General features: G+C 53.3%; 108 protein-coding genes, 1 tRNA gene, 1 other RNA gene and 1 riboswitch (1 of these 111 only partly in view). Of the genes, 57 read left to right on the forward strand and 53 right to left on the reverse strand.

All coding sequences use genetic code 11. From position 1 onward, the window contains the following. Positions 1 to 125: 125 nt before the first annotated feature. From livF to livK, 5 genes are all read right to left on the reverse strand, one after another. Positions 126 to 839: a high-affinity branched-chain amino acid ABC transporter ATP-binding protein LivF gene (gene livF / locus WC7_RS03615; RefSeq protein WP_085951092.1), complete on the reverse strand. Its 714-nt coding sequence runs from the start codon at positions 837 to 839 to the stop codon at positions 126 to 128. Positions 840 to 856: 17 nt separating this feature from the next. Then, on the reverse strand, positions 857 to 1,624 hold the full coding sequence (gene livG, locus WC7_RS03610) for a high-affinity branched-chain amino acid ABC transporter ATP-binding protein LivG (protein WP_003023438.1): 768 nt from the start codon (positions 1,622 to 1,624) through the stop codon (positions 857 to 859). Beyond that, the gene (gene livM, locus WC7_RS03605; protein ID WP_016154835.1) at positions 1,621 to 2,898 is read right to left on the reverse strand and encodes a branched chain amino acid ABC transporter permease LivM; all 1,278 of its coding nucleotides are present in this window, start codon (positions 2,896 to 2,898) and stop codon (positions 1,621 to 1,623) included. Before livM ends, livG begins: the two co-directional genes overlap by 4 nt. Continuing rightward, on the reverse strand, positions 2,895 to 3,821 hold the full coding sequence (livH, locus tag WC7_RS03600; protein ID WP_003023435.1) for a high-affinity branched-chain amino acid ABC transporter permease LivH: 927 nt from the start codon (positions 3,819 to 3,821) through the stop codon (positions 2,895 to 2,897). Before livH ends, livM begins: the two co-directional genes overlap by 4 nt. 61 nt (positions 3,822 to 3,882) lie before the next feature. Next, positions 3,883 to 4,992, reverse strand: a complete 1,110-nt coding sequence (livK, locus tag WC7_RS03595; RefSeq protein ID WP_016154836.1) for a high-affinity branched-chain amino acid ABC transporter substrate-binding protein LivK — start codon at positions 4,990 to 4,992, stop codon at positions 3,883 to 3,885. A 424-nt stretch (positions 4,993 to 5,416) separates the two neighbouring features. Between livK and panM the strand changes: the two genes are divergently transcribed. Then, positions 5,417 to 5,800 carry an aspartate 1-decarboxylase autocleavage activator PanM gene (gene panM / locus WC7_RS03590; protein ID WP_016154837.1) on the forward strand — a complete coding sequence of 128 codons (384 nt, stop codon included), beginning with the start codon at positions 5,417 to 5,419 and terminating at the stop codon, positions 5,798 to 5,800. 157 nt (positions 5,801 to 5,957) lie between these two features. Here the strand turns inward: panM and livJ are convergent, their stop codons facing one another. The 5 genes from livJ to ftsY form a co-directional block, all read right to left on the reverse strand. Then, positions 5,958 to 7,061 carry a branched chain amino acid ABC transporter substrate-binding protein LivJ gene (gene livJ / locus WC7_RS03585; RefSeq protein WP_155849811.1) on the reverse strand — a complete coding sequence of 368 codons (1,104 nt, stop codon included), beginning with the start codon at positions 7,059 to 7,061 and terminating at the stop codon, positions 5,958 to 5,960. 267 nt (positions 7,062 to 7,328) lie between these two features. Next, entirely contained in the window at positions 7,329 to 8,183 is an 855-nt protein-coding gene (gene rpoH / locus WC7_RS03580; RefSeq protein ID WP_003023425.1) for an RNA polymerase sigma factor RpoH, read from the reverse strand. Between the two features lie 255 nt (positions 8,184 to 8,438). Further along, complete coding sequence (gene ftsX, locus WC7_RS03575) at positions 8,439 to 9,497, reverse strand: permease-like cell division protein FtsX (RefSeq protein ID WP_016154839.1); 1,059 nt, start codon at positions 9,495 to 9,497, stop codon at positions 8,439 to 8,441. Continuing rightward, positions 9,490 to 10,158, reverse strand: a complete 669-nt coding sequence (gene ftsE / locus WC7_RS03570; protein ID WP_003023420.1) for a cell division ATP-binding protein FtsE — start codon at positions 10,156 to 10,158, stop codon at positions 9,490 to 9,492. The genes ftsX and ftsE overlap by 8 nt, the downstream gene beginning before the upstream one ends. A 2-nt stretch (positions 10,159 to 10,160) precedes the next feature. After that, entirely contained in the window at positions 10,161 to 11,687 is a 1,527-nt protein-coding gene (gene ftsY, locus WC7_RS03565) for a signal recognition particle-docking protein FtsY (RefSeq protein ID WP_016154840.1), read from the reverse strand. Between the two features lie 276 nt (positions 11,688 to 11,963). Here ftsY and rsmD point away from each other — a divergent pair, with 276 nt between their 5' ends. Next, complete coding sequence (gene rsmD / locus WC7_RS03560) at positions 11,964 to 12,560, forward strand: 16S rRNA (guanine(966)-N(2))-methyltransferase (RefSeq protein WP_016154841.1); 597 nt, start codon at positions 11,964 to 11,966, stop codon at positions 12,558 to 12,560. Beyond that, complete coding sequence (locus WC7_RS03555) at positions 12,550 to 12,825, forward strand: DUF1145 family protein (RefSeq protein ID WP_016154842.1); 276 nt, start codon at positions 12,550 to 12,552, stop codon at positions 12,823 to 12,825. Before rsmD ends, WC7_RS03555 begins: the two co-directional genes overlap by 11 nt. A gap of 84 nt (positions 12,826 to 12,909) precedes the next feature. Here WC7_RS03555 and WC7_RS03550 read toward each other — a convergent pair whose 3' ends face one another. Further along, positions 12,910 to 13,284, reverse strand: coding sequence for a DUF2500 domain-containing protein (locus WC7_RS03550; RefSeq protein ID WP_016154843.1), 375 nt, complete (start codon positions 13,282 to 13,284; stop codon positions 12,910 to 12,912). A 141-nt stretch (positions 13,285 to 13,425) separates the two neighbouring features. Here WC7_RS03550 and WC7_RS03545 point away from each other — a divergent pair, with 141 nt between their 5' ends. Continuing rightward, positions 13,426 to 14,052, forward strand: coding sequence for a lysoplasmalogenase (locus tag WC7_RS03545; RefSeq protein ID WP_016154844.1), 627 nt, complete (start codon positions 13,426 to 13,428; stop codon positions 14,050 to 14,052). A gap of 74 nt (positions 14,053 to 14,126) precedes the next feature. Further along, a complete protein-coding gene (gene zntA / locus WC7_RS03540) occupies positions 14,127 to 16,325 on the forward strand; it encodes a Zn(II)/Cd(II)/Pb(II) translocating P-type ATPase ZntA (RefSeq protein WP_016154845.1) in 2,199 nt (732 codons plus the stop codon). 46 nt (positions 16,326 to 16,371) lie between these two features. On the opposite strand, the gene tusA is transcribed toward zntA, so the two are convergent. Then, entirely contained in the window at positions 16,372 to 16,617 is a 246-nt protein-coding gene (gene tusA, locus WC7_RS03535) for a sulfurtransferase TusA (RefSeq protein ID WP_003827551.1), read from the reverse strand. A gap of 168 nt (positions 16,618 to 16,785) precedes the next feature. On the opposite strand from tusA, the gene WC7_RS03530 reads away from it, so the two are divergent. Next, a complete protein-coding gene (locus tag WC7_RS03530; RefSeq protein WP_016154846.1) occupies positions 16,786 to 17,451 on the forward strand; it encodes a 7-cyano-7-deazaguanine/7-aminomethyl-7-deazaguanine transporter in 666 nt (221 codons plus the stop codon). Between the two features lie 72 nt (positions 17,452 to 17,523). After that, on the forward strand, positions 17,524 to 18,081 hold the full coding sequence (locus WC7_RS03525) for a DcrB family lipoprotein (protein WP_016154847.1): 558 nt from the start codon (positions 17,524 to 17,526) through the stop codon (positions 18,079 to 18,081). A gap of 3 nt (positions 18,082 to 18,084) precedes the next feature. On the opposite strand, the gene WC7_RS03520 is transcribed toward WC7_RS03525, so the two are convergent. Beyond that, on the reverse strand, positions 18,085 to 19,302 hold the full coding sequence (locus tag WC7_RS03520; RefSeq protein ID WP_016154848.1) for an MFS transporter: 1,218 nt from the start codon (positions 19,300 to 19,302) through the stop codon (positions 18,085 to 18,087). Between the two features lie 133 nt (positions 19,303 to 19,435). Here WC7_RS03520 and WC7_RS03515 point away from each other — a divergent pair, with 133 nt between their 5' ends. From WC7_RS03515 to acpT, 20 genes are all read left to right on the forward strand, one after another. After that, a complete protein-coding gene (locus WC7_RS03515; RefSeq protein ID WP_016154849.1) occupies positions 19,436 to 20,482 on the forward strand; it encodes an AI-2E family transporter in 1,047 nt (348 codons plus the stop codon). 469 nt (positions 20,483 to 20,951) lie between these two features. Beyond that, complete coding sequence (locus WC7_RS03510; protein WP_029139728.1) at positions 20,952 to 21,329, forward strand: hypothetical protein; 378 nt, start codon at positions 20,952 to 20,954, stop codon at positions 21,327 to 21,329. 68 nt (positions 21,330 to 21,397) lie between these two features. Beyond that, positions 21,398 to 22,459 carry a class I SAM-dependent methyltransferase gene (locus WC7_RS03505; RefSeq protein WP_016154851.1) on the forward strand — a complete coding sequence of 354 codons (1,062 nt, stop codon included), beginning with the start codon at positions 21,398 to 21,400 and terminating at the stop codon, positions 22,457 to 22,459. 40 nt (positions 22,460 to 22,499) lie between these two features. Further along, on the forward strand, positions 22,500 to 23,222 hold the full coding sequence (locus WC7_RS03500; protein ID WP_016154852.1) for a beta-ketoacyl synthase chain length factor: 723 nt from the start codon (positions 22,500 to 22,502) through the stop codon (positions 23,220 to 23,222). Continuing rightward, positions 23,201 to 24,034, forward strand: a complete 834-nt coding sequence (locus WC7_RS03495; RefSeq protein WP_085951091.1) for a lysophospholipid acyltransferase family protein — start codon at positions 23,201 to 23,203, stop codon at positions 24,032 to 24,034. The genes WC7_RS03500 and WC7_RS03495 overlap by 22 nt, the downstream gene beginning before the upstream one ends. Beyond that, positions 24,015 to 24,272, forward strand: coding sequence for a phosphopantetheine-binding protein (locus WC7_RS03490; RefSeq protein ID WP_016154854.1), 258 nt, complete (start codon positions 24,015 to 24,017; stop codon positions 24,270 to 24,272). The genes WC7_RS03495 and WC7_RS03490 overlap by 20 nt, the downstream gene beginning before the upstream one ends. Before the next feature lie 12 nt (positions 24,273 to 24,284). Further along, complete coding sequence (locus tag WC7_RS03485; protein ID WP_016154855.1) at positions 24,285 to 24,536, forward strand: acyl carrier protein; 252 nt, start codon at positions 24,285 to 24,287, stop codon at positions 24,534 to 24,536. A 6-nt stretch (positions 24,537 to 24,542) separates the two neighbouring features. Next, positions 24,543 to 25,124, forward strand: a complete 582-nt coding sequence (locus WC7_RS03480; protein ID WP_016154856.1) for a COG4648 family protein — start codon at positions 24,543 to 24,545, stop codon at positions 25,122 to 25,124. Next, positions 25,121 to 26,482: an AMP-binding protein gene (locus WC7_RS03475; protein WP_016154857.1), complete on the forward strand. Its 1,362-nt coding sequence runs from the start codon at positions 25,121 to 25,123 to the stop codon at positions 26,480 to 26,482. The genes WC7_RS03480 and WC7_RS03475 overlap by 4 nt, the downstream gene beginning before the upstream one ends. Beyond that, positions 26,469 to 26,822, forward strand: a complete 354-nt coding sequence (locus WC7_RS03470; protein ID WP_016154858.1) for an ApeI family dehydratase — start codon at positions 26,469 to 26,471, stop codon at positions 26,820 to 26,822. The genes WC7_RS03475 and WC7_RS03470 overlap by 14 nt, the downstream gene beginning before the upstream one ends. Beyond that, positions 26,813 to 28,504 (forward strand): glycosyltransferase family 2 protein, encoded by a 1,692-nt coding sequence (locus WC7_RS03465; RefSeq protein WP_016154859.1) that lies wholly within the window; start codon positions 26,813 to 26,815, stop codon positions 28,502 to 28,504. The genes WC7_RS03470 and WC7_RS03465 overlap by 10 nt, the downstream gene beginning before the upstream one ends. A gap of 3 nt (positions 28,505 to 28,507) precedes the next feature. Then, entirely contained in the window at positions 28,508 to 28,930 is a 423-nt protein-coding gene (locus WC7_RS03460) for an acyl-CoA thioesterase (protein WP_003827529.1), read from the forward strand. Beyond that, positions 28,927 to 29,532, forward strand: coding sequence for a LolA family protein (locus WC7_RS03455; RefSeq protein WP_016154860.1), 606 nt, complete (start codon positions 28,927 to 28,929; stop codon positions 29,530 to 29,532). Before WC7_RS03460 ends, WC7_RS03455 begins: the two co-directional genes overlap by 4 nt. Next, positions 29,501 to 31,819, forward strand: a complete 2,319-nt coding sequence (locus WC7_RS03450) for an MMPL family transporter (protein WP_016154861.1) — start codon at positions 29,501 to 29,503, stop codon at positions 31,817 to 31,819. The genes WC7_RS03455 and WC7_RS03450 overlap by 32 nt, the downstream gene beginning before the upstream one ends. After that, the gene (locus WC7_RS03445) at positions 31,816 to 32,490 is read left to right on the forward strand and encodes a DUF3261 domain-containing protein (RefSeq protein ID WP_016154862.1); all 675 of its coding nucleotides are present in this window, start codon (positions 31,816 to 31,818) and stop codon (positions 32,488 to 32,490) included. The genes WC7_RS03450 and WC7_RS03445 overlap by 4 nt, the downstream gene beginning before the upstream one ends. A gap of 1 nt (position 32,491) precedes the next feature. Beyond that, positions 32,492 to 33,661 carry a beta-ketoacyl-[acyl-carrier-protein] synthase family protein gene (locus WC7_RS03440; protein WP_016154863.1) on the forward strand — a complete coding sequence of 390 codons (1,170 nt, stop codon included), beginning with the start codon at positions 32,492 to 32,494 and terminating at the stop codon, positions 33,659 to 33,661. Next, entirely contained in the window at positions 33,658 to 34,134 is a 477-nt protein-coding gene (locus WC7_RS03435; protein ID WP_016154864.1) for a hotdog family protein, read from the forward strand. The genes WC7_RS03440 and WC7_RS03435 overlap by 4 nt, the downstream gene beginning before the upstream one ends. Then, positions 34,131 to 34,862: a 3-ketoacyl-ACP reductase FabG2 gene (locus WC7_RS03430; RefSeq protein ID WP_016154865.1), complete on the forward strand. Its 732-nt coding sequence runs from the start codon at positions 34,131 to 34,133 to the stop codon at positions 34,860 to 34,862. The genes WC7_RS03435 and WC7_RS03430 overlap by 4 nt, the downstream gene beginning before the upstream one ends. Continuing rightward, the gene (locus tag WC7_RS03425) at positions 34,859 to 36,088 is read left to right on the forward strand and encodes a beta-ketoacyl-ACP synthase (protein ID WP_016154866.1); all 1,230 of its coding nucleotides are present in this window, start codon (positions 34,859 to 34,861) and stop codon (positions 36,086 to 36,088) included. Before WC7_RS03430 ends, WC7_RS03425 begins: the two co-directional genes overlap by 4 nt. 1 nt (position 36,089) lies before the next feature. Continuing rightward, positions 36,090 to 36,680 (forward strand): 4'-phosphopantetheinyl transferase AcpT, encoded by a 591-nt coding sequence (gene acpT, locus WC7_RS03420; protein WP_016154867.1) that lies wholly within the window; start codon positions 36,090 to 36,092, stop codon positions 36,678 to 36,680. Here the strand turns inward: acpT and WC7_RS03415 are convergent. Beyond that, positions 36,672 to 37,178: a phenolic acid decarboxylase gene (locus WC7_RS03415; RefSeq protein ID WP_016154868.1), complete on the reverse strand. Its 507-nt coding sequence runs from the start codon at positions 37,176 to 37,178 to the stop codon at positions 36,672 to 36,674. The two genes, acpT and WC7_RS03415, sit on opposite strands and share 9 nt — an antisense overlap. Positions 37,179 to 37,277: 99 nt before the next feature. Here WC7_RS03415 and WC7_RS03410 point away from each other — a divergent pair, with 99 nt between their 5' ends. Both WC7_RS03410 and nikR read left to right on the forward strand, forming a co-directional pair. After that, entirely contained in the window at positions 37,278 to 38,138 is an 861-nt protein-coding gene (locus WC7_RS03410; protein ID WP_016154869.1) for a LysR family transcriptional regulator, read from the forward strand. 91 nt (positions 38,139 to 38,229) lie between these two features. Further along, complete coding sequence (gene nikR / locus WC7_RS03405; protein WP_005121550.1) at positions 38,230 to 38,631, forward strand: nickel-responsive transcriptional regulator NikR; 402 nt, start codon at positions 38,230 to 38,232, stop codon at positions 38,629 to 38,631. A gap of 79 nt (positions 38,632 to 38,710) precedes the next feature. Here nikR and WC7_RS03400 read toward each other — a convergent pair whose 3' ends face one another. The 3 genes from WC7_RS03400 to WC7_RS03390 are packed head-to-tail and all read right to left on the reverse strand — an operon-like array spanning position 38,711 to position 43,646. Beyond that, on the reverse strand, positions 38,711 to 39,835 hold the full coding sequence (locus WC7_RS03400; RefSeq protein ID WP_016154870.1) for an ABC transporter permease: 1,125 nt from the start codon (positions 39,833 to 39,835) through the stop codon (positions 38,711 to 38,713). Then, positions 39,835 to 42,582, reverse strand: coding sequence for a ribosome-associated ATPase/putative transporter RbbA (rbbA, locus tag WC7_RS03395; RefSeq protein ID WP_016154871.1), 2,748 nt, complete (start codon positions 42,580 to 42,582; stop codon positions 39,835 to 39,837). The genes WC7_RS03400 and rbbA overlap by 1 nt, the downstream gene beginning before the upstream one ends. Continuing rightward, a complete protein-coding gene (locus WC7_RS03390; RefSeq protein ID WP_016154872.1) occupies positions 42,579 to 43,646 on the reverse strand; it encodes an HlyD family secretion protein in 1,068 nt (355 codons plus the stop codon). The genes rbbA and WC7_RS03390 overlap by 4 nt, the downstream gene beginning before the upstream one ends. A 411-nt stretch (positions 43,647 to 44,057) precedes the next feature. After that, positions 44,058 to 44,241: riboswitch (M-box (ykoK) riboswitch) on the forward strand. Between the two features lie 55 nt (positions 44,242 to 44,296). On the opposite strand from WC7_RS03390, the gene WC7_RS03385 reads away from it, so the two are divergent. Continuing rightward, complete coding sequence (locus WC7_RS03385; RefSeq protein WP_016154873.1) at positions 44,297 to 45,310, forward strand: magnesium transporter; 1,014 nt, start codon at positions 44,297 to 44,299, stop codon at positions 45,308 to 45,310. Between the two features lie 38 nt (positions 45,311 to 45,348). Here the strand turns inward: WC7_RS03385 and WC7_RS03380 are convergent, their stop codons facing one another. Then, positions 45,349 to 46,542, reverse strand: a complete 1,194-nt coding sequence (locus WC7_RS03380) for a BaiN/RdsA family NAD(P)/FAD-dependent oxidoreductase (RefSeq protein ID WP_016154874.1) — start codon at positions 46,540 to 46,542, stop codon at positions 45,349 to 45,351. A gap of 229 nt (positions 46,543 to 46,771) precedes the next feature. Between WC7_RS03380 and pitA the strand changes: the two genes are divergently transcribed. Then, on the forward strand, positions 46,772 to 48,271 hold the full coding sequence (gene pitA / locus WC7_RS03375) for an inorganic phosphate transporter PitA (protein ID WP_016154875.1): 1,500 nt from the start codon (positions 46,772 to 46,774) through the stop codon (positions 48,269 to 48,271). A 64-nt stretch (positions 48,272 to 48,335) separates the two neighbouring features. Here the strand turns inward: pitA and uspB are convergent, their stop codons facing one another. Continuing rightward, on the reverse strand, positions 48,336 to 48,671 hold the full coding sequence (gene uspB, locus WC7_RS03370; protein WP_003023371.1) for a universal stress protein UspB: 336 nt from the start codon (positions 48,669 to 48,671) through the stop codon (positions 48,336 to 48,338). A 393-nt stretch (positions 48,672 to 49,064) separates the two neighbouring features. On the opposite strand from uspB, the gene uspA reads away from it, so the two are divergent. Together uspA and dtpB are read left to right on the forward strand one after the other, a co-directional pair. Further along, on the forward strand, positions 49,065 to 49,502 hold the full coding sequence (gene uspA / locus WC7_RS03365; protein WP_003023368.1) for a universal stress protein UspA: 438 nt from the start codon (positions 49,065 to 49,067) through the stop codon (positions 49,500 to 49,502). Positions 49,503 to 49,783: 281 nt separating this feature from the next. Beyond that, positions 49,784 to 51,256 (forward strand): dipeptide/tripeptide permease DtpB, encoded by a 1,473-nt coding sequence (dtpB, locus tag WC7_RS03360; RefSeq protein WP_016154876.1) that lies wholly within the window; start codon positions 49,784 to 49,786, stop codon positions 51,254 to 51,256. 201 nt (positions 51,257 to 51,457) lie between these two features. Here the strand turns inward: dtpB and WC7_RS03355 are convergent, their stop codons facing one another. Then, positions 51,458 to 51,961, reverse strand: coding sequence for an RrF2 family transcriptional regulator (locus WC7_RS03355; RefSeq protein ID WP_016154877.1), 504 nt, complete (start codon positions 51,959 to 51,961; stop codon positions 51,458 to 51,460). Between the two features lie 232 nt (positions 51,962 to 52,193). Between WC7_RS03355 and WC7_RS03350 the strand changes: the two genes are divergently transcribed. Continuing rightward, the gene (locus WC7_RS03350) at positions 52,194 to 53,393 is read left to right on the forward strand and encodes an NAD(P)/FAD-dependent oxidoreductase (RefSeq protein ID WP_016154878.1); all 1,200 of its coding nucleotides are present in this window, start codon (positions 52,194 to 52,196) and stop codon (positions 53,391 to 53,393) included. Positions 53,394 to 53,437: 44 nt separating this feature from the next. On the opposite strand, the gene rsmJ is transcribed toward WC7_RS03350, so the two are convergent. Beyond that, positions 53,438 to 54,187: a 16S rRNA (guanine(1516)-N(2))-methyltransferase RsmJ gene (gene rsmJ / locus WC7_RS03345; RefSeq protein ID WP_016154879.1), complete on the reverse strand. Its 750-nt coding sequence runs from the start codon at positions 54,185 to 54,187 to the stop codon at positions 53,438 to 53,440. A gap of 8 nt (positions 54,188 to 54,195) precedes the next feature. Next, positions 54,196 to 56,238 (reverse strand): oligopeptidase A, encoded by a 2,043-nt coding sequence (gene prlC, locus WC7_RS03340; protein WP_016154880.1) that lies wholly within the window; start codon positions 56,236 to 56,238, stop codon positions 54,196 to 54,198. A gap of 214 nt (positions 56,239 to 56,452) precedes the next feature. On the opposite strand from prlC, the gene WC7_RS03335 reads away from it, so the two are divergent. Beyond that, positions 56,453 to 57,295: a 23S rRNA (adenine(2030)-N(6))-methyltransferase RlmJ gene (locus WC7_RS03335; protein ID WP_016154881.1), complete on the forward strand. Its 843-nt coding sequence runs from the start codon at positions 56,453 to 56,455 to the stop codon at positions 57,293 to 57,295. Between the two features lie 104 nt (positions 57,296 to 57,399). Next, entirely contained in the window at positions 57,400 to 58,752 is a 1,353-nt protein-coding gene (gorA, locus tag WC7_RS03330; RefSeq protein WP_016154882.1) for a glutathione-disulfide reductase, read from the forward strand. 66 nt (positions 58,753 to 58,818) lie between these two features. Here the strand turns inward: gorA and dinQ are convergent, their stop codons facing one another. Both dinQ and WC7_RS03325 read right to left on the reverse strand, forming a co-directional pair. Next, entirely contained in the window at positions 58,819 to 58,902 is an 84-nt protein-coding gene (gene dinQ, locus WC7_RS26865; RefSeq protein ID WP_003837776.1) for a damage-inducible type I toxin DinQ, read from the reverse strand. A gap of 381 nt (positions 58,903 to 59,283) precedes the next feature. Continuing rightward, complete coding sequence (locus WC7_RS03325) at positions 59,284 to 60,678, reverse strand: cytochrome-c peroxidase (RefSeq protein ID WP_016154884.1); 1,395 nt, start codon at positions 60,676 to 60,678, stop codon at positions 59,284 to 59,286. 425 nt (positions 60,679 to 61,103) lie between these two features. Here WC7_RS03325 and WC7_RS03320 point away from each other — a divergent pair, with 425 nt between their 5' ends. Further along, a complete protein-coding gene (locus tag WC7_RS03320; protein ID WP_016154885.1) occupies positions 61,104 to 62,753 on the forward strand; it encodes an alpha,alpha-trehalase in 1,650 nt (549 codons plus the stop codon). A 27-nt stretch (positions 62,754 to 62,780) separates the two neighbouring features. Here WC7_RS03320 and WC7_RS03315 read toward each other — a convergent pair whose 3' ends face one another. Next, the gene (locus WC7_RS03315; RefSeq protein WP_016154886.1) at positions 62,781 to 64,370 is read right to left on the reverse strand and encodes an STY4199 family HEPN domain-containing protein; all 1,590 of its coding nucleotides are present in this window, start codon (positions 64,368 to 64,370) and stop codon (positions 62,781 to 62,783) included. 167 nt (positions 64,371 to 64,537) lie between these two features. Here WC7_RS03315 and WC7_RS03310 point away from each other — a divergent pair, with 167 nt between their 5' ends. Together WC7_RS03310 and WC7_RS03305 are read left to right on the forward strand one after the other, a co-directional pair. Next, complete coding sequence (locus WC7_RS03310) at positions 64,538 to 65,092, forward strand: GNAT family N-acetyltransferase (RefSeq protein ID WP_016154887.1); 555 nt, start codon at positions 64,538 to 64,540, stop codon at positions 65,090 to 65,092. A 71-nt stretch (positions 65,093 to 65,163) separates the two neighbouring features. Next, positions 65,164 to 65,514, forward strand: coding sequence for a glycoside hydrolase family protein (locus tag WC7_RS03305; protein WP_016154888.1), 351 nt, complete (start codon positions 65,164 to 65,166; stop codon positions 65,512 to 65,514). An 18-nt stretch (positions 65,515 to 65,532) separates the two neighbouring features. On the opposite strand, the gene WC7_RS03300 is transcribed toward WC7_RS03305, so the two are convergent. Both WC7_RS03300 and WC7_RS03295 read right to left on the reverse strand, forming a co-directional pair. Next, positions 65,533 to 66,135 (reverse strand): helix-turn-helix transcriptional regulator, encoded by a 603-nt coding sequence (locus tag WC7_RS03300; protein ID WP_016154889.1) that lies wholly within the window; start codon positions 66,133 to 66,135, stop codon positions 65,533 to 65,535. Positions 66,136 to 66,683: 548 nt separating this feature from the next. Beyond that, entirely contained in the window at positions 66,684 to 67,442 is a 759-nt protein-coding gene (locus WC7_RS03295; protein ID WP_016154890.1) for an SDR family NAD(P)-dependent oxidoreductase, read from the reverse strand. Positions 67,443 to 67,561: 119 nt separating this feature from the next. Here WC7_RS03295 and WC7_RS03290 point away from each other — a divergent pair, with 119 nt between their 5' ends. From WC7_RS03290 to WC7_RS03280, 3 genes are all read left to right on the forward strand, one after another. Continuing rightward, positions 67,562 to 68,461: a LysR family transcriptional regulator gene (locus WC7_RS03290; protein ID WP_016154891.1), complete on the forward strand. Its 900-nt coding sequence runs from the start codon at positions 67,562 to 67,564 to the stop codon at positions 68,459 to 68,461. 47 nt (positions 68,462 to 68,508) lie between these two features. Beyond that, complete coding sequence (gene yhjD / locus WC7_RS03285; RefSeq protein WP_016154892.1) at positions 68,509 to 69,537, forward strand: inner membrane protein YhjD; 1,029 nt, start codon at positions 68,509 to 68,511, stop codon at positions 69,535 to 69,537. Between the two features lie 294 nt (positions 69,538 to 69,831). Further along, the gene (locus tag WC7_RS03280; protein ID WP_003023312.1) at positions 69,832 to 71,154 is read left to right on the forward strand and encodes an MFS transporter; all 1,323 of its coding nucleotides are present in this window, start codon (positions 69,832 to 69,834) and stop codon (positions 71,152 to 71,154) included. A gap of 93 nt (positions 71,155 to 71,247) precedes the next feature. On the opposite strand, the gene WC7_RS03275 is transcribed toward WC7_RS03280, so the two are convergent. Then, the gene (locus WC7_RS03275; RefSeq protein ID WP_016154893.1) at positions 71,248 to 73,308 is read right to left on the reverse strand and encodes an AsmA family protein; all 2,061 of its coding nucleotides are present in this window, start codon (positions 73,306 to 73,308) and stop codon (positions 71,248 to 71,250) included. A 77-nt stretch (positions 73,309 to 73,385) separates the two neighbouring features. Continuing rightward, positions 73,386 to 74,153 carry a cyclic-guanylate-specific phosphodiesterase gene (gene pdeH, locus WC7_RS03270; protein ID WP_016154894.1) on the reverse strand — a complete coding sequence of 256 codons (768 nt, stop codon included), beginning with the start codon at positions 74,151 to 74,153 and terminating at the stop codon, positions 73,386 to 73,388. A gap of 230 nt (positions 74,154 to 74,383) precedes the next feature. Here pdeH and WC7_RS03265 point away from each other — a divergent pair, with 230 nt between their 5' ends. Next, the gene (locus WC7_RS03265; RefSeq protein WP_016154895.1) at positions 74,384 to 75,313 is read left to right on the forward strand and encodes a 2-dehydro-3-deoxygluconokinase; all 930 of its coding nucleotides are present in this window, start codon (positions 74,384 to 74,386) and stop codon (positions 75,311 to 75,313) included. A 64-nt stretch (positions 75,314 to 75,377) separates the two neighbouring features. Here WC7_RS03265 and WC7_RS03260 read toward each other — a convergent pair whose 3' ends face one another. From WC7_RS03260 to WC7_RS26870, 4 genes are all read right to left on the reverse strand, one after another. Further along, positions 75,378 to 76,871: a M16 family metallopeptidase gene (locus tag WC7_RS03260; RefSeq protein WP_016154896.1), complete on the reverse strand. Its 1,494-nt coding sequence runs from the start codon at positions 76,869 to 76,871 to the stop codon at positions 75,378 to 75,380. A 222-nt stretch (positions 76,872 to 77,093) separates the two neighbouring features. Then, on the reverse strand, positions 77,094 to 78,380 hold the full coding sequence (gene dctA, locus WC7_RS03255) for a C4-dicarboxylate transporter DctC (protein ID WP_003023301.1): 1,287 nt from the start codon (positions 78,378 to 78,380) through the stop codon (positions 77,094 to 77,096). Positions 78,381 to 78,537: 157 nt separating this feature from the next. Next, the gene (hmsP, locus tag WC7_RS03250) at positions 78,538 to 80,544 is read right to left on the reverse strand and encodes a biofilm formation regulator HmsP (RefSeq protein ID WP_016154897.1); all 2,007 of its coding nucleotides are present in this window, start codon (positions 80,542 to 80,544) and stop codon (positions 78,538 to 78,540) included. Positions 80,545 to 80,772: 228 nt separating this feature from the next. After that, complete coding sequence (locus WC7_RS26870) at positions 80,773 to 80,880, reverse strand: type I toxin-antitoxin system toxin Ldr family protein (protein WP_016154898.1); 108 nt, start codon at positions 80,878 to 80,880, stop codon at positions 80,773 to 80,775. Between the two features lie 425 nt (positions 80,881 to 81,305). Between WC7_RS26870 and megL the strand changes: the two genes are divergently transcribed. Beyond that, on the forward strand, positions 81,306 to 82,502 hold the full coding sequence (gene megL, locus WC7_RS03240) for a methionine gamma-lyase (protein ID WP_003023295.1): 1,197 nt from the start codon (positions 81,306 to 81,308) through the stop codon (positions 82,500 to 82,502). Positions 82,503 to 82,619: 117 nt separating this feature from the next. After that, complete coding sequence (locus WC7_RS03235) at positions 82,620 to 83,918, forward strand: SLC5/6 family protein (protein ID WP_016154899.1); 1,299 nt, start codon at positions 82,620 to 82,622, stop codon at positions 83,916 to 83,918. A 33-nt stretch (positions 83,919 to 83,951) separates the two neighbouring features. On the opposite strand, the gene WC7_RS03230 is transcribed toward WC7_RS03235, so the two are convergent. The 12 genes from WC7_RS03230 to WC7_RS03185 all read right to left on the reverse strand — a co-directional run bounded on the left by WC7_RS03230 (position 83,952) and on the right by WC7_RS03185 (position 96,057). Next, the gene (locus WC7_RS03230; protein ID WP_016154900.1) at positions 83,952 to 85,154 is read right to left on the reverse strand and encodes a sigma-54 interaction domain-containing protein; all 1,203 of its coding nucleotides are present in this window, start codon (positions 85,152 to 85,154) and stop codon (positions 83,952 to 83,954) included. Positions 85,155 to 85,330: 176 nt separating this feature from the next. Next, the gene (dppF, locus tag WC7_RS03225) at positions 85,331 to 86,335 is read right to left on the reverse strand and encodes a dipeptide ABC transporter ATP-binding subunit DppF (protein WP_003827418.1); all 1,005 of its coding nucleotides are present in this window, start codon (positions 86,333 to 86,335) and stop codon (positions 85,331 to 85,333) included. Beyond that, positions 86,332 to 87,315: a dipeptide ABC transporter ATP-binding protein gene (dppD, locus tag WC7_RS03220; protein ID WP_016154901.1), complete on the reverse strand. Its 984-nt coding sequence runs from the start codon at positions 87,313 to 87,315 to the stop codon at positions 86,332 to 86,334. The genes dppF and dppD overlap by 4 nt, the downstream gene beginning before the upstream one ends. Positions 87,316 to 87,325: 10 nt before the next feature. Then, positions 87,326 to 88,228 (reverse strand): dipeptide ABC transporter permease DppC, encoded by a 903-nt coding sequence (dppC, locus tag WC7_RS03215; protein WP_016154902.1) that lies wholly within the window; start codon positions 88,226 to 88,228, stop codon positions 87,326 to 87,328. 9 nt (positions 88,229 to 88,237) lie between these two features. Beyond that, positions 88,238 to 89,257 (reverse strand): dipeptide ABC transporter permease DppB, encoded by a 1,020-nt coding sequence (dppB, locus tag WC7_RS03210; RefSeq protein WP_016154903.1) that lies wholly within the window; start codon positions 89,255 to 89,257, stop codon positions 88,238 to 88,240. Positions 89,258 to 89,418: 161 nt separating this feature from the next. Then, positions 89,419 to 91,026 carry a dipeptide ABC transporter periplasmic-binding protein DppA gene (gene dppA, locus WC7_RS03205; protein ID WP_016154904.1) on the reverse strand — a complete coding sequence of 536 codons (1,608 nt, stop codon included), beginning with the start codon at positions 91,024 to 91,026 and terminating at the stop codon, positions 89,419 to 89,421. Further along, complete coding sequence (locus WC7_RS27020; protein ID WP_137398959.1) at positions 90,941 to 91,177, reverse strand: hypothetical protein; 237 nt, start codon at positions 91,175 to 91,177, stop codon at positions 90,941 to 90,943. The genes dppA and WC7_RS27020 overlap by 86 nt, the downstream gene beginning before the upstream one ends. Positions 91,178 to 91,662: 485 nt before the next feature. Further along, a non-coding RNA gene (locus WC7_RS26115) (RtT sRNA) lies at positions 91,663 to 91,795 on the reverse strand. 33 nt (positions 91,796 to 91,828) lie between these two features. Beyond that, positions 91,829 to 91,905: transfer RNA gene (locus WC7_RS03200), tRNA-Pro, on the reverse strand. 91 nt (positions 91,906 to 91,996) lie between these two features. After that, positions 91,997 to 93,691 carry a kdo(2)-lipid A phosphoethanolamine 7''-transferase gene (gene eptB, locus WC7_RS03195; RefSeq protein ID WP_016154905.1) on the reverse strand — a complete coding sequence of 565 codons (1,695 nt, stop codon included), beginning with the start codon at positions 93,689 to 93,691 and terminating at the stop codon, positions 91,997 to 91,999. 210 nt (positions 93,692 to 93,901) lie between these two features. After that, on the reverse strand, positions 93,902 to 95,104 hold the full coding sequence (locus WC7_RS03190) for an L-lactate MFS transporter (protein ID WP_016154906.1): 1,203 nt from the start codon (positions 95,102 to 95,104) through the stop codon (positions 93,902 to 93,904). Between the two features lie 251 nt (positions 95,105 to 95,355). After that, positions 95,356 to 96,057, reverse strand: a complete 702-nt coding sequence (locus WC7_RS03185) for an autotransporter outer membrane beta-barrel domain-containing protein (RefSeq protein ID WP_016154907.1) — start codon at positions 96,055 to 96,057, stop codon at positions 95,356 to 95,358. A 159-nt stretch (positions 96,058 to 96,216) separates the two neighbouring features. Between WC7_RS03185 and tag the strand changes: the two genes are divergently transcribed. Together tag and WC7_RS03175 are read left to right on the forward strand one after the other, a co-directional pair. Beyond that, positions 96,217 to 96,786, forward strand: a complete 570-nt coding sequence (tag, locus tag WC7_RS03180) for a DNA-3-methyladenine glycosylase I (protein ID WP_016154908.1) — start codon at positions 96,217 to 96,219, stop codon at positions 96,784 to 96,786. After that, entirely contained in the window at positions 96,776 to 97,216 is a 441-nt protein-coding gene (locus tag WC7_RS03175; protein WP_016154909.1) for an N-acetyltransferase, read from the forward strand. The genes tag and WC7_RS03175 overlap by 11 nt, the downstream gene beginning before the upstream one ends. Here WC7_RS03175 and WC7_RS03170 read toward each other — a convergent pair. Next, complete coding sequence (locus WC7_RS03170) at positions 97,185 to 99,518, reverse strand: molybdopterin guanine dinucleotide-containing S/N-oxide reductase (protein ID WP_016154910.1); 2,334 nt, start codon at positions 99,516 to 99,518, stop codon at positions 97,185 to 97,187. The genes WC7_RS03175 and WC7_RS03170 overlap by 32 nt on opposite strands. Positions 99,519 to 99,677: 159 nt before the next feature. Here WC7_RS03170 and WC7_RS03165 point away from each other — a divergent pair, with 159 nt between their 5' ends. The 6 genes from WC7_RS03165 to ghrB all read left to right on the forward strand — a co-directional run bounded on the left by WC7_RS03165 (position 99,678) and on the right by ghrB (position 105,597). Further along, a complete protein-coding gene (locus WC7_RS03165) occupies positions 99,678 to 100,340 on the forward strand; it encodes an OmpA family lipoprotein (protein WP_016154911.1) in 663 nt (220 codons plus the stop codon). Positions 100,341 to 100,441: 101 nt separating this feature from the next. Further along, a complete protein-coding gene (locus WC7_RS03160; protein WP_005133828.1) occupies positions 100,442 to 101,458 on the forward strand; it encodes a LacI family DNA-binding transcriptional regulator in 1,017 nt (338 codons plus the stop codon). 99 nt (positions 101,459 to 101,557) lie between these two features. Next, positions 101,558 to 102,307, forward strand: coding sequence for a sugar phosphate isomerase/epimerase family protein (locus WC7_RS03155; RefSeq protein WP_016154912.1), 750 nt, complete (start codon positions 101,558 to 101,560; stop codon positions 102,305 to 102,307). Positions 102,308 to 102,310: 3 nt separating this feature from the next. After that, a complete protein-coding gene (locus WC7_RS03150) occupies positions 102,311 to 103,249 on the forward strand; it encodes a sugar kinase (protein WP_016154913.1) in 939 nt (312 codons plus the stop codon). Between the two features lie 70 nt (positions 103,250 to 103,319). Then, the gene (locus WC7_RS03145) at positions 103,320 to 104,600 is read left to right on the forward strand and encodes an MFS transporter (RefSeq protein WP_003827389.1); all 1,281 of its coding nucleotides are present in this window, start codon (positions 103,320 to 103,322) and stop codon (positions 104,598 to 104,600) included. Positions 104,601 to 104,622: 22 nt separating this feature from the next. Then, positions 104,623 to 105,597, forward strand: coding sequence for a glyoxylate/hydroxypyruvate reductase GhrB (gene ghrB, locus WC7_RS03140; RefSeq protein ID WP_016154914.1), 975 nt, complete (start codon positions 104,623 to 104,625; stop codon positions 105,595 to 105,597). Positions 105,598 to 105,655: 58 nt separating this feature from the next. Here the strand turns inward: ghrB and WC7_RS03135 are convergent, their stop codons facing one another. Beyond that, complete coding sequence (locus tag WC7_RS03135) at positions 105,656 to 106,366, reverse strand: DUF3053 domain-containing protein (RefSeq protein ID WP_016154915.1); 711 nt, start codon at positions 106,364 to 106,366, stop codon at positions 105,656 to 105,658. 380 nt (positions 106,367 to 106,746) lie between these two features. On the opposite strand from WC7_RS03135, the gene WC7_RS03130 reads away from it, so the two are divergent. The 3 genes from WC7_RS03130 to cueP all read left to right on the forward strand — a co-directional run bounded on the left by WC7_RS03130 (position 106,747) and on the right by cueP (position 108,256). Next, complete coding sequence (locus tag WC7_RS03130) at positions 106,747 to 107,037, forward strand: HTH-type transcriptional regulator (protein ID WP_016154916.1); 291 nt, start codon at positions 106,747 to 106,749, stop codon at positions 107,035 to 107,037. Positions 107,038 to 107,316: 279 nt separating this feature from the next. Further along, positions 107,317 to 107,529, forward strand: a complete 213-nt coding sequence (cspA, locus tag WC7_RS03125) for a transcription antiterminator/RNA stability regulator CspE (protein ID WP_000014594.1) — start codon at positions 107,317 to 107,319, stop codon at positions 107,527 to 107,529. 187 nt (positions 107,530 to 107,716) lie between these two features. Further along, positions 107,717 to 108,256: a copper-binding periplasmic metallochaperone CueP gene (gene cueP / locus WC7_RS03120; RefSeq protein ID WP_016154917.1), complete on the forward strand. Its 540-nt coding sequence runs from the start codon at positions 107,717 to 107,719 to the stop codon at positions 108,254 to 108,256. A gap of 64 nt (positions 108,257 to 108,320) precedes the next feature. Here the strand turns inward: cueP and glyS are convergent, their stop codons facing one another. The 3 genes from glyS to WC7_RS03105 form a co-directional block, all read right to left on the reverse strand. Then, positions 108,321 to 110,450 carry a glycine--tRNA ligase subunit beta gene (gene glyS / locus WC7_RS03115; RefSeq protein ID WP_016154918.1) on the reverse strand — a complete coding sequence of 710 codons (2,130 nt, stop codon included), beginning with the start codon at positions 110,448 to 110,450 and terminating at the stop codon, positions 108,321 to 108,323. Between the two features lie 9 nt (positions 110,451 to 110,459). Continuing rightward, positions 110,460 to 111,371, reverse strand: a complete 912-nt coding sequence (gene glyQ, locus WC7_RS03110; RefSeq protein ID WP_016154919.1) for a glycine--tRNA ligase subunit alpha — start codon at positions 111,369 to 111,371, stop codon at positions 110,460 to 110,462. Between the two features lie 95 nt (positions 111,372 to 111,466). Beyond that, positions 111,467 to 111,775, reverse strand: coding sequence for a YsaB family lipoprotein (locus WC7_RS03105; RefSeq protein ID WP_016154920.1), 309 nt, complete (start codon positions 111,773 to 111,775; stop codon positions 111,467 to 111,469). 173 nt (positions 111,776 to 111,948) lie between these two features. On the opposite strand from WC7_RS03105, the gene WC7_RS03100 reads away from it, so the two are divergent. Next, a complete protein-coding gene (locus tag WC7_RS03100; protein ID WP_016154921.1) occupies positions 111,949 to 112,944 on the forward strand; it encodes an acyltransferase in 996 nt (331 codons plus the stop codon). A 40-nt stretch (positions 112,945 to 112,984) separates the two neighbouring features. Here WC7_RS03100 and yiaA read toward each other — a convergent pair whose 3' ends face one another. The 3 genes from yiaA to xylB form a co-directional block, all read right to left on the reverse strand. Next, positions 112,985 to 113,422, reverse strand: coding sequence for an inner membrane protein YiaA (yiaA, locus tag WC7_RS03095; RefSeq protein WP_016154922.1), 438 nt, complete (start codon positions 113,420 to 113,422; stop codon positions 112,985 to 112,987). Beyond that, positions 113,423 to 113,791: an inner membrane protein YiaB gene (gene yiaB, locus WC7_RS03090; RefSeq protein WP_016154923.1), complete on the reverse strand. Its 369-nt coding sequence runs from the start codon at positions 113,789 to 113,791 to the stop codon at positions 113,423 to 113,425. A 166-nt stretch (positions 113,792 to 113,957) separates the two neighbouring features. After that, positions 113,958 to 115,343: the 3' portion of a xylulokinase gene (gene xylB / locus WC7_RS03085; protein WP_016154924.1), read on the reverse strand. 69 nt of this gene lie beyond the right edge of the window; the window shows 1,386 of its 1,455 coding nt (coding positions 70–1,455); the start codon falls outside the window, past its right edge; the stop codon is at positions 113,958 to 113,960.

Here is a 115,343-nt window from a genome sequence, read left to right on the forward strand (position 1 = left end):
ACGTGCTGAACAGCCGCCAGTCTGAGAGAAAAAGGATGTTTCATTTTGAACCTCCGGAGTCTGAACTGTTTGTCCAGGATCCGGGGTTCAGTACATATCAGGCCCCCTTGTCCATTCAGAAAATGTTAACCGCCCAGATACGCGCTGCGCACTGCTTCGTTAGCCAGTAACGCATCACCGGTGTCTTCCAGCACCACATGACCGTTTTCCAGCACGTAGCCGCGATCGGCGAGCTTCAGCGCCTGGTTAGCGTTCTGTTCGACGAGGAAGATTGTCATCCCCTGCTCGCGCAGTTGTTCGATGGTGTTGAAGATCTGCTGGATGATAATCGGCGCCAGACCCAGCGACGGTTCATCAAGCAGCAGCAGCCGCGGCTGACTCATCAGCGCACGGCCTATCGCCAGCATCTGCTGTTCACCGCCGGACATCGTGCCCGCACGCTGAATTCGACGTTCATGCAGGCGGGGAAACAGGTCATACACCCACTTGATGCGTTCCTGAAACTGGTCCTTTTCGGCAAAGAAACCGCCCATCGCCAGGTTCTCTTCCACCGTCATGCGGGAAAACACGCGACGCCCTTCCGGAACAATCGCTACCGCTTCGCGCATGATTTTCGCCGTCTGCCAGTCGGTAATGTCTTTACCATCAAAGACAATTCGCCCACTTGTCGCACGCGGATCGCCGCACAGCGTACCAAGCAGCGTGGTTTTTCCCGCGCCGTTGGCGCCGATAAGCGTCACGATTTCACCTTGATTGATATACAAGCTGACGTCGTGCAGCGCCTGTATCTTGCCGTAGTGGGCGCTGACTTTGTCAAAGGACAACATGACTTTTTCCATATTATGCGTCACCACCATTATGCTTCACCTAAATAGGCGCGGATCACATCCGGGTTGTTACGAATCTGTTCCGGCGTCCCGTTCGCCAGCGGCGTGCCCTGATTCACCACGTAAATACGGTCGGAAATACCCATCACCAGCTTCATGTCGTGCTCAATCAACAAAATGGTGGTGTTGTGATGGTTACGCAGTTCAGCAATCAGCTCGTCCAGCTCTTTGGTCTCTTTCGGGTTGAGGCCTGCGGCGGGTTCGTCGAGCATCAGGATTTCCGGCTGGGTCACCATGCAACGTGCAATCTCCAGACGGCGCTGGTCGCCGTAGGCCAGGTTACTGGCCTGACGGTTGGCGTGCTCCAGCAAACCAATACGCTCCAGCCAGGTGGCGGCGCGATCCAACGCTTCACTCTGCGCGCGACGGAACGACGGGGTTTTCAACAGGCCGGAGAAGACGCCGGTTTTCAGCTGCTGATGTTGCGCCACCAGCAGGTTTTCAATCACCGTCATCTCGCGAAACAGACGCACGTGCTGGAAAGTACGCACCACACCCATCCGCGCAATTTGCTGACCCGGCAGCCCTTCCAGATGCTGGTCGCGCAGCTTAATCGTCCCACCCGTCGGCTTATAAAAACCGGTCAGGCAGTTAAAGACCGTGGTTTTTCCCGCGCCGTTAGGCCCGATTAACGAGACGATCTCCTGTGGTCTCAGCTCCAGTTCAACGTTGTTTACCGCCAGCAGACCGCCGAAGCGCATCATCAGGCCGTTGACGGATAATAATGGCTGACTCATGCCTGCTCTCCTTTTGCTTCCCCGTTTTTCAGCTTCAACTGCGGACGGGTCATCGGCAACAAGCCCTGCGGACGCCAGATCATCATCAGTACCATTAAACCACCCAGCATTAACATGCTGTATTCATTGAAATCACGCATCAGCTCGCGTGACACCACCAACAGGATGGCCGCGAGGATCACTGCAAACTGTGAGCCCATTCCGCCCAGTACCACAATCGCCAGCACAAAGGCCGACTCGGCAAAGGTGAAGGATTCCGGGCTGACAAAACCCTGACGCGCGGCAAACAACGTACCGGCAAAACCGGCAAACGCGGCGCTGATGGTAAAGGCGGTCAGCTTGATGCGCGTAGGGTTTAAGCCCAACGAGCGACAAGCTATTTCATCTTCGCGCAGCGCTTCCCACGCGCGACCCAACGGCATACGCAGCAGACGGTTGATGACAAACAGCGAGAAGACCACCAGCAGCAGCGCCACCAGATAGAGGAAAATCACGCGGTCAGAGGGATCGTACTTCACGTTAAAGAAGTTGCTGAAGGTATCCCAGCCACCTTCACGGGCAGTACGGCTGAACTCCAGACCGAAAAAGGTCGGTTTCGGGATCTGACTGATACCGTTCGGGCCACCGGTCACTTCGGTGTTGTTGAGCAGCAGGATACGGACGATTTCGCCGAAGCCTAAAGTCACAATCGCCAGATAGTCACCACGCAGGCGCAGTACCGGGAAGCCGAGCATAAAGCCCGCAGCAGCGGAAACCAGCCCCGCCAGCGGCAGACAGGTCCAGAAGCCGAGTCCGTAATAGTGGTTCAGCAGCGCGAAGGTGTAAGCTCCGATGGCATAGAAGCCGCCGTAACCCAGCACCAGCAGACCGGAAAGTCCCACCACCACGTTTAAGCCGAGGCCGAGGATGATATAAATCATCGTCAGCGTGGCAATATCAACCGTACCGCGCGACACCATAAACGGCCACGCCACGGCAATCACCAGTAGCGCGACCAGGAACAGCTTCTGTTTAACGGTGGACCCATCAATCGCCGGCAGAATAAACTTCGGTCCGGACACGCTCTTCAGGCCCTTCTGGAAAGCTGGACGCAACAGTTGGAAGAGAAAGACCACGCCAGTGCCGATAAACACCCACTGCCAGCGGATATCCGCGGCGGTATCCACCACCAGTTTGGTGCCGTCAAGCTCCAACTGGACGCCCATAAAGACGCCCGCCAGGATGAAGAACATAGCGGCAGAGAGCAGCGCCATTGCAAAATGCATCGGTTTCATACTTTCTCTACCTCCGGGCGACCCAGAATACCGGTCGGCATCACCAGTAGCACCAGAATCAGCAGCGCGAATGAAACCACGTCTTTGTATTCGGTACTCAGATAAGCAGAGGAGAGCGCTTCCGCGACACCCAGAATCAGGCCGCCGATCATCGCCCCAGGAATGCTGCCGATGCCGCCCAGTACCGCCGCGGTAAAGGCTTTCATCCCGGCCATAAAGCCGATATAGGGGTTAATTACGCCGTAGAACTGGCCGAGCAGTACGCCCGCTACCGCCGCCATTGCCGCGCCAATCACAAAGGTCAGCGCAATCACGCGATCGGTATTTATGCCGAGCAGGCTGGCCATTTTCAGGTCTTCCGCGCAGGCACGGCAGGCACGGCCCATACGGGAGTAACGGATAAACAGCGTCAGCGCCAGCATCGCCAGGAAGGTTACAATCCAGATAACCAACTGCATGGTGGTGATGGAAGCAGAGAAGTTTTCGCTACTGCCGACGGTCCACTGGCCGTTAAACAGGCTGGGCAGCGCCACATCGCGCGAACCTTCCGTCAGGCTGACGTAGTTTTGCAGGAAGATGGACATCCCGATAGCGGAAATCAGCGCGATCAGGCGCTTAGAGCTGCGCACGGGCCGATACGCTACGCGTTCAATGCTCCAGCCGTAGGCGCTGGCAATCACAATCGCGCCGACAAAGCCCGCCGCGACCAGTAGCCAGCTGGAATCAATACCCATCATCATTAGCGCAGCGATGATCATAAAGGAGACATAGCTGCCGATCATATACACCTCGCCGTGGGCGAAGTTGATCATGCCGATAATGCCGTACACCATCGTGTAACCGATAGCGATCAGCGCGTAGGTGCTTCCCAGCGTGACGCCGTTAAACATCTGCTGCAAGAAATAGAGGAACTGCTCGGACATAAGGTAACCTTTCTTAACCCGCCCGTTTTGCACGGGCGGTGGGATAACTCGTCTTCAGCTATTACTTCGCGACGGTCGATGATCCGTCCGCGTGCCACTGGAAGACACCAAACTCAAATCCCTTCAAATCGCCTTTTTCGTCCCATTTCAGCGGCCCAATCACGGTGTCAGCCCCGTGTGCTTTCAGATCTTTCACCAGCTCCAACGGCTCTTTGCTACCGCTGCGATCCATTGCTGTCGCCAGTGACTGGACGGCTGCATAAGTGATCCACACGTACGGCCCGGTTGGATCTTTCTTGTCAGCTTTGAGCGCATCGACGATAGCTTTATTCGCCGGATCCTGGTCATAGCGTTTTGGCATGGTCACCAGCATGCCTTCAGCGGCATCACCGGCAATGTTAGACAGCGACGCATTGCCCACGCCCTCAGGCCCCATAAACTGGGTATTCAGCCCGACGGAGCGTGCCTGGCGCAGCATTTGTCCCATTTCCGGGTAGTAGCCGCCGTAATAAACAAAATCGATATTTTCTTTTTTCAGGCGGGCGATCAGCGCAGAAAAATCTTTTTCCCCGGCAGTGATCCCGTCAAAGAAGACGATATTGGCTTTGCCCGCTTTCAGGCTCTCCTGCACTGAACGCGCCAGGCCTTCACCGTATTGCTGTTTATCGTGAATGATGGCGATGCGTTGCGGCTTCACCTTCTCCAGAATGTATTTCGCGGCGGTCGGCCCCTGAGAGGAGTCCAGGCCCGCTGTACGCATAATGTGTGCGTAACCGCGCTGGGTCAGTTCCGGGTTGGTCGCGCCCGGGGAAATCATCAGAATGCCTTCATCTTCATAGATATCTGATGCGGGCTGCGTGGAAGATGAGCACAGATGACCAATAACGTACTGAATGCCGTCATTGACGATTTTGTTCGCTACCGCAACGGCCTGTTTCGGATCGCAGGCGTCGTCATATTCGACGGCAACCAGTTTGTCGCCTTTGACCCCGCCTTTGGCATTGATATCTTTAATGGCCTGACGTGCGCCATTAAATTCCATATCACCCCACTGCGCGACCGGACCTGACATCGCCCCGACAACAGCGACCTTGATATCCTCCGCCATGACCGCGTGTGACATTGCCAGTGCTATCACCCCTGCGATGATTGTTTTCGCATTCCGTTTCATTTTCCTGAATCCCCATTCGTGATGATGTATATATTTTGTATTTATGTGGTTAAAAAGCAGACTGTGCTTTTTTTGAACTGTACTATTTTTACCAGTCTCGTTAATGGTTTAGCGCAGTTTTTTAAGCAAATTACGGCTAAAATCTCTATTTTTCAGTCGATTAAGAAAAGATAATATTCTGCTTTTCACTATAGATAAACAAAAAAAAGTGCATTTGTCAGCATAAAATAACGGCACAAAGAGCGGAATAAAATGCTGCATTCCAGGGTATTATCCTGCCTGTTTTTCAATCTCTACTGTTTCAATCTGTCATTGTCGTTGTTACAAAACTATTAACCTGGTTAATCGCATTAAAAAGAGAAAGCATCCGGGCGAATTATTTCGGTACACTGATTCCATCTTTTGTGATTTGGACATGCTGTTAATGAAGCTGACCATCGTTCGTTTAGATAACTTTAGCGACCAGGACCTGATTGATCTGGGCAAAATCTGGCCGGAATATTCCGCCTCATCATTAAGCGTAGATGAAACGCACCGGATCTACGCCGCACGCTTTAACGAGCGTCTGTTAGGCGCCGTGCGGGTAACCCTGAGCGGCACACAAGGCGCACTGGATTCATTGCGCGTGCGCGATATCACCCGCCGTCGCGGCGTCGGGCAGTATTTGATCGAAGAAGTGATCCGGGAAAACCCTGACGTGAGTTCGTGGTGGATGGCCGACGTCGGCGTTGAAGACCGCAGCGTGATGGCCGCATTTATGCAGGTGTTAGGATTTACGGCCCAGGAGAATGGCTGGGAGAAACGGTAGAAAACCGCCCCCAACCAATTGTATTACGAGTATTTTCCCAAGAATTTTGTGTTGCAGGCAGGCGGCAAGTTATAAAATCCCCGGAGCTTACATAAGTAAGTGACCGGGGTTGAATAACGCAGCCAACACACCTGCGGCACGAAAGGCGCCGGGAAAATCACTTGGCGTCTGTCGCCGTCCCGTTTGCATGCCAGTCAAACACGCCGAATTCGAAGCCTTTCAGGTCGCCCTTCGCATCCCATGACAGCGGCCCCATCACGGTTTCCACTGAGTTTGCTTTCAGATACTTGGCAATTTCAGCCGGATCGTCAGACTGGTTCAGACCGGCCTGCAAAGATTGCAGCGCGGCGTAGGTGGTCCATACGAATGCGCCGCTCGGATCCTGTTTCTTAGCTTTGATAGCATCTACGATGGGTTTGTTCGCTGGAACCTGGTCGTAGTTCTTCGGTTTCGTTACCAGTAAGCCTTCTGCAGATTCACCGGCGATGTTAGACAGCGACACGTTCGCTACACCTTCTGGCCCCATAAACTGGGTTTTCAGACCCGCGGCGCGTGCCTGGCGCAGGATTTGCCCCATTTCCGGGTGGTAACCGCCGTAGTAAACGAAATCGATATTCTCTTTCTTCAAACGCGCTACCAGCGTAGAGAAATCTTTTTCCCCGGCGGTGATCCCGTCAAAGAACACCACGTTGACGTTACCCTTTTTCAGACCATCCTGCACCGCGCGGGCCAGACCTTCACCGTACTGCTGCTTATCATGAATAATCGCGATGCGCTGCGGCTTCACTTTTTCAACGATATATTTGGCGGCCGTTGGGCCCTGATCGGAATCCAGACCCGTGGTACGCATTACCAGGCTATAGCCGCGCGCGGTCAGCTCCGGTGCCGTTGCCGCTGGAGTGATCATCAGAATGCCTTCGTCTTCATAGATGTCTGACGCAGGCTGAGTGGAAGAAGAGCACAGGTGACCGATTACGTATTTAATCCCGTCGTTGACCACTTTGTTCGCAACCGCTACCGCTTGTTTCGGGTCACAGGCATCGTCATATTTCACCATGACCAGTTTGTCACCTTTCACGCCGCCCTTGGCGTTGATATCCGCAATTGCCTGCTCTGCGCCGGTAAATTCCTGATCGCCATATTGTGCTACCGGGCCAGACATCGCCCCGACGACGGCAACTTTAATATCCTTAGCAAACGCCATATTGCTCAAAGACAGGGCGATACATCCTGCCAATAACGCTTTACCCTTCATATTCATCCTGACAATCCCCATTATTGTGGTTATTACGTGTGTTGTGATGTTGTTGTTCAGCACTTTATTTCGATTATTGGATAGCCACCCGTGCTTTAGCAGCATACTCTGCTAAAACATACCCGATTTTTATTATTTTGGAATAGCTAAATTTGACATGCAGATAACAACCTGATGACAAATAGCATAAACGTCAGAGGAGAGGGAGAGATAAAAACAAAAAACCCCGGATTTTCATCCAGGGTTTATCAGCATTTCCAGGTCGGCGGAAGATTACGCTTCGATCGCCGCACGCAGTTTTTTCATGGCGTTCTTTTCAAGCTGACGAACACGTTCAGCAGAGACGCCGTAGCGATCGGCCAGTTCCTGCAACGTCGACTTGTTGTCTTCGTCCAGCCAACGGGCGCGAATGATGTCCTGGCTACGCTCGTCCAGACCCTCCATTGCGTGGGTCAGTTTGTTCGCGGCCTGATCTTCCCAGTTATCTTCTTCAATGCCGTCGGCAAAGTTAGATGATTTATCCTGCAGATACAGAACCGGTGCCATCGGCTGGCTGTCAGACTCGTCGTCTGAAGACATGTCAAACGTCATGTCCTGCGCCGCCATACGGGATTCCATTTCGCGCACGTCTTTGCTGGAAACACCCAGCTCACGAGCAACCATTTCAACTTCGTCCTGATTGAACCAGCCCAGACGCTGCTTGGTTTTACGCAGGTTAAAGAACAGCTTACGCTGCGCTTTGGTGGTCGCGACTTTTACGATACGCCAGTTACGCAGAACGTATTCGTGGATCTCTGCTTTGATCCAGTGCACGGCGAAAGAAACCAGGCGCACACCCACTTCCGGGTTGAAACGGCGCACGGCTTTCATCAGGCCGATATTGCCTTCCTGAATCAGATCCGCCTGCGGCAGGCCATAGCCCGCATAATTACGAGCAACATGAACAACAAAGCGCAGGTGAGACAGGATCAGCGTTTTAGCTGCTTCCAGATCGCCCTGGTAATGCAGCTTTTCAGCCAGTGCCCGCTCCTCGTCAGCCGACAACATCGGCCACGCGTTCGCAGCCCGGATGTAAGATTCCAGGTTACCAACAGGGGCTAAAGCTAAATTTTGCATTTCTTTGGTCATTCAAATCCTCTCAATCTTTTCATCTGACGCGTTGGCTAAAACTAATAGCAACAACCATGCCAGAGCTTATGAGCAACGAGAATATCATTCAATCTTTTATCAGACAGTGATTTTATCCACAAGTTCCATGTCGTAATGTGTATAGATTACGCACAAAATGTGACATCACAATGAATACGCCGGGAAGAGATAACAGGGACTCTTTCCCTGCAGAGCGAACTACTCAGTGCAGGGAAAGATTATACCAGAGATTTTTTAATCGGGGGTAAAGTGGCGTAAATGTTGAACCGTGGCAAGCCAGGCTGCCACCCAGCCAATCATCGAGCACACCAGCAGCAATAACAGGCATTCATCGAATGATAAGCCGTTGATATCAAACTTAGTTCCAAAAACCTGCGCCACCTCAGTAACCGCTGACGACAGGCGCATCACCAAAATTTCTGACAAAATCAGTGAAAGAAATGCGCCGGAAAAACCGAGCAGCGCACCGCCGTAGAGGAACGGACGCAGGATAAACCCATCCGTCGCGCCAATCAGTTTCTGCACGTTAATGGTATCGCGACGCGCAAAAATACTCAGGCGCACACTGTTACCGATGACGAGGAAGACCGCCGCTACCATCAGCACGCCAATCATCGCGGAGACGCGTCCGACAAGGCCCGTCAGAGCCGCCAGACGGGCAAACCAGCTGTCATCCATGCGCACTTCATCAATACCGTTGATTTGTGCGATACGGTCGCGCAGCGTGTTCAGCGACTCCGTGCCCTGGAAGTCCAGTTTCGGGATAACTACCGCCACGGCCGGTAGCGGGTTCTCTTCCAGCATATCCAGCGCGCCGCCAAAGCCGGACCAGTTACGGAATTCGCCCAGCGCGTCATCGCGGGAAAGGTAATTCACTTTCTCCACGCCCTGCTCGGCCTGCAACTGACCAACCACCCGCGCTGCTGCATCATCATCCAGCGTTTTTTGCAGGTAAACGGTGATCTGCGGAGAAGGATAATACTGGCTTGCCGCATGGTCGACGTTCTTATAAACCATGTAGCATACGCTTGGCAGCGTCAGGGAGATGGCAATAACCATCACCGTCAGGAACGTCGCCAGCGGCTTGCTTTTCAGGTCCTGTAACGCGCCCTGGAACGCGTAGCGTACCTGCTCGTTAAAGACATTGGTTTTACGCGAGTTCGGCTTTGGCGCGGCTTTCGCCCGCTTTGGCGCGTTACGACCGCCATCTCCCGGCGCGCCGCCCGATTTACGGAAGCGATCCAGTCGGCCACCGAACTGTTTGATTTGATTAATAGCGTCACGTCTATTCATGGGCCAGGCCTCCATGCAGATGTCCATCGCTCAGAACCATTTGGCGATAGGAGCGACGGGAGATCAGGCCAATATCGTGCGTGGCCATTAATACCGTGACCCCGACGCGGTTAAACTCTTCAAACAGGCGAAGGATCCCTTCCGACAACGCGTCATCCAGGTTCCCTGTAGGTTCATCCGCCAGCAATACCGCAGGTTTGTTCACTACCGCACGGGCGATGCCCACGCGCTGTTGTTCACCGCCGGAGAGCTGAATAGGGAAGTTTTTCGCTTTGTCCAACAGTCCGACCTTATCCAGCGCCGCTGACACGCGACGACGAATATCGTCCCCGCTGGCGCCCGCGATGATCAGCGGGATTGCCACGTTGTCAAACACGGTTCTGTCCATCAACAGGTGGTGATCCTGAAAAATCATGCCAATCTGACGACGCAGAAACGGCACTTCACGGTTTTTCAAACGGCTGATGTCATGCCCGCTGAAGTAGATTTTCCCGGCGCTGGGCCGTTCAATTCCACAAATCAGCTTCAGCAGGGTACTTTTCCCCGCACCGGAGTGGCCGGTCAGAAATGCCATCTCGCCAGGCTGCATATGGAAGGTAACTCCCTGCAGCGCTTGTCTCCCACCGAGATAGGCCTTACTGACATGTTCAAAGCGAATCATTGTTAATCCTCTCGGGCAAAAAGTGCCTCTATAAAATCGTCCGCCTTAAACGGACGTAAATCCTCGATACGTTCGCCCACACCAATATAGCGGATAGGGATGCCAAACTGATCGGCAACCGAGAAGATGACCCCGCCCTTCGCTGTACCGTCCAGCTTAGTCAGGGTGATACCGGTTAAGCCCACCGCTTCATTGAACAGTTTGGCCTGGCTTATCGCATTCTGCCCGGTACTGGCGTCGATAGTCAGCATAACTTCATGCGGCGCATCCTCGTCGAGCTTCTTCATGACGCGAACGATTTTTTTCAATTCTTCCATCAGGTGCGATTTGTTCTGCAAACGCCCTGCGGTATCAGCGATCAGCACATCTACATTACGCGCCTTCGCCGCCTGGATAGCATCAAAGATGACGGACGCGGAATCCGCGCCGGTATGCTGAGCAATCACCGGGATGTTGTTACGCTGACCCCAGACCTGCAGCTGCTCTACCGCCGCCGCACGGAAGGTATCGCCCGCCGCCAGCATCACCGATTTACCCTGCTGCTCAAACTGACGCGCCAGCTTTCCGATAGTGGTGGTTTTACCCACGCCGTTGACGCCAACCATTAAGATAACAAACGGCGTCTTGCCATCAACATTCAGCGGTTCTTCCACCTTCGCCAGAATCTCGCCCATCTCTTCTTTCAGCAGGCCGTACAGCGCTTCCGCGTCTTTGAGCTGCTTACGGCTGGCACCTTCCGTCAGATTCGCAATAATCTTGCGGGTCGTTTCTACGCCCACGTCGGCGATCAGCAGTTGTTCTTCCAGCTCTTCAAACAGATCATCGTCGATCTTTTTACCACGGAACAGACTGATAAATCCGGAACCAAGGTTTTCTTTTGTTTTCAGGAGGCTGCGTTTCAGACGCGCAAAGAAACCTTCTTTCGTTGGTTTTTCCTGCTCCTGGACTCCCTCTTCTTCTGTCAGTGCTTCTACGGCAGGTTCTTCTACCGGCACCACCATCACGGCTTCTTCGGCAGCCTCAGCAGCCAGCGCCTGCGCTTCCAGCTCTTCATCAGTCAGGTGCGGTTCGTTTTCGGCTTCCTCTTCAACCGCCTCAACGATTTCCACGGTTTCCGCTTCGGCCTGCCACTCTTCGGCAGAAACCTCTTCGGTTTTCACCTCTTCCGGCAGTGGCAATTCTTCGCGTTCGATAACCGTCGCCGCTGGCGTTTCCACAACAGGTTCAGCAGCGGGTTCAGCAACCAGCTCAATCTCCGGCTGCGATTGTTCGGCAACAGGTTCAGCTTCCGGCTGCAGTTTTTCTATTTCCGCAACCTGTTCAGTCACTTCAACAACTTCAGCTGCAAAAGCTTCCGTTTCCGCCTCGCTACGGGTTTCCTCGGCGCGCGGCTGTTCGTCAACGACGGTAGTTTCTTCAGCAACCGGTTGTTGTTCTTCGTTTTTTAATTCTGTCTCGTTTTCCGGTGCCTGCTCTTTTTGACCAAAGCCCAGCCAGGAAAAAAAGCCACGTTTTTTCTCTTTCGCCATTTGCGACTACACTCCCCCGCTGTTGCTTCATGGCACAGCGTCAACGCTATGTACATAGCAGCTAAAAAAATGATGAAATAGTCTATCACTTATACCCAATGAATTTCGAGTTACGTCAAGGCGGCAAGCGCACGAATCCCGATGAGCTTACTTTTAGTAAGTGATTCGGGTGAGTAAGTGCAGCCAACGAAGAGGTAACTTGAAAGGCGACGGGTTAACTTAACTCACATCACCGCCTGGAATGACACGTCAGCAGCGGATTGAGCAATAATTGAAATGAAAAAACCGAATCACTCTGGTAGCGGCCAGATCCGCATTATTGGCGGTCAATGGCGTGGCCGTAAACTCCCGGTTCCGAATAGTCCCGGTCTGCGCCCAACCACCGACCGCGTACGCGAAACCTTATTTAACTGGCTGGCCCCGGTAATGGTCGATGCTCACTGCCTGGACTGCTTCGCCGGCAGCGGCGCGCTGGGGCTGGAAGCCCTCTCTCGCTATGCGGCAAATGCGACGCTTCTGGAAATGGATCGCGCGGTATCACAGCAGCTACAAAACAATCTCGCCACGCTGAAAGCCCCCCATGCCCGGGTCGTCAACACCAATACCCTGACATTTTTGGCCCAGACGGGTACGCCGCATAACGTGGTGTTTGTTGACCCGCCGTTTCGCAAAGGATTACTGGAAGAAACATTAACTCTTCTGGAAACTCATGGCTGGCTGGCAAATGAAGCGTATATTTACGTTGAAAGCGAAGTAGAAAACGGTTTGCCGCCGGTTCCGGTGAACTGGTCGCTGTACCGCGAAAAAGTCGCCGGACAGGTCGCCTATCGCCTTTACCAACGTGAAGCACGAGGAGAACACGATGCTGATTAACCTGGGACGCCTGCTGATGTTGTGCGTCTGGGCATTTTTACTACTCAATATTTTCCAACCCTTTCCACGCCCGCTTAACATCTTCGTTAACGTCGCACTGATTTTTATGGTGCTGATGCATGGCATGCAACTGGCGCTGTTAAAAAGCACCATGCCTAAAGATGGCCCGCAGATGACCCGCGGAGAGAAAATCCGTATTTTTCTGTTCGGCGTCTTTGAGTTACTGGTTTGGCAGAAGAAGATTAAAGATCAGTTGAAAAAGTAACTGTGATCTTTTCGCCCGGCGGCGCTTAGTAGGCCGGGGCGACAAAATCTCCAGGCCGGACAAAGCGTAAGCCGCCATCCGGCATCAGTCAGATGAAACCTTAGCGTTCACTGTAAAATCAACAAAACGCGAACCTTTATAACTCAGCGTTCCCTTATCCCCGACCGTTAACGCATGGTACTGCTGGGCATCCAGACGAAACGTCTGCTCGAAGCCGCCACTTTGTGGCTTAAAACTGACTTCATAGCGCATGCTGGTCCCCGCCGGGCTCACTTCCTGCTGGCGGGATCGCCGATCGTTAAGCGGTTTTTCCCGTTTGTTACTCACCACCACCTGCTTTTGCACTAACGGCGCAGTATCATTATCGGCTTTTTCACGCCGCTGCTGAACGAAGCGAAACGACGCAGCAACAACGATTAATACAATGATAACAATGAAGAAAAGTGGTGGTTTGCTCATATTATTAACCCATCAGAAAATGCGGAAATAAGCATACATTGCCTGTTATGGTGTTGTCATCTGGCAGTGTCGACCTCTACACTGAACAGTAGAGCCGTGAGCACCCCGCTTACGAAAAAATAACGAATTCAAGGAACTAAGATGCTTTGGTCGTTTATCGCTGTCTGCCTTTCCGCATGGTTGTTCGTGGATGCTTCCTATCGTGGGCCCGCCTGGCAACGCTGGGTCTTTAAACCCCTAACCTTACTCCTGCTGGCGCTGCTGGCCTGGCAGGCGCCAATGTTTAATGCTGTCAGCTATCTGGTGCTGGCTGGCCTGCTTGCCTCGCTGCTGGGCGATGCGCTGACGCTGTTACCGCGCCAACGCCTTTTGTATGCCGTGGGGGCATTCTTCCTGTCGCATCTGCTGTATACCATTTACTTCGCCAGCCAAATGACGCTGTCGTTCTTCTGGCCTTTGCCGTTGGTGCTGGTGGTGCTGGGGGCGTTGCTGATTGCCGTGATCTGGACGCGACTGGAAGAACTACGCATCGCTATCTGTACCTTTATTGGTATCACGCTGATGATGGTCTGGATGGCTGGTGAGCTGTGGTTCTTCCGCCCGACCGCTCCGGCGCTGTCGGCTTTTATGGGCGCATCACTCCTGTTCATCGGCAACATTGTCTGGCTGGGTAGCCATTACCGTCGCCGCTTCCGCGCCGATAACGCAATTGCTGCCGCCTGCTACTTCGCCGGACATTTCCTGATTGTTCGTTCGTTGTATCTTTAAAACGCTTGACTCTGGAGTCGACTCCAGAGTGTATCCTCCGGTTAATATGAAATGATTATCAACCGGAGGATGCCATGTCGACACCCGATTCCAGTGGCAAAAAAGCCCCACAATTTTCTTCTTTCAAGCTAGCGCCTGCGCCACAAAAGGCTGACGACTGCTGCTGCGAAGGAAGTTGCTCCACCCCACCACCCGTATCCGGTACCGTAATGGGTACCCGCTACTCCTGGAAAGTGGCAGGCATGGACTGTGCAGCCTGCGCCCGAAAAGTGGAGAATGCGGTCCGCCAGGTCAACGGCGTCAACCAGGTCCAGGTTCTGTTCGCCACCGAAAAACTGGTAGTCGACGCGGGTTCCGATATCCGCCTGCAAGTTGAAAGCGCAGTGCAAAAGGCAGGCTATACCCTGCGCGATGAGCAAGCGCCAGACGCCGCCCCCGAGTCGCGGTTTAAAGAGAACCTGCCGCTGATTTCGCTGATTATCATGATGGCGATTAGCTGGGGGCTGGAGCAGTTCAATCACCCCTTTGGCCAGATAGCATTTATCGCCACCACGCTGGTAGGTCTGTATCCCATTGCCCGTCAGGCCCTGCGTCTGATGAAAACCGGCAGCTACTTTGCCATTGAAACGTTGATGAGCGTGGCCGCCATTGGCGCACTGTTTATCGGCGCGACGGCCGAAGCCGCCATGGTGCTGCTGCTGTTTTTAATTGGCGAACGCCTGGAAGGATGGGCCGCCAGCCGCGCCCGTAAAGGGGTCAGCGCACTGATGGCGCTCAAGCCCGAAACCGCCACGCGCCTGCGTAACGGCGAGCGCGAAGAGGTTGCTATCAATACTCTCCAGCCAGGCGATGTTATCGAGGTTGCCGCGGGTGGGCGTTTACCTGCCGATGGCAAGCTGGTCTCCGGATTTGCCAGCTTTGATGAAAGCGCCCTGACCGGCGAATCGATACCGGTTGAGCGCGCCACCGGCGAGAAAGTCCCGGCGGGCGCCACCAGCGTGGACCGTCTGGTAACGCTGGAAGTACTCTCCGAACCGGGTGCCAGCGCCATTGACCGTATTCTGAAATTGATTGAAGAAGCGGAAGAACGCCGCGCCCCCATTGAGCGCTTTATTGACCGTTTCAGCCGGATTTACACCCCAGCCATTATGGCGGTTGCGTTGTTGGTCACCCTTGTACCACCGCTGCTGTTTGCCGCATCCTGGCAGGAGTGGATTTATAAAGGGCTGACGCTGCTGCTGATTGGCTGCCCATGTGCGCTGGTGATTTCCACACCCGCCGCCATTACCTCTGGCCTTGCCGCCGCGGCGCGTCGTGGCGCGTTAATCAAAGGCGGGGCCGCGCTGGAGCAGTTGGGTAGGGTAACGCAGGTCGCGTTTGATAAAACCGGCACCCTGACCATCGGTAAACCGCGCGTCACGGCGATTCACCCGGCAAGCGGTATTGGCGAGGCAGAACTGCTGGCGCTGGCGGCAGCAGTAGAGCAAGGCGCGACGCACCCGCTGGCGCTGGCGATTGTTCGGGAAGCCCAAACGCGCGAACTGACTATCCCTGTCGCAAAAGATCAGCGGGCGCTGGTTGGCTCTGGCATTGAAGCACTGGTCAACGGCGAACGCGTGCTGATTTGCGCCGCCGGTAAGCAGCCTGCCGATGCTTTTGCCGGGCAGATAAGCGAGCTGGAAAGCGCGGGTCAAACGGTGGTGCTGGTGCTGCGTAACGATGCCGTTCTTGGCGTGCTGGCCTTACAGGACACGCTGCGCGACGACGCCCGTAGCGCCATCAGCGAGCTTAATCAGATTGGTGTGAAAGGGGTGATCCTGACGGGTGATAACCCGCGAGCGGCAGCAGCTATTGCCAGTGAATTGGGTCTCGAATTCAAAGCGGGTCTATTACCGGAAGATAAAGTACGGGCCGTTACCCATCTTAACCAACAGTCGCCGCTGGCGATGGTCGGCGACGGCATCAACGATGCTCCGGCAATGAAAGCAGCCACCATTGGCATTGCGATGGGAAGCGGGACCGATGTCGCGCTGGAAACCGCCGATGCCGCCCTGACCCACAACCGCCTGCGTGGTCTGGTGCAAATGATTCAGTTAGCCCGCGCCACCCACGCCAATATTCGCCAGAACATTGCGATTGCGCTAGGCCTGAAGGGGATTTTTCTCGTCACCACGCTGCTCGGGATAACCGGACTGTGGCTGGCGGTGCTGGCAGATACGGGGGCGACGGTACTGGTGACCGCTAACGCGCTGCGGTTACTACGTAAAGGATAATGAGTCTGTGCCGGACGGCTGTTGCATTAGCGCCATCCGGCTAAGATTACTGGCCTTTGCGCACCAGATAGCGGTACGGCAGAGAGTCGGTCTCTTTTGCCACCAGCTCATGCTCCATAAAGGTACAGAAGCCGGGAATGTCACGGGTTGTCGCCGGATCGTCGGCGACAATCAGCAGCGTTTCACCCGCCTGCATGCCGCGCACGGTTTTACGCACCATCATTACGGGTTCCGGGCAGCGCAGCCCCTGGGCATCAAGAGTATGGTCGGGAGAGGTAAACAGATCGCTCATCGTAGTCTCGTTCATTCAAAAACGGCGTTATTTTACGCTCTGTTGTGGCGTAAGCCAATCAGGTTAACGATTGCGTGAAAAACAACCATTGCAATGTGCTCTTAAAGCAGTATCATGCGACGGTTTTTTATTGGGTTCCCTCACCCCATCCAACAAAAAGGTCACAATATGACTCCGTTTACACAATCTCAACGCGTAAAAGCGTTGTTTTGGCTATCGCTATTTCATCTGCTGGTGATCACCTCCAGCAACTATCTGGTGCAGCTACCGATCTCCATTTTTGGTTTCCATACCACATGGGGCGCTTTCAGCTTTCCGTTTATTTTCCTCGCGACCGATCTGACCGTGCGTATTTTTGGCGCTCCGTTGGCACGACGTATCATCTTTGCGGTAATGATCCCCGCGCTGCTGATCTCCTATGTCGTTTCATCACTGTTCTATATGGGATCGTGGCAGGGATTCGGCGCACTGCTGCACTTTAATTTGTTTGTCGCCCGTATCGCCGCCGCCAGCTTTATGGCTTACGCGCTGGGTCAAATTCTGGATGTGCATGTCTTTAACCGCCTGCGTCAGAACCGTCGCTGGTGGCTGGCGCCAACGGCTTCCACGCTGTTTGGCAACATCAGCGATACGTTAGCCTTCTTCTTTATCGCTTTCTGGCGCAGCCCAGATGCCTTTATGGCCGAGCACTGGATGGAAATCGCGCTGGTCGACTACTGCTTCAAAGTGCTGATCAGCATTATTTTCTTCCTGCCGATGTACGGCGTGCTGCTGAATATGTTACTGAAAAGGCTGGCAGATAAATCCGAAATCGCTGCATTGCAGACGAGTTAAAGGTTCATTTTCCGAGTTGTGATAAGATGGACGAATGAGCCGTTATGGCCGTTTATCGAAAGGAAGAAGTCAATGCGCAATCTGGTTAAATATGTCGGTATTGGCCTGCTGGTTATGGGGCTTGCGGCCTGTGATAATAGCGATACAAAAGCGCCAGCAGAGGGTGCTGCCGCAGAAAGTAGCGCCACTGGACAACCGGTCAGCTTGCTGGACGGTAAACTCAGTTTTTCCCTGCCAGCGGATATGACCGATCAGAGCGGCAAACTGGGCACCCAGGCGAACAATATGCACGTTTATTCTGACGCAACCGGCCAGAAAGCGGTGATTGTGATTGTTGGCGACAATACCAACGAAGACCTGGCTGTGCTGGCAAAACGCCTGGAAGATCAGCAGCGTAGCCGCGACCCGCAGTTGCAGGTCGTCACCAATAAATCTATTGAGCTGAAAGGCCACACGCTGCAGCAGTTAGACAGCATCATCTCGGCCAAAGGCCAGACCGCTTACTCTTCCGTGGTGTTGGGTAAAGTCGATAACCAACTGCTGACTCTGCAAATCACGCTGCCTGCTGACGATCAGCAAAAAGCGCAGACTACCGCAGAAAACATCATTAACACGCTGGTTATCCAGTAACGGTTAAGACGATGACTCGGCCTCCGGTGACACCACCTGAGGCCGTTTTTTTAATCGCCAGGTCAGCAATAACGCCACCGCCACCAGCCCTGCCGCCGCCAGATAGATAACCGGCACGCCCGCCCACGTCATAACCAGCCCGGCCAGCGGCCCCGTAACTCCCAGTGATAAATCCATAAACACCGTATACGTCGCCAGCGCAGCGCCCTGATTTTGCTGCGGGACGGCTTTTACCGCCACCACGCCCAGCGCCGGGAATACCAGCGAGAACCCTGCACCGGCCAGCAGGACGCCGCTTTTCGCCATCCACGGCATGGAAGCCATCCCGACCAGCAGCAGCCCAACAATCTCGACGCTAAAGCAGATCATCGCCACATTTAGTCCACCTAAACGGTTGATACCATTTGGGAATAACAGGCGGGTCCCCACAAACGTGCAGCTAAAAAGCGTCAGCGCGAAAGCGGCGCCGTCCCAGCCTTTGGCATCATAAAACAGGGTAATGAAAGTAGCGATCACGCCAAATCCGGCTGAGGCCAGGGCCAGCGCCATGCCGTACAACCAGACACGCCCAAGCACCGCGCGAAACGGCAATGGTTTGCCTTTGCTGGCCTTCACCGCCGGACGAGGGAGCGCCAGCAGTATTGCCAACAGCGCCACGCCCATCACGGTCAGCGCCAGTCCCTGTAAGCCACCCCAGGCATAAAACAGAACGCCCAGCGGAGCGCCTATCGCCATCGCGCCATAGGTCACGATGCCGTTCCACGAAATCACCCGTCCGATGTGCATTGAACCAACGACCCCAACCCCCCACAGCGTAGAGCCAGTCCCGGCAAAGCTTTGCCCGATCCCTAGAATCACGCGCCCCAGGCATAACAGCAGCAGGCTGGCCAACGGCCAGCCATTCGCGAAGCCCGCCAGGAAGTAGCCCAGACCACTTAAAAAACAGCCACACAGTCCGAATACCACAATCTTCTTTGGCCCCAGCAGGTCGGCATAGCGACCGGCATGTGGACGGCTCAGCAGCGTAGCGAAATATTGCAGGCTGATGACCAGCCCTGCCCAAAAAGCACTAAATCCCATCACATCATGGACATAGCCTGGCAATACAGCGAGCGGCAGACCAATGGTCAGGTAGCTGGCGAAGTTAAACATCACCACAGAGACAATACGCAGATTAAGGCGTAAACCGCTAAGCGTCGGTTCAGCGACGGGTTCGGGCATGGAGGATCACCACGTTTTCACAACAGTGTTTCATTTCTACCATGTTGCCGGGCAGAAATCAGTAGTCAGTTTAGGAATATCAGTCGCAAGCCAGCCGCTACACTTAATGCAAAAACGCAAACAGGAAGACGACATGACAACCGCCCAGCCCGATAAAACGGGCTTGCACATTCTGCTCAAACTGGCCGCTCTGGTGGTGATCCTCGCGGGTATTCATGCCGCGGCGGATATCATCGTACAGCTTCTGCTGGCCCTTTTTTTTGCCATTGTATTGAATCCGCTGGTCACCTGGTTTATTCGCCGGGGTGTACGTCGGCCGGTCGCGATAACGTTAGTCGTGGTGGTGATGCTGATCGTTCTTACGGCGTTAATCGGTGTTCTGGCGTCATCCATTACTGAATTCATGGCCATGCTGCCAAAATACAACAAGGAGCTGACGCGCAAGGTTCTGTATCTGCAAGAGATGGTACCTTTTCTGAATCTGCATATGTCCCCGGAGCGCATGCTGCAACGTATGGACTCCGACAAGCTGATGACCTTCACAACCACGCTGATGACAAGTCTTTCCGGTGCCATGGCCAGCGTCGTTCTGCTGGTGATGACGGTGGTCTTTATGTTGTTTGAGGTGCGTCATGTCCCCTATAAGCTGCGCTTTGCGCTGAACAATCCCCAAATCCATATTGCGGGGCTGCATCGGGCGCTGAAAGGTGTTTCTCACTATCTGGCGCTGAAAACGTTGCTCAGCTTATGGACCGGTGCCATCGTCTGGCTGGGACTGGCGCTAATGGGGATTCAGTTTGCTCTGATGTGGGGTGTGCTGGCATTCCTGCTAAACTACGTGCCCAACATTGGCTCGGTCATTTCCGCCGTTCCACCCATGATCCAGGCACTGCTGTTCAACGGCGTTTACGAATGTGTGCTGGTTGGGGCGCTGTTTCTGGTGGTGCATATGGTAATTGGCAACATCCTCGAGCCCCGCATGATGGGGCACCGGCTGGGATTATCGACGCTAATCGTCTTTCTCTCTCTGTTGGTGTGGGGATGGCTGCTTGGTCCGGTAGGTATGCTGCTCTCCGTGCCGTTAACCAGCGTGTGTAAAATCTGGATGGAAACCACCACAGGCGGTAGCAAACTGGCAATTTTGCTGGGACCCGGCAGGCCCAAAAGTCGGCTACCCTGAAAACTACCAACCGAGGTAGTTATTATATTTCCATATTGACGTTAAAATGACGTCAACACAGCTATATACAGTGGCTTATCTTAAATAAAGAGTGAAAAGGAATTCATTCTTTTATAAAGGAAACATATAATCCATATGCATTATTCTTTGCCAAAACACATAAAAATAACGAACACCTCCAAAGCATTTAACTTAAACTATCCACTTAGATTTAAAGGTTATTTTATTTGATACGTTTTCTCTAAAAATCTATACTTCTCGCCGATGATGACGCTGAAAAATTTCTGTTGAAGAAAGTCATAGAATATTATCATCCGGTTATCTCATTGCCTCGCTATCAACAGAGTGAAATAAAACGCTAATTTAGTTTAAATAAAATTGCAGGTGATAAGGGTGCATCATGATTCCGGAGCTTATAAGTTAACATGTATAAACGGTACTTTGAGAGGGAGTTTTAATGAAAAAGTATATTAAGTGGTTTGCAGCCATTGCCGTTGTCGGTGCACTAGCGGGTTGTGCACGTACTGCGCCGATTGATCAAGTTCACACCAGTGTGAGCGCGGGACATACTCAGGACCAGGTTAAAACCGCGATCCTGAAAGCCGGTATTCAACGCCAATGGGTCATGTCCGAAGCCGGACCAGGTATTATTAAAGCTCGCCAACAAACCCGCGATCATGTGGCTGAAGTCCGTATCACTTATACCGCCACCAGCTATGACATCAAATATGACAGCAGCCTCAACCTGCAGGCTTCTGGTGGAAAGATTCACAAAAACTACAACCGCTGGGTACGCAATCTGGATAAAGACATCCAGCTTAATCTGTCAGCCGGCGCCAATCTGTAATTACGCCTAAAGTCGGGCCGAAAAGGCCCGATACTCTTACTATCTGCCATTAAACAGGTTGTCCCCACATGTACGAACAGGATTCGCTTAGCGCACTGGATGCCATTACTGAAGCACAACGTATCGCCTTTGCCCCTATGCTATTTCAAACCGCGTTGTGTCTGCGAAATGCTGGAGTACTCACCTGGCTGGACAAGCAAGGTAAACGCGGCGCCACGCTCGACGAGATTACCGCAAACAGCACCATCAACGAATATGCCGCCAGCATCCTGTTGGATATGGGGTTAAGTGGGCGCATCATTACCCACAAAGAGGGATATTATTACCTCGCTAAAGTCGGTCATTTTCTTTTACATGACACGATGACGCGTGTGAATATGGACTTCACCCAGGATGTTTGTTATCAGGGGCTGTTCTATCTGGAAAATGCACTTAAAGAAGGAAAACCCGTAGGGTTAAAAACTTTTGGCGACTGGTCAACAATCTATCCTGCACTATCACAATTACCGCTGGCTGCGCGTGAAAGTTGGTTTGCTTTCGATCATTACTATTCAGATGGAGCATTTGATGCCGCATTGCCATATGTATTCGCCAGCGCCCCTGCAACCCTGTACGATGTCGGCGGAAATACCGGGAAATGGGCATTACGTTGTTGTCAACATGATGACAATATTACTGTCACCCTATTAGATTTGCCGCAACAAATTGCACTTGCCCGCGAAAATATAGAAAATGCAGGATTATCTCATCGCATAAATTTCCATGCTGTGGATATGCTTAGCGACTCGCCTTTACCTGCCGGCGCTGATATCTGGTGGATGAGTCAATTTCTGGACTGTTTTTCTCCGGAACAAATTATCGCTATGCTGCGCAACGTTGCTCGGGTGATGAAACCGGGCGCGAAGCTGTTCATTATGGAACTGTTTTGGGATGCCCAAAAATTTGAAGCGGCCTCATTTAGCCTGAATGCGTCTTCGCTTTATTTTACCTGTATGGCGAATGGCAACAGCCGTTTCTACAGCGTAGAGAGGTTTTATCACTATCTGAATCTGGCAGGTTTTCAGGTAGATGAACGCCACGACAACTTAGGTGTTGGGCATACTTTATTGATATGTCAGAAGAAAAAATAAGAAACAATCGGAACAACCGATTTACCGCGGATACGCGTTGATGAAATTTGCTTTCAACATTATAGACTGGCAGGCCAGGGCGCCAGGGTTAAGCGAAACAGAACAGTGGCATGAATGGTCACGGCTTTCGCACGCCATCGATCCCACTGCGCCATTGGTTAAGCTCAACGAGTTACCGATGATGACGGCTCGCCGCCTCAGTTCCGGCAGCAAACTGGCCGTCGATTGTGGGCTGGCGATGCTACGCCGCCATGATATCAATGCTGTTTTGTATACAAGCCGCCATGGTGAACTGGAGCGTAACTACAGGATCCTGCACGCCCTGGCGACTGGGCAGGCACTCTCACCAACCGATTTTGCCCTCTCTGTACATAACTCTGCTGTGGGTAACCTGACGATCGCTGCGAAAAAACCGATTGCCTCCTCCTCGCTTTCTGCTGGCAGGGATACGTTCCAGCAAGGGCTATGTGAAGTCATCGGGCTGTTGCAGGCGGGATATCAGCGCGTATTGATGGTCGATTTCGACGGTTTTCTGCCCGAGTTTTATCACCCACAGTTACCACCTGACATGCCAACATGGCCGTTTGCCGTCGCGCTGGTCATTGAATCCGGTGATAGCTGGCAATGTGAAACCCGTCCGCACTGCGGGCGGGGTGAGACAACGTTGCCGCAAAGCCTATTGTTTTTACAACATTACTTGCAAGATACCAAGGCGTTTACCCTGTCTGGCGAACGCGTACAATGGCAGTGGAGTCAGGGATGAACACGATGCTCCTGCGGCTTAACCGGGTATGGCGACTGGTGATGACCGGTCTTTGCTTTGCCCTGTTTGGCCTCGGCGGACTCCTTCTTTCTACGTTCTGGTTTAACGTCTTGCTGATCGCGATATGGGATAAAGCCCGACGTCGGCGTATCGCCAGACGCAGCATCGCCGCCAGTTTTCGCCTCTTTTTAACGGTGGCGAAACGGCTTGGTGTGTTGGACTACCAAATTGAAGGACGAGATATTTTACGCAATGAACAAGGATGCCTGGTCGTCGCCAACCACCCGACGCTCATCGATTACGTGCTACTGGCATCGGTAATGCCCGAAACCGACTGTCTGGTGAAAAGTGCACTACTAAAAAATCCGTTCCTCAGCGGCGTGGTCCGGGCGGCAGATTATCTGATTAACAGCCAAGCTGACGCGCTATTGCCCGCGTGCCAGCAACGTCTGGAACAAGGCGATACTATTTTAATTTTCCCCGAGGGAACCCGTACACGCCCCGGAGAGGAAATGACGTTACAGCGTGGTGCGGCGAATATCGCCGTGCGCTGCAGCAGTGATTTACGCATAGTGACCATTAAATGCAGCGAACAAATGCTGAACAAAGAAAGCCAATGGTACGACGTCCCATCGGTAAAACCCATGTTTACCATTTCAGTACACGAGCGGGTTAAGATCGACCAATTTTACGACGCAAATTCACAAGAACCGGCGCTGGCCGCAAGGCAGTTGAACCGGCATCTTTTGCTTCAATTACAACCAGGTACTTTACCTCTTTCAGGAATTAATGATGCAAGCGCTTTATCTTGAAATCAAAAATCTCATTATAACGACATTGAATCTCGACGAACTAACAGCTGACGATATTGAAACCGAAGCGGCACTCTTTGGCGATGGCTTAGGCCTGGACTCAATCGATGCCCTGGAGCTGGGTCTGGCGGTGAAAAACGAGTATGGCGTGGTCCTCTCAGCGGAGAGCGAAGAAATGCGTCAGCACTTCTTCTCCGTCGCCACGCTGGCATCTTTCATTCACGCGCAACGTGCCTGAGGATAGTCCGTTATGACCGAACAAAAAGCCATTTACGAAGAAGTCTCCTCACTGCTGGTCAAGCTGTTTGAAGTTGACCCGCAAGATATTAAGCCTGAGGCGCGCCTGTACGAAGATCTGGAACTCGACAGCATCGACGCAGTCGACATGATCGTGCATCTTCAAAAGAAAACTGGTAAGAAAATCAAGCCGGAAGAGTTCAAAGCAGTACGCACCGTACAAGATGTCGTCGATGCGGTTGAACGCCTTCTCATAGAAGCGTAATTCACCGTGTCAGGCACTCGCTCCCTGCCAGTCGTACAACTGCTGACAGGTCTACTGTTGTTGGCCTGGCCGTTTTTGATCTGGTTTGGCCTGGCGCATAACAGTCTGCACTGGTTGCTGCCGTTAATGGCGCTACTCCTTTTTTTACGCTTTCGCCAGGTCCGGCGACAGGCGGGACCGTTGCGCGTCGTGACACAGGTAGTGGTGATCGCGGGTATCACCTTATGCATTGCCAGTTATCTGCTCAAAACGCACCAGCTGCTGCTGTTTTATCCCGTAGTGGTAAACGCCGTCATGCTGTCGGTTTTTGGTGGTTCTCTGTGGTCAGCGATGCCCATCGTTGAACGTCTGGCGCGGCTGCGCGAACCAAATCTGCCCGAAGCAGGCGTGCGCTACACGTACCTTGTGACACTAATCTGGTGCGCCTTTTTCATCATCAATGGCAGCGTTGCGCTCTTTACTGCATTGAATGGCGATATGACCCTGTGGACGACCTGGAACGGTATGGTTTCCTATCTGCTGATGGGAACATTGATGGTAGGCGAGTGGTTAGTTCGCCAACTGGTGATAAAGCGAGATACCCAATGAAGCAGCCCCTCACACTTGCTCAATGGCTCTGTGCCCCACGACCGGACGACATTCCTGTTGCGTGGCAAGAAGATCATACGTGGACACTTGGCCATCTGCGCCATGATGTGGCCCAGTTGATAACGCAACTGCAGCAGCAGGAAGGTGAACGCTGGGCATTATGCTTCGAGAACAGCTATTTATTCATCGTCGCGTTGCTGGCAACGCTCCATGCTGGCAAAACACCGGTGATCCCGGGACATTGTCGCGTTTCGTTGTTAAACGAGCAGCACTTGCTGTTTGATGGCGTACTGAGCGATAAAGCGCTGGACTGGCAGGGAACGCTGCGAGTGGTCAGCTCTGCCATGACATCTGTGGCCCACGACATCACGTTCCCGATAATACGCAGTGACGCCTTTGTGGAGCTATTCACTTCCGGTTCGACCGGCCAGCCGAAACGCGTAATCAAACCGATTGCTCGTCTGGATAGCGAAGCAGCATTGCTCGCTACGCGTTTTGCTGATCGTCTGGCAGGTTGCCGGGTCGTCGCGTCAGTGGTACCGCAACACCTGTATGGTCTGACGTTTCGTATCTTCTTGCCGATGGCTTTAGGCCTCCCGCTGCATGCGGCGATGCTTTGGTATGCCGAACAACTGGCGGCACTGAGCCCTGATCATCGGTATGCGTTTATCAGCAGTCCGGCGTTTCTGAAACGCCTCGACCACCACCTGACACCGCCGCCAATCGAGTTGATTCTTTCCGCGGGCGGCATGCTGTCCTGGCAGGACGTCAAGCAGGCTGCTGACTGGCTGAATGTCTGGCCCGATGAGATCTACGGCAGCACTGAAACCGGAATCCTCGCGTGGCGCTATCGCCATCAGGATGATGTGACATGGCTGCCTTTTCCCGGAGTCAGATTCCAGTCAGAAGACGACGCGTTTCGTGTGTTTTCACCACTAATTGCAGCTGATGATGGCCTGTTACTCGATGATATTCTTCAGTTTATCGAAAACGGACAGTTCCGTCTGATGGGCAGACGCGGGCGGGTGGTCAAGATTGAAGAGAAACGCATTTCACTCAGCGAGGTGGAGCAACGTTTACTGGCACTGGACGGTATCCGTGAAGTCGCAGCATTGCCCGTCTCACGCGGAGGACGTCAGGGCGTTGGTGTCCTGCTGGTACTGGATGACGAAGCCCGGCAACGCTGGCTTGAGTGCGGTGGTAAACCGCAAGAACTGACCTGGCGACGTTCGCTGCTGCCCTGGCTGGAGCCGGTCGCTGTTCCCCGCTACTGGCGGGTGATTGATGAGATTCCGGTCAACAGTATGAACAAGCGTGTCTATGCGCAATTACAGGAGTTATTTCATGAAACCCCATGAAATCGAGCGCCATCAGGCACTGCCTCATCAGGCTGATATTGTTTTACAACTCGACCCTTCTCTGTTTTGGTTCAGCGGGCATTTTAGCGTGCAGCCACTGCTGCCGGGCGTTGCACAGCTAAACTGGGCGATGGATTACGCCACCACGCTGCTGGTCCCTGGCTGGCGTTTTCACAGTATTCAAAACGTGAAGTTCCAGTCACCGCTATTGCCAGAGGCCACCGTCACCCTGAGTCTGAGCTGGCAGGAAGCGCGTCAGATGCTCACTTTTAGCTACCAGCGCCACGACGGTGACGTGCGCCATACCGCCAGCAGCGGGAAGATTCGGTTATGCCGCTGACCTTTTCCCCATGCGTGTTGATCCCCTGCTACAACCACGGCGCGATGATGTCGGACGTGTTGGATCGTCTTCGGCCGTTCAATCTCCCCTGCATTGTGGTGGACGATGGCAGCGACGAGACTACACGAGATGAACTGGCACGCCTGGCGGCAGAATACAGCAATCTGACGTTAATTCGCCTGCCCATCAACGCAGGCAAAGGCGCGGCGGTTATTCGCGGAATGCAGACGGCAGCAGATGCCGGGTTCAGTCATGCAGTGCAGGTCGATGCCGACGGGCAACATGCCATTGAAGATATTCCCAGGCTGCTTGCATTGGCAAAAGAACATCCGACAGCACTGATTTCCGGACAACCGATTTACGATGATTCGGTCCCTCGCTCGCGCCTGTACGGTCGTTGGGTAACCCATATTTGGGTGTGGATAGAAACGCTCTCGTTGCAGCTCAAAGACAGTATGTGCGGCTTCCGGGTGTATCCGGTGGCTCCCACGCTGCAACTGGCACAGCGCGTAACGCTCGGCAAACGGATGGATTTTGATACTGAAGTGATGGTGCGCCTCTACTGGCAAGGCAACACCAGCTATTTTATCCCCACGCGAGTCACCTATCCGCAGGACGGGCTATCCCATTTCGACGCGCTTAAAGACAATCTGCACATTTCATTGATGCACACTCGCCTGTTCTTTGGCATGTTGCCGCGCATCCCCTCCCTGCTGTGTCGTCGTTCATCGACACACTGGGCGCAGCAGCAGGAAGTCAAAGGGTTGTGGGGAATGCGTCTGATGCTGCTGGTCTGGCGTGTACTGGGTCGCAAAGCCTTCTCCCTACTGCTGTATCCGGTCGTCGGCGTATACTGGCTCAGCGCTTCAACTGCCCGAAAAGCCTCTCAACGCTGGATTAGCCGCGTAAGAGCGCAACTGATCACACGCCGGATGCCAGTACCGCCAAACCTGACCAGTTATCAGCATTTCCTGCGTTTTGGCGGCGCGATGCTGGATAAGATTGCCAGTTGGCGCGGTGAACTGCACTTCGGTCGCGATGTGATTTTTGCACCAGGCGCAGAAAAAACGCTAAATGTCAGCGATCCTCGGGGAAAACTGCTGCTGGCTTCACATCTTGGAGATGTCGAAGCCTGTCGGGCACTGGCCCAGCTACAGGGCAGTAAAACAATCAATGCGCTGGTATTTAGCGATAACGCCCAACGCTTTAAACAGATCATGCAAGAGATGGCGCCGCAGGCTGGATTAAATCTGCTCCCGGTGAACAGTATTGGTCCAGATACTGCCATTCTGCTCAAAGAGAAACTGGAGCGCGGTGAATGGGTAGCCATCGTAGGCGATCGCATCGCAGTCAATCCCCAACGCGGCGGCGAGTGGCGTGTGTGCTGGAGCCGCTTTATGGGGCAACACGCGCCATTCCCTCAGGGCCCGTTTATTCTTGCGTCTATTTTACGCTGCCCTGTAGATCTGATTTTTGCCCTGCGCCAGCAGGAGAAACTCCACATCTACTGCGAACCGTTTGCCGACCCGCTGCTCTTACCGCGCGCCACACGACAACAGGCATTACAGAATACTGTCGATCGCTACGCCGAACGCCTTGAGCACTATGCGCTTCAGTCGCCCCTCGACTGGTTTAACTTTTTCGATTTCTGGCAACTGCCGGACACCAATGACAAGGAGTAAAGGGTGCTTAACGATCCCCGTTTTACGGCTGAAGTCGAGCTAACTATTCCGTTTCACGACGTCGATATGATGGGCGTAGCGTGGCATGGTAACTACTTCCGTTACTTCGAGATTGCCCGTGAGGCACTGCTGAACCAATTCGATTATGGCTATCGGCAGATGAAAGAATCTGGCTATCTGTGGCCCGTGGTCGACACTCGGGTGAAGTATCGCAATGCGCTGACTTTCGAGCAGCGTATCCGTGTACGCGCCCAAATTAAAGAGTACGAAAATCGCCTGCGAATCGGCTACGAAATTTTTGATGCCGAAACAGGTAAACGTGCTACAACAGGCTACACCATCCAGGTCGCCGTCGACGAAAAAAGCCGTGAACTGTGCTTTGTCAGCCCGGATATTCTGTTTGAACGGATGGGAGTGACACCATGAAATTATGGCCATTGCTCGTGCTGCTCGTCAGCCCTTTCGTCAGTGCCCTGACGCTCGACTCCCTACAACAGCGTTTTACCGAACAACCGGTGGTTCGCGCCCACTTCAATCAAACCCGGACGATAAAGGATCTACCACAACCGCTGCGATCTCAGGGCAAGATGTTGATCGCCCGCGACAAGGGGTTGCTGTGGGATCAAACGTCCCCGTTCCCGATGCAGCTGCTGCTGGATGACAAACGGATGGTTCAGGCAATTAACGGTCAACCACCGCAGACCGTTACCGCTGAGAATAACCCGCAAATGTTCCAGTTTAATCATCTGCTACGGGCGTTATTCCAGGCGGATCGTAAAGTGCTGGAACAAAACTTCCGCGTGGAGTTCGCAGACTTAGGAGAAGGTCGCTGGACGCTACGCCTGACGCCAATCACCACACCGCTGGATAAGATTTTTGCGACGATTGATTTAGCAGGAAAGACCTACCTGGAGAGCATTCAGCTCAATGATAAACAGGGCGATCGCACCGATATCGCGCTTTCCCAACACCAACTAACGCCAGCGCAACTGACCGATGACGAACGCCAACGCTTTGCCGCCCAGTAAACGTCCCGCGCTGTTATGGGGAGTCATCTGCCTGCTTCTGCTGGGCATCTTTCTGACGCTGCTACCTCAGGCCCGCCTTAACAGCAGCGTGCTGGCCATGTTGCCAAAGCAGACGCTGGGCGCTATACCTCCGGGTCTGAACGAGGGATTTATGCAGCGCCTTGACCGTCAGGTGGTCTGGCTGGTGAGTCCCGGTAAGCAACCGGACCCAGCGATAGCCCGGGACTGGCTGGCTTTACTGCAAAAATCGCACGCGCTAGCCCAGGTAAAAGGTCCAATGGATGCCGACAGCCAGCAGGCCTGGGGGGCATTCTTCTGGCAACATCGTAACGGCCTGATAGATAACGAGACCCGCGCCCGGCTGCAAAACGGCGGCGAAGCGCAGGGCCAGTGGATCCTGTCCCAACTTTACTCCGCATTCTCCGGCGTCAGTGGCAAAGAGCTACAAAACGATCCCTTCATGCTGATGCGTGGCTCGCAGCTGGCCATGGCCAAAACTGGGCAGCGTCTGCGCCTGATGGACGGCTGGTTGGTCACCCAGGATGAACAAGGCAACTATTGGTATCTGTTACATGGCGAACTGACCGGTTCATCGTTTGATATGCAACAGACGCACCAATTGGTCACCACGTTGAATACGCTGGAAGGTGAGCTCAAAGCCCACTATCCACAGGCTCAACTGCTATCTCGCGGGACGCTGTTCTATAGCGATTACGCCAGCCAGCAGGCGAAAAAAGATATCTCTACTCTCGGCATAGCCACTGTGGTCGGGGTGATCCTGCTCATCGTGGCTGTATTTCGTTCGCTGCGTCCGCTGCTGCTGTGCCTGATTTCGATTGGCATTGGTGCGCTGGCGGGGACCGTCGTCACGCTGCTGATTTTTGGCGAGCTCCATCTGATGACGCTGGTGATGAGCATGAGCATCATCGGTATTTCCGCCGACTATACGCTCTACTATTTGACCGAACGGATGGTGCACGGTGCGGAAACATCGCCATGGCAAAGCCTTGCCAAAGTGCGCAATGCCCTGCTCCTGGCGCTACTCACCACCGTAGCGGCTTATCTGATTATGATGCTGGCCCCCTTCCCCGGTATTCGCCAGATGGCGGTATTCGCGGCGGTAGGTCTGAGCGCCTCCTGCCTGACGGTCATTTTCTGGCACCCGTGGTTGTGTCGTCGGTTGCCGGTACGCCCGGTGCCGGCAATGGTACTCATGCTACGCTGGCTTGCTGCATGGCGACGCAATAAAAAACTCTCCGTTGGCCTGCCGCTGGCACTGGCGTTGTTCTCGCTGGCAGGAATAGCGACGCTGCGCGTAGATGATGATATCTCCCAGTTACAGGCGCTGCCGCAGGAAATTCTCGCTCAGGAAAAAGCGATTACCGCCCTGACCGGGCAAAGCGTCGACCAGAAGTGGTTTGTGGTGTACGGCAAATCCGCTCAGCAAACGCTGGAGCGGCTGGAAACCTTTACCCCCGCGCTGGAACAGGCAAAAAAAGACGGGTTACTCAGCGGATATCGCACTATTACGCTCAATTCACTCGCCCGGCAACACCAGGATCTCTCTCTGCTAAAAGATGCTTCTCCCGCCATCACGAAAGCCCTAAACAACGCCGGGCTGGCAACGGTGAACCCCGATCTTAGCGCCATGCCTGTAACCGTCGAAGCCTGGCTTGCCAGCCCAGCCAGTGAAGGCTGGCGCTTGCTATGGCTGTCTCTGGCTGATGGCGAAAGCAGCGTATTGGTTCCCGTTGAAGGGGTGAAACAAAGTGATGCTTTAAATACGCTCAGCGCGAAATATTCCGGCGTGGCGTGGGTGGATCGCAAGAGCAGCTTTGACAACCTGTTTGCCCTTTATCGCCATATTCTGACCGGCCTGCTGTGCATTGCGCTGGCGGTGATTGCCTGTGGCGCTGTCATTCGGCTTGGCTGGCGTAAGGGCTTAATTAGCCTGGTGCCCTCAGTGCTGTCTTTAGGTTGTGGTCTGGCAGTACTGGCCCTGAGCGGTCATGCGCTCAACTTGTTCTCGCTGCTGGCACTGGTGCTGGTACTGGGAATTGGCATTAACTACACGCTGTTTTTCAGTAATCCACGCGGTACGCCACTGACGTCGCTGCTGGCTATCACGCTGGCGATGATGACCACGCTCCTGACGCTCGGCATGCTGGTCTTTAGTGCCACTCAGGCAATCAGCAGTTTTGGCATTGTGCTAGTAAGCGGTATTTTCACCGCATTTTTGCTGTCACCGCTGGCGATGCCAACGAAAAGAGAGAAGAAAAAACGATGAGTAAACCGATATTTCGTTGGTTGAGTGGGCTTTTGCAGAATGGCGGCATTGCCTTATCCGATCTACGTCAGCACGCCATTTGTAGACCGAATAAGCGCAGCGCCATCCGACGGAGCCTGCTCGTCGCCACGTTGCTGCTGGCAGGTTGCAGCCACTCACAGCCGGAACAGAAAGGCCGCCCGCAAGCCTGGTTAGAGCCGGGTACTCGTGTAACGCTACCTGCTCCGGGTATTTCTCCCGCGGTGAATTCGCAACAACTACTAACCGGAAGTTTTAACGGCAAAACTCAGTCACTGTTGGTCATGCTCAATGCTGATGACAAGAAAATCACACTTGCCGGGCTGTCATCAGTCGGCATTCGCCTGTTCCTCGTGACTTACGATGAAAAAGGACTGCACACCGAGCAATCGATCATCATTCCACAATTGCCGCCAGCCAGCCAGGTGCTGGCTGACGTGATGCTTAGCCATTGGCCGATTAGCACCTGGCAACCGCAATTACCCACAGGCTGGACGCTCGTCGATACGGGTGATAAGCGTGAGCTGCGCAATGCACGCGGCAAAGTGGTCACGGAAATCACGTATCTGAATCGAAGAGGAAAACGCGAACCGATCAGCATTGAGCAGCACGTTTTTAAATACCACATCACCATTCAATATCTGGGTGACTGAGATGATCTACATTTCTGCCGTTGGCATGATTAACGCGTTGGGCAATAACACTGATGAAATCGCAGCCAACCTCACTCGTGGCATAGCGCCGGGAATGCGCCCGCGCACGGGTTGGCTGCAAGGACACCCATCCGCCGTGTTAGCAGGCGTTGACGGTGAGTTACCCGCTATTCCTCAGCACTTTAGCGCTCATCGTTCGCGCAACAACCAGCTATTGCTGGCAGCACTGATGCAAATCCAGCCGCAGGTGGACGACGCTATCGCCCGATTTGGTCGCGATCGTATTGCTGTTGTTCTCGGCACCAGCACCTCCGGCCTGGATGAGGGTGACGTTCACGTTGATTTGATGCTCAACGGCAAAGAGAGCACTGACTGGCGCTATCCGCAACAGGAACTGGGCGATCCGTCGCGTTTTCTTAGCCACTGGCTGGCGCTGGATGGCCCGGCCTTTACGCTCTCAACCGCCTGCTCGTCCAGTGCAAGGGCTATCATGAGCGGACGTCGTTTGATCGAATCTGGTCTGGTCGATATCGCCATTGTCGGTGGTGCGGATACGCTAAGCCGAATGCCAATCAACGGATTCCACAGTCTGGAATCACTCTCCCCAACGTTGTGTCAGCCGTTTGGCCGTGACCGTTGTGGGATCACCATTGGCGAAGGTGCCGCCTTGATGGTATTAACCCGCGAGCCACAGCCTATCGCGCTCCTTGGCGTCGGCGAATCCAGCGACGCGTACCATATTTCGGCTCCCCATCCACAGGGGGAAGGTGCCATTCGCGCCATCGACCTGGCGCTTAACGACGCAGGAATGACGCCGGAACACGTGGGCTATATCAATCTGCACGGTACCGCCACACCGCTAAACGATCAGATTGAGTCCAACGTCGTGAGCGCGCTATTTGGCGAAACGGTCCCGTGCAGTTCAACCAAACACCTGACCGGGCACACACTGGGCGCCGCGGGGATCACCGAAGCCGCTATCGGTGTGTTGATTCTGCAACGCGACCTGCCGCTACCACCGCAGGATTTTAGCCAGTCACCACGCGATGAAACATTGCCAGCCTGCGGCATCATTGAACAGCCACAGCCGCTGACTCGCCCGGTTATCTTGTCTAATTCGTTTGCATTCGGCGGTAATAATGCCAGCATCCTGCTCGGGAGAATCTCATGAGCCACTATTTATCACCGGGCGACTATTTGCCGCATGATGCGCCGATGCTGCTTCTTGAAGAGGTCGTCAGTGTGGCGGACGAAACCGCCATCTGCCACGTGACGGTATCAGCAAACAGCGTACTGGCCCCTTTCCTCGACCCCGATGGCAATCTACCTGGCTGGTTCGCACTGGAACTGATGGCGCAGACCATTGGCGTCTGGTCTGGCTGGCACCGCCAGCAACAAGGTCAGGCGAGTATTACGTTAGGCATGGTACTGGGCGCACGTGAGTTAGTCTGTGCCACAGGTGTTCTGCCTGCCGGGAAGAAGCTGAGCATCCATGTCAAATTGCTGATGCAGGATGCACGATTCGGTAGCTTTGAATGTGCCATCCAGGCAGACAACGAGACGTTGGCAACCGGTCGCGTTAACACCTTCCAGCCGACATCAGAAGAAATTAACACGCTATTTCAACAAGGAGCGTCCACATGAGCCGTTCAGTTTTAGTTACGGGTGCCAGCAAAGGTATCGGTCGCGCCATCGCCAGACAACTGGCCGCGGACGGTTTTGTGGTCGGCGTACACTATCATCGCGATGTGCAAGGAGCACAAGAAACGCTGGATGCTATCCTCGCCGCTGGCGGCGCAGGGCGCCTGTTGACATTTGATGTTGCCAATCGCGAGCGGTGCCGCGAAATACTGTCGCAAGATATTGAGGCATACGGCGCATGGTACGGCATTGTTAGCAACGCTGGGGTCACTCGTGATGCCGCTTTCCCTGCGCTCAGTGATAACGACTGGGATGCGGTGATCCATACCAACCTCGACAGCTTTTACAACGTCATTCATCCGTGCATTATGCCGATGATCAGCGCACGCAAGGGGGGCCGTATCATCACACTGTCTTCGGTTTCGGGCGTGATGGGCAACCGCGGTCAGGTCAATTACAGTGCGGCAAAAGCCGGAATTATTGGTGCCACTAAAGCGCTGGCCATCGAACTGGCAAAACGCAAAATTACCGTAAACTGCATTGCACCGGGACTCATTGATACCGGGATGATCGAGATGGAAGAAGCCGCATTGAAAGAGGCGATGTCGATGATCCCCATGAAACGGATAGGTCAGGCTGAAGAAGTGGCCGGGCTTGCCAGTTATTTAATGTCGGATGTGGCGGGCTATGTAACTCGCCAGGTGATTTCCATCAATGGAGGGATGTTATGACACGTCGTGTCGTGATTACAGGCATGGGCGGCGTCACCGCCTTTGGGGAAAACTGGCAGGCTGTCTCCGCCAGGTTATTGGCATATGAAAATGCGGTACGCAAAATGCCGGAGTGGCAGGTTTATGACGGACTGCACACACTGCTGGGTGCGCCGATCGACGACTTCACTCTGCCGGAACACTATACCCGCAAGCGAATTCGCGCCATGGGTCGCGTATCGCTGATGTCCACCCGCGCAACAGAGCTGGCGCTTGAGCAGGCCGGGCTGATTGGCGATCGGGTACTGACTAACGGTGAAACCGGGATCGCTTATGGTTCATCAACCGGTAGTACCGGTCCAGTGAGCGAGTTCGCGACCATGCTGACCGAGAAGCATACTAATAACATCACCGGCACGACCTACGTGCAAATGATGCCGCACACCACTGCCGTTAACACTGGATTATTTTTTGGTCTGCGGGGGCGAGTCATTCCGACATCCAGCGCCTGCACATCCGGTAGCCAGGCAATTGGTTACGCATGGGAAGCCATTCGGCACGGTTATCAAACAGTGATGGTCGCCGGCGGTGCAGAAGAACTGTGTCCTTCCGAAGCCGCCGTGTTTGATACACTGTTCGCTACCAGCCAGCGCAACGACGAGCCGAAAACCACCCCCTCCCCGTTCGATGAAAATCGCGATGGTCTGGTCATCGGAGAAGGCGCAGGTACGCTGGTGCTGGAAGAGCTGGAACACGCTAAAGCGCGCGGAGCAACGATTTATGGTGAAATCGTTAGCTTTGCCACTAACTGCGATGCTGCCCATATCACCCAGCCACAGCGCGAAACAATGCAGATTTGCATGGAAAAATCGCTGAATATTGCCGGTATTAGCGCCCGCGATATCGGATATATTTCAGCGCACGGTACCGCAACCGATCGCGGTGATATTGCAGAAAGTCAGGCAACCGCTGCAATTTATGGTGATAATGTGCCGCTATCCTCGCTTAAAAGCTATTTTGGACATACCCTTGGCGCTTGTGGCGCACTAGAGGCCTGGATGAGTCTGCAAATGATGCGAGAAGGCTGGTTTGCGCCTACGCTAAATTTGAGTCAGCCAGATGCTAATTGTGGAGCGCTGGATTACATTATGGGTAAAGCCCGCAAGATTGATTGCGAATTTTTGCAGAGCAATAACTTTGCGTTTGGCGGCATAAATACCTCTATCATCATTAAACGTTGGCCCTGATATGTACCGGATCGTTCTTGGGAAAGTTTCTGTTTTAAGCGCTGGCACACTGCCTGCCGCACTGCGTGAGCAGGCCCCGCAAGGCGCTCGTCGTGCGCGCTGGCTGGCAGGTCGCGTGCTGCTTTCCCATACTCTTTCGCCATTACCGGACATCGTCTACAGCGAGCAAGGAAAACCGGCCTTTTCCGCCGACACACCACTGTGGTTCAATCTCAGCCACAGCGGTGATGATATTGCCCTGCTGCTCAGCGACGAAGGGGAAGTCGGCTGTGATATTGAAGTCGTTCGCCCGCGCGATAACTGGCAGACGCTGGCAAATACGGTGTTCAGTCTCAGGGAACATGCCGAAGTTGAGGCCGAACACCCGGAGCAACAGCTGGCGGCGTTCTGGCGCATCTGGACGCGTAAAGAAGCTATCGTGAAACAGCGTGGCGGCAGCGCCTGGCAAATTGTCAGCGTCGACAGCACCGCGCTAACCTCCTCACTCTCAGTCAGCCAGTGCCAGCTCGATACCCTGAGCCTGGCGGTGTGTACCCCCACGCCGTTTACCCTGACCGCCGACGCCGTGCAGCGTCTGGAAGCCTTAGCGTAAATTTTCCGGGAAGTTTTCCGGCAATTCGCTCGCCGCACAGGCAATAACGCTGTCATTATTCGCCCCACAGTCACGCACGAAGGTGATGGTCGCAAACTCGTCAATCACCTCAGTTGGATATGCCGGACCCGCATCGCGATATGACATCATCAGCAGAATATGGTCATTCTGGAAACAGACCGTTTTTTGCGGATTGTTAATCACCCAGCGTGGGAAAAAGATGGTGCCGTGAAAGAGTTTGTCGCCCAGATTCACGATCAGGCTGACGTCGGTCCCGGTCGGTTCGGTCCATGAAATTTTATAAACACTCTCGCCAACCCGCACAATGTACGCCCGCTGATCCTTCACCCAACGATTCCCCACAATGCCGCTGTGAATACGGTAATCCAGAGTGGTGTCGTTTTTCACGTAGATCTCGTAATTCCAGCCATTATCGTAGGTATAGACCAGATGTTTGCCGACAAAGCCGCTCAAATCATGTTTATCAAAAGTGCTCATATTCGTTCTCCTCTTACTTGATGCGAGGATCTTACCGCTTCAAAAATTGGATGAATAATGCTATGTTTACATCATATTCATTCAATTTTTAGATGAGTTATGCACAAGACAACGCTGGAGCAATGGGCCTTACTGGAGAAAGTCGTGGAGCTGGGCAGCTTTGCTAAAGCTGCGGAAGAGACCAACCGTAGCCAGTCTTCGGTGAGCTATAATCTGGCGATACTGCAGGAGCGGCTTGGCGTGACGCTGCTGACGCCGGAAGGTCGCAGGGCGGTATTAACCCCTGCGGGAGAGCTACTGTTGGGCCAGGTCAAACCGTTACTGAAGGCCTTTTTATGGGTGGAAACCCGGGCAGCAACGTTGCAAAACGGCACGCGAACGCGGCTGGATTTCATGGTAGATAGCATCTTCCCACGCAAACGCCTGTTCGCGATCCTCAAGCAGTTTCAGCTGGCGTGGCCGCAGACGCAGGTACGTTTGACCGAAGTGCTGGAGAATGCTGACGATCGACTGGCAGCGCATGCCGATGCGGACGTGATGGTCCTGACCCGACGCCAGGATATCACCGGCCGCGGCGAATGGCTGATGAATATTGACTTCGTGGCCGTTGCCCACCGCGATCACCCGCTCTGCATGCTGGATGCGCCGCTGGATGAAGACGCGTTACGCGCGTGGCCGCTGATTCGCATTGCCGATCGCGACAACCCGCAGCAAGCGGTGCGCGATGCCTGGACCTTCTCGACCATTGATGCCGCGATTGAGGCGGTGATGTATCAGGTCGGTTACGGCTGGTTGCCTGAGGAGCGAATTCAGCAGCAGCTTGAGCAGGGGCTATTACGACCGCTGCCGTTAAGCCATGGCGCTCGCCGTGCCACCCCGCTGCATCTGATCGTCAAAGACACGCTCGCGCCGCTGGATGAACAGGTAAGAACCCTGCTGCGTTTATTGCGAGAGCATTAACCTTTTCCCCGGATGCCGGACGTGTGTTACAAAATACGCTATTCCCCTTACTCCCTGTGCGCCCACGCGCCACATGAAAGGTTAATTGCAGATGCAACGAGTCACCATTACCCTCGATGACGATTTACTGGAAACGCTCGACAGCCTGAGCCAGCGCCGTGGCTATAACAACCGTTCCGAAGCGATCCGCGATATTCTGCGCGGCGCACTGGCGCAGGAAACTACCCAGGAGCACGGCACTCAGGGATTCGCAGTGCTCTCGTATGTTTATGAGCATGAGAAGCGTGACCTGGCGAGCCGTATTGTTTCCACCCAACATCACCACCACGATTTATCAGTCGCCACGCTGCACGTGCACATCAACCATGACGACTGTCTGGAAATCGCTGTGCTAAAAGGTGACATGGGCGATGTGCAGCATTTTGCCGATGACGTGATTTCCCAGCGCGGCGTGCGCCACGGTCATCTGCAGTGCCTGCCGAAAGAAGAGTAATTGCTTGTTTTGTTGCCCGGCCTACATTCATTCCCGTTTGTAGGCCGGATAAGGCGCAGCCGCCACCCGGCAATAATATTTACGCCATCGTGCCAATCGTCTTTCTGAAACGCAGCAGCGCTATCAGGAAGAACGTACTGCCAATCGCCAGCAGCGTCAGGAACTGCGGCCAGACAATATTAAATCCTGCGCCGCGGTAAAGAATCGCCTGCGCAAGGCTAACAAAATGGGTAGTCGGCATCGTCAGCATAATGTCCTGCACCGCCTGCGGCATGCTTTCACGCGGTGTAGAGCCGCCGGAGAGCATCTGTAACGGCAGTAGTACCAGAATCATCAGCAGCCCCAGTTGTGGCATGGAGCGCGCCAGCGTGCCCATAAAAATGCCGATTGATGTGGTGGCGAACAGGCTCAGCGCCACTCCCAGCATAAACAGCGGTATCGAGCCTTCAATCGGTACGCCAAGCACACCTTTTACCATCAGCATCAACGACAGACCGGAAACCACCAGCACCACCAGCCCCATCGACCAGATTTTTGCCATCATGATTTCAAACGGCGTCACCGGCATCACCAGCAGGTGCTCAATGGTCCCATGTTCACGCTCGCGAATCAGCGCCGACCCGGTAAGCACAATCGCCAGCATGGTGATGTTGTTGATAATCGCCATCACTGCGCCAAAGCGGGCGGGTTCCAGATTGGGGTTAAAGCGCATACGCATTTCCAGCGCCACCGGCAGCTCGCTGTTATCGCGGTAACGCGACACAAAGCTGTTCACCTCGCCACTGATGATATTCTGGATATAGCTGTTGCCGGTAAAGGCCTGGCTCATCCGCGTGGCATCGACGTTAACCTGAATATCCGGCTGCCGCCCGGCCAGTACATCGCGCTGAAAATCAGGCGGAATGTTCACAGCGAAGGTATAGCGCCCGGCATCCAGCCCGGCATCCATCTCATCGGCGGTAATCATCTCCGGCGCTAAAAACCACGGACGATAAAAACTGTTCACAATGCGATTCGACAACTGCGACTGGTCCATATCGGCAATGGCAATCGGCGCCAGGTGCAGCGACCCTGGCAGAACGGTCGCGGAAGAGTAAACCGAGACCGTGAAGGCGAAGACGATCAGCGTCAGCATCGCTTTGTCACCCAGCAGGCTGCGTAACTCTTTGATGCCGAGGTTATAAATATTCCGTAATCGGCGCATCACCCCTCCTGTTTTTTCAGCAGTAATACGCTCAGACCAATGACCACTGGAATGGCTACCGCCAGCGGAATAAACAGCGGCCAGAGATCGGTCAGATCCAGCGCTTTAGAGAACGTCCCGCGCGCGATGGTCAGAAAATGGCTGGTCGGGTAAATTTCGCCAATCCACCGTCCCGGCCCTTCCAGCGAGGCGACCGGGTCGATCATCCCGGAAAACTGCGTCGCCGGGATCAGCGTAATAATCGCCGTACCAAAAATGGCGGCGATCTGACTTTTCATAAACGTGGAAATTAACAATCCCAGCCCGGTGGCAATGGTGACGTACAGCAGCGCGGCCAGCGTCAGGGTCACAAAACTCCCCTTATGCGGGACGCCGAATACAAACACCGACAGCGTGCACAGCAGCAGAAAGTTCAGCATGCCCAGCACGATGTAAGGCAACTGTTTGCCGAGTAAAAACTCGCTGCGGGTAGTGGGCGTCACGTACAGGTTGATAATCGACCCCAGCTCTTTCTCACGCACCACGCTCAGAGCGCTGAGCATGGAGGGGATCATCATCAACAGCAGCGGGATCACCGCCGGAACAATCGCTGGCAGGCTTTTCACATCCGGGTTGTAACGATAGCGAGTTTCAATGGTCATCAGTCCGTTTTGCCCGCTGGTATTTGGCTGACGCGCCATCACATCCTGCAGCCAGGTCTGGTGCATCGCCTGCACGTAACCTCTGACCGTTTCCGCACGGCTCGGCATTGCGCCATCGACCCAGACGCCAATCTTCACCGGCGTTCCACGCGCGATATCGCGGCCAAAATTTGGCGGGATCTCTATGGCTACCGCGACTTCGCCCGAGCGCATCCGTTTGTCCAGCTCGTCATAACTGGTGAGCGGCGGCTGCTCGATAAAATAGCGCGATCCCGCCAGATTCAGCGTCCACGCCTGGCTGCTGACTGTCTGATCACGATCGAGCACCGAAAAACGCAGGTTTTCCACATCCATGCTGATGCCGTAGCCCATGATCAGCATCAGGATCACCGTGCCCATCAGCGCCAGCGTTGAACGTACCGGATCACGTCGCAGCTCCAGCGCTTCGCGGCGGCTGTAGCTGAACAAGCGCCGCAGGCTAAATCCCTGGTGCGGCGGCTGACTGTTTTCATGCACTGCCGGGACATTGGCTGGCGGTAACTGAGCCTCCGGCGCCGGACCTGCCGCTTCCTGTAACCAGGAGATAAACGCCTCTTCCAGACTGGCGGCACCACGCTGTTTCACCAGCTCCTGCGGCGTACCGCTGGCCAGGACTTTTCCGGCGTGCATCAGCGACATGCGGTCGCAGCGCTCCGCTTCGTTCATAAAATGGGTGGAGATAAAAATGGTCACTTTATCCTGACGCGACAGATCGACCATCAGTTGCCAGAACATGTCTCTCGCCACCGGATCGACCCCGGAGGTTGGTTCATCGAGAATGAGCATCTCCGGGCGATGGATCACCGCCACCGCCAGCGACAGGCGTTGACGGATCCCCAACGGCAGCGCGCCGGGCAACGCGTCTTCGACATCGGTCAGCGAAAAGCGCTCACTCATCTCTTGTACCCGCCCCGGGATTTCTGCTTCGGGGATATGGAACAACCGCGCGTGTAGCTCGAGGTTTTGCCGTACGGTCAGCTCGCTGTAGAGCGAAAACGCCTGCGACATATAGCCTACCCGGCGACGGGTATCGATATTCTTCGGGTCAACCGCTTGCCCAAACAGCCACGCCTCACCTTCACTTGCGGGCAGCAGCCCGGTGAGCATTTTCATGGTAGTGGATTTACCGCAGCCGTTGGAGCCGAGAAAACCGAAGATTTCCCCGCGCGGAATACGAAAGTTAACGTGGTCAACGGCCACGAACTTGCCGAAGCGCATGGTCAGATCTTTCGCCTCGATGGCAATCTCTTCCTGCTCAGCGTGATACGGCGGGATCACCACTGGCTTATGCGCCTGACGCTGGGCTTCGGGTAACAGCGCGATAAACGCCTGCTCCAGCGTGTCGGTGTTGGTTTTTTCGCGTAGCTGCTGCGCGCTCCCGGTGGCCAGCACCTCCCCGGCGTTCATCGCCACCAGCCAGTCAAAGCGCTCGGCTTCTTCCATGTAGGCGGTCGCAACCAGCACGCTCATGTTGGTCTGCCGCTGGCGAATGCTGTTAATCAGATCCCAGAACTGGGCGCGGGACAGCGGGTCGACCCCGGTGGTAGGTTCATCGAGAATTAACAGTTCTGGGTCATGGATCAACGCGCAGCACAGCCCCAGCTTTTGCTTCATCCCACCCGAGAGTTTCCCGGCCGGACGATCGCGAAACGGCGCCAGTCCGGTGCTGTTCAGCAGCTCGGTAATCCGCGCTTCGCGCTCCGCTTTGTCATGGCCAAACAGCCGGGCAAAGAAATCGACGTTCTCATACACCGACAGCGTGTGGTACAGGTTTTTCCCCAGCCCCTGCGGCATCCAGGCAATGCGCGGGCAGACATCCCGGCGATGTTTCGGGTCGCGCATATCGCCGCCCAGCACCATCACGTTACCGTGTTCAATGACACGCGCACCGGAGATGAGCGACAGCAGGCTTGATTTTCCGACGCCATCCGGGCCAATCAGCCCCACCATACAGCGGGCGGGGATATCCAGCGTGATATTGTTCAGCGCTACCGTTTTCCCGTAATGCTGACTCACGCCGTCAAGGTGCGCCACGGGAGGAACGGGAACCAGCGCCAAATGCGTCATTGCGGCAACCTCACCATCAGGTCGTCAGGCCAGGCTCGATTTTCATCGACACGCACCCACGCCATGCCCGGCAGACCGGTTTTCACGTACTCGAGATGCTGCTGCAATAGCTCTGGCGGGATACGCGCTTTAACGCGGAACATCAGCTTCAGCCGCTCATCGCTGGTTTCGACCGTTTTCGGTGTGAACTGCGCGACGCTTGCCACAAAGCTGATGGTCGCCGGAACACGCAGATCCGGTGCGGCATCCAGCACCAGGCGCGCTTCGCCGCCAATCTTCAGTAAGCCAGCCTGTTCGGTAGGCAAGAAGAACGTCATGTAGACATCGCTGAGATCGACCATATTCAGGACGCGCCCACCCGCAGAAAGCACCTCACCCGGTTCAGCAACGCGGTACTGCACGCGACCATCGCGCGGGGCTTTCAGCTCACTGTCATCAATATCAGCCGCAATACGACGTTCGGTGGCCTGCGCGGCTTCTACGCGGGTTTGCGCCTGAATGATGCTGGTGCGAGCGGCTTCAATTGCGGCTTTTGCCGCTGAGACCTGCGCCTTTGCGGATTCCAGCGCGGCGCGTGCGCTTTCTGCCGCGGCCCGATCGTCATCCAGTTGTTGCTCAGACACGGCCCCACGCTGGGATAGCGAACGGGAACGCACGTGGCGTTTAGAAACCGACTGCAGCTCCGCCTCGCGCTGTTTTACTACCGACTGCGCGGCGCGCATTTCACTTTGCCGCTGTTCCAGCAGCGCTCGCGCCGCCGCCACCGCGCTTTCGGCCTCTTTGATTTGCGCGATCGCTTCCAGCCGCTGCTCCTGCAGCACGCGAGTATCCATTTTCGCCAACACCTCGCCCTGACGAACGAACTGCCCTTCCGACACAAGGATCGTGTCAATTCGCCCGGCAATCTTGGTAGCAATATCCACTTCGGTGGCTTCAATTCTGCCGTTGCTGGCTGCGAACCCCTCCGGTATTCCGGCAGGACGGAGCATCCACCATGCTATCGCGGCCACCACGACCAGGGTGCCCGCCCCCCACCACATCACATGACGCTTAAACTTATCCATATTCGACCCGCCGTAATCCCTGTTATCAAACGATGCGTGTCACAAAGCCCACTGAATAGCTATTCAGCGGGAGATTCCATCCGGGATGAGAAGGAATAAGAAACTATGGCCAGAGAGCGGACAGGCGCTAAGGCAACCTGCGCCGCGCAGGAAGTGAATGACGAAAATGCTGTGAAATCGGGTAGTAATGTTGTCATCATCAGCGTTCCTGGCCGGAAATGAAACACGCATACTCATAACTGCTGTCTATTGAATACTAACACCTGGATTCAATATGTCTATTCGGTTGTAGTTTCCACTTCAGCCCTATCGCGCTCTGGCATAGGGAATATTTCGTATATCAACGATTGATAAACATTCACAACTATAAACATAATCAATAATTAGACATCGCTATAATAGTGGCTCATTTACCGATCTCGTTATGGCGAGGCTCCTGTACAAATACAAGTTACCGCCCTGCTGGTATCGAGAGAGGCCACTCAGGGAAATACAGGCATCCATCGAATCAAGGTGTTGCCAAGGTAACTTCTGACGATTTCACCATCGGACAGATACGTTGTTCAGTGCTAAAACCAGGACGTAGGGATCCGCCTGCGCTAACCCTGTCTTGTTCGCCCCTATGAGAGATTTTTATAGGGAATTACACCATGTCATCTATGCCACTCTGCGCCGCCCATCATCCTATGCCGGATTTCAATGGCGATGCTATCGCGCAATATATGCGCACCGATTTTATTACCCTGCCGGATCATCTCAGCGTGAACGGCGCTCGTGAATACTTTGTCTCCCAGCTCACAACGGATGATATTCCAGGCCAGGTCTTTGTTGTGGCTGGAAAAGCGCTGCGCGGGGTGTTATCCATCAAGCGCTTATTGCAGGAAAAAGATACATCGCTGAACATCAACCATCTTACGGACAGTTGTTTGTTTCATGTAAAGCCTGATGATGAACGGGCACAGGTCGTTGCCGAGTTAGCCGAACGCGAACTCGATCTGGTGGCTGTCGTTGAGAAAGGTGAGCTGGTCGGTTGTCTGATGGAAAAAGAGATCGCACATCTACAGGAAGATGATGTTACCGAAGATGTTCAGCTTCAGGGGGCAACGTTGCCGCTGGAAAAACCCTACCTGGAGATTAGCCCGTGGACATTGTGGAAAAAACGTTCTGTCTGGCTCCTGCTGCTTTTTGTCGCAGAAGCCTATACCAGCAGCGTTCTTCAACATTTTGAAGAGGCGCTGGAATCTGCTATTGCACTGGCCTTTTTTATTCCACTATTAATTGGTACTGGCGGCAACAGCGGTACGCAGATCACCTCAACGCTGGTACGTTCAATGGCGCTGGGAGAAGTGCGGCTGCGCGATATGGGTCGGGTGATCCGCAAAGAAGTTTCAACTTCGCTGCTGATCGCCCTGACGCTGGGTCTGGCAGGCTGCTTGCGCGCGTGGATGATGGGGATCGGAGTGGAAATCACGCTAATCGTCAGCCTGACGCTGGTTTGCATTACGCTGTGGAGCGCCGTGGTGTCATCAGTGATCCCCATGGTGCTCAAGCGTATCGGCATTGATCCCGCCGTGGTTTCGGCCCCGTTTATCGCCACGCTTATCGACGGTACCGGGTTGATTATCTACTTTAAAATCGCCCAGTATTTTCTTGGTCTGAACTAATGATAACGCCCGACAGCCCAGGTTGTCGGGCACCACGGTCAGGCAGGTGTCAAATCCTGCGCGCATGCCCAGGCGCTCGACCACGCCCACTGGAAGTTATAGCCGCCCAGCCAGCCGGTGACGTCCATGACTTCGCCGATAAAGTAGAGTCCCGGCACTTTGCGCGCTTCCATCGTGCGCGATGACAGCTCGTTGGTATCGACGCCGCCCAACGTGACTTCAGCGGTACGATACCCTTCCGTACCGTTCGGCTGCACCCGCCACTCGGTCAGCGTCTCAACCAGCGTTTGCTGATCGCGTACATTAAGCTGCTTCAGCGAGACATCCGGGATTTGCCCTAACTGCTGTAAACATTCCACCAGACGCTTTGGCAACTGCATTGCCAGGGTGTTCTTTAAGCTTTGATTAGGGTGTGCACTACGTTGGTCATCGAGGAAGCTCGCGAGGTCAACATCCGGCAACAAATTAATGCTGACAAATTCACCTGGCTGCCAAAAACTGGAAATTTGCAGCACGGCCGGACCAGAAAGCCCGCGGTGCGTAAAGAGCAGGTTTTCACGAAATACGGTGCCGTCCTCGGCGGTGATAACGGAAGAAACGGATACGCCAGAGAGCACCTGAAGCTGCTCCAGTAGCGGCTTATGTAAGGTGAAAGGCACCAGACCTGCGCGCGTAGGCAAAACGTTCAGGCCGAACTGTTCCGCAATTTTATAACCAAACGGCGTCGCGCCAAGACCCGGCATAGAGAGACCACCGGAGGCGATAACCAGCTTTTTCGTGCCGACACTCATCCCATTCAATTCCAGGACAAAATCGTCACCATCTCGCTCAACGCTCAGGATTTCGCTACGTAACCGCATAGTTACGTTACCTTTTTCACACTCATCCACCAGCATATCGACAATTTGCTGGGCGGAATCATCGCAGAAAAGCTGGCCTAGCGTTTTTTCATGCCAGGCAATACCGTGCTTACCCACCAGATCGATAAAATCCCACTGTGTATAACGCGCCAGCGCCGATTTGCAAAAATGCGGGTTTTGGCTCAAATACGCAGCCGGCTCGACATAAAGGTTGGTAAAGTTGCAGCGGCCCCCGCCAGACATGAGAATCTTGCGCCCGGGCTTTTTACCATTATCAATCAGCAGTACGCGACTACCTGCTTGTCCTGCCTGCGCGGCACAAAACATACCCGCTGCGCCAGCGCCTATAATAACGGTATCAAACCTTTCCACGTTGCGATCCTCTCTAAAAAGCGGGAGTGAATTGTAAAGATTCCTCAGTGGTCGCACCAGCACCAAACTACCGATAAAGGGTATTTATCTGAAATATATAGGATAATTCTTTAGTGGTGTAAAACAAAGCAGGAGACAAATCAAAAAAACTCTATATTTCACTTTGCCCGCGCCGCCAAAGTCACTGATAATGCGCCGCGTTCATGTCCTCAAAATGGCGTAACGTCCTATGCTACATTTGTTTGCTGGCCTGGATTTACATACCGGGCTTTTACTATTGCTTGCTCTGGCTTTCGTGCTGTTCTACGAAGCAATTAATGGCTTCCATGATACAGCCAATGCTGTCGCAACTGTGATCTATACCCGTGCAATGCGTTCGCAATTGGCGGTGGTCATGGCTGCGGTGTTCAACTTCTTTGGTGTTTTGCTGGGTGGTCTCAGCGTGGCGTATGCCATCGTGCATATGTTACCAACGGATCTGCTGCTTAATATGGGATCGTCACATGGCCTCGCCATGGTGTTCTCCATGTTGCTGGCGGCAATTATCTGGAACCTGGGTACCTGGTACTTTGGTCTGCCTGCATCCAGCTCCCACACGCTGATTGGCGCCATTATCGGTATTGGTTTAACCAATGCGCTGATGAACGGCACCTCGGTGGTGGATGCACTTAACATCCCGAAAGTTATCGGTATTTTTGCCTCGCTTATCATCTCACCTATTGTCGGTCTGGTGGTTGCAGGTGGTCTTATTTTCATTCTGCGTCGCTATTGGAGCGGTACGAAAAAACGTGCCCGTATCCACCTGACGCCGGCAGAACGTGAAAAGAAAGACGGAAAGAAAAAGCCGCCGTTCTGGACGCGTATTGCACTGATCCTCTCCGCTATCGGCGTGGCGTTCTCCCACGGCGCGAACGATGGTCAGAAAGGCATTGGTCTGGTGATGCTAGTGCTGATTGGCGTAGCGCCAGCAGGTTTCGTGGTGAATATGAATGCTTCCGGTTACGAAATTACCCGTACCCGCGATGCAATCAATAACGTCGAAGTCTTCTTCCAGCAGCGCCCTGACCTGCTTAAACAGGCCACAGGCGTAGACCAGCTGATTCCGTCCCCGACGGACGCGGCACCAGCGACGCCGACCGAGTTCCATTGCCACCCGGCGAATACCATCAACGCGCTGGAACGTGCGAAAGGTATGCTGGCGAATCTGGAAACCTACGACAAGTTAAGCGTCGAACAGCGTGGTCAGTTGCGCCGTATTATGCTGTGCATCTCTGATACCACCGATAAAGTGGTTAAGCTGCCTGGCGTAAGCGCTGACGATCAGCGTCTGCTGAAGAAACTGAAATCTGACATGCTGAGCACCATTGAGTACGCGCCTATCTGGATCATTATGGCCGTCGCACTGGCGCTGGGTATTGGTACGATGATTGGCTGGCGTCGCGTGGCAACCACTATCGGTGAGAAAATCGGTAAGAAAGGCATGACCTATGCCCAGGGGATGTCGGCGCAGATGACCGCCGCAGTCTCTATCGGTCTTGCCAGCTACACCGGTATGCCCGTTTCCACCACACACGTTCTCTCCTCTTCCGTTGCGGGAACGATGGTTGTTGATGGCGGCGGTTTGCAGCGTAAAACGGTGACCAGCATTCTGATGGCCTGGGTCTTCACCCTGCCAGCAGCAATTCTTCTTTCCGGCGGGCTGTACTGGCTCTCCCTGAAGCTTATCTAAGCGAATGCGCGGTAAAAAAGCGGGTCAGGAAACTGGCCCGCTTTTTTTGTATCTGTCGTTGGAATCAGTGCCAGATAATCAGCGCAACCATGCTGATTAGCACCAGGCCGCATAGCGCGCTGGTGAGAATGAACTGACCGCGAACCCGCTCACAGCGGCGAATAAATTCATCATCATGATGATCGCGGTAACGCTGAGCGTAGATATACCACACCAGACGCATCTGCTTGTTCGGTTGCCCATGCGAGGTAAAAAAGCCCCCTCCATCTACATACTGGTAAAGCAATGGATCGCAACCACGAAGTACTACTAACAGTGCGCGTAGCGAAGAAAAATAGCGCGCCATATTAACAATGCAAACGACACATAAAGCCCAGAACAATGCAATGGTGCTTATCATACCCCCTCCCCGGCGACCCGCCCACGGAACTCCTTTCCGGGACTACCGCTCCCCGATACCCTGCCAAACCATTCAGTGAAGAGTACTGAAGAAACCGTTCGTATTAGTATCACGCATTCGAACGCCCCTCTAGATAGTGTAGGAGATTAGTTAATTTTTTTGCCAGAAGGTTAATCGCTATCAATGCAATTAACTAAAAAATTTGTTTAACTGCTTGGCAAGCAAGGCGGATTGACGGATTATTCTGGTCGCTATAATGTAAGGATAGTCCTTATATGGTACGTTTTTACGACTGGGCTAGCCCCGCGCACAAGGTTCGCAGGACGCGGATGACGCGGCGGCAGAGAAACGCCAGCAGGCTAGTCATCGACAACTTATGGAAGGAGTAACACTATGGCTTATAAACACATTCTTATCGCGGTTGATCTTTCTCCGGAAAGCAAAGTTCTGGTTGAAAAAGCGGTCTCTATGGCGCGGCCTTACAATGCTAAAGTTTCCCTTATCCACGTTGACGTAAACTATTCCGACCTGTACACCGGCCTTATCGACGTGAATCTGGGCGACATGCAGAAACGCATTTCTGAAGAAACCCACCACGCGTTAACCGAGCTGTCCACCAACGCAGGCTACCCTATCACCGAAACCCTGAGCGGTAGCGGCGACCTGGGTCAGGTTCTGGTTGATGCCATCAAAAAATACGACATGGACCTGGTCGTTTGTGGTCACCACCAGGATTTCTGGAGCAAACTGATGTCCTCCGCGCGCCAACTGATCAACACCGTCCACGTCGACATGTTGATTGTTCCGCTGCGTGACGACGAAGAAGCATAAAATGCTTGCCGCCGGGAAATAGCCCGGCCTGCTGCAAGTAGTTAAGCCTGTAAACGCCCGCCTGTGCGGGCGTTTTTGTTTTTATCATTCGGACACAATTAGTACATCAATCCAACAAACAAATCATAATTAGTGTGATCAACTAATTGGATCGAAAACCATCTCTATAATACTCTACTCTCGCGGCTAATAGCCGCAGTCTATAACAAAATAAGACTTTTTCGGCGCGTTTAATCATACGCGTTCATACTTTTCGGGATGGCTTTGAAAGGCGATGGAATATGAATAAAACTGCACCTACGGGCTTGCTGCAGCAACCTCGTCCGTTCTTCATGATCTTCTTTGTAGAATTATGGGAACGATTTGGCTATTACGGCGTTCAGGGCATCCTGGCGGTATTCTTTGTTAAGCAGCTAGGATTTTCACAGGAACAGGCATTTGTCACCTTTGGTGCCTTTGCTGCGCTGGTCTACGGCCTGATCTCGATCGGCGGCTACGTCGGCGACCACCTGTTAGGCACCAAGCGCACGCTGGTTCTCGGTGCCATTGTGCTGGCAATCGGCTACTTCATGACCGGGATGTCGCTGCTCAAGCCCGATCTGATCTTTATTGCTTTGGGTACCATTGCCGTCGGTAACGGGCTGTTTAAAGCCAACCCGGCAAGCCTGTTATCAAAATGCTATCCACCAAAAGACGCCCGTCTGGACGGTGCTTTCACCCTGTTTTATATGTCGATTAACATCGGTTCGTTGCTGTCGCTGTCGCTGGCGCCGGTGATTGCCGATAAGTTTGGCTACGCGGTGACTTACAACCTGTGCGGGGCCGGGCTTATCGTCGCGCTGCTGGTCTACTTTGCCTGCCGTGGGATGGTAAAAAATATCGGTTCTGAGCCAGACCATAAGCCACTGAATTTCCGTAACCTACTTTACGTGCTGGCCGGTACGGTAGTGATGGTATTTATCTGCGCCTGGCTGATGCACAACGTGCAGATTGCCAACCTGGTGTTGATCGTCTTGTCGCTTGCCGTGACTATCATCTTCTTCCGTCAGGCATTCAAACTGGATAAAACCGGGCGCAACAAGATGTTCGTGGCCTTCATCCTGATGCTGGAAGCGGTTGTGTTCTACGTGCTGTACGCGCAGATGCCGACATCGCTGAACTTCTTTGCTATCAATAACGTGCACCATGAAATTCTCGGTTTCGCCATTAACCCAGTGAGCTTCCAGGCGCTGAACCCGTTCTGGGTGGTGCTGGCAAGTCCGGTACTGGCCGCAATCTATACCCGTCTGGGAAACAAAGGCAAAGACCTGACTATGCCGATGAAATTTACGCTCGGTATGTTCCTGTGCTCGTTGGGCTTCCTGACGGCAGCCGCTGCCGGGATGTGGTTTGCGGATGCGCAGGGGCTGACGTCGCCGTGGTTTATCGTGCTGGTATATCTGTTCCAGAGCCTGGGTGAACTGCTGATTAGTGCCCTGGGACTGGCGATGGTCGCCGCTCTCGTGCCGCAGCACCTGATGGGCTTTATTCTCGGGATGTGGTTCCTGACGCAAGCCGCCGCCTTCCTGATGGGCGGGTATGTCGCCACGTTTACTGCCGTACCGGAGAACATCACCGACCCGCTGCAAACGCTGCCTATCTACACCAACGTCTTCAGCAAGATAGGCCTGGTCACCCTGGCTGTCACGGTGGTGATGGCGATTATGGTGCCCTGGCTGAACCGAATGATTAATACGCCAGATAGCAGTAAATAAGCTTTTTTTAACATTAACCGCGAGTCACATCGCGGTTTTTTTTGCCTTTTAAGTCCTGCATTGTAAGAGCGTAGTTTATACAAACAGGTCATCATGAATGGACATGACCATGAACGATATTGCGTTGATTAAGACTTCAGTTATTATCACGCCAGCGGAAAACGCTTCTCACCGAGGATGAGCACCGGGCATTTTCAATCGCTACCCTTTGCGCGCGTTAATCCACTCCTGAACTTCGACCACAAAAGTGTCCGGCGCTTTGCGGTACATTTTGCGCGCCAAATCCAGAATCGTATGCTGACCGAGCGCTTCTTCCATTCGCTGCTGAGCCATATCCATTACCGAGCGCACACCACAAATGCCTTCACAGGCCCACTCCGGCGGATGCTCCTCAAATACCGCCAGCCGCTGGCGAATTTCACGACACTCAAAGATGCGCTTATCGCCATCAATGGCATTCACCACGTCCAGCACCGTAATGTGTTCAGCAGGTTTAGCCAACTGGAAACCGCCGCCCTTTCCCTCAATGCTGCGCACCAGGCCCGCTTTCGACAAACGGGTGAAAATTTTCGCCAGGTAGTCGTACGGCACACTTTGCAGCTCGGCAATTTCCCGCACGCTCATATCCCGCGCATCGCCCTTGCTGTCGACCATACACATCAGGCTATGAATGCCGTACTCAACCCCGGAACTGTAAAATGCCATTCTCTTATCTCAGCCAAAATGAATCTGAGTTAATTGTAGCTTTTTCGTCTCATCCATTCCAGACAGCAGCACAACCCATATTTATATAAAAACTTTAATCATATATTTATCAAATAGATAATCAAACACCCTACGACATCAGGACAAAAAGGATCCTGATCGCATTGCAATTCTTAACTACGACAAATAAAATCCGAGTAAATTATTCGTAGTCACCAGAGAGAACCCCCCAATGCGTAAACGAATTCTGATCGTGGGCGCCGGCTTTGCCGGTATGTGGGCAGCATTAAGCGCCGCACGACTGGCGGATAAATATCAGCAGGCCATTGATATTACAGTAATTGCACCACAGCCAGAGCTGCGTGTCCGCCCACGCTTTTATGAACGCGCCGTACAAACCCTGGTCGCCCCGCTGCAACCCTTGTTTGACGTTACCGGCGTCAACTTCCTGCAAGGTCACGTCGAGCAGATCATCCCGGACTCTAAAGAGGTGAGCTGGAAAGATGCCAACGGTGAAATTCATCTGCGCCGCTACGACCGCCTGGTACTCGCCAGCGGGAGTCACGTTAACCGCGACGCCGTTGTCGGTGCAGCCGAGCATGCGTTTGACCTCGACCAGCTCGAGAGCGCCACCGCACTGGAGCAGCACATTACAGACCTGGCATTACAGCCGGAAAGTGAGACTCGCAATACGGTGGTGGTCTGTGGCGGCGGCTTTACCGGGATTGAGATGGCGCTGGAATTACCTGGTCGTCTGCGTGAGATTCTGGGTGCCGATGCTAAGACCAGAGTGGTCGTAGTTGAACGCGGTGCTCAGCCTGCCGGGCGCTGGAGCCAGGAATTACGCGACGTAATAATCGAAGCCTCCACTGAACTGGGCATCGAATGGTTGGTAAATGCAGAAGTAGAAAGCGTGGATGCCGGGGGCGTAACGCTGAAAGATGGGCAGGTTATTGCCTCTCAAACAGTTATCTGGACCGTCGGCGTGCAGGCCAATAGCCTGACAGCACAGATTAACGCCCCGCGCGATCGACAGGGCCGCCTGCATGTGAATGCCAATCTGCAGGTCGTGGGTCATGATGATATCTACGCCACTGGCGATGTGGCCTACGCCGCCACCGATGACAAAGGCAACCATGCGTTAATGACCTGCCAGCACGCTATTTTGTTGGGTAAATTTGCCGGTAATAACGCCGCTGCAAGCCTGCTAGGAGTAGAACCTTCACCGTACCGTCAGGAGATGTACGTCACCTGTCTGGATCTCGGCGCGTGGGGCGCGGTGTATACCGAAGGATGGGATCAGCAGGTTAAACTCACTCGCGCAGAAGCGAAGAAACTGAAAGTATCGATTGTCAGTGAACTGATTTATCCGCCGAAAGCGGAAAGAGCCGTCGCATTTGAGATGGCTGACCCATACGCACCGTTTGTTTAAGCAGTAATGCCGGATAGCGGCTAACGCCTTATCCGGCCTACAAACTACGCGGTCCCCGCGTAAATATCAAACCGATGCCCTTTCGTGACTACCGCGTTCGGCGTGGCGACATCCGCCAGCGGCGGCGCGTAATCCGGGCGCTTCACTACCACACGTTTAGTGGCTAGCTGACGCGCAGGCTCCAGCAGCCCATCCGCATCCAGGTCCGGCCCCACCAACGACTGAAACACGCGCATCTCTTTTTTCACCAGCGCACTTTTCTGCTTATGCGGGAACATCGGGTCGAGGTACACCACCTGCGGACGCGGGGAGATATCGGTTAACGCCGTCAGGTTTGAGGCGTGGATCAGTTGTAAACGTTCCTGCAGCCACGGACCGATTTCCGGGTCAGCATACCCTCGCGCCAGGCCATCATCCAACAGCGCCGCCACGACCGGGTTACGTTCCAGCATTCGCACGCGGCAGCCTACTGAGGCCAGCACAAACGCATCGCGCCCCAGCCCTGCAGTCGCATCAACCACATCCGGCAGGTAATCGCCTTTAATGCCAACCGCCTTCGCCACCGCTTCGCCGCGACCACCGCCAAATTTGCGCCGATGGGCCATCGTACCGCCAACGAAATCCACGAAGATACCGCCGAGTTTGGGCTCATCACGTTTGCGCAGTTCCAGATGTTCCGGTGTCATCACCAGCGCCATCAGGTTATCTTCATCGTGCGTAAGATTCCAGCGGACGGCAAGAACAGATAAGGCGCCGTCTCCGGCGCCAGTTTCATCTACTAAGCAGATTTTCACGTGAATAATCAGCCTTTAATCCCGTAATGCTCCAGCATTGCATCCAGTTGCGGCTCACGGCCACGGAAGCGCTTGAACAGTTCCATCGGCTCTTCAGAACCACCACGGGTGAGAATGTTATCGAGGAACGATTGTCCGGTTTGACGGTTGAAAATCCCTTCATCTTCAAAGCGAGAGAATGCATCCGCCGCCAGCACGTCGGCCCACAGGTAGCTGTAGTAACCCGCCGCATAGCCACCAGCAAAAATGTGGCTGAAGGCATGCGGGAAGCGGCCCCACGTTGGGCCCGGCACCACGGCGACCTGCTTTTTAATTTCTGCCAGCGTTTCGAGGATTTTCGCCCCTTGCTGTGGGTTAAACTCCGCATGCAGACGGAAATCAAACAGGCCAAACTCCAGTTGACGCAGAATAAACAGCGCCGCCTGGTAATTTTTCGCCGCCAGCATTTTATCCAGCAACTCCTTGGGCAGCGGCTCACCGGTCTCAAAGTGACCAGAGATAAATGCCAGCGCTTCGGGCTCCCAGCACCAGTTTTCCATAAACTGGCTCGGCAGTTCGACCGCATCCCACGGCACGCCGTTGATACCTGAAACACCGGCGGTTTCGATACGGGTCAGCATATGGTGCAGACCGTGGCCGAACTCGTGGAACAGGGTGATCACTTCATCGTGGGTAAACAGCGCGGGTTTGCCGTTCACCGGGCGGTTAAAGTTACAGGTCAGGTAGGCAACAGGCTTTTGCAGCGTACCGTCGGCTTTACGCATTTGGCCGACGCAGTCGTCCATCCACGCCCCGCCACGTTTATGTTCACGGGCATACAGGTCAAGATAGAAACTGCCGCGCAGTTCGTTGTTTTCGTCATACAGTTCGAAGAAACGTATTTCCGGGTGCCAGACGTCAACATCAGTGCGCTCTTTAGCGGTAATGCCGTAAATACGTTTAACCACTTCAAACAGGCCGTTAACGGCTTTGTTTTCCGGGAAGTATGGACGCAGCTGCTCGTCGCTGATGCTATAGAGGTGCTGTTTTTGTTTCTCGCTGTAGTAAGCGATATCCCACGGCTGCAGCTCATCGACACCAAATTCCGCTTTCGCGAAGGCGCGCAGTTGAGCCAGCTCTTTCTCGCCCTGAGGACGGGCACGTTTCGCCAGGTCCGTCAGGAAGTCGAGTACCTGCTGCGGGTTTTCCGCCATTTTGGTGGACAGAGATTTAAAAGCGTAGCTTTCAAAGCCCAGCAGCTGTGCCAGCTCGTGGCGCAGCGCGAGGATCTCTTCCATTATCGGGCTGTTGTCCCATTTACCAGCGTTTGGCCCCTGGTCAGACGCGCGAGTGGAGTAAGCGCGATACATCTCCTCACGCAGCCCCTGGTTATCACAGTAGGTCATCACCGGCAGGTAGCTTGGGATATCCAGCGTTAACAGGTAGCCTTCCTGCTGTTTAGCATCAGCCTGGGCTTTTGCAGCCGCCAGCGCGCTTTCCGGCATGCCGGAGAGTTCCGCTTCATCAGTCACCAGCTTAGTCCAGCCCATCGTGGCATCGAGGACGTTATTGCTGTAGAGATTGCCCAGCTCAGACAGGCGGGTGGCAATCTCACCATAGCGCAGCTGTTTTTCCTTCGGCAGACCAATACCAGAAAGCTCAAAATCGCGCAGCGCGTTATCGACCGCTTTTTTCTGTGCGGTGTTCAGGGTGGCGTAATGATCGCCGTCACGCAGGTCGCGGTACGCTTTGTACAGACCTTCATGTTGCCCAACCCAGGTGCTGTATTCAGACAGCAGCGGCAGCGTTTGTTCGTAGGCTTCGCGCAATTCCGGGCTGTTCTTCACCGAGTTCAGGTGGCTAACCGGAGAGAAAATACGCCCCAGCACATCGTCAACTTCCGCCAACGGCTGGCAAAGATTTTCCCAGGTGTACGGCGCGCCCTGCGCAACCACTCGCTCAACGTTTTCGCGGCAATCGTTCAGCGCCTTAGTCACGGCAGGCACGACGTGCTCAGGCTGAATTTTAGAAAATGGCGGCAGTTCGAAGGGGGTCAGCAATGGATTGGTCATTAGCGCGGTCCTGTTGAAAAGAGTGAATGAAGCGCGTATCCGGCGCTGTGCATATTAATTTGTACAATGGGGTTAAGTGTAGAGGATTTCAATGCCAGGCGTTGCGCTTTCGCGGCAGTGACGACTTTTCTGTATACTGTGGCGATACGCTTTATTTTCGCCCGATATTGCGCTGTTTTCGGGCCTACGTTTATAACCTGGAACACGTTTACCCATGCTGAGTTATCGCCACAGTTATCACGCTGGCAACCACGCCGACGTCCTTAAACACACCGTCCAGAGCCTGATCATCGAATCGCTTAAAGAGAAAGAAAAACCGTTTCTCTATTTGGATACCCATGCTGGCGCAGGCCGTTATCAGCTGAGCAGTGAGCATGCCGAACGTACCGGTGAATATCTGGAAGGGATCGCCCGTATCTGGCAGCAGGACGATTTGCCTGCCGAACTGGAACCCTACATTGGCGTGGTGAAGCACTTCAACCGTAGCGGCCAGTTGCGCTATTACCCCGGCTCTCCGTTAATTGCTCGCCAGCTGCTGCGAGAACAGGACAGCCTGCAATTAACGGAACTGCACCCGAGCGACTTTCCTTTGCTGCGCGGCGAATTCCAGAAAGATGAGCGCGCACGCGTGGCCAAAGCCGATGGTTATCAGCAGCTAAAAGCAAAATTACCGCCGGTTTCCCGTCGCGGGCTGATCCTTATCGATCCCCCCTACGAAATCAAAAGCGACTACCAGGCGGTGGTGACCGGTATTAACGAAGGCTATAAGCGTTTCGCAACCGGCACCTATGCGCTGTGGTATCCGGTAGTTCTGCGCCAGCAAATCAAACGCATGATCCACGACCTGGAAGACACCGGTATCCGCAAAATTCTGCAGATTGAGCTGGCGGTGCGTCCGGACAGCGATCAGCGCGGCATGACGGCGTCCGGTATGATTGTAATAAACCCGCCGTGGAAGCTGGAGCAGCAGATGAACAGTGTCCTGCCGTGGTTGCACAGCAAACTGGTTCCGGCAGGAACCGGTCATACGTCGGTAAGCTGGATCGTGCCGGAGTAATCGCAGTCATCGGTGGAACCTTTTAATTTCAGGTATACAATCGCGAATATTTTGGCGGATGGCGTAACGCTTCTCCGCCCTACAATGAACATGAAGGAGCGGTCATGACCAAGCACTATGATTACATCGCTATTGGCGGCGGCAGCGGCGGTATTGCCTCCATTAACCGTGCAGCAATGTACGGCCAGAAATGCGCGCTGATTGAAGCCAAAGAGCTAGGCGGCACCTGCGTTAACGTTGGCTGCGTACCGAAAAAAGTGATGTGGCATGCCGCACAGGTCCGCGAAGCAATCCACATGTACGGGCCGGATTACGGTTTCGACACCACCATCAATAAGTTCGATTGGGATAAACTGATCGCCACGCGCACCGCTTATATTGATCGCATTCATACCTCGTACGACAACGTGCTGGGCAAAAATAATGTCGATGTGATTAAAGGCTTTGCCCGCTTTGTGGATGCCAAAACCATTGAAGTGAACGGTGAAACCATTACTGCCGATCATATTTTGATTGCTACCGGTGGTCGCCCGAGCCATCCGAGCATTCCGGGTGTGGAATACGGTATCGACTCCGACGGTTTCTTTGAGCTGCCCGCGCTGCCAAAACGCGTGGCCGTTGTTGGCGCAGGCTACATCGCCGTTGAACTGGCGGGCGTAATTAACGGTCTGGGCGCAGAAACGCATCTGTTCGTGCGTAAACACGCGCCGCTGCGCAGCTTCGACCCGATGATTGTCGACACGCTCGTTGAGGTGATGAACGCCGAAGGCCCGACTCTGCATACTCACGCGATACCAAAAGCGGTCGTTAAAAACGCTGATGGCAGCCTGACCCTGCAACTGGAAGATGGTCGTAGCGAAACGGTAGATTGCCTGATTTGGGCGATCGGTCGTGAACCTGCCACCGACAACTTCAACCTGGCGGTTACTGGCGTGAAAACCAACGAAAAAGGCTACATCGTCGTCGATAAATTCCAGAACACCAGCGTGCCGGGTATTTATGCCGTCGGCGATAACACCGGGGCCGTTGAGCTGACGCCGGTTGCCGTTGCCGCGGGCCGCCGTCTGTCCGAGCGTCTGTTTAACAACAAGCCGGACGAGCATCTGGACTACAGCAACATCCCGACCGTGGTCTTCAGCCATCCGCCTATTGGTACCGTGGGCCTGACCGAGCAGCAGGCTCGCGAACAGCACGGCGATGATCAGGTGAAAGTGTATAAATCATCGTTTACCGCGATGTATACCGCTGTCACCACCCACCGTCAGCCGTGCCGCATGAAGCTGGTTTGCGTCGGCCCGGAAGAGAAGATTGTCGGTATTCATGGCATTGGTTTTGGGATGGATGAAATGCTGCAAGGCTTCGCGGTCGCTCTGAAAATGGGCGCAACCAAGAAAGACTTTGATAACACCGTTGCCATTCACCCAACGGCATCTGAAGAGTTCGTGACCATGCGTTAATCGCGCTTCATGAATGTTAAAGGGCAAAGAGGGGTTAGCTCTTTGCCCTTAGTTACGTTTCCGCTATCAGTTCAGCAGTTGCAGCAGATAGCGGATCAGCTCCAGCAACGCGATTAACGCTCCCAGAACGATGATTGCTTTATCAATCACCCGTCTTCTCCATCAGATGGAGTGAGAATGCATCCGCTTACTCATCCATTGCCTGTCACGGCGCATGTCCCAGTGTTAGATGATGGAACTCTCACTCCGGCCAGAGCATCGGCCAACGGCACCACCCGTACAGCCGATCAGGACTTAGAAAGCGTTTAGCGCGCGTCCGGAATGAAAATGCTTCAGAGCTAACTGGATAAGTATACAGTTATTTTAATCAAAACAACCAGCGTATTCTTGCAATACTACCGGTAAGGTAATACGATTGAAGCGTTAGATGATGGAACTCTCACTTCGGCCAGAACCACCAACTCGGGCTGAAGCGTAAAAAAACCGACGTGAAGTCGGTTTTTTTACGTCCGAATCTGGACCACAGAGAAATTATTTACCCTGCATATACGGTGTATATACCCCATTAAGGCTTTCGAGGAATGCCACGATATCGTCGATATCTTCCTGAGGCAGTTCTTTACCCACCTGATAACGCAGCATCAGTTTTACCGCGCCGTCGAGCGTAGGCACATCACCGCGATGGAAATAAGGCGCAGTCAGCGCAACGTTACGCAATCCAGGGACTTTCTGACGCAGCTTGTCACGTAATTCATTGGTGACGTTCATGCGGCCAATATCTGCAGCAGTGACCTCGCCGAAATTAAAGTCCTTTTTCAGCCCCAATGGCTCAAATGAACGTCCGCCTAAAATAATACCGCCATGACAGGTCGCGCACTTATTATCTTTAAACAACTGATAGCCATGTTTTTGCTGAGCGGTTAAGGCCGCTTCATCACCACGCAGCCATTTATCAAACGGCGAATTTGGCGTAATCAGCGTTTTCTCAAATTCAGCAATCGCATCGGTAATATTATCCCCACTGAACCCCTGCGGATAAACGGCAATGAACTCTTGCTTAAGTTGCGGATCCTTATCCAGTTTCTGGATAATTTCATCCCAGGATTTAGACGCCATTTCGATAGGGTTCAACGGTGGACCACCGGCCTGCGCCTGCAGTGTTGGCGCACGGCCATCCCAGAATTGCTCAACGTTAAAGACCGAGTTAAATACCGTTGGCGCATTGATAGGGCCAACCGCGCCGCCTACACCGATTGACGTTTTCCGGCCATCCACGCCGCCCGCATTCAGGGCGTGACAGTGCGCACAAGAAATCGTGCTGTCGCCGGAAATACGCGGGTCATGGTAAAGCGTAAAACCAAGCGCTACTTTGCGGGCATCGGTCGGAATGCTTTCCGGTATCGGCTGTACAGGTTCATTACGATGCTGCGTGGCAGTATCGTTACTGGCGTAGTACTGCTCACGCTGTTTCGCAATCCAGCCCAGGATCTCTGCTCGCTCCGTATCGCTTACCTTGCCAGCCCAGTGCAGTGCGGTATAACGCGTCGGCGGCATGGTGTCGTACTGCATCACCCACTCAATTTTATTCAGATCGCTTTGCGAAACGGGTTTATCCGCGACCAGCGCCGCACGAACGGCCTCCAGATTGAATGATTTGTATCCCAGTTGAATATCATAATTCATCAACTGCTTAGCGACGGGAAAAGAAGAATAGAAAGGTAGTTCAGCCGAAGGAGTGTGACAATAATCGCATCCTTTTTCACGTAAGAACCCTAGTACTTTATTATTTTCTTCCAGCGTAGAGGCCTGAACATCAGCCTGTTTACTCCGTTGATTATCGTGATACCACACATAACCGGATAATCCAAAATAACAAATCGCGACGCCAGCTATGGCAATCACGGTAAGACGGGTAATGATTTTCATTATTTTACCCTCACCGTTGTGAGTTATTGTGACCCAGAAAATTAGAATAATTAATAGACAGTCTTTGTCAGACCTGACCATCATAGGAAATGAGGGGATTACTATTTTGATAAGTATCAAGCAATTACATGGAGGAGAACTATCGATAGAATAGCCTGTACCTATTATAGAGTTAAACGTTACCAGGTTGTGTTCACACCTCGTTGCAATCGAATGTTCTGAAAATGGAATATCCTCAGGTTGTGCAGAATTCAGAATTATTCATTATTTTCATTAGGATAGATTTATTTTTTGGATATTGCGCAGCACTAAAATGTGATCGACCGCACGCTTTACTCACCAGATACCGAAGCGAATGTCTACGCTTAATTGACGAGCGGGCAATAGCCTTAATCTTTCAACGTCCATCGGAGGTCTTTCGCATTATGCTCAACCAGAAACTACCCCACGCCCCTTCTGAAGAAATGACGATCGACATCGATCTGCTTTATGAAATGGATCCGTGCGAGTTAAAGCTGGATGAAATGATTGAGGCGGAGCCTGAACCGGAGATGATTGAAGGGTTACCCGCCTCAGATGCGTTAACTCCCGCCGATCGTTACCTCGAGCTGTTCGAACACGTTCAGTCGTCGAAACTGTTTGCCGATAGCAAAACCTTCCCCGACTGTGCACCGAAAATGGATCCGCTGGATATTTTGATCCGCTATCGCAAGGTTAAACGCCACCGCGACTTTGATCTGCGACGCTTCGTCGAGAACCACTTCTGGCTCCCGGAAACGCCCTCCAGTGAATATGTTTCTGACCCGGCAAATTCGCTGAAAGAGCATATCGATCAACTGTGGCCGGTGCTGACGCGCGAACCACAGGACCACATTCCCTGGTCCTCGCTGCTGGCGTTACCGCAGTCATATATTGTGCCCGGCGGACGTTTTAGTGAAACCTACTACTGGGATTCCTACTTCACCATGCTGGGTCTGGCGGAGAGCGGTCGCGAAGATCTGCTGAAATGTATGGCGGACAACTTTGCCTGGATGATTGAAAACTATGGTCACATCCCGAACGGTAACCGTACTTACTACCTGAGTCGCTCGCAGCCGCCGGTCTTTGCGCTGATGGTCGAACTGTTTGAAGAGGATGGCGTACGCGGCGCGCGTCGTTACCTTGATCATCTAAAAATGGAGTACGCGTTCTGGATGGATGGCGCAGATTCCCTGGTACTCAACCAGGCCTACCGTCACGTGATCAGAATGTCGGACGGCTCCCTGCTCAACCGCTATTGGGACGATCGTGATACGCCGCGCGATGAGTCGTGGCTTGAAGACGTCGAGACCGCCAAGCATTCGGGTCGCCCACCCAATGAAGTGTATCGGGATTTGCGCGCGGGCGCGGCCTCCGGCTGGGATTACTCCTCGCGCTGGCTACGCGATGCAGGCCGTCTTGCCAGCATACGCACCACTCAGTTCATCCCTATTGACCTGAACGCGTTCCTCTACAAGCTGGAGAGCACTATCGCCAATATTTCCGCACTGAAAGGCGACAAAGAAACTGAAGCGCAGTTTCGCCAGAAAGCCAATGACCGCCGCGATGCGGTGAATCGCTATCTCTGGGACGATGAAAACGGCTGCTATCGCGATTACGACTGGCGGCGCGAACAAATGGCCCTGTTCTCTGCCGCCAGTATTGTGCCGCTGTATGTCGGCATGGCAACGCATGAACAAGCCGACCGACTTGCCAATGCGGTCCGCAGTCGCCTGCTAACCCCCGGAGGGATTTTAGCCACGGAGCATGAAACGGGTGAGCAATGGGATAAACCCAACGGCTGGGCGCCGCTGCAATGGATGGCGATCCAAGGTTTCAAACTTTACGGCGACGACCATCTCGGGGATGAAATTGCCCGTAACTGGTTGAAAACGGTGAATCTCTTTTATCAGGAACACCACAAGCTTATCGAAAAATACCACATCGCCGACGCCGCGCCGCGCGAAGGCGGCGGCGGCGAATATCCGTTACAGGACGGCTTTGGCTGGACCAATGGCGTGGTGCGCCGACTCATCGGTCTGTATGGCGAACCCTAGCAGCTGACGGTCTGAATTATCAGACCGTCAGTTAATCGCATCGTACAGTTCGGCGTGAATTTTTTGCCATTTCTTGTTCTCTGGGCTTGGCTGCGCGCGAACGCGTAGCTCGGCCTGTTCAAGGTCATACTGCTGACGCGCGACAACCGCCGGCACCGAGCAAAAACTTTGCAGATAGCTTTTATGCAGCGATGTGAGTGACGCCCCATTCGCCATCGCATGGCTGACCGTGGTCATAAACTGCCGACATGGCTTACTCTCACTCATCTGCGAAGGGTAACGCAGCAGCAGCCTCAACACCTCGGTATTGCCTGCCGAGAATGCCTGCTCCGTCCACGCCAGCTTCCAGTCCATCCCGCCCTGTAGGAAAAGTGACGTCACACGGGTGTCGTTGCGCTCGATAGCCGCGCGCATGTTAAAGGCATCCCAGGTGATGCCCATTCGGGTCACCGACTCCCGCGCACCAGGGGCATCACGCCGTGGCTCCTCCTGCACGATTTCAACGGATAGCCCGGAAGACGCTTGTGGCGCTGGCGAAGTGAATAACCAGAACGCGCCCAGCGAAATCACCAGCACCATCACACCGACCGCTACCCACAACATGCCGGAAATCAGCTGTTCACGTTCTTCCGCCGTGCGCCTGGCCCGCTTCTCCGGCGGATCGATACTGTCTGCGATTTCCTGTTTATCGCCCCCCGCCTGCTCGTCTTTTTGCTTTGCGTTTTCCCAAAACTGGCGAACCGTCGCCTCATCGGACGCCAGATACGACGCAGGATTAATGCGCGTACGCCGTTCTTCAAATGCCCGCTGCACAGGGTGAGTAATCTGTCGGTACTGGCAATCCAGCAACAGCAGCTGTACTGAGGTTAGCGGCTGCTGCGCGATAACGCAGTTACGGGCCAGGCGGCAGTCATCCAGGAACATCCTCAGCGTGATACGTGGCTCAACAAACGACATGAGCACCGAGGTGTCGTTAAAAATCTCGCTAAAATGCCGAACGAATAACTTCTTATCGACAACCATCAGCGCCAGTTCGCTAAACATCATGCCGTCCAGCGCATCCCGACTTTCCCCCAGCTTCAACCAGCGACGCAGACGTTCACCGCCAAAGTGCTGTTTCAGGAAGCTGTTGAGCGGATGTTGATCCGGCCATACCCGCGCAATGAGGGATTTGAGGGTTAATTCTATTGCGCGAAGCTGACGCTGCGCCCGCATCTGCGCATCCGGCTCTGCACGTTCAATCTCGGTTGGATACTTCAGGAGGGGCTGTTGCTGGCGCAACTGTTCCAGAGAAGCGACAAAGCGCAGCGCAGAAATCAGCTGGTTTTCACTGACGTCCTGGCCATTTTCATATTGCGGCACGCTCTGCTGAAGATGGCGTAGCCGCAACGTGAACTGACTCAATTGCGCGTCATTCATCTGCAACCGCCTGGCGACAACACCCCAACCTCCCAGATTCAATCGCGCCTGGTCAAGCTGCTCGAGAAACCAGCGTGGATCTTTACCCTCTGCGACGCGCACGCCAAGCATCAGCAAAATTTCTACCGAGGCCTGCCGGATTATCCCCAAACAATGTTCGAATGGTGTACATGTCGCCTGTAACGCGCTATTGGTCATTATCTTCCCTAAAAGGACCCAAAAAGTGCGGCCTCACAATGGTGTGTAGTTATCTTTTTTAAATGCAGCGCTGTGCCGCCACAGACTAAAACACATTCATATAGCAAATAAATATGTTTTACAGTGACTTCCACACAATCATTGAAAATTATTCTGGAGATAAGCCTGTGCCTGTACTGAAAACCTCGCGTTTTATCTGCCGCCCGCTCACACATGACGACTGGGCGTTTTTCTTAACGCTACAGCAGAACGCAGATGTGATGCGCTTTGTCGCTGACTCGCGTACCGAAGAGGAGATACGGACAGTCTTTGACTCCCGCTTGCCTGAATGGTCTCCCGGCAGTCCACACTGGCTGTGCCTGGTCCTGTGCGATAAGGCATCGGGCGTACCGCTTGGGGTAACCGGATATATTCAGGATAAAAATGAATGTGCCGAGGTCGGCTTTCTGCTCACTCCCGAGGCGCAGGGCAAAGGTTATGGCGCTGAATCCCTGCATGCCGTTTGCGATTATGCGTTTACCGCCGGAGGACTACGCCGACTGACGGCCTGCGTCACCGCAGGAAACGATGCCTCACGGCGTCTACTGGAAAAGGTCGGGTTCATTCTCGAAGGCACGCTGCGAGAAAGCTACTGGCTACATCAAACCTGGCATGATGACTGGATTTTCGGCCTGTTAAAACATGAATATCAGCCGCCCGCGCCATCAGGCGTTTTGCTGTAAAAAATGGCTGGATGGCGGCTGGCGTAACGGGGTGTGTTTCTTAAAATAGGTCTCTTTGTACAGAGATTATTATGCCGCTGCATTCGACGCATTTCACGCCCGCCTGTATCGCATTTATTAAGCAATGGCAGGGCCTGTCGCTGGAAAAGTATCAGGACAAAAAGGGGATCTGGGTCATTGGCTACGGGCACGAAATCACCGCAGATGAATCCTTTGATGCCCCAATTATGCTGATGCAGGCCGAAACATTGCTGCTCGCGGATATAAATATCTGCGAGGCATTCATCCATAAGGAAATGCCGCAAATACAAGATCGTTTTCAACAGGAAGCGTTAATTGCATGGATGCTCAGCGTGGGGATTAGCCGGTTTTGCACTGCTGAATTCTGGCCGGGGGCTATTTCACAGCCAGAAACAGTCTGACTGTGAAATATTTGCCCATTATAGGGTGTCGTTTAGCATCATTGCCGCCTGCGTACGGTTTTTTACCTCCAGGCGCTGATACAGCGATTCAAGATGGGCTTTTACCGTTCCGGTGCTGATATTTAATAATCGACCAATTTGTTTATTAGATTCTCCGGCGGCCAGCATCGTCAGAATCTCCCGCTGACGCGCGCTGAGCAATCTGATATTTTGCCCGCCACATTCGGTCGCTGTGATGCAATCTCTGGGGATAAACATCATACCTATCGCGACGCTATTGAGTGCCAGCGTGAAGGTTTCCGCATCAGAATCGCGCGGAACAATGGCCAGCACGTTTAATTGCGTGACTTCCTGTAGCCATTTTTTACGGCAGTCCGTTGCGGTTACCAGCACTTTTACCTTCGCAAAGCGCTCTGCTATCTGTTGCAGCAAGCTACGGCAGAACTCAGCGTCAAAATCTCCATCCAGCATTACCAGTGCATCAGGATTGTCTTCCAGCGTCCGCCAAAGATCATCTGCCTGACTGACACCCTGAACATTCACTCCTGGAATACGCTCTTGCAAAATTACATTCATTCCATGAATAAATATTGACTGCCTGTCAAACATTATTAACTGCATTATTTATCTCCGTCTGAATAAGATATTAGCCTTAACACGCGGAAGGGTATTATCCGAGGGGCAAAATATGAAGTCACCATTTGGCGGAGGCCATTTTACCGATAGACGGAGAAGAAAGAAGCAGACGTTATAAATAGTTACAGCTGAAACCAAAGAATCACACAAAGGATCAAAATCGGGGTCAAATATTCAGAAAATCCTTAATATTTGATGTTCAACCCTGGATTACTAATATTAATAATTCGGAGTTTATATTCTTAGCTAAAAATAAGAAACTCACGATAACAGACAAATATGTTACAAAACAAAATATCGCATTAAATGATCATTCGGGCATGAGAATGGGAAGGTGATCATGGTTTCTGATACAACAAATCCACTCCCGAAGAAGAATGAACTCTTCAGAACGTTTATCCCCCCTCTCTTTCAGCACCGCTGATCGCAGTATCAGATTCCAAATAATACCGGCAAACGCCACCAGCTATATTTTGATTTCTGATGGCGCGCCAGTTTTCTATTGCTCAAAAGGCTAAGTTAGAGGCGGTCAATTACAGGAACATCCCGCCAGAGACTTCGATACGCTGTGCCGTCATCCAGGCCAGCTCATCGCTGAGCAACGCAGCAATGGCGTCGCCAATATCGTCCGGTAACCCAACACGCCCCAGCGCCGTCTGCGATGCAATGTAGGCATTCAATTGCGCATTATCCCGCACGTTTCCGCCGCTAAAATCCGTCTCGATTGCCCCAGGCGCAATAATATTCGCCGTAATGCCGCGCTCTCCCAGCTCTTTCGCCTGATAACGGGTTAACACCTCCATCGCCCCTTTCATGGCAGCGTAAGCGCTGTAACCCGGTAGCGCAAAGCGCGACAATCCGGTCGAGACATTAAGAATGCGTCCGCCGTTGTTGATCAGCGCCAGCAGGTTCTGTGTCAGGAAAAAAGGTCCTTTAAAATGGATGTCCAAAAGCTGGTCAAATTGCGCTTCAGTGAACGCCGGATACGGTGCGTTAATGCCAACTCCGGCATTGTTCAATAAATAATCAAAGGTGTCGCTTTGCCAGTGCGTTTGTAGGGTTTCCTGCACCTGTTTGACAAACTGAGGGAAAGTGGAAATATTTCCGACGTTCAACGGTAATGCTACAGCTTTACCGCCAGATTGGCGAATTTCATCCACAACCTGCTGTGCTTCTTTTTCATTGCTGTTCCACGTCAGGATGACACCAATGCCTTTACTCGCCAGCTTTAGCGCCGCGTTTTTACCGAGTCCACGGCCGCCGCCGGTCACCAATGCGATACGTTGCGTCATAAGAAACCTCATTTCAGGTGTTGTGAAGATTGAGACAAAGCTTATTAGGTGGTAGAAGAACAATAAATACCGCTTACTGCGCATTACTGTTTCATTTAGAACAACAATAGGGCATGAGAATGGATAAAATTCACGCAATGCAGTTGTTCATCCGCGTCGCAGAACTGGAGAGCTTTTCGCGCGCGGCAGACACCCTCGGACTTCCTAAAGGTAGCGTATCGCGTCAAATCCAGGCCCTGGAAAATCATCTGGGCACACAGTTGTTGCACCGCACAACCCGCCGCGTTCAGCTCACGCAAGACGGCATGATCTATTACGAACGAGCGAAAGATTTGTTGAGCAATCTCGATGAACTGGATGGGCTATTCCATCACGACCCGGCCAGCATCAGCGGCAAGCTGCGCATCGATATGCCGGTTGGTGTGGCGAGAAATCTGGTGATGCCCCGCTTACCGGCCTTCTTGCATCAGTATCCGGGGCTTGAGCTCGAACTTAGCAGCAGCGACCGCCTGGTGGACTTGATCCGCGAAGGCTTCGACTGTGTGGTACGCGTGGGGACGCTGAAAGATTCAGGGCTGATTGCGCGCCCGCTGGGGAAACTCACGCAGATTAACTGCGCCAGCCCGCAATACCTCGCCCGCTTTGGTTATCCGGAAAGCCTGGAAGATTTAGCCTCGCATGCGGTGGTGCACTACTCAGTCAATTTGGGAACACGTGCGCAAGGCTTTGAAGTGGCGACAGACAACGGAGCTAAATGGGTTAAAACCGGCGGCATGCTGACGGTGAACAGTACCGAAACGTATCATGCGGCATGTCTTGCCGGTCTGGGCATTATTCAGGTACCGCGCGTGGGCGTGCGTGATGCCCTGCGCGCCGGTACGCTGATTGAAGTATTGCCGCAATATCGCGCCGAACCATTACCGGTTTCATTGATCTATCCGCATCGCCGTAACCTCTCCCGCCGCGTACATCTGTTTATGGAATGGCTGACCGGCGTGATGAAAGACTATGTGGACTGACAAGCTATACTGTCCTGAGAATGAACAGAACAAGGATTACTGCCCTGATGACGCAGGAAAAAGAGATTAAACGCCCCATTCAGGAACTTGAGCACGCACCAATCCCAAAAATTGAGACCCTGGAGCGTAAGAATACAGAAACCAACGGTAAGACCAACCAGGCGCTGAAAACCGCCCTGACCTTCGCCGATAAAATTCAACGCCAGCCCATGATTGCCCATCTGATTCGCGCCGCGGAGAGATTTAACGATCGTATGGGAAATCAGTTTGGCGCCGCCATTACCTACTTCTCGTTTCTGTCGATGATCCCTATCCTGATGGTGTCGTTTGCCGCCGCGGGTTTTATTCTCGCTTCGCACCCTACGCTGTTGCAGGATATCTTCAGCAAAATCCTGCTCAACGTCAGCGATCCGACGCTCGCCTCCACGCTGAAAAACACCATCAATACCGCCGTTCAGCAACGAACCACCGTCGGTCTGGTGGGTCTTGCCATCGCGCTCTATTCCGGAATTAACTGGATGGGAAACCTGCGCGAAGCTATTCGTGCCCAGTCGCGGGATGTCTGGGAGCGGACCCCACAGGATCAGGAAAAAATTTGGGTCAAATATCTGCGTGATTTTGTCTCATTGATTGGCTTACTGATTGCGCTGATTGTTACGCTGTCCATTACCTCCATCGCCGGTTCCGCCCAGCAGATGATTATCTCTGCGCTGTATCTCGACGGCATCGAATGGCTGAAGCCCGCCTGGCGGCTGATCGGCCTGACCATCTCTATTTTCGCCAACTACTTGCTGTTCTTCTGGATTTTCTGGCGGCTACCGCGTCACCGACCGCGCAAAAAAGCGCTCATTCGCGGCACGTTTATCGCAGCATTGGGGTTTGAAGTCATCAAAATGATCATGACGTACACGCTGCCATCACTGGTGCAATCGCCGTCAGGCGCGGCGTTTGGTTCCGTACTTGGCTTGATGGCATTCTTCTACTTCTTCGCCCGTCTGACTCTGTTTTGCGCTGCCTGGATTGCCACAGCAGAGTACAAAGACGACCCGCGAATGCCGGGGAAAACCCACCGCTAATCTTTGTTAACTGCCGGATAACGCTGCGCTTATCCGGCCAACCCAATGCTTACGTCGAAATTCTGCGCATTATCAGAATTAAAATCCAGCTCGTAACTTTTGTTTAACCAAAAACCAGTTTTATCATCCAAGTTTTAAATTATGTGAAGCATTTCATGGAAGTGAAATCTCCAGCCTAAAAATTATCCCCTTTTTGCTCCGTTTTTGACCAATCGCAAGGTTTGTTACAGATTGAAATGTCTCTTTTGCTGTGCGTAATATGGCCTTTCGTTCGACCAAAAATAAGAAAATATTATGCAAGCAACAGCCACAACGCTCGACAACGAACAGGAACATACCCCGGTAAACTCGCGCAATAAAGTCGTCGTCGCCTCACTCATTGGCACTGCCATTGAGTTCTTCGACTTCTATATCTACGCCACCGCCGCGGTGATCGTGTTCCCCCATATCTTCTTCCCGCAGGGGGATCCGACCGCGGCAACGCTGCAGTCCCTTGCCACCTTTGCTATCGCCTTTGTGGCACGGCCTATCGGTTCTGCTGTGTTCGGGCATTTTGGCGATCGCGTAGGGCGTAAAGTCACGCTGGTTGCCTCACTGCTCACTATGGGGATCTCGACGGTTGTCATTGGCCTGCTGCCGGGCTATGAAACTATCGGTATTTTCGCCCCGCTGCTGCTGGCGCTGGCGCGTTTTGGTCAGGGTTTAGGACTGGGCGGTGAATGGGGCGGCGCGGCGTTACTGGCGACGGAAAACGCACCGCCGCGTAAACGCGCGCTGTACGGATCATTCCCGCAGTTGGGCGCACCTATCGGCTTCTTCTTCGCCAACGGCACTTTCCTGCTGCTCTCCTGGCTGCTGACTGACGAGCAGTTTATGAGCTGGGGCTGGCGCGTACCGTTCATCTTCTCTGCGGTGCTGGTGATTATCGGTCTGTACGTTCGCGTTTCGCTGCATGAATCCCCGGTCTTTGCCAAAGTGGCTGCAGCGAAAAAACAGGTGAAAATCCCGCTGGGTACCCTGCTGACAAAACATGTCCGCGTGACGATCCTCGGCACGTTCATCATGCTGGCGACCTATACGCTGTTCTATATCATGACCGTCTATTCCATGACGTTCAGCACCGCCGCGGCGCCTGTAGGGCTTGGCCTACCGCGTAATGAAGTGTTGTGGATGCTGATGATGGCGGTTATTGGCTTTGGCGTCATGGTGCCGGTGGCGGGCCTGCTGGCCGATGCGTTTGGTCGTCGCAAGAGCATGCTCATCATCACCACGCTTATTATTCTGTTTGCGCTGTTTGCCTTTAAACCGCTGCTCGGCTCTGGCAATCCGGTGCTGGTGTTCGCCTTCCTGTTGCTTGGTTTGAGCCTGATGGGTTTGACATTTGGTCCGATGGGCGCGCTACTGCCGGAGCTGTTCCCGACCGAAGTGCGCTACACGGGGGCGTCGTTCTCGTACAACGTTTCATCGATTCTTGGTGCTTCCGTTGCCCCTTACATTGCCGCATGGCTGCAGGCGAATTACGGCCTGGCGGCGGTCGGTACGTATCTGGCATCAATGGCGGCGTTAACGCTGATTGCGCTGCTGTTAACCCACGAAACCCGCCATCAATCATTGTGATTCTTTGGCTGTAACCACCGTCTGCGGCCTACGTTGAGCATGAAATGTAGGCCGCAGAAGTGAAGCGTTAGCGCCATCCGACAACGGCAAAAATCACTTCTTCATTTGCGACAAAATGGTCCGGCATTGATTAGCGTCCCCTTCAGAAGGTGAAATCAGCGCCAGCAAGGCCGCCGCAGGCGTCACCAACGTTGCCAGCGCGGCAGCAACCGCACCGCGCGCAATCAGCGGCCCGGCCTTCACGCCGGCCTGCGGATTCTTAAAGGTGCCGCGAACATACAGCGGCGAACGCAGGGTAATAATACGAATGCCTTTGCTCTCCGGATCGATGGTTAAATCCAGTTGCTCCGACGCAAAACTCGCCGTACCAGTGACATTAATGACCGCGTTTTCCGTGTCGAAGGCAAAAATCTGCGGGCGGGCTACGCCGTTAACAATATCCAGATTCGCCGCCGCGCAGTTCACCCGCACCTCGTCATCACCAAATATCTGTCCAACAAGATAGTTGCCCAGATTCAAGCCAACAATTTCCATCAGATTCCGGCTGATCAAACCGTCGTTCATCAGCAGCTTCAGGTTGCCATTGCTGTTACCAAGCAGCGCCGCTACCGAGTTTCCGCTCCCGCTAAACCTGGCGTCACCGTTCATTTCACCGAGCGTTTTCTGCATCAGCTCCACATCCGGCATCAGCGCTTTTAGCTTCAGGCGGCGAGCCTGGATGTCCGCCTGCCCCCGCATCGGCTTTTTATCCCCTTCCAGATGGATGCTGGAGACAATGCTGCCTCCCGCGAGGCCAAATTTCAGCGGCTGCAGGCGCAGGTCGGCATTTTTCAGGATGATATGGGTGGAGAGATCGCTGATCGGCAGGCTGCTGCCGTGCTCAATACGCCGTCCTTTGAAACGTACGTCAGCGTCCATCACGTTCCATTTGTCAGTTTCAAAACGGTCATACGGCAAGACCTTGTCCGCTGGCTGGACGCTCTTCTCACCTTTGCGCTGTTCAGATTGTTTAGCCCGCTCCGACCCTTTGCCTGAATCCACACCGATCAGCGGCCCCAAATCAGCCAGCCTCAGTTGGCGTGACTCAACATCCCCTTTCAGCATTGGGCGCGGCTTACCGGTGGTATAGGCCAGCGTTCCGTGAATATCGCTGTCGCCAATTCGGCCATTAAAATCGCGGTAATCAAAAACAGAGGATTTTTCCGGGTCAATTTTCGCGACCAGATGTCCGTCGGTTTCAAACGGCGGCGTATCCGGGAGCAGCACGCCGGTCAAATCGTACAAATCCCCTAGCGAATCTCCCGAGAATTTAAGCCGCAGATCCGCCCCGCCCATATTCATCGGATCGTTTATCGTACCCATAAACGCCACACGCGTATTACCCGAACGGAAATCAGCCTGAATCGGGAAAGGGGTTCCTTCACCGCGCAGCGCCAGCATTCCGCCTATTTTCCCGCTACCGCTTAGCGGTTCGCCGTTATATCGGCCTTGCGCTTTCAGACCAAACACGTAGTCCTCAATGTGGGCGTTGCTCTCTTTACTTTTTGCGCCAGTCACTTCGCTAAAGGGCAACGGCTTACCCAGCGGATCGACCAGGATTTCAATCTCTGACTTCGTCACCTTATCGTTAATGGCGATGCGCCCTTGGTCGAACAGAATGTTATCCAGCCGGAAAGACCAGGCTGATGGCGGCGCATTGGGATCGCGGTTTTCATCCCCTGCCAGGTTAAAGGTCCAGTTATTGTTTTTCTCCGACAGGCGGATAAGCCGTGCATCGGGTTTTACCAGCTTGATCCACGGGAGCCAGACGGTTTTTGTCAGCAACGCCAGTGGGGCGAGCGTGGCTTCAACGCGCGGGAGATGCACCATGGTGACGTCAGGAATGTCCGGCGGGTTGCCGAGGATGATATCCTCAGCATGAACATGCGGCCACGGGACCCAGCTACGCCAGCCGGTTTCCTGTTTTTGGCGTTCCCAAACCACGCCCAGGTCACCCCGTATGGCGAAGGGACGGTTGAGTTCCGTAGAGACTTTCTGGTTGATGGTCGGTTTGAGCCGGTTCCAGTCAAATGTCGCAATCACGATGATGAGTACGACGATCAACAACAAGAAAACCCCTATTACTGAAGTGGTTATTTTGCCTGTTCTCGTCATGTTTAACCTCCTTACTTTCTTCCTTGCCTGTCCTAAAGATAGTCCAGCAGAGGAAAAGGAGGCGTTCTACATCCTTATCAAAGCGACAGAATTACGTCTTCAAGGGTATCCAGAGGCACTGGACGAGAGAGAAAATAGCCTTGCGCAGCGAAAGCCGGTGAGTTTTGCACATCACGCCACTCTTCCAGCGTTTCAACGCCTTCGACAATCACACCGCGGCAATAGCGGTTCATCAGTTGTAACAGCAGCGTAAAGAGATTGCGGCCCTCCGGCGTCTGGCGCAGCATGACAAACAGATCCCGCGCCACTTTGATATAGTCGTAACTCACTTCGCTCAGAGCCGAGAAGTTTGCCATTCCGGTGCCAAAATCATCCAGCCAGAGCGGGCCAAACTCGCACATTGAGGCGAACGACGAGCCTTTCGGCAAGCGGATATGTTCCACCAGTTCAAAGCGCAGCCACGGCAGACATTCGATGATTTTCAGGATTTCGGGATCCTGGCGCATTGCAATCAGCGTTGGCCCGTCGACATTCACGGATGCCAGCAGATCGTTGGCTTTGAAAAACGCCCCTTTTTGTTCAAGCTGTACAAGCTGCTCTTTCACCACATCTACACGATGTCGTACGGCCACTTCGGCGAAATAGCGGTCCGGTGCGATACGTTGGGAGGGGTTTTCAGGATGGCTCACGACGGTCAGCAGCTCAACGGCCATCAGCCGTCCGTTGGTCAGATAAATCGGCTGGTAGGTGTAAGCACGCTCGCACTGCAGCCAATAGCGTCTCTCCTGCAAGTTTTCAATACTCGCATCGAGCGTAATTAGCTGCTGGGTAACCTGCTTTATCATCTGAGATGTCCTGTAAATAAGAGTGTGACTGACCGGACTCGTCAAAGGTTATCGGCGCTCAGGCGAAGAACTTTACGTTCAGCCCTACGCAAAATAGAAACTAAGCGGCAAAAAACGACACAGAACACGTGCTGGCTCAAAAAAATAATGGAACGATGTTTTAATATAGTTGACCACTTAACACCCACAGCGCACACTAACGCTAATTTTTTTCAGAGCAGGTTACGACTATGTCCAGAAAGATTGCCGTGATTGGCGAATGCATGATTGAGCTGTCACAGAAAGGCGCTGACGTTCAGCGCGGATTCGGTGGCGACACGTTGAATACATCCGTTTATATCGCCCGTCAGGTCGATGCTGCGGCACTTTCCGTACACTATGTGACTGCGCTGGGTACCGACAGTTTTAGCCAACAAATGCTGGAATCCTGGCAGAGCGAAAATGTGGATACCTCATTAACCCAACGCATGGAAAACCGCCTGCCGGGCCTCTATTACATTGAAACCGATAGCACCGGCGAGCGCACCTTCTATTACTGGCGTAATGAAGCCGCCGCAAAATTCTGGCTTGAGAGCGAACAGTCCGCCGCTATTTGCGAAGAACTGGCGACATTTGACTATCTGTATCTGAGCGGAATCAGCCTGGCTATTTTAAGCCCGGCAAGTCGTGACAAGCTGCTGTCGCTGCTGCAAGAATGCCGTGCCAACGGTGGAAAGGTCATTTTTGACAATAACTACCGCCCACGTCTGTGGAGCAGTAAAGAAGAGACCCAGCAGGTGTATCAGCAGATGCTGGAATGCACCGATATCGCGTTCCTGACGCTGGATGATGAAGACGCGCTGTGGGGTGAAAAACCGGTTGCCGAGGTGATTGCCCGTACTCACGCGGCTGGCGTACAGGAAGTGGTTGTGAAACGCGGTGCTGACTCTTGCCTGGTTTCCATCGTAGGCGAAGAACTCATCGACGTTCCGGCCGTAAAACTATCGAAAGAGAAGGTTATCGATACAACCGCTGCGGGAGACTCCTTCAGCGCCGGGTATCTGGCGGTACGTCTGACCGGTGGCGATGCCGCTGATGCCGCAAAACGCGGGCACCTGACGGCAAGCACCGTTATTCAGCATCGCGGGGCGATTATTCCTCGCGACGCCATGCCGCAGTAATCTGGCGTTCTGGCAGGCCGGATTAGACGTTAACGTCGCGTCCGGCCTGCAGGTCACGATTCCCTTATTGCACCGGCGGGATGTCCGTCACTTCAGGATGTGATTCATCCGTTTCTACCGACGTTGCCGCGGCGGTAACCGGCACCATAATGCTATCCCACGTCGCCTGCAGATCCTTCATATTGAATTCAGGTTCACCCTTCGGCTGCAACAGAATTAACGCCATATCTTGCGACAGTTGCTGACGCAGGTCCTGATTCAGCATCTCAACACTCAGGTTGTTCAGGAAGCTCTGACGTAAACGCTGATACTGTTCAGGCGCAATATCTACGACCTGGTTTTGCAGCGAGCGCAAACGCTGGCTGATCAAAATATCGGTATCGGTGCGACCATAGGTGGCAAACAGCTTCTGCAGTTCCAGATTCTTTTGCGCCACCAGCGCATTAAACTCTTCTTCCGGCAGCCCCTTATCGCGCACTTTGGCCAGCTCACGCGCAACCGTGCTGAGGTTCGCGTTCAGCTTACCGTTCGGTGATTCAACGTTAATGGCACATTGCGCGCGCAGGAACAGCACCCGACAGTCAAAGCCAAGGCCAATGTCTTTGGCATTGTTTTTGGTGAGCTCCTGCTGAATGTGCCAGAACAACGCTTCACGGGCTAAATCAGCGCGCCAGTAACGTAACAGCGCGGCAGATTCACGGATCGGCTGCCACGGCGTATCCCACATAATAGACAGGCGATCCTGACGTACCGCATCGGTCATTATGCTTACGGCCTCTGCACGCAGCGGAGAGAGCGTGGGTACCGGCGCAGGCGTTTCGCGTTTACCTTTTAATTCGCCGAAGGTTTTATTGATTTGATCAGCCACGCTGCGCGCATCTACGTTACCGACGATAATCAGCGTCATCGCATCCGGGGTATACCATTTCTGGTAGAAGGACTGGATTTTCGTCGCATCAACAGGCGTTTTCAGCGGATCGGCAGGATCGTGACCCAGCAGCGTCGATCCCTTCAGACGATAGCGCCACCATCCCTCTTTGGTATCTGACGGCCAGGTTGCAACCATATCTTCGCTACTCAGCGCATGATTGACCGATTCAGGGGTGATGCTCAGATTACCGGAAATATTCGCCAGATAAGAAAGTGACTCTTTCAGCAGATCGTTGCGGCTGTTAGGCAGACTGAGGTTATACAGCGTGGAATCATAGGAAACGATAACGGGCGGCATGGGACGACTGGGATCGAACCCCTGCTGCCACAGAGAACGGGCTTGCGTAGCATCGAGGCCACCGCTTTGCGTCAGTGCGATACGCGGGATCGCATGGCTGAAACCACTCTGTTGTGTACTTTCGGTGAGTGAACCGGTATTGACCAGCAGGCGAACCTCAATACGGTCGCTGGGGCGCTGGGGAGTGGCTAAAACTTGCCACTGTAACCCATTTGCCAGCGTGCCCTGTTGCCACGCCGGGTCAGGCTGGAGCGCATCTGCCTGCACATAGCCGGCAGTGGCCATCATCAGCAAGCCGCCCGCTAAAAGTCGAATTTTTGTGCCCTGCATGTGAACCCCTGATCAACTATCCTGGAAATAAAAAGACAGCCCGCGAGAGGACTCTCTGAATATGACGTTAAAAACACTTCGTGTTAGACCGCAAGAACATAAAAATGTCACGGAGGAAGTGAAAAAATCCCGACGCCGCCGAATCGGCAGTTTCAGGCACAGGGGTTAATTATGCGCAAACGCCCGCAGTCCTGGAAGGGACTACGGGAATAAGTGGAGAGATTAAGAGGATATTTCGTGCGTTTTGCCATCCGGCGCACGATTATTCAGCACATCATCCAGCTTTTTATGGTCCAGTTCTTTCACCCATTTCGCTACTACAACAGTTGCCACACCGTTACCGACCAGGTTAGTCAGCGCACGGGCTTCAGACATAAAGCGGTCAATACCGAGAATCAGCGCCAGACCAGCAACCGGTAAATGGCCCACAGCGGAGATAGTCGCGGCCAGAACAATGAAGCCACTCCCGGTCACACCCGCAGCACCTTTTGAAGAGAGCAGGAGCACCACCAGCAGGGTTATCTGATGGAAGATATCCATATGGCTGTTGGTGGCCTGAGCGATAAACACCGCCGCCATCGTCAGATAGATTGATGTCCCATCAAGGTTAAACGAGTAGCCCGTGGGTATAACCAACCCGACAACCGACTTGCGACAGCCCAGTTTTTCCATCTTATCGAGCATACGCGGCAGCGCGGACTCGGAAGAAGAGGTGCCCAGAACGATCAGCAGTTCTTCACGGATATAGCGGATGAATTTGAAAATGCTGAAGCCGGTTGCGCGCGCAATCGAGCCCAACACCACAACCACAAACAGAATACAGGTGATGTAGAAACAGATGATCAACTGACCCAACTGCACCAGCGTCCCGACGCCATATTTACCGATGGTAAAGGCCATGGCACCGAAAGCACCGATCGGCGCCAGGCGCATGATCATGTTGATGATGCCAAAAATAACCTGCGAGAAGCTTTCAATCACGTTGAAAATCATCTGGCCTTTGCTACCTAAACGATGCAGCGCAAAACCAAACATAACCGCAAACAGCAATACCTGCAGGATGTTGCCACTGGCGAACGCGCCAATGACGCTACCCGGGATAATATCCATCAGGAAGCCTACGATCCCCTGGTCTTTTGCCTGTTCGGCGTAAATCGCAACCGCTTTGGCATCCAGCGTCGCCGGATCGACGTTCATACCGGCACCGGGTTGCACCACGTTGACGATGATAAGGCCGATGATCAGCGCAATCGTACTGACAATTTCAAAATAAAGCAGTGCAACCGCACCGGTGCGGCCTACGGCTTTCATACTTTCCATGCCTGCAATGCCGGTTACGACAGTACAGAAGATGACAGGTGCGATGACCATTTTGATGAGCTTCACGAAAGCATCACCAAGTGGCTTCATTTGGGCGCCTAATTCAGGGTAGTAATGGCCAAGGAGAATACCTATGGCAATTGCTGTCAGGACCTGAAAGTAAAGGCTTTTGAATATAGAGGTTTTCATAGGGTGTCCTTAAAGTAAAAACCACAGGTCTTGTAAGGTTTTGTTTAACCTGCGGCCTTAAAGTAACACCCACACAACATGACAGAAATGCGCCTGGATCATAATTGATACAGAAATGTTAAAAATTTTGAGCTGGCTCGCACAAGCGAGACCTTTTTTAACTTTTGTAATCAGCGTTTTTCGGCGTCAGATAACGTTCTTCGAAGATATTCGCCGGAACCGGCCGGGCAAACAGGAACCCTTGTGCCACTTCTACCCCCGCTTGTGATAACCATTCGCGTTGCGCTTCGGTTTCGACGCCCTCAGCGATCATCTGCAAATTGAGGCTATGCGCCAACTGAATGATGGCGGAGATCATGCTGCAATCTTCAGGGACACCATCGACAAACATCTTATCGATTTTGAGTACATCCACCGGGAGCGACTTCATGTGCTGCAGCTGCCGCAGGCCCGCATACCCCATACCAAAATCGTCCAGCGCGATACGCACGCCCGCGTTGCGCAGCGGGCGTAAAATAGCCACAGCGGCGTTAGGATCATCAATGTGCCGGCTTTCGGTCACTTCCAGAATCAACGTCCCAGGCTTGATGCGATAGCGGTTTAGCAACTCCAGCAGATCCGACACCATACTCGGGTGCATCAGCTGCAGCGCAGACAGGTTCACCGAGAGCGGCAGCATCAGGCCGCGTTCCTGCCAGGCTGACAGCTGGCGACATGTCTCCTCCAGCACCCAGTAACCGACCGTCACCATCAGGCCACAGGACTCAATCCTGTCGATTAACCCTTCTGGCAACTCCCAGCTTCCGTCTGGCTGCTGCATTCGCAATAATGCTTCTGCGCTCAATACCTTACCGCTGGACATCTCCACCTGCGGCTGCATCCAGAGCGCAAACTGATGGTTATCCAGCGCGGTAAGAATATCGTTCTCTTCCGTCAAACGCTGTTGCGCCTCTTCCATCTGCAACGGGTCAAAGAACTGAATCCGGTTTTTACCCTTGTGACGTGACGTTAACACGGCTGAGAGTGCGCGGTGGTAAAGCTGTTCTGCGGTCAAATCGCCATTAAACATCGCCACCCCAATGTTGCAGGTTGGACGGAGTTGAATGCCCTGAATCGGTAATCGCTCGTTAACGATAGTGAGCACTTGCTGACCTAGCGTAATAGCGTGCCAGGGTTCTTTCACACCATGTGCGATGATGGCAAAGTCATAGCCGCTCACCTGGGTAAGCACCATTCTGGGGGCCAATACTGACTTCAGCTTTTCAACCAGCGTAAGCAGCAGGATTTCCCGCTGGGTCTCGGATAACACACCCGCGGTATCACGCAGGGTTTCGCAGGTGACAATCATCAACGCCGTAGTCTGCTGGCGGTTCACAACCTGCTCCAGCAGCGCCATCAGAAACGACTTGTTGGGCAGCTCAGAAACCGGGAACCGCATTGAATGGTCGCTTTGCTCTTCACTGCGGCGCTGAATCAGTTGCTGATTGAGGTTATAGCTACGCACCAGCAGGCCAATCTCGTCGTCCTGATGCAGACGCGGCAATGCCAGCTGATAGCCAATCAGATCCTGCTGGGGAATGTCGTTCAGCTCACGCGCAATTTTACGTAATGGATGCAAAATCAATCTGTTAATACACCATGAGATGGCTACCGTGAGTATTAACGAGAGAAGTAAGTAAATGGTCACTAACGTGGAGAGCGTACTCATCACGAACTTGTACATACGGTACGAATCCGCCTGCAGCACCAGATACGCCAGCGGTTGCGGATTCGCTGAACGCTCAAGAGAATAGACCGGCAGCGAAATTTGTACCGGAAGTTCAAACAGGCGAGTCACCGTAACCGGAACCGGGCGTTCAGGAATAAAGCTCATCCGCAGCGCCTGAAACTGATTGGGAAGCACCACATCGGCGCGGCTGACCACGCCTGCTGGTCGAATACTTCTTAAAATAGTTTCTGCTTCGGGAATATCCCCTTTCAGGATCGTGCCCGACAGAGACTCACGGACGGAGCGAGCGATACTTTCCAGTTGCGTAGCCGTGTTGTAGCGATTCTGCTGGACCAGATGGAACAACAAAACGGTGCAAAAAATAAACACAAACACCATGACAACGGCCGCAACCATTGCCATCTGCTTAATTGTTAACGAGCGACTGACACGCAAACTGACTCTCCACGGATAGACGAAACTGCCGTCAGAGTATACCCGATCGTAGCGGTATTAAGAGAGGCGGTATCTGAAAACTTCCCAGCATGCATTATCCCGACCGGATAGGCACCTGGCGACGAGATTTATCTGCATTTAAGCCGAAAAAGGCCGCAAGGTTCCCCCCCCTGCGGCCTGGTTCGGGCGCATGTTGCCATCACGGCAGACAGACGCCCGCAAGGTGCATTACTTCCTGTTACGCAGCCAGCTCACAATCAGGCTGGCAATAATGCCAGCGATGATCGGAGCCGCTAAATCGTGCCAGAAGGCCACGCCTAACTGTGCGAGCGTCATATAGCCGCCTGTGTTGCAATGGCAACTGTTCGCGGCTATTCTTGAGTTGTTCAGGTTCAAGTTAGCCCCCGTTTTGTTGCCAGGTTTATACCGAACAACGTGCGGGGGTTTTCTCTTTCCAGCAACCGATGCCGCCGGGGATCAAGCCCCCGCAACATTGCGCCTCACCGGGAATTCCCGGCTTGCCGCTGATTCTACGGTAGCCCACTTGCCATATCACTGCGCAATACACGGCTCTGCGTAGCGCCTCGCATTTCACCTGTTTTCTCACCATTACGCTGGAAAGATTCTTGCCAGTTGGCAACATTCCTGCCGCTCTTCAATACAGAAAAAGACATATCTCATTGATATATATACCTTCATTTTCTGGCACAGCGATTGCTATTTGACTGTGAGCTGTTCTGTTCCGAATCAAAGGAGATATCATGTCTGACTGTCGTACTTACGGATTCAACACCCAGATCGTTCACGCGGGGCAACAACCCGACCCTTCTACTGGCGCGCTCAGTACGCCTATTTTCCAGACTTCAACGTTTGTTTTTGACAGCGCCGAACAAGGTGCCGCCCGCTTTGCGCTCGAGGAATCCGGGTACATTTACACCCGTTTGGGTAACCCCACCACCGATGCGCTGGAGAAAAAGCTGGCGGTACTGGAAAGAGGTGAAGCCGGGCTGGCAACCGCATCCGGTATTTCTGCCATCACCACCACGCTGCTGACGTTGTGCCAGCAGGGCGACCATATCGTTTCCGCCAGCGCGATTTACGGCTGTACCCACGCGTTTTTGTCGCACAGCATGCCGAAGTTTGGGATTAACGTCAGCTTCGTCGATGCGGCAAAGCCTGAAGAAATCCGCGCCGCCATGCGCCCGGAAACCAAAGTAGTGTATATCGAAACGCCCGCTAACCCGACGCTGTCGCTGGTCGACATTGAAACGGTAGCCGGTATCGCCCATCAACAAGGCGCATTGCTGGTGGTGGATAACACCTTTATGTCACCGTACTGCCAGCAGCCTTTACAGCTAGGCGCGGATATTGTGGTGCACAGCGTCACTAAATATATCAACGGTCACGGAGACGTGATTGGCGGGATCATTGTTGGTAAGCAGGAGTTTATTGACCAGGCGCGGTTTGTTGGTCTGAAAGATATCACCGGCGGCTGCATGAGTCCTTTCAACGCGTGGTTGACGCTACGCGGCGTTAAAACACTGGGTATACGTATGGAACGCCACTGTGAAAACGCATTGAAAATCGCCCGCTTCCTCGAGGGGCATCCATCCATTACCCGCGTTTATTATCCTGGCTTGTCTTCACACCCGCAGTATGAGCTGGGCCAGCGACAGATGAGCCTGCCAGGAGGAATTATCAGCTTCGAAATCGCTGGCGGCCTCGAGGCTGGCAGACGGATGATCAATTCTGTAGAATTGTGCCTCCTCGCGGTCAGTCTCGGTGATACCGAAACCCTCATTCAGCACCCAGCGTCTATGACACATTCGCCCGTTGCGCCAGAGGAACGGCTTAAAGCAGGTATTACCGACGGGCTTATCCGTCTTTCTGTGGGTCTTGAAGATCCAGAAGATATTATTAACGACCTTGAACACGCCATCAGAAAGGCAACATTCTGACCATTATGACCTGAACCGACGCCGATCGGTTCAGGTTGTTGAGAATCAAGGCACAACAGTCTGGTAATACGCGCAATCCTGTTTCGGGGAGAGCGCGTATTTTGGGCAGGGGGTTCTATGCAGGACGACACATTACAACTAAGCAACAATACAGCAACCACCGTACCATTCTCAAAGAAAATACCGTTTACGAAATACGACTTTGGCTGGGTATTACTGTGTATCGGTATGGCAATTGGTGCTGGAACGGTACTGATGCCGGTACAAATAGGCTTAACAGGCATTTGGGTATTTATCGTCGCCTTTATTATTGCCTATCCAGCAACCTATATTGTGCAGGATATTTATTTAAAAACATTATCAGAAAGTGAAACTTGTAATGACTATACCGATATTATCAGTCATTACCTGGGAAAAAACTGGGGTGTATTTCTTGGCGTCATCTATTTTTTAATGATTATTCACGGCATATTTATCTATTCCTTATCCGTGGTTTTTGACAGTGCCTCATATATCAAAACCTTCGGCTTAACCGATGCCGATCTTTCACAATCGATAATCTATAAAGTGGCCATTTTTGCCGTGCTGGTGGCCATTGCTTCCGGGGGAGAAAAGCTGCTGTTTAAAATCTCCGGCCCGATGGTGGTAGTCAAAGTGGGGATCATCATCGTGTTTGGTTTTGCGATGGTTCCGCACTGGAACTTCGCTAATATCAGCGCATTCCCTGAAGCATCGGTCTTCTTTCGCGACGTGCTGCTGACCATCCCGTTCTGCTTCTTCTCGGCGGTGTTTATTCAGGTGTTGAACCCAATGAACATCGCCTACCGCAAGCGGGTAGCGGACCGGGTTCTGGCAACCCGCATGGCAATACGCACGCATCGCATCAGTTACATTACGCTGATTGCGGTCATTCTGTTTTTCTCATTCTCTTTTACCTTTTCTATTAGTCATGAAGAGGCCGTTTCGGCCTTCGAACAAAATATTTCCGCACTGGCGCTGGCAGCGCAAGTCATTCCTGGGCAAATTATTCATATCACCTCAACGGTGCTAAATATCTTCGCCGTATTAACCGCATTCTTTGGTATTTATCTGGGATTCCACGAGGCGATTAAGGGTATTATTCTTAATGTTCTGAGCCGTATTATTGATGTGGAGAAAATTAATCCCCTGGTGCTTACGCTGGGTATTTGCACCTTTATTGTTATCACCCTGGTGATCTGGGTGTCATTTCGTGTATCGGTACTGGTGTTCTTCCAGTTGGGTAGCCCACTTTACGGGATTGTGTCCTGTATTATTCCGTTTTTCCTGATCTATAAAGTAACGCAACTGGAAAAACTACGCGGGCTGAAAACCTGGCTAATCCTGTTGTACGGGATCCTGCTGTGCCTGTCGCCATTATTGAAGCTGATTGAATAATCCGTTTACAGCGCCGTCAGTGACTGACGGCGCTTAACTCACACTCTCCAGTTGATAGCTGCGAATTTTATTCAGTACCGTGGTATGTGACACCCCCAGCGCTTTAGCGATATGCCGCGACGACACATTCTCTTCCACCATCTGTTCAATAAGCTGGCGTTCAGCACACAAAACCTGTTCTTTAAAAGGACGCTCTGTCGGCGTCAGCTCAACGGCAGGCAAATTCACCATCCCTAATTCTTCCCGCGTAATGACATCGGATTCCGCCATCAGCATCAGGCGAATGATGGTATTTTCCAGTTCGCGAACGTTTCCCGGCCAGGTGTGATGATGCAGGGCATCAAAGCAGGCTTTATCCAGAATGATCCGTCGTTGGAATTCCTTCGCGTATTTCTGCACAAAGTGGCGAATCAATAGGCTGATATCCTGCGGGCGCTCCCGCAGGGGCGGAATGGTCAGTGAAAGTACATTGATGCGGTAATAGAGATCGGCGCGCAGCAGACGTTGTTCCACCATCTCTTCCAGATTGGCGTTGGTTGCCACAATAATGCGCACATTGACCGGAATAATTTGCGCCCCGCCAACGCGACGGATCCCGCCATCCTGAAGTACGCGCAGTAATTTAGCCTGTAAGCTCAGCGACATTTCACCAAATTCATCGAGAAAAAGGGTGCCTTTATCGGCCATTTCAAACAGCCCTTTTTTGCCTTTACAATCTGCACCGCTAAAAGCTCCTTTCTCATAGCCAAAGAATTCACTCTCCATCAACGACTCAGGTAGCGCAGAGCAGTTGACCGGAATAAACGGATAAAAACGTCGCTGCCCGGAATTATGGATAGCCCGGGCCAGAAGTTCTTTGCCAGTACCCGTATCGCCGCGGATCAAAACGGTATATTTGCTGTCGGCAATTTTTATCGCCTTTTCGATAAGCGAGTGCATGCTCTGGCTGCTACAAATAATGTCAGAGAAATAGCGCGGGCGTTCCGGCTCAGGCGTTGACAGTTCGCTTATCTCTTCACACAGGTAAGCGACGTTAATAATATCGGCGCGCCGGCCTAAACAGGATTGCACGCAGGAAATATCCTGTAACTGGCGGCACCAGGATTTAATCAGGATCCGTCCAGGCGTGACTTTCATAGAGATGATATTGATATCGCAGCAGGAAAATTCCTTCAGGACATCCTCAACCATCGACAGACGATCAATTGTTTTAATATCCCAGCGTATCGTGACCACATTTGCTCCTGACAGTTAGCAACTGCGAAATAGATATTTCTGTGACGAGAGGAAATCTGACTACATTTTAGACGCTGTGGAATAATGTTCTGCCAGAGGACTCACATTGTGGACGTAAAAACAAAATATAAAAAAACCGGAGCACAAGGCTCCGGTTATCAGGTCATAACCCACGTTTATTGCTGTGGATTTTCATCCTGGTCAACAGCGAAACAGGCCACGAGTTGTCCACCGTAATCCTTCAACTGCGGCTGAAGCTGGGTACACGGACCAAAACGCCGACGGCAGCGGGCATTGAACGCACAGCCCGGCGGTGGATTCAGCGGGCTTGGCAGCTCACCGGTCAGCTTGATACGCTCGCGGCGATCGTCCGGGTTCAGGCGTGGCGTCGCGGAGAGCAGCGCCTGCGTATACGGATGACGCGGATTATTGAAGATCTGATCCTTCGTTCCTTTTTCCACGCAACGGCCTAAATACATCACCATCACCTCATCGGCAATGTGCTCTACCACCGACAGGTCATGCGAGATAAAGACGTATGACAGCCCCAGTTCCTGCTGCAAGTCCATCATCAGGTTCAGCACCTGCGCACGAACAGAAACGTCCAGCGCCGAGACCGGTTCGTCGGCAATCACCACGTCTGGATCAAGCATCAGCCCGCGAGCGATGGCAATACGCTGACGCTGACCGCCGGAGAACATATGCGGATAGCGGTCGTAGTGCTCGGTTTTCAGCCCCACTTTCGCCATCATCGCCAGCGCTTTTTCACGACGCTCCTCTTTGCTTAGCGTGGAGTTGATCAGCAGCGGCTCTTCCAGAATCTGCCCTACTTTCTTGCGCGGGTTCAGGGAACCGTAAGGGTTCTGGAACACAATCTGGATTTTCTGCCGGCGCAGCTTCTGCGCCTGCGGGTCGTGCTTAAGCAGATCCTGCCCCTGGTAATACAGCTCGCCGCCGGTCGGGACTTCAATCATCGTCAGCAGGCGACCAAGGGTGGATTTCCCACAGCCCGACTCGCCTACCACCGCCAGCGTTTTGCCGCGTTCCAGGGTAAAGGAGACGCCGTCCAGCGCTTTCACCAGGCGTTCCGGGGCGAACATCCCCTTCTTCACCGGGTAGTGTTTTTTCAGGTCAATTGCCTGCAACAGCGGCTGTGGCAAAGCGGCCTTTTGCGTACTCATAGCCCAGGCCTCCCGGCATCATCAAGTGGGTAGTGGCATTTCGACTGACGACCGCCTTCCAGCAGGTTCAGTTCAGGTTCTTCAGCGCGGCATTTGTCAGTCGCATAGGGGCAGCGCGGGTTCAGTAAACAGCCGGTCGGGCGGTCATATTTACCTGGCACCACGCCCGGTAACGAAGCCAGACGCGCTTTATCCTGAGCGAACTCCGGCAACGCGCGCAGCAACGCCTGGGTATACGGATGACGCGGCGCGCGAAAAATATCCTGCGCGGCCCCGGCTTCCACTACCTGCCCGGCGTACATCACAATGATCTTGTGCGCCGCTTCGGCCACCAGCGCCAGGTCGTGCGTGATTAGGACCAGCGCCATGTTCTCTTTTTGCTGCAATTCCAGCAGTAGCTCGATGATCTGCGCCTGAATGGTCACATCCAGCGCCGTTGTCGGTTCATCGGCAATCAACAGCTTTGGACGACAGGCAATCGCCATCGCGATCATCACGCGCTGGCTCATCCCACCAGACAACTGGTGCGGATAGACATCCAGACGCGAGGCCGGATCGGGGATCCCCACCAGCGTCAGCAGGTCAATCGCCCGCTGAATACGCGTTTTTTTGTTGCCGCCCTGGTGCACCTTAATGGCTTCCATAATCTGGTAGCCGACGGTGTAGCACGGGTTAAGGCTGGTCATCGGGTCCTGGAAGATCATCGCCACTTCCGCGCCCACTAACTGGCGACGCTCTTTCTCAGAGATGCGCTTCAGGTCACGACCATTAAACTCCAGATTTTCGGCCATAACGCGACCTGGGTAGTCAATCAGTCCCATGATCGCCAGCGAGCTGACGGACTTACCAGAGCCGGATTCCCCTACAATGCCAACCACTTCACCCTGGTTCACGCTGTAACTAATGCGGTCTACGGCACGGAATTCGGACCCCACATCGCCGAAGTGCACCGATAATTTATCTACATTTAATAACGCCATCTCGAACCTCTTACTGCTTCAGTTTGGGATCGAGCGCGTCACGCAGACCGTCACCCATCAGGTTAAATGCCAGCACCGTCAGCAGGATTGCCAGCCCCGGGAAGGTCACGACCCACCAGGCGCTTTGGGCAAATTGCAACACGTCAGAGAGCATGGTGCCCCATTCCGGCGTAGGCGGCTGTGCGCCCATCCCCAGGAAGCCGAGGGCAGCCATATCGAGAATGGCGTTAGAGAAGCCAAGCGACGCCTGAACAATCAGCGGCGCAAGACAGTTAGGAAGAATATTGACGAACATCTGGCGCATCGCACCGGCTCCGGCCACGCGGGATGCGGTAACGTAGTCGCGGTTAACCTCCACCAGGACGGCGGCGCGCGTCAGACGCACATAGTGCGGCAATGCCACGAACGTCAGCGCCAGCGCGGCGTTGCCAATCGAGGGCCCAAATACCGCCACCAGCACCAGCGCCAGTAACAGGCTCGGCAGTGCCAGCATGATGTCGACCACACGCATGATGACGTTATCGACAATCCCGCCAAAGTAACCGGCAATCAGCCCGAGAATCACGCCCATCAGCAGGGAGAGCACCACCACCAGACAGCCGACCAACAGAGACAGACGCGCACCGTACATCAGGCGGGACAGCACATCGCGGCCCACATCATCAGTACCAAACAGATGCGCCATGGTACCGCCTTCCTGCCACGCAGGAGGAGCCAGCAGCGTATCGCGGAACTGCTCTGCCGGGTTGTACGGCGCGAGGACGTTGGCAAAGACCGCAATCAGGATCATCACGACAACGTACACCAGCCCAACAACCGCACCTTTGTTGCGTTTAAAATAGTGCCAGAACTCCTGCAGCGGGGTCATGGGCACCGGTGCAGCAATAACTTTATTTTCAGTAACCTGTGACATGATGGCCCCTTACTTCCTATGCCGAATACGCGGGTTCACCACGCCGTACAGCAGGTCTACCAGCAGGTTGACGAGGATAATCATCGTCGCGACCAGCAGCACCCCGCCCTGTACCACTGGATAATCACGGCGTTGTAGCGCATCGATCAACCAGCGTCCCAGTCCCGGCCACGAGAAAATAGTCTCGGTCAGGATCGCCCCAGCCAATAACGTACCGACCTGCAGGCCGATAACGGTCACAACGGGAAGCATCGCGTTACGCAGAGCGTGAATGATGATGACGCGCATACGGGTCAGGCCTTTGGCGCGTGCGGTACGAATGTAATCTTCACCCAGTACTTCCAGCATTGATGAACGAGTCATACGCACAATTACCGCCAGAGGAATGGTGCCAAGCACCATTGCCGGCAGGATCATATGCGCCAGCGCATCGATAAAGTTGCCCTCTTCACCCCAAATGGCGGTGTCAATCAGCATAAAACCGGTCAGGGGATTGGAATCATCAAGGAACACCATGTCGCTCACCCGACCGGAAACCGGCGTCAGGTTCCACTGCACGGAAACCAGCATGATCAGCATCATGCCCCACCAGAAAATCGGCATGGAGTAACCGGTCAGCGCCAGGCCAACGGCAGTGTGATCGAAAATGGAGCCGCGCTTAACGGCGGCAAGTACACCCACCGGAATACCCACCGCAACGGCGAAAATCATCGCGCAGACGCCAAGTTCCAGCGTTGCTTTAAAGCGAGGAACGAACTCTTCCCACACCGGTAATCGGCTTTTCAGCGAGATACCTAAATCACCATGCATAACCCCCCAGATGTAATGGAGGTACTGCTGCCACATCGGTTTATCCAGACCGAGTTCAGCCAACAGTTGAGCATGACGCTCAGGGGAAATTCCACGCTCACCCGCCATGATCATTACCGGATCGCCGGGGATCATATGAACGAAAGCAAAGGTGAGAAGAGTGATACCGATAAACGTGGGGATGACGAGTCCCAAACGTCGGAGAATGAACTGCAACATAACCCGGATTCTCTCTAATGACGCACGGCCTGGAACCGTGAATCTGTATTGCTCACAAATCTTATCTCCCCCTCCAGCGAGAGGGAGATAAAGCATTACTGTCAGGTGGCGCTACGGTGACCCGACTTAACGGTCCGTAGCGCTGCCTGGCTTGCTTTTAATTATTCGACAGAGACGTTTTCGAAGTGATGTTTGCCTAATGGATCAACCACATAGCCTTTCACTTCTTTACGTACTGGTTCATACACGGTGGAGTGAGCAACAATCAAAGCCGGGGCCTGATCGTGCATAACAACCTGAGCTTGCTTGTACAGTTCAATACGTTTGTTGTGATCGTCGGTCGCACGCGCCGGCTGGATCAGATCTTCAAACGGCTTGTAGCACCAGCGAGAGTAGTTGGAACCGTCTTTCGCTGCCGCACAGCTGAACAGGGTGGCGAAGAAGTTGTCCGGATCCCCGTTGTCACCGGTCCAACCCATCATCACCGCCTGATGCTCACCCGCTTTGGCGCGTTTCAGATATTCGCCCCACTCGTAGGTCACAATCTTGGCCTGAACGCCGATTTTCGCCCAGTCAGCCTGAACCATTTCCGCCATACGGCGGGCGTTCGGGTTGTAAGGACGCTGTACCGGCATGGCCCACAGCTCAACGGTGAAGCCTTTATCCTGACCCGCTTCCTTCAGCAGCGCTTTAGCCTTTTCAGGATCGTAGGTGTAGTCTTTAACGTCGTCGTTATAGCCCCACATGGTCGGTGGGATCAGGTTTTTCGCGGCAACGCCAGCGCCCTGATATACCGCTTTAATGATGGCTTCTTTGTTCACCGCGTAGGTCAGCGCCTGACGGACTTTCACGTCATCAAACGGTTTTTTCTCGGTGTTGAAAGAGAGGTAGCCAACGTTCAGACCGGCCTGCTCCATCAGGTTAATGTTTTTATCCTGCTTCATGCGCGCGATATCTGCCGGGTTCGGGTACGGCATCACCTGGCACTCGTTCTTCTGCAGTTTGGCGTAACGCACGGAAGCGTCAGGTGTAATGGAGAAGACCAGACGGTCAATCTGTGGCTTGGTGCCCCAGTAACCTTCGAATGCTTTATACAGAATACGGGAGTCTTTCTGGTACTGCTGCAGCTGGAACGGACCGGTCCCAATTGGGTTCAGATCCACTTTCTCCGGGGAACCGGCTTTCAGCATGTTGTCTGCATATTCTTTGGAAAGAATAGAAGCGAAGTCCATCGCCAGGTCAGCCAGGAAAGGCGCTTCCGGGCGAGTCAGCACGAACTGAACGGTTTTATCGTCCACTTTTTTCACTTCGGAGATCAGATCTGGCAGACCCATCCCTTCGAAGTATTCATAGCTACCGCCAGAGACTTTGTGGTAAGGGTTCTGGGCATTTTTCTGACGATCGAAAGAGAACACCACGTCATCGGCGTTTAAATCGCGCGTCGGTTTGAAATCTTTGTTGTCCTGCCACTTCACGCCCTGGCGCAGGTGGAAGGTATAGGTTTTACCGTCTTCGCTGATTTCCCACTTCTCAGCAAGGCCCGGGATCACTTCAGTTGTACCGGTTTTGAACTCGACCAGGCGGTTATAGATCGGTACGGAGCTGGCATCATAGGTTGTGCCAGAGGTGAAAAGCTGTGGGTTAAAGCCTTCAGGAGATCCTTCTGAACAATAAACCAGAGTTTTAGCCTGTACGCTTGCGGCGCAGGTCATAGCCACCAGGCTCAGACCAAGCTTCAGCATCCCTGACTTCTTCAAGGAAATACTCATTCTTCTGCTCCAAATGTGATGTTTGTTGTTTTACCCTTTGCAGTGGGTTTGCACCGCCTGGCCTTTTTTGTTTTTTACCCGGCCGGGTCGGCGTTAAGAGGATAGGGATTCCGTTCACATAAGCGACTGAGTTGCAGTGCGGATTCTCCATGAAATGCCCCTCATGCCCTACAATCTGTCAACAGAATGTGAAAACGTCAATACAGGTAACCGTGATTTACACCAACGGTGAGAATTCGCAAACAAAGATTAAAAAAAGTGCAGAAGGACATTTTCAGCAGGGAAATTTGTGCTACGCGCACTATGCCAGAATAAACATCTTCATATTTCGCAACATTTGGTGATTAACATTTATGCAAATTATTAAAACTTTCTAAATTAATGCTGCATATCTGAGCGATTAATGCCATGAACGCTAAAGCGCACAGCGGAAAATGCCAGGTTCAGCCATAAGTAGCGCAAAAAAAGTTTCAAGCAAATATAAAAAAAGGCAATGGAATATGTCACAGAATCGTTAACAGTCAGTGGGAAGTGGTGCACAATTTTTGCAGATAAAAGGAAGGTCAATTTTGGTCGGAGAGAGGATTACTCGCCACTAATGCAAAAAACCCTGCTCGTTGAGCAGGGTTTTGAATTTGGTCGGTGATAGAGGATTACTCGCCACTGACGTGGCTCGCCCTACGGGCCGTTGCTAACGCAACGTTCTCTCGCTGCGCTCGAGTCGAACCTCTTCCCCCGGAGGTTCTCATCCTCGTGGGTTTCAAATGCAAAAAACCCTGCTCGTTGAGCAGGGTTTTGAATTTGGTCGGTGATAGAGGATTCGAACCTCCGACCCCTTCGTCCCGAACGAAGTGCGCTACCAGGCTGCGCCAATCACCGAATGCGGGGCGCATCTTACTGCTCAGCCGCGCCCCCGTCAATCCCTTAGTATCAAAATGCCATTTGATCGGCGAGAAAGTCAGCAGCCCAATTACTGAGCCGTAACCTTCTTCGCGTCCGGGATACGGCACCAGTTGTTATTCTCGTTAATACCGCCATTTGGCGAGGTATAACCGAGGCAACCCAAAATAGTGTCGTACAGTTCCACATGACGACGCGGCACCTTCATATCAGCTTCTTGCTTCAGGTGTGCAAACGCCTTCGCATGGTCTGGGTCTTCCAGATATTTATCTGACATCCACACCAGCATAGGAACGCGGAACTGCTCTGGCGGAGCCATTTTACGCGGCGTACCGTGCAGGTGCTCACGCTCGTTAATCGACTCACCGTGATCGGCGGCGTAGAACACTATCGCTTTCTTATCCCGCAGTTGATCAAACACTTTGGTAATAAAGTGATCAACATAGGTTACCGAGTTATCAAAAGAGTTAATCATCTCGGCTTTCGAGCAACCGCTATCCACATTGACACACTCCGGCTTCCACTGCGCATAGTCGCGGGTGTAGCGCTGCGTGTAGTTAAAATGCGAACCTTTGGTATGCAGAATAATCAGACGTTTGCCATCATCGTCAGTCGGTTGCAGAGACTGCTGCATTTCGGTAATCAACAGCATATCGTCAACGTTCTTGCCACGGTTACGCGGCTCTGCGCCAATCTGCTCTCGGTAAGCGATGTTCTCCGCCATAGTATTGCTGTAGAACCACATCTCGCTTTGCATCGCGTAGAGGTCTGTCTTGAACCCTAACTGACCGAGCACGGAAAAGACGTTTTGTTCTTTCAGGGTACGCTGCGGGTTTTCTTCCGCCCCACCTTCACGCACAAACATACAGCGCAGCGAAAGCTTGGTCGCCGTGTCACAGGAATATCCACGGAACGCGGCCAGGTTTTTCTCCTGGGCGAGCCTTGGCGTGGTATTTCGCTCATATCCAAAAATCCCCATATGGTCCCAGCGGGTGGTTTCGCCGATAATAAAGACCACATAGGTGTCGTCGAGGTTCTTGGGCTCAACATAGGTAAATTTCTTCGCCGGGTTCATCAGCGATTTGTTGTCTGAGGATTCATCCACCTGTGCCCAGGCGTACAAACCCAGCGCAGAGAGCCAGTTTGACGGCAAATAAGAGTTCGCCACAACCCCGCCATAGCTGGGTAAATCGATACCTGTTTCTCGCTCTACGCTTCTCTGTTGCATGCTCAGCAGGCGAATCGGCACCCATACCATCAGGCCGGCCAGTAAAACTACCGCTACGCTACGCCACCTCATGCCCGGCGTACGAATTTGTCTCATCAACGTGTAGCGGCAGCGGTTACTCCAAATCAGCACCAAGGGAATAATACTGACCGACACCAGCCACACGATGAAATGCCAGCCGACGACTTCTTTCGATAAATCAATATCCGTGGTCATTACGGAGGCGATAATACCGTAACCAATTACCACGTTCAGGAAGGTCATATAATAACTGGCGCCGGCAGAACACAGCACCACACAGGTTGCCAGGACACGCCAGGCGCGGCGGCCAAACAAAGAGAGAAGTCGTAGTAAAAAGAAGGTCACCAGCACAGTGCCGGCCAATTCAACAACCGCGGAGAGTCCTTTCCAGACGGTAAAATCGTGCGCATATCCGCTAAAGCGACGGAAAAATACAGCACAGTTCATAAACAAACCGATATAGATTGCCAGCAAGAAACTGAGTTTCTGCTGCGTCATCGACTTAATGTATCTCATGCAAACAAACCCTGGAAATCGGGATAAAAAACCCTGAGCAGCGATCAATCAGACCTGACAGAGGAAAAATGCGACAACAGCAGAGGTGAAATGTCTACGGGCGCGGGTAAGTAGACCACAGGAGGGAGCAAAAGTGCTTATAGAGAATGAAAATGGCGCATAAATTTTTGTAAATATATGCGCCAGGTATTAATCATACTACTAATAGATTTAGGCGTGCGCCTCGGTATAGACGCTACGTTGTGGCTGACGAATAGTGGTAGAAAGCGCCAGCGAAATGATTAACAGCGCAAAGATAACGCAGAAGGTCACATAGAACCCGCCAAACAGCGAGGCGATAATGGAACCGCAAATGCTACCGATACCGAAGCCCAGGTAAATAACACCGTAGTTTTTAGCCAGGTTATTCAGACCGAAGAACTCGCTGACCAGTGACGGGAATACGGTGATGGTGCCGCCAAAGTTAAATGCGACACAGGCAATTGCCATAAAGAAGGTTACGTCATTCAGCGGCGCGAACAACAGTGCAGCCATACCGACCAGCGAAACGACCTGACCAATGGTGATAACGCGAATACGGGAGATTTTATCGGACAGAATCCCCAGCACCAGACGACCCGACAGGTTCGCAATAGAAATGACGGTAACCGCATTCGCCGCCGTCGCCACATCCATATGCGCCAGGCTTTGTGCGATATCTTTCGCCACGCCAATGACGTACAGACCGCTCATACACGCTGTCAGGAACATGACTGCCAGCATCCAGTACTGCGGTTTGCGCATGGACTGCGCCAGGGTGTAGTCGTTCTCAACCACGCCATTCTTCGCTTTCACTTCCTGATTCGGCGCATCTTTCATCAGCGTGGAGCCAAAGACGATCATCACCAGTACGATCGCACCCCAAATCATGAAGGTTTTTTCCAGGCCCACGGTGCTCAGCAGTTGACTGTCGATAAATTTAAAACCGAGGCTGCCAAGGCCATAAGAACCGATGGCAAAGGCGGAAATCAGCCCTTTACGCTCAGGGAACCATTTTACGCAGTTGGAAAGCGTTAACAGGTAACCTGCGCCGTCCGCCAGACCAACCAGCACACCGGCGCTCAGCCACAGCATAATCAGGCTGTTGGAATGGGCGGTTAAGAAGAAACCGACGCCGAGTAAAATACCGGAGGCCATGGTGACGCGTTTCACGCCAAAACGTTCCTGCAGCTTGCCAGCAACGGAAGAGGAAATCGCCAGCCCGAGGCTCAGCAAGCCAAAAGAAAATGCCACCTGACTGACCGGCGCATCGAGCTTAGAAGAGAGCGCGCCATTAAACAGGCTCCAGGTATAAACAGAACCTAAAGCAAATTGGGTAATAATCGTGCCGATCAGTGTTAGCCAGCGTGTGCGCTGATAATCAGAAGTTTTCATGGCAGTCTTCCTGCATAAGCAAAATGGGAAATTCTCTGCCAACAACCATACCGAAGCGCTTTTATGGCCAGGAGAAAACGGCATGAAATGCCGCCAGGACGGAATGAAATGCCTGGAATGCGGAATGAATGACGAGACAAAAAGTCGGGTTACTGAATTTTATCGTAAGAGTTAGTACACGCTATCGCTGAGGGGCGTGTGATTGTTGATCTCAATATGTAACAGAGATGTTTAGCTGATGATTTTTTGCGTTAAAATTTGGCACTCACTCCCATGGTGTACATATAGTCGCTGTTATTGGTGCTATTCTCCGCCTGCGAAAGCGCCGCGTAAGCCGCCATGTGCCGGTTCAACAGCATATCTGCGCCAACGGTAACATCCAGCCAGTTACCGTCTTGACCCGCCGCCGTCATGCGACTGAGGCCCGACTGCGCTTTCCAGATATTCTCGCCAAACTGCTGGTTATAGCTGATTTGCGCCCACGGTCGCACATCACCGAACTGAGAATTGACTCGCCAACCTAACGTGCTGACGCTGGCATGCCACAGCGGATCATTCTGCGTTACCGACGTCACGCTATCGCCAAATTCGTTGTAAGTAGACGTGGTCGAACCGTCATAATGCAGCGCGGCCACCGGACCGGTCATCACCTGCCTTGAAAGCGGAAAGTTCCAGCCCATACTCATGCCGCTGGTCGCATCCATAGGCGTTTCATCCGCCAGATTCACCACGGGACCCGCCACGTTTTGAGTGGAGCGAATACGTTCTTCCAGAATGTCGTTATAACGTGGTTGGTGATCGCTGTCCCATGTATAACGTTCAGCCGTATGCCCTGACATCGCATCAACGATATATTCTTGTTGCCAGCCATATGCTGTATTGATGAACAGCGCACAAACTACGACGCTCGCCAGAGTTAACCTTTGGCGACCACTACTGTTTCTTATAATCATCAACGCGACTCCAGAAAAGAGCCGAATTCGGCGATATTATTGTCATTGTGTGAAGGATATCGGGCCCATCAGGCCCTGTATTAAATATTGTCTTTTTAGCTGGCGCGTCAAGGCGGGCCGAATGAAATTTTTACGCCAGTAAAAACAGCGAGGAAGAATATGCAGCGTTGCGGATGGGTCAGTCAGGACCCACTTTACATTGCCTACCACGACAAGGAATGGGGCGTCCCCGAAACAGATGGCAACAAGCTGTTCGAAATGATCTGTCTGGAAGGCCAACAGGCCGGTTTATCGTGGATCACTGTGCTTAAGAAACGGGAAAATTATCGCCACGCCTTCCACCATTTTGACCCGGAAAAAGTGGCGGCCATGACCGAAGAAGATGTGGAAAGACTGGTACTGGATGCCGGCATTATTCGCCATCGAGGAAAAATTCAGGCCATTATCGGCAACGCTCGCGCCTTTCTGACCATGGCGCAAAACGGAGAATCGTTTAGCGAGTTCGTCTGGTCGTTTGTTGATAACCAACCGCAACTGACCCGCGCCGCCAACCTGAGCGATATCCCCACCTCTACACCGGCGTCAGATGCACTGTCTAAAGCGTTAAAAAAACGCGGATTTAAGTTTGTCGGCACCACCATTTGTTACTCCTTTATGCAGGCATGCGGCCTGGTCAACGACCATGTCACCACCTGTATCTGTTACCCGGGAGAACAACATGATTCGTGAATCAAAGGCTGACGATCTACCGTCAATTCTGGCGCTGTGGATGGAAAGCACGATCCATGCCCATCCGTTTATCGAAGAAAGCTACTGGCGCGAAAGTGAATCCATCGTGCGGGATGTTTACCTGCCAGCCGCACAAACTTGGGTATGGGAAGAAGAAGGGGTGCTCAAAGGCTTTGCCAGCGTCATTGACGACCGCTTTCTCGGCGCGCTGTTCGTGGCACCTGCCGCCATCAGAAGCGGGATCGGCAAAGCGCTGGTGCAGCATGTGCAGCAGCGCTTTTCGTTACTCAGCCTCGAGGTCTACCAGAAGAATCAATCAGCGGTGAACTTCTACCACGCGCTGGGTTTTCGCATTGAAGATGGCGCATGGCAGGAAGAGACTCACCATCCCACGTGGATTATGGGCTGGCAGGCGGATCAAACGCCGTAAGCGCCAACGTTGGTCCGCTGTATTTTTCGAGCCACGCCAGCGCAGTGTTGCCCGCACAGCCATTCCCCAGCTTCGAGCTGGGGAGATCTTTGGTCAGCACGTTGACGGCGCCATTTTTACAAATACCGTTGGCGGCGAGATCCAAATCAGGCCAGGCGCCCTCATGAATACAGATGACACCGGGTTTAATTCCCGTCGTCACGACCGCTCCCGCCAGAACGTGCCCACGCTGGTTCCACACCCTGACCGTGTCGCCATCCGCAATACCGCGCGCTTTGGCATCCTGCGGATGAATCGTGACGGGCTCACGATCCGCTACCGCATATTGTTCGCGCAACGCGCTGTAATTTAGCTGACTGTGCAAACGGTGCGCCGGATGGGCGGAAAGCAGCTGTAACTGGCCCGGCTCGGCGTTACCGAACCACTCATCCGGCTCCAGCCACATCGGATGCCCCGCACAGTCCGCGTAACCGTAACCGGCAATCCTCGCGGAGTAGATTTCAATTTTACCGCTGTCCGTTTTCAGCGGATGCGCCTGTGGGTTGCGGCGAAAATCCGCGAAACGGATAAACTCCGCGCTGGCGGTGTTTTCCGGCATTTCGATCAGCGCATTCCGCTGCCAAAACTCGGTGAATGGCGGCAACGTCACCTGCTGGCTAGCCCCACACTGCCCGGCAATGTTGTAAAAAGTCTCCAGCCATTCCAGCTCGCTTTTGCCTTCGGTAAATCGCTCATACCCGCCCTTCTCCCAGCGTTCACTCAGCTCGGCAAAGACATCAAAATCATTTCGCGCTTCATCCTGCGGCGATACAACCTGCTTCATCGGCACCAGATGCTGGTTGCTGTAATCGCCGGTCATGGTCAAATCATTACGCTCAAAGGACGTCGTCGCCGGCAGCACGATATCGGCATGCTTCGCTGCGGCTGTCCAGAAACACTCTGAGATAACCACCAGCTCCGGTTTTTGCCAGGCGCGAATCAGACGGTTGGTGTCCTGATGATGGGTGAAGTTAGCGCCGCCCGCCCACCACAGCATACGGATGTCCGGGAAATGGCGGTCCATACCGTTGTGCTGATAAAAACCACCCGGATTCTCCAGCGCTTCAACAATTCGCGCCACCGGGATTTTATCCACCGCGTCGGTGCCGTTTTTAACGCTGCCCTGCATTGAAGCCAGCACCGCAGCACGGCGCGTTGGGTTGCCGCCGTTGGCAAAATGATACGACAGCCCAAAGCCGCCGCCAGGCGTCCCGATTTGCCCGAGCATGGCGGCCAGCGTGACAATCATCCAGTGTTTCTGCTCACCATACTGCTGGCGTTGCATACCCCATCCCGCCATCAGCATGGTGGTTTTTTGGTGAAATATCGCCGCAAGTTCACGTATTTTCGCCGCCGGAACACCACAAATTTCAGTGGCCCATTCTGCCGTTTTTGCAACATCGTCAGATTTGCCCAGCAGATAGTCAGCAAAACGGTCATATCCGGTCGTACACCGAGCGAGAAAGTCCGCGTCGTGCCAGCCGTTTTCCACCAGCGTATGCGCGATACCCAGCATCAGCGCCACGTCGGTCCCCATATGCGGAGCGATCCATTCCATCTTCTCGCCAAAGAAATCGACGCTTTCCGATCGCATCGGATCGATACAGATCAACCGCTTCCCGCTGCCACGCAGTGCCTCAAAGTAAGCGAGGCCCTGCTCGTCGGAGGCGTTCCAGGCAATTTTCAGGGTATTCAGCGGATTGGCGCTCCATAACACCACCACTTCGCTGTTCTCCAGCACCACCGGCCAACTGGTCTGCTGCTGGTAAACTTCGTTACCGCCCACCACGTACGGCATGATGGCCTGCGCAGCACCCGTCGAGTAATCCCCCAGATGCCCGGTATAACCACCCGCCAGCGCCATATAACGCTGTAGCAGGGTCGCTGCTTTGTGTAACACGCCGTTGGAACGCCAGCCGTAGGAACCGGCAAAAATCGAGGCCGGGCCGTAGCTGTCACGGATGCGTTTATGCTGCGTATGGATAAGATTCAGCGCGTCGTCCCAACTGACACGAACAAATTCATCCTGCCCGCGCACCCCCTGCGGATCCTCCGGCGAGGCGAGAAAGCCTTTACGCACCATGGGAAAACGTACCCGCGTTTTACTGTGTACCTGGTCGCGCACCACGGTTTGCAAAGAGTTGGGATGGGCGGTGGGCAGCGCGCCGCGAGAGGAGAAAACCGTCTCGCCATCGGTTTCGACGAGAATAGGTCCCCAGTGGGCAGCGGTTAGCACCGAGTAATGTGCGGGTGAATTAGCCAAGATGGCGCTCCTGAATGCGATGTGACGGCTTATTTATTATGCCGTTCAATGTTACTTACAAATTTCAGAGTCTTCCCTGGAATTTTCTTCATGTTCACACGTCATAATCAACCGCCACGGTCGCTGTGGCAAAGAAGAAAAAGTCATTAAGGAATTAAGATGAAGAAACGTGTTTTTGTTATTGCTGCCATCGTGAGCGGCGCCCTGGCGGTTTCTGGCTGCACAACAAACCCTTACACCGGCGAACGCGAAGCGGGTAAATCCGGCATTGGCGCGGGTATTGGCTCTCTGGTCGGCGCGGGTATTGGCGCACTCTCTTCTTCGAAGAAAGATCGCGGCAAAGGCGCGCTGATTGGTGCGGCGGCTGGCGCGGCCGTTGGCGGCGGTGTCGGCTATTACATGGACGTGCAGGAAGCAAAACTGCGCGACAAAATGCAGGGAACGGGCGTCAGCGTGACGCGCAGTGGCGATAACATCATCCTGAATATGCCAAATAACGTCACCTTCGACAGCAACAGCAGCAACCTGAAACCTGCGGGTGCCAACACCCTGACCGGCGTGGCAATGGTACTGAAAGAGTACAATAAAACCGCCGTCAACGTGCTCGGCTTCACCGACAGCACCGGCAGTCAGGATCTGAATATGCGCCTGTCGCAGCAGCGCGCGGACTCCGTGGCCAGCGCCTTAATCACTCAAGGCGTCGCCGCTAACCGTATCCACACTCAGGGTATGGGCCCGGCAAACCCGATCGCCAGTAACAGCACGGCGGAAGGTAAAGCACAAAACCGCCGCGTAGAGATCACTTTAAGCCCGCTCCAGTAACGTTTTGTGCCGGATAATGGCAGCATCTTATCCGGCATGAAGCACTTGCCATCGTTGATTTTCGCGTTAAGGTGTTGTCACCAAATTTAGGGAAATCAGCGATGAGCAAATCAACACGGGCAACCATCAGCGATGTGGCGAAAGCCGCAAAAACCGGCAAGACCAGCATTTCACGCTACCTCAACGGTGAAAAGCACCTGCTTTCCGACGCGCTACTGGCCCGCATTGAACAAGCCATTGCCGATCTCGACTACCGTCCCAGCCTGATGGCAAGAGGCCTGAAACACGGTCGTACCCGTCTGATTGGTCTGATCATCGCCGATATTACTAATCCCTACTCCGTCAACGTGTTAAGCGGGATTGAAGCCGCCTGTCGCGATAAGGGCTTTACCCCGCTGGTGTGTAACACCAACAACGAAGTGGATCAGGAGCTGCATTATCTCGACCTGCTGCGCAGCTACCAGGTCGAAGGGATTGTGGTCAACGCCGTTGGAATGCGCGAAGAGGGGCTGAACCGCCTGCAACAGTCTGCGCTACCGATGGTACTGATTGACCGTAAAATCCCCGATTTCGCCTGTGATATGGTCGGGCTGGATAACACCCAGGCGGCAACGGTTGCCACTGAACATCTGGTCGAGCAAGGCTTTGAAGCCATCCTGTTCCTCAGCGAACCGCTGGGCATGGTGAATACCCGCCGCGAACGCCTGAGCGCTTTTCGCGCCACGCTCGCACAGTACCCCGGCGTTATCGCGCAAAATGCCGAAGTCCCGCTAACGGACAATACGCAACTGGATGACACGCTGCGCCAGTTTCACCAGCAGCATCGGGGGATGCGCAAAGCCGTTATCTCTGCCAACGGCGCTCTCACGCTGCAGGTTGCCCGCGCCCTGAAGCGCATTGGCCTTAACTGGGGCAGCGATATCGGCCTGCTCGGTTTTGACGAACTGGAATGGGCGGAGCTGGCGGGCGTCGGTATCACCACGTTGAAACAACCCACATGGCAGATTGGCTACACCGCCGTTGAGCAGGTTGTACGCCGAATTGATGGCGGCTCTGCTGCCATTCAGGAACAGGTATTCTCCGGCGAGCTGATCGTGCGCGGCTCAACCGCCCGTTAAATTTCCTTCGTGATGGTGATCATAAATTCGACATCATGAGCTTTTCTTTGGAACCGGTTCCATCTAGCGTTATAACAAGAATGCTAGTCTGGAGTTTCCATGAAAAGAAAAATTATGGTGGTTACCGCCGCCTACGGCTACGACCAGGTGCGGGCCGCAGGCGGGCAAACGGCAATGTTGCCCATCATTGCCGAAGCCGGTGCTGACGGCGTCGAAATCCGCCGCGAGTTATTAACCGACGCCGAGCTGAAAACGCTGTCCACAATGGCCTCTGCAATCGAACTCTTCGGCCTGCTGGCCTGTTATTCAGCGCCTGAACCGTTATTCCTTGAGGATGGGAACCTGAATCCCCGACTTCCTCAGCTCCTCGAAGAAGCGCAGGCCCTACAGGCGCTGTGGTTAAAAGTCTCTCTCGGTCATTTTTCCCATACCGAACAGTTCGACGATTTACGTGAATGGCTGGACAACAGCGGTATGGAGCTGGTTGTGGAAAACGATCAGACCGCCTGCGGACGCCTGCAGCCGATGCAACGCTTTAATGAAGCCTGTCAGACGCAAAACCTGCCGATATCTCTGACTTTCGATATGGGCAACTGGCTGTGGGTTGGCGACTCCCCGGAACAGGCCGCGCAGAACCTGGCGCCAACCGTCGGATATATCCATGTCAAAGCCGCAGTTACGCATCGCGATAGCTACCGTGCCGTACCGCCTGATGAAGCAGATTCACGCTGGCTGGCGCTGTTAAAAACGCTGCCCAACGATGTTCCGCGCGGTATTGAGTTCCCCCTGGAAGGGCAGGATTTGACGGCGGTTACCCGCCACTACGTCGAGCTGTTACGCGAGGAGTAACACATGAAAAATTCACTGGATGCGGTCACTATTGGTGAAGCGATGGCGATGTTTGTCGCCACGCAAACCGGCGAACTGACGGATGTAGAGCAGTTTATCAAGCGCGTTGCAGGCGCTGAACTCAACGTGGCGACCGGTCTTGCTCGTCTGGGCCTGAAGGTCGGCTGGGTGAGCCGCGTAGGCAACGACAGTTTTGGTCGTTTTATCATTAAGTCGCTGGAAAAAGAAGGGATAGATGCGCAGGGAGTTACCCAGGACGGGCGTTACGCTACCGGCTTTCAGCTTAAATCCAAGGTCGAAAATGGAACCGATCCCATTGTGGAGTATTTCCGCAAAGGTTCGGCCGCCAGCCACCTCAGCGTTGAGGATTATCACGAGGACTATTTCGCCAGCGCGCGCCACTTGCACCTGAGCGGCGTGGCGGCTGCGCTTTCTGCCAGCTCCTATGAACTACTGGCGCACACCGCCCGCACGCTGAAAGCCCAAGGGAAGACCATCTCGTTCGACCCAAATTTGCGTCCGGTGCTGTGGAAAAGCGAAGCCGAAATGGTGGAAAAACTGAACCGGCTGGCATTCCAGGCTGACTGGGTTTTACCTGGATTAAAAGAGGGGATGATTTTAACCGGCCAACAGACGCCTGAAGCCATCGCCGACTTTTATCTGCGCCACGGGGTGAAGGCTGTGATCATCAAAACCGGGGCTGATGGTGCCTGGTACAAAACAGCCAGCGGTGAACAAGGTTGCGTTGCACCGGTAAAAGTCGACAACGTGGTCGATACGGTCGGCGCAGGCGATGGCTTTGCCGTGGGTGTTATCAGCGCCCTTCTGGAAGGCCGTTCGCTGCATCAGGCGGTGACCCGCGGCAATAAAATCGGCGCACTGGCCATTCAGGTTCAGGGCGACAGCGAAGGATTACCCACACGTGAACAATTAGGGGAATAAACTCCCGGCCAACTCTGTCTCTGTACCCTACATACAGAGGCGGCGTATCAGCATAACCAGAGGGCAGTCTATGAATAGCTCAACTAATGCAGCAAAACGCTGGTGGTACATTATGCCAATCGTGTTTATCACGTATAGCCTGGCGTACCTTGACCGTGCGAACTTCAGCTTCGCCTCCGCCGCCGGTATCAACGAGGACCTCGGCATTACCAAAGGGATCTCTTCCCTGCTGGGCGCTCTGTTTTTCCTCGGCTATTTCTTCTTTCAGATCCCAGGCGCAATTTACGCAGAACGGCGCAGCGTACGAAAACTGATTTTTGTCTGTCTGATCCTTTGGGGCGCATGCGCGTCGTTAACCGGTATGGTCAGCAATATTCCAATGCTTGCCGCCATCCGCTTTATTCTTGGCGTCGTTGAAGCCGCGGTGATGCCCGCAATGCTGATTTATATCAGCAACTGGTTTACGAAATCCGAGCGCTCGCGCGCTAACACTTTCCTGATCCTCGGTAACCCGGTTACCGTCCTGTGGATGTCTGTGGTTTCCGGTTATCTGATTCAGGCGCTGGGCTGGCGGGAAATGTTTATCATCGAGGGCTTCCCGGCCATCATCTGGGCGTTCTGCTGGTGGGTATTGGTAAAAGACAAACCGTCTCAGGTCGGCTGGCTGTCAGAATCTGAAAAAGCCGCCCTTCAGGCGCAACTGGAAAAAGAGCAGCAAGGCATCAAAGCCGTGCGTAACTATAGCGAGGCCTTCCGTTCACGTAACGTCATCCTGCTGTGCATGCAGTATTTCGCCTGGAGTATTGGCGTCTATGGTTTTGTCCTGTGGCTACCGTCGATTATCCGCAACGGCGGCGCAAATCTGGGCATGGTAGAGGTTGGCTGGCTGTCATCTGTACCTTATCTGGCGGCGACGGCGGCGATGATCCTCGTCTCCTGGGCCTCCGATAAGCTGCAAAACCGTAAACTGTTTGTCTGGCCGCTGTTATTGATAGCCGCTTTCGCTTTTATCGGCTCCTGGGCCGTGGGTGCAGACCACTTCTGGATTTCTTACACGCTGTTAGTTATTGCGGGTGCGGCAATGTACGCCCCATATGGCCCCTTCTTCGCCATCATCCCGGAAATGCTGCCGCGCAACGTCGCCGGGGGTGCAATGGCGCTGATTAACAGCATGGGCGCGCTAGGCTCATTCTTTGGTTCATGGTTTGTCGGCTACCTCAATGGCGCAACCGGCAGCCCATCCGCCTCGTACATTTTTATGGGGGTAGCGCTTTTTGTCTCAGTATGGCTAACTTTAATTGTTAAGCCTGCTAATAATCAGCAATTACCTATTGGCGCACGCCACGCTTAAATTTTAACTTACGGAGATTCGCATGAAGCCGTCCATTATTCTCTATAAAGCGTTACCTGACGATTTACTGCATCGCCTGGAAGAGCATTTTACTGTGACTCATGTGCCTAACCTGCGCCCGGAAACGGTCGCACAGCACGCCGAGGCTTTTGCCAACGCGGAAGGTCTGCTGGGTTCTAGTGAAGCCGTCAATACCGCCCTACTGGAGAGAATGCCCAGGCTACGTGCGACATCCACGATTTCCGTAGGCTATGACAACTTCGACGTCGATGCCCTCAACGCGCGCAAGGTGCTGTTGATGCACACGCCAACCGTGCTGACGGAAACTGTCGCCGATACGGTAATGGCGCTGGTGTTAAGCACAGCTCGCCGCGTAGTAGAAGTTGCTGAACGGGTGAAAATTGGCGAATGGACCAAAAGTATCGGGCCGGACTGGTTTGGTACGGATGTACACCACAAAACGCTGGGGATTGTCGGCATGGGCCGTATTGGTCTGGCGCTGGCGCAACGCGCGCATTTTGGTTTTAGCATGCCGATTCTTTATAACGCGCGCCGTCATCACCAGGAGGCGGAAGAACGCTTCAACGCGCGTTACTGCGACCTCGATACGCTGTTGCAGGAGTCCGATTTTGTCTGCCTGATCCTGCCGTTAACCGCCGAAACGCATCATCTGTTTAGTACCGAACAGTTTGCCAAAATGAAGTCCTCCGCCATTTTCATTAACGCCGGGCGTGGGCCAGTGGTCGATGAAAAAGCGCTGATTGCCGCCCTGCAAAGCGGGGAAATTCATGCCGCAGGCCTGGATGTGTTTGAGCAGGAGCCATTACCAGCAGACTCACCGTTATTGGCGTTGCCAAACGTGGTAGCCGTGCCGCACATAGGTTCAGCTACGCATGAAACGCGCTATAACATGGCGGCCTGTGCGGTGGATAACTTAATCGATGCGCTGCAAGGACGCGTTGAGAAGAATTGCGTGAATCCGCAGGTCGCGCCATAAACAAAAGGCCGGGTAGCGCTTACGCTTACCCGGCCTTTTATGTATTACAGCGCCTTCATTACTGAGCGGCATTCACCGCAGCAGTCCAGGCCTGATTAAATGCCTGATGCTGAGAGGCCAACGGGCCAATCAGCGTGTTGTACTGACTTGCCTGCTGTGAAGTTGGGAACTGGATACCGTTAGCGACAAAGCTCACCTGCGTATCCTGCTGTGCCACAAAATCACCGACCTGCACTAACTGCTGCGTGAAGATTTGCGCGGCAGGGATCAGCGGCTGTAGCGCCTCTGAAGGTACAGTGACGACTTTATTGTAGACCTGGTCAAAGACCGGCTTCAGATCCTCGCCCTGCTTCAGCGCGCCATGCGCAGCATCTGCCTGCAGTTTCGCATTCTGCAACTGTTGCCCTAATACGCCCAACGCACCATTTGCCTGACGCAGCGGTTCACGCTGAGTCACATAATCCTGAGGAACACGAATCGCATTTACGCTATCAACCACCGGGCGCAGACCGGAGTCCATTGCCTGATTAACCTGCTGCGAATAGCCATACAGAATCGCGTAATCGGACACAAACGGGCCAAACTGTTTTTTCTGATCGGCGGTCAGCGTTGGTAAACGCTCTCCGCTACGCATTGCAGTATTCTGCAGAAAATCGATAAACGCTTTGCGTTGATCGCCTTCTTTATCAAAACACCCACTCAGGCCAACTACCATTAAGAGCGCCAAAACAGGCGCAAACCAGCGAGAGCAGGACTTACCTGTCGCCATTTTAATACTCCTTTCACCCAAAAATGCGCACAACGACACCCGCGTGCCTGACGTTGACAAGGATAGTCCAGGTCAGCCCCGCAAGATACCCTTTCCGCGTAATCTTGTGGGGGAAAATAACCGCTCCCGCCACCCATCGTTTTGCTAAACAATGCGCCATTTACCACACGACGTCATATTTTAGTCATCTTTACAATCGGGATCGATCGTTCGCAGATCCCGACCTTTATCAGTTCGTTAGCCTGCAAAAGATTGTCGACTACGATCCGCTGAAACGAATCCATCACACAAACCTAAAATCCGGCTTCATTTTTTCCGACTACTCTTAATGAGCTTCGATGAAATTCACGATCCCGCTGTGTGATTTGTAGGAGTTCTCAATGGAATACAAAGATCCTATGTTTGAACTGCTGAGCAGTCTGGAGCAGATTGTTTTTAAAGATGTATCGCAGACGGTTACTCTGACGCAAAAAACCAACCCTTTCACCGAATTTGAACAGCTACGACGAGGGACAGGTTTAAAAACAGATGATTTTGCCCGGGTGATGGGCGTGACGGTCGCGACGATTCATGAATGGGAGTCTAAACGCGTAAAGCCTTCCAATACCGAATTGAAGTTAATGCGCCTGATTCAGGCAGACCCAAGATTAAGTAAGCAACTGATGGATTGAACTATTTTTCAATTTTACTTATGAACGGTCCTGTAAAAGGGCCGTTCCCTTAAGGGGGTTATCCACAAAAAAGAAAATAGTAGTTGCATCCACATGCGTAAAATGAGTTAATGCCCTCAACGGTTTGACGTACAGACCATTACAGCAGTTAGTAAGGCAAGTCCCTTCAAGAGTTATCGTTGATACCCTTCGTAGTGAGCATTTCCTTTACTGTTAAAAAATCTGTAAAGCACGCCATATCGCCGAAAGGCACACTTATTTTTTAAAAGGTAATACACTATGTCCGGTAAAATGACTGGTATCGTAAAATGGTTCAACGCTGACAAAGGTTTCGGCTTCATCACTCCTGACGATGGCTCTAAAGACGTGTTCGTACACTTCTCTGCTATCCAGAACGATGGCTACAAATCTCTGGACGAAGGTCAGAAAGTTTCCTTCACCATCGAAAGCGGCGCTAAAGGCCCGGCAGCTGGCAACGTAACCAGCCTGTAAGCTTAAAAAGCTCAAAATTCTGAATCCCTGCCAAACGGCGGGGATTTTTTTTATCTGTACTTCGCAAGACTCCCCGCCCAAACGCTTCTTTGCATTACTTTACCCGTCCTCCCTTTGACCTTTCCCTAAGGGCAAGCTTTATAGTGAGCCAGTCTGTATTCCACAACATTCACAAGGAATTGAAGCTATGTCGAAATCCTCACTGCTGCTGGTTTTAGGTTTGCTCACAACCGGTAGCACGTTCGCAGCAACTCCGGAAGCTGCTTTTCTGGCGGAACACGGGCTCAGCGGTAAATCCGTCGAGCAAATCGTCGAGACCATTGACCAGTCGCCGCAGAACCGCCCGCTGCCGTACTCAGCATCTATCACCAGTACCGAACTGAAGCTCTCTTCGGGCGATCAGATTTATACCCTACCGCTCGGTGACAAGTTCTATCTGTCATTTGCCCCCTATGAATGGCAAACACATCCTTGCTTCAACCACAGCCTTTCTGGCTGCCAGGGCGAAATGCCGGAGAAGGCATTCAATGTCAAAGTGACGGATAACAAGGGTGAGGTGGTGGTACAAAAAGTGATGAAGAGCGGTCGAAATGGCTTCGTCGGGGTATGGTTACCGCGCAATATGGCAGGCACAATCGCGGTAAGTTACAACGGTAAAACGGCGGAGTATCCCATCAAGACGATGGAAGACAGCCAGACCTGTCTGACAAAATTACAGCTGCGCTAACAACATACAAAAAAGCCGGATGGCACAATGCTTATCCGGCTTTTTCTAAGTCAGCTCAGGAACGTTACTGCAGCAGAGAAATATCCGCTACGCGCAGGAACAGTTCGCGCAGTTTTGCGAGCATAGACAGACGGTTAATACGCAGATCTTTATCTTCCACGTTGACCATCACTTTCTCGAAGAACGCATCAACCGGTTCACGCAGTTCCGCCAACTCAACCAGCGCTTCCTGGTAACGACCAGCTGCAAAGACAGGCTCCAGCTTATCGCGCAGCACCACAACCTGCAGCGCCAGTGCAATTTCTTCCGGCTCTTTCAGCGTTGCCGAATTTACACGGTCATTCAGCGTCTCTTCAGACTTCGCCAGGATGTTCGATACACGCTTGTTCGCTGCAGCCAGCGCGGACGCGGCTTCCAGCGTACGGAAGTGCGAAACCGCCTTCATACGTGCGTCGAAATCAGCCGGACGAGTCGGACGACGCGCCAGTACTGCCTGAATGGTATCGACGGTGTAACCTTCATCCTGATACCAGGCGCGGAAGCGACCGAGCATAAAGTCGATCACATCATCCACCACGTTGGCGTTAGTCAGCTTGTCGCCATACAGACGAACCGCTTCTTCGGTCAACGTTTGTAGATCCAGATTCAGGTTCTTCTCAACGATGATACGCAGTACGCCCAGCGCGGCACGACGCAGCGCAAACGGGTCTTTGTCGCCTTTTGGATGCTGACCGATACCGAAGATACCCGCCAGGGTGTCCATCTTATCGGCAATCGCCACGGCACAGGCAACCGGGTTAGACGGCAGGTCATCACCGGCAAAACGCGGCTGATACTGCTCGTTCAGCGCCACAGCGACATCTTCCGCTTCACCATCGTGACGCGCGTAGTGCATGCCCATCACGCCCTGAGTATCGGTGAACTCGAAGACCATGTTGGTCATCAGGTCGCACTTGGACAGCAGGCCAGCACGCGTTGCGTGGTTAACGTCAGCGCCAATCTGACCAGCAATCCAGCCCGCCAGCGCCTGGATACGGTCAGTCTTGTCGCGCAGCGTACCCAGTTGCTGTTGGAACAGCACGGTTTGCAGACGCGGCAGATGGTCTTCCAGACGTTTTTTACGGTCAGTATTGAAGAAGAATTCGGCATCCGCCAGACGCGGACGAACCACCTTCTCGTTACCAGAGATGATTTGCTGCGGGTCTTTGGATTCGATGTTGGCAACGAAGATAAAATTCGGCAGCAGTTTGCCGTCGTTCGCGTATACCGGGAAGTACTTCTGGTCACCTTTCATGGTGTGTACCAGCGCTTCGGACGGAACAGCGAGGAATTTCTCTTCGAACTTCGCGGTCAGCACGACCGGCCATTCCACCAGCGAGGTGACTTCTTCCAGCAGGCTTTCACTCAGATCGGCGTTGCCGCCAATTTTACGCGCCGCTTCTTCAGCATCGGCTTTGATTTTCGCTTTACGCTCAGCGTAATCCGCAATTACTTTGCCGCGCTCACGCAGGATTTCCGGGTACTGATCGGCAGAATCAATGGTGAATTCCGGCTCGCCCATAAAGCGATGACCGCGGATCACGCGATCGGACTGAATGCCCAGAATCGTTGCCGGGATCACTTTGTCGCCCAGCAGCAGAGTGACGGTGTGAACCGGACGCACGAAGTGGACGTCAGACGCGCCCCAGCGCATCAGTTTCGGGATCGGCAAATTTTTGAGAGCTTTTTCTACTATTGCAGGAAGTAACTCGCTAGCTTTCTTAGGCTCATTTTGGATTAGCGCATTAAGCTTTTCATCTTTTCCATCATAAGCTTTTGAAATGATTAAGCCATATTGGTCATTGATATCATCAATAGTAATTTTTTTATCAGAATCAATAGGTTGTGAAGTGAGCTTACCAACAAATGCCAGACCAGCTTTAGTTAAAAAGCCCTCAGGTGAAAGCGCAATACGCGATGGTGGCCCCCAAAGCAAGTTTTCATCATTTAGCTGTTCTTCAGCTAATCCACTAAATTTGCACGCTAAACGTCTCGGAGAGGCAAACCAAGCACAGTTATCAGGATCGTGAATAACAATTTTTTCTGCATTCAAGCCGGAAACTATATTAGTAAAGAATTCTTCTCCGAGTTTGCGCAGTGCTTTTGGTGGCAGCTCTTCAGTGCCGATTTCCACCAGAAAAGTTTTCTCAGACATGGCCGCCTCTTATTTGTCTTTGTTGCACATTGGGAAGCCAAGGGCTTCACGGGAAGCGTAGTAAGCTTCTGCCACTGCTTTGGTCAGGGTGCGAATGCGCAGGATATAGCGCTGGCGCTCGGTGACGGAGATGGCTTTACGCGCATCCAGCAGGTTGAAGCTATGGGCGGCTTTCAGAATACGTTCATACGCAGGCAGCGGCAGCGGATTATCCAGCGCCAGCAGCTGCTGAGCTTCTTTTTCGTACTGCTCGAAGCAGGTGAACAGGAAGTCCACGTCGGCGTATTCGAAGTTGTAGGTGGATTGCTCCACTTCGTTCTGATGGAACACGTCGCCGTACGTGGTTTTACCCAGCGGGCCGTCGCTCCAGACCAGGTCGTAAACGCTGTCTACGCCCTGAATGTACATGGCCAGACGTTCCAGACCGTAGGTAATTTCCCCGGTTACTGGTTTACATTCCAGACCACCAACCTGCTGGAAGTAGGTGAACTGCGTTACTTCCATGCCGTTCAGCCACACTTCCCAACCCAGACCCCAGGCACCCAGCGTCGGGTTTTCCCAGTTATCTTCCACGAAACGGATATCGTGAATGGTCGGGTCCATACCCAGCTCTTTCAGAGAACCCAGGTACAGCTCCTGAATGTTGTCCGGAGAAGGCTTAATCACTACCTGGAACTGATAGTAGTGCTGTAAGCGGTTCGGGTTTTCGCCATAGCGGCCGTCGGTCGGACGACGAGAAGGCTGCACATAAGCAGTCGCCATCGGTTCCGGCCCCAGCGCCCGCAGGCAGGTCATTGGGTGAGATGTCCCCGCGCCGACTTCCATGTCCAATGGTTGAACGATGGTGCAGCCCTGGCGAGCCCAGTAATCCTGTAAGGTCAGGATCAAGCCCTGGAAGGTCCTGGTATCAAACTTTTGCATATTATTTCGTGCTGGATACGTGTGGATTTAAAGGAAGCGGTCAGTATACCCGCTGGCTGCAAGATATACAGTACGAAACGGGAAAAAGGGGGAACTTAGCGCATGGAAAGGTGTAAAAACTGCCCGTCTGCATCAAAAGAGCAGACAAAACTCTCTTTACGGAAGGTAGAACCACGCATCTCATAGCTGCCCTGAAATTGTTCCAGACCGGAGATATCAATTTTCTGCACACCAGTGTTGTAGATTTGTGCCGCCTCATTTTTACACAGTGACTCCATATCCAGCGAACGTGTTGCACTGACTTTGATCTTTTGCGCCTTCTGCGCGGGTGCAGGCGGCTGGGTGTCGGCGCACGCAACCAGTAAAAGGGTAACGATCGCGGAAAAGAAATACTTCATCATCATTTTATTACCGCCTGGTTTGCTGGTCAGTCTTATTATTAAGTGTCTGGAAACGGATGCTATTTTGAGAATCTCATCAGACCATCTCAAGCTTTAGCGTAAGAACTCGGATTTTTCCAGTGAGCTACGCTCGCAAAATTTCGGTCAGACTTTTTTTAATGAATACAGAGGAACTGATGCAGCCCAAAATATTCTGGATTGATAACCTGCGCGGGATAGCCTGTCTCATGGTTGTGATGATCCACACCACGACCTGGTACATCACCAATGCGCAAAGCGTCAGCCCATTGAATTGGGATCTGGCCAATGTGCTCAATTCAGCCTCTCGCGTCAGCGTCCCGTTGTTCTTTATGATTTCGGGCTATCTGTTTTTTGGCGAGCGCAGCGCCAAACCGCGCCATTTCATGCGCATTGCGCTCTGCATCCTGTTTTACAGCAGCGTGGCGCTAGCCTACATTCTGCTGTTTACCTCGATCAACGCTGAGCTGTCGCTGAAAAACCTGCTGCAAAAGCCGGTGTTCTATCACCTGTGGTTTTTCTTCGCGATCGCCGTAATCTACCTGGTTTCCCCGCTGATACAGGTAAAAAATATCAGCGGCAAGATGCTGCTGGCGCTTATGATGGTGATTGGGGTGATTGCCAATCCCAATACCGTCTCACAAAAAATTGGTGGTTTTGAGTGGCTTCCCATCAACCTGTACATCAGTGGCGACACGTTCTACTACATCGTGTACGGTATGCTAGGCCGAGCGATTGGTATGATGGATACGCACAAGCGCGCGCTTACCTGGCTCTGTGCGGCGTTGTTTATCACCGCAGTGTTTATTATTTCTCGAGGCACGTTGCATGAACTGCGTTGGCGAGGCAATTTTGCCGATACCTGGTATCTCTATTGTGGCCCGGCGGTGTTTATTTGTGCCGCCTCCCTCCTGACGCTGGTCAAAAATACGCTCAGTACGCGCACTCTGCCGGTACTGGGCCTTATTTCCCGCCACTCTCTGGGCATTTATGGCTTTCATGCGCTGATCATTCACGCGCTACGCACCAACGGTGTAGAACTCAAAAACTGGCCGCCGCTGGATATGCTGTGGATTTTTAGCGCCACGCTGGCGGGAAGTTTACTGTTGTCTGTATTGTTGCAGCGCATCGATACGCGCAGACTGGTGAGCTAACAATAAAAGCCCTCGATCGGTAACCATCGAGGGCATACGATCACTCCGTAAAATCGTCTGCGACTGCCAGCGTTTCTTTTGGATGCTCAAAGCCACTATCACGGATATTTTTCTGCACCGCAACGGTACCAAACAGGCTTAAAAAGAAGGCCAGGCCGTAAAACCCTTTCTCGTTTAGCAGCAGCGTGGCATTCCACAAACCGATAACCAACAATGCAACCGCAATAATAAACGCGGCAAGACAGGTTATGTAGTAAATCGGCGTTGTCGGGATCCCCTCATATTTATCCCGTACCGTCTTTTGATACGACGCAGCAGAAAACAAACCAAGCACCAAAACAGCAAAGTAATACCCCTTTTCGTTCAACTGCATATCGGCATTCCACAACCCCAGCAGATAAACCACAATGCCGCCGAGAAGCGCGACCCATGACACAATACTAAATGCCGGTGAATAAGTTGATGTCCTGTTTTCCATTTAGAGGTCCTGTCCTTTAGATAAATATTCTGCTGAACGCATGAGTAAAACTTGCCCCAGTAAACATACGATGAATGCCACCGGGAACAGCCCCTTTTCGAGGGGGGATAATGGGACATTCAATACGCCCACCAACAGCACCCCTACCGTGATGAGCGCCACCATCTGACATACAGAGGCGAAGTGTTCATCGTTCTGATTGAGATTATCTGCACGCTGATAAACGTACGTCACAAACATTCCCGTCATCAGCACGGCAAAAAAATAGCCTTTGCTACTCAATAACGGGCATGCCCGCCATAAGCCAATAACGTAAATAAATGCACCAGAGAAGAATAATATCCATGGCAACAGCCTTGTCGTCTTCATTGGGACCTCCTTATCCATCATGGATACAATATGAATAACCCGCTAAAGACAACACAGAAAAGGTCACTACGCCGGACTTTCAGAATAAATTCATGCGCGCTAATTATTAATTAGATTGAAATATATATTTGATAAATCCCCTCTGTTTACCAGAGGGGATTTAGGGTCAGGACATCAGCGGGTGTAATTGCTGATAGATTTGGCGGAAGGTTTCCCGACGCTGTTGGTAAAGGGCATGGCGCTCGACATCAGGATAATGCGCCTGCTCCAGCGTAAGCTGAGGTAGAAGGTCTGATAATGGCTGCTGCGGATTAATGGCAATCTGCGCCAGACGCGCCGCACCGAGAGCAGGACCAACATCGCCGCCAGTACGGTAATCCAACTGCAATCCGCTGATGTCAGACAGCATCTGACGCCAGTATTCGCTGCGTGCCCCGCCGCCAATCAGCGTAATGCTGGAGGGCTGCACGCCGCAGGCGTGTACCACGTCCATACCCTCAGCCAATGCAAAACCAACGCCTTCCAGCACCGCCTGAGCCAGCTCCGCCGGACCATGCTGATGCGTCAGACCGAAAAATACGCCCTTCGCCTGCGGGTTGTTGTGCGGCGTACGTTCACCGGACAGATAGGGTAAAAACCAGACCGGCTCAGCGTGTTCATCCGCCTGTTGCGCTGCGGCAATCAACGCAGGAACGCTCGCCAGTCCGGTTAATTTTGCCGCCCAGTCCAGGCAGGATGCCGCACTTAGCATCACGGACATCAGGTGCCATCGTTCAGGCAATGCATGGCAAAAGCTATGGACCGCGCTTTCCGGTTTGCTGAGAAAGCCGTCGCTGACCGCAAAATAGACCCCGGAAGTACCCAGCGATAGCATCGCCTGACCGGCATTCATCATGCCCACGCCAACCGCCCCCGCTGCGTTATCCCCGCCTCCGGCGACCACCGCAACCTCCTGCATTCCCCAGGCCCTGGCGACTGCTGGCAACAATGTTCCGGTAATCTCACTGCCTTCATAGAGCGCAGGCATATGCGCACGAGTCAGCTTACAGGCTTCCAGCATGACATCACTCCAGTCACGCTTCGCAACATCCAGCCACAGGGTACCAGCCGCATCAGACATATCGCTGGCGAAATCGCCGGTCATACGCAGGCGCAGGTAATCTTTCGGCAGCAGGACTTTATCAACCCGGCTAAAAATCTCCGGTTCGTGGCGCTGTACCCACAGCAGCTTTGGCGCGGTAAAGCCAGGCATCATTAGGTTGCCGGTGATGGCACGAGACTGCGGAACCAGGCTCTCCAGCATGACGCACTCTTCGGCGCAGCGACCATCGTTCCACAGGATAGCCGGGCGCAATACCTTCTGTTGTTCATCCAGTAGCGTCGCGCCGTGCATCTGTCCGGCAATCCCCAACGCTTTCACCTCGCGAAGTGAATGCTGCCGACCCAGGGCTTTCACAGCGCGATCCGTTGCCAGCCACCACTGCTCTGGGTCTTGTTCTGACCATAACGGGTGCGGGCGCGAGACGGTGAGTTTCTCTGTTTGCGAAGCGAC

Origin of the sequence: Citrobacter sp. KTE151, from assembly GCF_000398845.1 — a bacterium.
Taxonomy (GTDB): Bacteria; Pseudomonadota; Gammaproteobacteria; order Enterobacterales; family Enterobacteriaceae; genus Citrobacter; species Citrobacter braakii.

Excerpts from the sequence above, each read along its gene's own strand:
- prlC (WP_016154880.1), bottom strand. The coding sequence starts at position 56,238 with ATGACCAATCCATTGCTGACCCCCTTCGAACTGCCGCCATTTTCTAAA.
- WC7_RS03275 (WP_016154893.1), bottom strand. The coding sequence starts at position 73,308 with ATGACGAGAACAGGCAAAATAACCACTTCAGTAATAGGGGTTTTCTTG.
- WC7_RS27020 (WP_137398959.1), bottom strand. The coding sequence starts at position 91,177 with ATGGAGAATCCGCACTGCAACTCAGTCGCTTATGTGAACGGAATCCCT.
- WC7_RS03305 (WP_016154888.1), top strand. The coding sequence starts at position 65,164 with ATGCCGCTGCATTCGACGCATTTCACGCCCGCCTGTATCGCATTTATT.
- WC7_RS03135 (WP_016154915.1), bottom strand. The coding sequence starts at position 106,366 with ATGGCGACAGGTAAGTCCTGCTCTCGCTGGTTTGCGCCTGTTTTGGCG.
- WC7_RS03190 (WP_016154906.1), bottom strand. The coding sequence starts at position 95,104 with ATGAAAACTTCTGATTATCAGCGCACACGCTGGCTAACACTGATCGGC.
- ftsX (WP_016154839.1), bottom strand. The coding sequence starts at position 9,497 with ATGAATAGACGTGACGCTATTAATCAAATCAAACAGTTCGGTGGCCGA.
- WC7_RS03260 (WP_016154896.1), bottom strand. The coding sequence starts at position 76,871 with ATGCAGGGCACAAAAATTCGACTTTTAGCGGGCGGCTTGCTGATGATG.
- WC7_RS03530 (WP_016154846.1), top strand. The coding sequence starts at position 16,786 with ATGACTCCGTTTACACAATCTCAACGCGTAAAAGCGTTGTTTTGGCTA.
- WC7_RS03495 (WP_085951091.1), top strand. The coding sequence starts at position 23,201 with ATGGCAGTGGAGTCAGGGATGAACACGATGCTCCTGCGGCTTAACCGG.
- livJ (WP_155849811.1), bottom strand. The coding sequence starts at position 7,061 with ATGAATATGAAGGGTAAAGCGTTATTGGCAGGATGTATCGCCCTGTCT.
- yiaB (WP_016154923.1), bottom strand. The coding sequence starts at position 113,791 with ATGAAGACGACAAGGCTGTTGCCATGGATATTATTCTTCTCTGGTGCA.
- ghrB (WP_016154914.1), top strand. The coding sequence starts at position 104,623 with ATGAAGCCGTCCATTATTCTCTATAAAGCGTTACCTGACGATTTACTG.
- WC7_RS03320 (WP_016154885.1), top strand. The coding sequence starts at position 61,104 with ATGCTCAACCAGAAACTACCCCACGCCCCTTCTGAAGAAATGACGATC.
- dctA (WP_003023301.1), bottom strand. The coding sequence starts at position 78,380 with ATGAAAACCTCTATATTCAAAAGCCTTTACTTTCAGGTCCTGACAGCA.
- WC7_RS03160 (WP_005133828.1), top strand. The coding sequence starts at position 100,442 with ATGAGCAAATCAACACGGGCAACCATCAGCGATGTGGCGAAAGCCGCA.
- pitA (WP_016154875.1), top strand. The coding sequence starts at position 46,772 with ATGCTACATTTGTTTGCTGGCCTGGATTTACATACCGGGCTTTTACTA.
- livH (WP_003023435.1), bottom strand. The coding sequence starts at position 3,821 with ATGTCCGAGCAGTTCCTCTATTTCTTGCAGCAGATGTTTAACGGCGTC.
- WC7_RS03410 (WP_016154869.1), top strand. The coding sequence starts at position 37,278 with ATGCACAAGACAACGCTGGAGCAATGGGCCTTACTGGAGAAAGTCGTG.
- glyS (WP_016154918.1), bottom strand. The coding sequence starts at position 110,450 with ATGTCTGAGAAAACTTTTCTGGTGGAAATCGGCACTGAAGAGCTGCCA.
- eptB (WP_016154905.1), bottom strand. The coding sequence starts at position 93,691 with ATGAGATACATTAAGTCGATGACGCAGCAGAAACTCAGTTTCTTGCTG.
- WC7_RS03485 (WP_016154855.1), top strand. The coding sequence starts at position 24,285 with ATGACCGAACAAAAAGCCATTTACGAAGAAGTCTCCTCACTGCTGGTC.
- cspA (WP_000014594.1), top strand. The coding sequence starts at position 107,317 with ATGTCCGGTAAAATGACTGGTATCGTAAAATGGTTCAACGCTGACAAA.
- livG (WP_003023438.1), bottom strand. The coding sequence starts at position 1,624 with ATGAGTCAGCCATTATTATCCGTCAACGGCCTGATGATGCGCTTCGGC.
- WC7_RS03470 (WP_016154858.1), top strand. The coding sequence starts at position 26,469 with ATGAAACCCCATGAAATCGAGCGCCATCAGGCACTGCCTCATCAGGCT.
- rsmD (WP_016154841.1), top strand. The coding sequence starts at position 11,964 with ATGAAAAAACCGAATCACTCTGGTAGCGGCCAGATCCGCATTATTGGC.
- WC7_RS03475 (WP_016154857.1), top strand. The coding sequence starts at position 25,121 with ATGAAGCAGCCCCTCACACTTGCTCAATGGCTCTGTGCCCCACGACCG.
- ftsY (WP_016154840.1), bottom strand. The coding sequence starts at position 11,687 with ATGGCGAAAGAGAAAAAACGTGGCTTTTTTTCCTGGCTGGGCTTTGGT.
- WC7_RS03435 (WP_016154864.1), top strand. The coding sequence starts at position 33,658 with ATGAGCCACTATTTATCACCGGGCGACTATTTGCCGCATGATGCGCCG.
- dppC (WP_016154902.1), bottom strand. The coding sequence starts at position 88,228 with ATGTCACAGGTTACTGAAAATAAAGTTATTGCTGCACCGGTGCCCATG.
- WC7_RS03545 (WP_016154844.1), top strand. The coding sequence starts at position 13,426 with ATGCTTTGGTCGTTTATCGCTGTCTGCCTTTCCGCATGGTTGTTCGTG.
- WC7_RS03500 (WP_016154852.1), top strand. The coding sequence starts at position 22,500 with ATGAAATTTGCTTTCAACATTATAGACTGGCAGGCCAGGGCGCCAGGG.
- livM (WP_016154835.1), bottom strand. The coding sequence starts at position 2,898 with ATGAAACCGATGCATTTTGCAATGGCGCTGCTCTCTGCCGCTATGTTC.
- WC7_RS03445 (WP_016154862.1), top strand. The coding sequence starts at position 31,816 with ATGAGTAAACCGATATTTCGTTGGTTGAGTGGGCTTTTGCAGAATGGC.
- WC7_RS03515 (WP_016154849.1), top strand. The coding sequence starts at position 19,436 with ATGACAACCGCCCAGCCCGATAAAACGGGCTTGCACATTCTGCTCAAA.
- dppB (WP_016154903.1), bottom strand. The coding sequence starts at position 89,257 with ATGTTGCAGTTCATTCTCCGACGTTTGGGACTCGTCATCCCCACGTTT.
- dppF (WP_003827418.1), bottom strand. The coding sequence starts at position 86,335 with ATGAGTACGCAAAAGGCCGCTTTGCCACAGCCGCTGTTGCAGGCAATT.
- WC7_RS03130 (WP_016154916.1), top strand. The coding sequence starts at position 106,747 with ATGGAATACAAAGATCCTATGTTTGAACTGCTGAGCAGTCTGGAGCAG.
- WC7_RS03355 (WP_016154877.1), bottom strand. The coding sequence starts at position 51,961 with ATGGCATTTTACAGTTCCGGGGTTGAGTACGGCATTCATAGCCTGATG.
- pdeH (WP_016154894.1), bottom strand. The coding sequence starts at position 74,153 with ATGATAAAGCAGGTTACCCAGCAGCTAATTACGCTCGATGCGAGTATT.
- cueP (WP_016154917.1), top strand. The coding sequence starts at position 107,717 with ATGTCGAAATCCTCACTGCTGCTGGTTTTAGGTTTGCTCACAACCGGT.
- WC7_RS03430 (WP_016154865.1), top strand. The coding sequence starts at position 34,131 with ATGAGCCGTTCAGTTTTAGTTACGGGTGCCAGCAAAGGTATCGGTCGC.
- uspA (WP_003023368.1), top strand. The coding sequence starts at position 49,065 with ATGGCTTATAAACACATTCTTATCGCGGTTGATCTTTCTCCGGAAAGC.
- WC7_RS03155 (WP_016154912.1), top strand. The coding sequence starts at position 101,558 with ATGAAAAGAAAAATTATGGTGGTTACCGCCGCCTACGGCTACGACCAG.
- nikR (WP_005121550.1), top strand. The coding sequence starts at position 38,230 with ATGCAACGAGTCACCATTACCCTCGATGACGATTTACTGGAAACGCTC.
- yiaA (WP_016154922.1), bottom strand. The coding sequence starts at position 113,422 with ATGGAAAACAGGACATCAACTTATTCACCGGCATTTAGTATTGTGTCA.
- WC7_RS03550 (WP_016154843.1), bottom strand. The coding sequence starts at position 13,284 with ATGAGCAAACCACCACTTTTCTTCATTGTTATCATTGTATTAATCGTT.
- WC7_RS03465 (WP_016154859.1), top strand. The coding sequence starts at position 26,813 with ATGCCGCTGACCTTTTCCCCATGCGTGTTGATCCCCTGCTACAACCAC.
- WC7_RS03150 (WP_016154913.1), top strand. The coding sequence starts at position 102,311 with ATGAAAAATTCACTGGATGCGGTCACTATTGGTGAAGCGATGGCGATG.
- WC7_RS03425 (WP_016154866.1), top strand. The coding sequence starts at position 34,859 with ATGACACGTCGTGTCGTGATTACAGGCATGGGCGGCGTCACCGCCTTT.
- dppA (WP_016154904.1), bottom strand. The coding sequence starts at position 91,026 with ATGAGTATTTCCTTGAAGAAGTCAGGGATGCTGAAGCTTGGTCTGAGC.
- WC7_RS03325 (WP_016154884.1), bottom strand. The coding sequence starts at position 60,678 with ATGAAAATCATTACCCGTCTTACCGTGATTGCCATAGCTGGCGTCGCG.
- WC7_RS26870 (WP_016154898.1), bottom strand. The coding sequence starts at position 80,880 with ATGACGCTCGCACAGTTAGGCGTGGCCTTCTGGCACGATTTAGCGGCT.
- WC7_RS03145 (WP_003827389.1), top strand. The coding sequence starts at position 103,320 with ATGAATAGCTCAACTAATGCAGCAAAACGCTGGTGGTACATTATGCCA.
- WC7_RS03290 (WP_016154891.1), top strand. The coding sequence starts at position 67,562 with ATGGATAAAATTCACGCAATGCAGTTGTTCATCCGCGTCGCAGAACTG.
- WC7_RS03505 (WP_016154851.1), top strand. The coding sequence starts at position 21,398 with ATGTACGAACAGGATTCGCTTAGCGCACTGGATGCCATTACTGAAGCA.
- WC7_RS03265 (WP_016154895.1), top strand. The coding sequence starts at position 74,384 with ATGTCCAGAAAGATTGCCGTGATTGGCGAATGCATGATTGAGCTGTCA.
- glyQ (WP_016154919.1), bottom strand. The coding sequence starts at position 111,371 with ATGCAAAAGTTTGATACCAGGACCTTCCAGGGCTTGATCCTGACCTTA.
- rbbA (WP_016154871.1), bottom strand. The coding sequence starts at position 42,582 with ATGACGCATTTGGCGCTGGTTCCCGTTCCTCCCGTGGCGCACCTTGAC.
- gorA (WP_016154882.1), top strand. The coding sequence starts at position 57,400 with ATGACCAAGCACTATGATTACATCGCTATTGGCGGCGGCAGCGGCGGT.
- WC7_RS03525 (WP_016154847.1), top strand. The coding sequence starts at position 17,524 with ATGCGCAATCTGGTTAAATATGTCGGTATTGGCCTGCTGGTTATGGGG.
- WC7_RS03555 (WP_016154842.1), top strand. The coding sequence starts at position 12,550 with ATGCTGATTAACCTGGGACGCCTGCTGATGTTGTGCGTCTGGGCATTT.
- WC7_RS03390 (WP_016154872.1), bottom strand. The coding sequence starts at position 43,646 with ATGGATAAGTTTAAGCGTCATGTGATGTGGTGGGGGGCGGGCACCCTG.
- uspB (WP_003023371.1), bottom strand. The coding sequence starts at position 48,671 with ATGATAAGCACCATTGCATTGTTCTGGGCTTTATGTGTCGTTTGCATT.
- megL (WP_003023295.1), top strand. The coding sequence starts at position 81,306 with ATGTCTGACTGTCGTACTTACGGATTCAACACCCAGATCGTTCACGCG.
- WC7_RS03450 (WP_016154861.1), top strand. The coding sequence starts at position 29,501 with ATGACGAACGCCAACGCTTTGCCGCCCAGTAAACGTCCCGCGCTGTTA.
- WC7_RS03105 (WP_016154920.1), bottom strand. The coding sequence starts at position 111,775 with ATGATGATGAAGTATTTCTTTTCCGCGATCGTTACCCTTTTACTGGTT.
- WC7_RS03520 (WP_016154848.1), bottom strand. The coding sequence starts at position 19,302 with ATGCCCGAACCCGTCGCTGAACCGACGCTTAGCGGTTTACGCCTTAAT.
- dtpB (WP_016154876.1), top strand. The coding sequence starts at position 49,784 with ATGAATAAAACTGCACCTACGGGCTTGCTGCAGCAACCTCGTCCGTTC.
- livF (WP_085951092.1), bottom strand. The coding sequence starts at position 839 with ATGGAAAAAGTCATGTTGTCCTTTGACAAAGTCAGCGCCCACTACGGC.
- WC7_RS03235 (WP_016154899.1), top strand. The coding sequence starts at position 82,620 with ATGCAGGACGACACATTACAACTAAGCAACAATACAGCAACCACCGTA.
- tag (WP_016154908.1), top strand. The coding sequence starts at position 96,217 with ATGCAGCGTTGCGGATGGGTCAGTCAGGACCCACTTTACATTGCCTAC.
- WC7_RS03295 (WP_016154890.1), bottom strand. The coding sequence starts at position 67,442 with ATGACGCAACGTATCGCATTGGTGACCGGCGGCGGCCGTGGACTCGGT.
- WC7_RS03315 (WP_016154886.1), bottom strand. The coding sequence starts at position 64,370 with ATGACCAATAGCGCGTTACAGGCGACATGTACACCATTCGAACATTGT.
- dppD (WP_016154901.1), bottom strand. The coding sequence starts at position 87,315 with ATGGCGTTATTAAATGTAGATAAATTATCGGTGCACTTCGGCGATGTG.
- WC7_RS03350 (WP_016154878.1), top strand. The coding sequence starts at position 52,194 with ATGCGTAAACGAATTCTGATCGTGGGCGCCGGCTTTGCCGGTATGTGG.
- zntA (WP_016154845.1), top strand. The coding sequence starts at position 14,127 with ATGTCGACACCCGATTCCAGTGGCAAAAAAGCCCCACAATTTTCTTCT.
- rpoH (WP_003023425.1), bottom strand. The coding sequence starts at position 8,183 with ATGACCAAAGAAATGCAAAATTTAGCTTTAGCCCCTGTTGGTAACCTG.
- WC7_RS03100 (WP_016154921.1), top strand. The coding sequence starts at position 111,949 with ATGCAGCCCAAAATATTCTGGATTGATAACCTGCGCGGGATAGCCTGT.
- WC7_RS03400 (WP_016154870.1), bottom strand. The coding sequence starts at position 39,835 with ATGCGCCGATTACGGAATATTTATAACCTCGGCATCAAAGAGTTACGC.
- WC7_RS03280 (WP_003023312.1), top strand. The coding sequence starts at position 69,832 with ATGCAAGCAACAGCCACAACGCTCGACAACGAACAGGAACATACCCCG.
- WC7_RS03440 (WP_016154863.1), top strand. The coding sequence starts at position 32,492 with ATGATCTACATTTCTGCCGTTGGCATGATTAACGCGTTGGGCAATAAC.
- WC7_RS03385 (WP_016154873.1), top strand. The coding sequence starts at position 44,297 with ATGTCATCTATGCCACTCTGCGCCGCCCATCATCCTATGCCGGATTTC.
- panM (WP_016154837.1), top strand. The coding sequence starts at position 5,417 with ATGAAGCTGACCATCGTTCGTTTAGATAACTTTAGCGACCAGGACCTG.
- WC7_RS03185 (WP_016154907.1), bottom strand. The coding sequence starts at position 96,057 with ATGATTATAAGAAACAGTAGTGGTCGCCAAAGGTTAACTCTGGCGAGC.
- WC7_RS03455 (WP_016154860.1), top strand. The coding sequence starts at position 28,927 with ATGAAATTATGGCCATTGCTCGTGCTGCTCGTCAGCCCTTTCGTCAGT.
- WC7_RS03415 (WP_016154868.1), bottom strand. The coding sequence starts at position 37,178 with ATGAGCACTTTTGATAAACATGATTTGAGCGGCTTTGTCGGCAAACAT.
- livK (WP_016154836.1), bottom strand. The coding sequence starts at position 4,992 with ATGAAACGGAATGCGAAAACAATCATCGCAGGGGTGATAGCACTGGCA.
- ftsE (WP_003023420.1), bottom strand. The coding sequence starts at position 10,158 with ATGATTCGCTTTGAACATGTCAGTAAGGCCTATCTCGGTGGGAGACAA.
- WC7_RS03300 (WP_016154889.1), bottom strand. The coding sequence starts at position 66,135 with ATGCAGTTAATAATGTTTGACAGGCAGTCAATATTTATTCATGGAATG.
- WC7_RS03335 (WP_016154881.1), top strand. The coding sequence starts at position 56,453 with ATGCTGAGTTATCGCCACAGTTATCACGCTGGCAACCACGCCGACGTC.
- WC7_RS03490 (WP_016154854.1), top strand. The coding sequence starts at position 24,015 with ATGCAAGCGCTTTATCTTGAAATCAAAAATCTCATTATAACGACATTG.
- yhjD (WP_016154892.1), top strand. The coding sequence starts at position 68,509 with ATGACGCAGGAAAAAGAGATTAAACGCCCCATTCAGGAACTTGAGCAC.
- acpT (WP_016154867.1), top strand. The coding sequence starts at position 36,090 with ATGTACCGGATCGTTCTTGGGAAAGTTTCTGTTTTAAGCGCTGGCACA.
- WC7_RS03175 (WP_016154909.1), top strand. The coding sequence starts at position 96,776 with ATGATTCGTGAATCAAAGGCTGACGATCTACCGTCAATTCTGGCGCTG.
- tusA (WP_003827551.1), bottom strand. The coding sequence starts at position 16,617 with ATGAGCGATCTGTTTACCTCTCCCGACCATACTCTTGATGCCCAGGGG.
- WC7_RS03165 (WP_016154911.1), top strand. The coding sequence starts at position 99,678 with ATGAAGAAACGTGTTTTTGTTATTGCTGCCATCGTGAGCGGCGCCCTG.